The sequence below is a fragment of the Loktanella sp. Alg231-35 genome (genome assembly GCF_900143545.1).
Lineage (GTDB): Bacteria > Pseudomonadota > Alphaproteobacteria > Rhodobacterales > Rhodobacteraceae > Yoonia.
Map to the genome: position 1 here is coordinate 286564 of NZ_FREV01000001.1, position 109600 is coordinate 396163.

Annotated in this window: 127 protein-coding genes and 1 tRNA gene (2 of these 128 running past the window's edge); 96 read left to right on the forward strand and 32 right to left on the reverse strand. The window is 56.1% G+C overall.

Annotated features, from left to right (window positions below):
• On the reverse strand, window positions 1-412 hold the 5' portion of the coding sequence (locus DHN10_RS01335; protein WP_108813885.1) for a 4Fe-4S binding protein. Its footprint begins 1532 nt before the window's first position; the window shows 412 of its 1944 coding nt (coding positions 1-412); it begins with the start codon at window positions 410-412; the stop codon falls past the left edge of the window.
• 342 nt (window positions 413-754) lie between these two features.
• Here DHN10_RS01335 and DHN10_RS01340 point away from each other — a divergent pair, with 342 nt between their 5' ends.
• The 11 genes from DHN10_RS01340 (at window position 755) to DHN10_RS01385 (ending at window position 10499) form a co-directional block, all read left to right on the forward strand.
• Window positions 755-1288 carry a DUF3305 domain-containing protein gene (locus DHN10_RS01340; protein WP_108813454.1) on the forward strand — a complete coding sequence of 178 codons (534 nt, stop codon included), beginning with the start codon at window positions 755-757 and terminating at the stop codon, window positions 1286-1288.
• Window positions 1285-1893 carry a DUF3306 domain-containing protein gene (locus DHN10_RS01345; RefSeq protein ID WP_108813455.1) on the forward strand — a complete coding sequence of 203 codons (609 nt, stop codon included), beginning with the start codon at window positions 1285-1287 and terminating at the stop codon, window positions 1891-1893. Before DHN10_RS01340 ends, DHN10_RS01345 begins: the two co-directional genes overlap by 4 nt.
• Window positions 1890-2495: a TorD/DmsD family molecular chaperone gene (locus tag DHN10_RS01350; RefSeq protein ID WP_108813456.1), complete on the forward strand. Its 606-nt coding sequence runs from the start codon at window positions 1890-1892 to the stop codon at window positions 2493-2495. Before DHN10_RS01345 ends, DHN10_RS01350 begins: the two co-directional genes overlap by 4 nt.
• A 57-nt stretch (window positions 2496-2552) precedes the next feature.
• Window positions 2553-2735 carry a twin-arginine translocation signal domain-containing protein gene (locus DHN10_RS01355; RefSeq protein WP_108813457.1) on the forward strand — a complete coding sequence of 61 codons (183 nt, stop codon included), beginning with the start codon at window positions 2553-2555 and terminating at the stop codon, window positions 2733-2735.
• Between the two features lie 97 nt (window positions 2736-2832).
• Window positions 2833-5727: a formate dehydrogenase subunit alpha gene (locus DHN10_RS01360; protein ID WP_108813458.1), complete on the forward strand. Its 2895-nt coding sequence runs from the start codon at window positions 2833-2835 to the stop codon at window positions 5725-5727.
• Window positions 5728-5740: 13 nt separating this feature from the next.
• Window positions 5741-6337: a formate dehydrogenase FDH3 subunit beta gene (gene fdh3B / locus DHN10_RS01365; RefSeq protein ID WP_108813459.1), complete on the forward strand. Its 597-nt coding sequence runs from the start codon at window positions 5741-5743 to the stop codon at window positions 6335-6337.
• A gap of 85 nt (window positions 6338-6422) precedes the next feature.
• On the forward strand, window positions 6423-7619 hold the full coding sequence (locus DHN10_RS01370) for a formate dehydrogenase subunit gamma (RefSeq protein ID WP_108813460.1): 1197 nt from the start codon (window positions 6423-6425) through the stop codon (window positions 7617-7619).
• Window positions 7620-8933, forward strand: a complete 1314-nt coding sequence (locus DHN10_RS01375) for a c-type cytochrome (protein ID WP_108813461.1) — start codon at window positions 7620-7622, stop codon at window positions 8931-8933. It abuts the gene before it with no gap.
• Entirely contained in the window at window positions 8930-9058 is a 129-nt protein-coding gene (locus tag DHN10_RS20080) for a hypothetical protein (protein ID WP_267895697.1), read from the forward strand. Before DHN10_RS01375 ends, DHN10_RS20080 begins: the two co-directional genes overlap by 4 nt.
• 29 nt (window positions 9059-9087) lie before the next feature.
• A complete protein-coding gene (locus DHN10_RS01380; protein ID WP_108813462.1) occupies window positions 9088-9792 on the forward strand; it encodes an ABC transporter permease in 705 nt (234 codons plus the stop codon).
• The gene (locus DHN10_RS01385) at window positions 9792-10499 is read left to right on the forward strand and encodes an ABC transporter ATP-binding protein (RefSeq protein ID WP_108813463.1); all 708 of its coding nucleotides are present in this window, start codon (window positions 9792-9794) and stop codon (window positions 10497-10499) included. Before DHN10_RS01380 ends, DHN10_RS01385 begins: the two co-directional genes overlap by 1 nt.
• 159 nt (window positions 10500-10658) lie before the next feature.
• Here the strand turns inward: DHN10_RS01385 and DHN10_RS01390 are convergent, their stop codons facing one another.
• Window positions 10659-11531, reverse strand: coding sequence for a MurR/RpiR family transcriptional regulator (locus tag DHN10_RS01390; protein ID WP_108813886.1), 873 nt, complete (start codon window positions 11529-11531; stop codon window positions 10659-10661).
• A 115-nt stretch (window positions 11532-11646) separates the two neighbouring features.
• On the opposite strand from DHN10_RS01390, the gene DHN10_RS01395 reads away from it, so the two are divergent.
• From DHN10_RS01395 to DHN10_RS01445, 11 genes are all read left to right on the forward strand, one after another.
• A complete protein-coding gene (locus DHN10_RS01395; protein ID WP_108813464.1) occupies window positions 11647-12402 on the forward strand; it encodes an N-formylglutamate amidohydrolase in 756 nt (251 codons plus the stop codon).
• Entirely contained in the window at window positions 12390-12959 is a 570-nt protein-coding gene (locus tag DHN10_RS01400; RefSeq protein WP_108813465.1) for a TRAP transporter small permease subunit, read from the forward strand. The genes DHN10_RS01395 and DHN10_RS01400 overlap by 13 nt, the downstream gene beginning before the upstream one ends.
• On the forward strand, window positions 12959-14284 hold the full coding sequence (locus DHN10_RS01405) for a TRAP transporter large permease (RefSeq protein WP_108813466.1): 1326 nt from the start codon (window positions 12959-12961) through the stop codon (window positions 14282-14284). Before DHN10_RS01400 ends, DHN10_RS01405 begins: the two co-directional genes overlap by 1 nt.
• Window positions 14285-14332: 48 nt before the next feature.
• Window positions 14333-15370, forward strand: a complete 1038-nt coding sequence (locus tag DHN10_RS01410) for a TRAP transporter substrate-binding protein (RefSeq protein WP_108813467.1) — start codon at window positions 14333-14335, stop codon at window positions 15368-15370.
• A 72-nt stretch (window positions 15371-15442) separates the two neighbouring features.
• Window positions 15443-16807, forward strand: coding sequence for a glutamine synthetase family protein (locus DHN10_RS01415; protein ID WP_108813468.1), 1365 nt, complete (start codon window positions 15443-15445; stop codon window positions 16805-16807).
• A gap of 2 nt (window positions 16808-16809) precedes the next feature.
• Window positions 16810-18177: an aldehyde dehydrogenase family protein gene (locus DHN10_RS01420; RefSeq protein WP_108813469.1), complete on the forward strand. Its 1368-nt coding sequence runs from the start codon at window positions 16810-16812 to the stop codon at window positions 18175-18177.
• Window positions 18178-18180: 3 nt separating this feature from the next.
• Window positions 18181-19326: an iron-containing alcohol dehydrogenase gene (locus DHN10_RS01425; RefSeq protein WP_108813470.1), complete on the forward strand. Its 1146-nt coding sequence runs from the start codon at window positions 18181-18183 to the stop codon at window positions 19324-19326.
• A 161-nt stretch (window positions 19327-19487) separates the two neighbouring features.
• Complete coding sequence (locus tag DHN10_RS01430; RefSeq protein WP_108813471.1) at window positions 19488-20549, forward strand: extracellular solute-binding protein; 1062 nt, start codon at window positions 19488-19490, stop codon at window positions 20547-20549.
• A 63-nt stretch (window positions 20550-20612) separates the two neighbouring features.
• Complete coding sequence (locus DHN10_RS01435) at window positions 20613-21707, forward strand: ABC transporter ATP-binding protein (RefSeq protein ID WP_108813472.1); 1095 nt, start codon at window positions 20613-20615, stop codon at window positions 21705-21707.
• A gap of 3 nt (window positions 21708-21710) precedes the next feature.
• Window positions 21711-22577 carry an ABC transporter permease gene (locus DHN10_RS01440; protein ID WP_108813473.1) on the forward strand — a complete coding sequence of 289 codons (867 nt, stop codon included), beginning with the start codon at window positions 21711-21713 and terminating at the stop codon, window positions 22575-22577.
• Window positions 22574-23428 carry an ABC transporter permease gene (locus DHN10_RS01445; protein ID WP_108813474.1) on the forward strand — a complete coding sequence of 285 codons (855 nt, stop codon included), beginning with the start codon at window positions 22574-22576 and terminating at the stop codon, window positions 23426-23428. The genes DHN10_RS01440 and DHN10_RS01445 overlap by 4 nt, the downstream gene beginning before the upstream one ends.
• Window positions 23429-23645: 217 nt before the next feature.
• Here the strand turns inward: DHN10_RS01445 and DHN10_RS01450 are convergent.
• Window positions 23646-23732: transfer RNA gene (locus DHN10_RS01450), tRNA-Leu, on the reverse strand.
• Between the two features lie 154 nt (window positions 23733-23886).
• Here DHN10_RS01450 and DHN10_RS01455 point away from each other — a divergent pair.
• A complete protein-coding gene (locus tag DHN10_RS01455; protein WP_108813475.1) occupies window positions 23887-24870 on the forward strand; it encodes a complex I NDUFA9 subunit family protein in 984 nt (327 codons plus the stop codon).
• On the opposite strand, the gene DHN10_RS01460 is transcribed toward DHN10_RS01455, so the two are convergent.
• A complete protein-coding gene (locus DHN10_RS01460) occupies window positions 24867-25670 on the reverse strand; it encodes an undecaprenyl-diphosphate phosphatase (RefSeq protein WP_108813476.1) in 804 nt (267 codons plus the stop codon). The two genes, DHN10_RS01455 and DHN10_RS01460, sit on opposite strands and share 4 nt — an antisense overlap.
• A 215-nt stretch (window positions 25671-25885) precedes the next feature.
• Here DHN10_RS01460 and DHN10_RS01465 point away from each other — a divergent pair, with 215 nt between their 5' ends.
• The 8 genes from DHN10_RS01465 (at window position 25886) to DHN10_RS01500 (ending at window position 37148) form a co-directional block, all read left to right on the forward strand.
• Window positions 25886-27313, forward strand: coding sequence for an NAD(P)-dependent oxidoreductase (locus DHN10_RS01465; protein ID WP_108813477.1), 1428 nt, complete (start codon window positions 25886-25888; stop codon window positions 27311-27313).
• 91 nt (window positions 27314-27404) lie between these two features.
• Window positions 27405-28073, forward strand: coding sequence for a hypothetical protein (locus DHN10_RS01470; protein WP_234416946.1), 669 nt, complete (start codon window positions 27405-27407; stop codon window positions 28071-28073).
• The gene (locus DHN10_RS01475) at window positions 28070-28741 is read left to right on the forward strand and encodes a hypothetical protein (protein WP_108813479.1); all 672 of its coding nucleotides are present in this window, start codon (window positions 28070-28072) and stop codon (window positions 28739-28741) included. Before DHN10_RS01470 ends, DHN10_RS01475 begins: the two co-directional genes overlap by 4 nt.
• A 58-nt stretch (window positions 28742-28799) precedes the next feature.
• Window positions 28800-33332 carry a glutamate synthase large subunit gene (gene gltB / locus DHN10_RS01480; RefSeq protein ID WP_108813480.1) on the forward strand — a complete coding sequence of 1511 codons (4533 nt, stop codon included), beginning with the start codon at window positions 28800-28802 and terminating at the stop codon, window positions 33330-33332.
• A gap of 83 nt (window positions 33333-33415) precedes the next feature.
• Entirely contained in the window at window positions 33416-34180 is a 765-nt protein-coding gene (gene mtgA / locus DHN10_RS01485; protein ID WP_108813481.1) for a monofunctional biosynthetic peptidoglycan transglycosylase, read from the forward strand.
• 62 nt (window positions 34181-34242) lie between these two features.
• Window positions 34243-34908: an FtsZ-binding protein FzlA gene (fzlA, locus tag DHN10_RS01490; protein ID WP_108813482.1), complete on the forward strand. Its 666-nt coding sequence runs from the start codon at window positions 34243-34245 to the stop codon at window positions 34906-34908.
• Window positions 34909-34950: 42 nt separating this feature from the next.
• Entirely contained in the window at window positions 34951-35994 is a 1044-nt protein-coding gene (gene queG / locus DHN10_RS01495) for a tRNA epoxyqueuosine(34) reductase QueG (protein ID WP_108813483.1), read from the forward strand.
• A 2-nt stretch (window positions 35995-35996) separates the two neighbouring features.
• Window positions 35997-37148, forward strand: coding sequence for a PQQ-dependent sugar dehydrogenase (locus DHN10_RS01500; RefSeq protein WP_108813484.1), 1152 nt, complete (start codon window positions 35997-35999; stop codon window positions 37146-37148).
• 9 nt (window positions 37149-37157) lie between these two features.
• Here the strand turns inward: DHN10_RS01500 and DHN10_RS01505 are convergent, their stop codons facing one another.
• Window positions 37158-38186: a fatty acid desaturase gene (locus DHN10_RS01505; RefSeq protein ID WP_234416948.1), complete on the reverse strand. Its 1029-nt coding sequence runs from the start codon at window positions 38184-38186 to the stop codon at window positions 37158-37160.
• 115 nt (window positions 38187-38301) lie between these two features.
• Between DHN10_RS01505 and DHN10_RS01510 the strand changes: the two genes are divergently transcribed.
• Window positions 38302-39222: a DMT family transporter gene (locus DHN10_RS01510; RefSeq protein ID WP_108813485.1), complete on the forward strand. Its 921-nt coding sequence runs from the start codon at window positions 38302-38304 to the stop codon at window positions 39220-39222.
• Here DHN10_RS01510 and DHN10_RS01515 read toward each other — a convergent pair.
• Window positions 39219-39770: a hypothetical protein gene (locus DHN10_RS01515; RefSeq protein ID WP_159086889.1), complete on the reverse strand. Its 552-nt coding sequence runs from the start codon at window positions 39768-39770 to the stop codon at window positions 39219-39221. The two genes, DHN10_RS01510 and DHN10_RS01515, sit on opposite strands and share 4 nt — an antisense overlap.
• 301 nt (window positions 39771-40071) lie before the next feature.
• Window positions 40072-40941, reverse strand: a complete 870-nt coding sequence (locus tag DHN10_RS01520) for a branched-chain amino acid aminotransferase (protein WP_108813487.1) — start codon at window positions 40939-40941, stop codon at window positions 40072-40074.
• Window positions 40942-41086: 145 nt separating this feature from the next.
• On the opposite strand from DHN10_RS01520, the gene DHN10_RS01525 reads away from it, so the two are divergent.
• Both DHN10_RS01525 and DHN10_RS01530 read left to right on the forward strand, forming a co-directional pair.
• Complete coding sequence (locus DHN10_RS01525; RefSeq protein WP_108813488.1) at window positions 41087-41593, forward strand: MarR family winged helix-turn-helix transcriptional regulator; 507 nt, start codon at window positions 41087-41089, stop codon at window positions 41591-41593.
• On the forward strand, window positions 41590-42291 hold the full coding sequence (locus tag DHN10_RS01530) for a response regulator (protein ID WP_108813489.1): 702 nt from the start codon (window positions 41590-41592) through the stop codon (window positions 42289-42291). The genes DHN10_RS01525 and DHN10_RS01530 overlap by 4 nt, the downstream gene beginning before the upstream one ends.
• 91 nt (window positions 42292-42382) lie before the next feature.
• Here the strand turns inward: DHN10_RS01530 and DHN10_RS01535 are convergent, their stop codons facing one another.
• Complete coding sequence (locus DHN10_RS01535; RefSeq protein ID WP_234416949.1) at window positions 42383-43096, reverse strand: penicillin-insensitive murein endopeptidase; 714 nt, start codon at window positions 43094-43096, stop codon at window positions 42383-42385.
• A 138-nt stretch (window positions 43097-43234) separates the two neighbouring features.
• Here DHN10_RS01535 and DHN10_RS01540 point away from each other — a divergent pair, with 138 nt between their 5' ends.
• From DHN10_RS01540 to dxs, 4 genes are read left to right on the forward strand one after another with little or no spacing between them, the layout of a single operon-like run.
• The gene (locus tag DHN10_RS01540; protein ID WP_108813491.1) at window positions 43235-44158 is read left to right on the forward strand and encodes a histone deacetylase family protein; all 924 of its coding nucleotides are present in this window, start codon (window positions 43235-43237) and stop codon (window positions 44156-44158) included.
• Window positions 44155-44388, forward strand: a complete 234-nt coding sequence (locus tag DHN10_RS01545; protein ID WP_108813492.1) for an exodeoxyribonuclease VII small subunit — start codon at window positions 44155-44157, stop codon at window positions 44386-44388. Before DHN10_RS01540 ends, DHN10_RS01545 begins: the two co-directional genes overlap by 4 nt.
• A complete protein-coding gene (locus DHN10_RS01550; protein WP_108813493.1) occupies window positions 44381-45289 on the forward strand; it encodes a polyprenyl synthetase family protein in 909 nt (302 codons plus the stop codon). Before DHN10_RS01545 ends, DHN10_RS01550 begins: the two co-directional genes overlap by 8 nt.
• An 11-nt stretch (window positions 45290-45300) precedes the next feature.
• Window positions 45301-47214 carry a 1-deoxy-D-xylulose-5-phosphate synthase gene (gene dxs / locus DHN10_RS01555; RefSeq protein WP_108813494.1) on the forward strand — a complete coding sequence of 638 codons (1914 nt, stop codon included), beginning with the start codon at window positions 45301-45303 and terminating at the stop codon, window positions 47212-47214.
• 97 nt (window positions 47215-47311) lie between these two features.
• Here dxs and rnhA read toward each other — a convergent pair whose 3' ends face one another.
• The 5 genes from rnhA to DHN10_RS01580 all read right to left on the reverse strand — a co-directional run bounded on the left by rnhA (window position 47312) and on the right by DHN10_RS01580 (window position 50453).
• On the reverse strand, window positions 47312-47770 hold the full coding sequence (rnhA, locus tag DHN10_RS01560) for a ribonuclease HI (protein WP_108813495.1): 459 nt from the start codon (window positions 47768-47770) through the stop codon (window positions 47312-47314).
• A 2-nt stretch (window positions 47771-47772) separates the two neighbouring features.
• Window positions 47773-48366 (reverse strand): class I SAM-dependent DNA methyltransferase, encoded by a 594-nt coding sequence (locus tag DHN10_RS01565; protein ID WP_108813496.1) that lies wholly within the window; start codon window positions 48364-48366, stop codon window positions 47773-47775.
• Window positions 48366-48815, reverse strand: coding sequence for a DUF3429 domain-containing protein (locus DHN10_RS01570; RefSeq protein ID WP_108813497.1), 450 nt, complete (start codon window positions 48813-48815; stop codon window positions 48366-48368). The genes DHN10_RS01565 and DHN10_RS01570 overlap by 1 nt, the downstream gene beginning before the upstream one ends.
• 3 nt (window positions 48816-48818) lie before the next feature.
• On the reverse strand, window positions 48819-49769 hold the full coding sequence (ispH, locus tag DHN10_RS01575) for a 4-hydroxy-3-methylbut-2-enyl diphosphate reductase (protein WP_108813498.1): 951 nt from the start codon (window positions 49767-49769) through the stop codon (window positions 48819-48821).
• A 108-nt stretch (window positions 49770-49877) separates the two neighbouring features.
• Window positions 49878-50453 carry a LabA-like NYN domain-containing protein gene (locus DHN10_RS01580; RefSeq protein WP_108813499.1) on the reverse strand — a complete coding sequence of 192 codons (576 nt, stop codon included), beginning with the start codon at window positions 50451-50453 and terminating at the stop codon, window positions 49878-49880.
• A 101-nt stretch (window positions 50454-50554) separates the two neighbouring features.
• On the opposite strand from DHN10_RS01580, the gene folK reads away from it, so the two are divergent.
• The 13 genes from folK (at window position 50555) to recO (ending at window position 60046) form a co-directional block, all read left to right on the forward strand.
• Window positions 50555-51130 (forward strand): 2-amino-4-hydroxy-6-hydroxymethyldihydropteridine diphosphokinase, encoded by a 576-nt coding sequence (gene folK / locus DHN10_RS01585; RefSeq protein ID WP_108813500.1) that lies wholly within the window; start codon window positions 50555-50557, stop codon window positions 51128-51130.
• 121 nt (window positions 51131-51251) lie between these two features.
• Window positions 51252-51605, forward strand: coding sequence for a DNA-directed RNA polymerase subunit omega (gene rpoZ, locus DHN10_RS01590; RefSeq protein ID WP_108813501.1), 354 nt, complete (start codon window positions 51252-51254; stop codon window positions 51603-51605).
• A gap of 35 nt (window positions 51606-51640) precedes the next feature.
• The gene (locus tag DHN10_RS01595; RefSeq protein WP_108813502.1) at window positions 51641-53791 is read left to right on the forward strand and encodes a RelA/SpoT family protein; all 2151 of its coding nucleotides are present in this window, start codon (window positions 51641-51643) and stop codon (window positions 53789-53791) included.
• Between the two features lie 6 nt (window positions 53792-53797).
• The gene (locus DHN10_RS01600; RefSeq protein WP_108813503.1) at window positions 53798-54439 is read left to right on the forward strand and encodes a DUF2062 domain-containing protein; all 642 of its coding nucleotides are present in this window, start codon (window positions 53798-53800) and stop codon (window positions 54437-54439) included.
• Window positions 54440-54457: 18 nt separating this feature from the next.
• Complete coding sequence (locus tag DHN10_RS01605; RefSeq protein ID WP_108813504.1) at window positions 54458-55201, forward strand: pyridoxine 5'-phosphate synthase; 744 nt, start codon at window positions 54458-54460, stop codon at window positions 55199-55201.
• A complete protein-coding gene (locus DHN10_RS01610) occupies window positions 55198-55524 on the forward strand; it encodes a Dabb family protein (RefSeq protein WP_108813505.1) in 327 nt (108 codons plus the stop codon). The genes DHN10_RS01605 and DHN10_RS01610 overlap by 4 nt, the downstream gene beginning before the upstream one ends.
• Before the next feature lie 76 nt (window positions 55525-55600).
• Window positions 55601-56053 carry a hypothetical protein gene (locus DHN10_RS01615; protein ID WP_108813506.1) on the forward strand — a complete coding sequence of 151 codons (453 nt, stop codon included), beginning with the start codon at window positions 55601-55603 and terminating at the stop codon, window positions 56051-56053.
• Entirely contained in the window at window positions 56050-56451 is a 402-nt protein-coding gene (acpS, locus tag DHN10_RS01620) for a holo-ACP synthase (RefSeq protein ID WP_108813507.1), read from the forward strand. The genes DHN10_RS01615 and acpS overlap by 4 nt, the downstream gene beginning before the upstream one ends.
• Before the next feature lie 54 nt (window positions 56452-56505).
• A complete protein-coding gene (gene lepB / locus DHN10_RS01625) occupies window positions 56506-57351 on the forward strand; it encodes a signal peptidase I (RefSeq protein ID WP_108813508.1) in 846 nt (281 codons plus the stop codon).
• A complete protein-coding gene (gene rnc / locus DHN10_RS01630; protein ID WP_108813509.1) occupies window positions 57348-58028 on the forward strand; it encodes a ribonuclease III in 681 nt (226 codons plus the stop codon). The genes lepB and rnc overlap by 4 nt, the downstream gene beginning before the upstream one ends.
• Window positions 58025-58942, forward strand: coding sequence for a GTPase Era (gene era / locus DHN10_RS01635; protein ID WP_108813510.1), 918 nt, complete (start codon window positions 58025-58027; stop codon window positions 58940-58942). The genes rnc and era overlap by 4 nt, the downstream gene beginning before the upstream one ends.
• A complete protein-coding gene (locus tag DHN10_RS01640) occupies window positions 58939-59265 on the forward strand; it encodes a DUF1491 family protein (protein ID WP_108813511.1) in 327 nt (108 codons plus the stop codon). Before era ends, DHN10_RS01640 begins: the two co-directional genes overlap by 4 nt.
• Window positions 59266-59317: 52 nt before the next feature.
• A complete protein-coding gene (gene recO / locus DHN10_RS01645) occupies window positions 59318-60046 on the forward strand; it encodes a DNA repair protein RecO (RefSeq protein WP_108813512.1) in 729 nt (242 codons plus the stop codon).
• 2 nt (window positions 60047-60048) lie between these two features.
• Here recO and DHN10_RS01650 read toward each other — a convergent pair whose 3' ends face one another.
• Both DHN10_RS01650 and DHN10_RS01655 read right to left on the reverse strand, forming a co-directional pair.
• A complete protein-coding gene (locus DHN10_RS01650) occupies window positions 60049-61077 on the reverse strand; it encodes an SDR family oxidoreductase (RefSeq protein WP_108813513.1) in 1029 nt (342 codons plus the stop codon).
• 59 nt (window positions 61078-61136) lie between these two features.
• Window positions 61137-62822 carry an acyl-CoA dehydrogenase family protein gene (locus DHN10_RS01655; RefSeq protein WP_108813514.1) on the reverse strand — a complete coding sequence of 562 codons (1686 nt, stop codon included), beginning with the start codon at window positions 62820-62822 and terminating at the stop codon, window positions 61137-61139.
• 93 nt (window positions 62823-62915) lie between these two features.
• On the opposite strand from DHN10_RS01655, the gene DHN10_RS01660 reads away from it, so the two are divergent.
• Window positions 62916-63740: a sulfite exporter TauE/SafE family protein gene (locus tag DHN10_RS01660; RefSeq protein ID WP_234416950.1), complete on the forward strand. Its 825-nt coding sequence runs from the start codon at window positions 62916-62918 to the stop codon at window positions 63738-63740.
• Here the strand turns inward: DHN10_RS01660 and DHN10_RS01665 are convergent.
• Together DHN10_RS01665 and DHN10_RS01670 are read right to left on the reverse strand one after the other, a co-directional pair.
• Window positions 63737-64261 (reverse strand): DUF3859 domain-containing protein, encoded by a 525-nt coding sequence (locus tag DHN10_RS01665; RefSeq protein WP_108813515.1) that lies wholly within the window; start codon window positions 64259-64261, stop codon window positions 63737-63739. The genes DHN10_RS01660 and DHN10_RS01665 overlap by 4 nt on opposite strands.
• 67 nt (window positions 64262-64328) lie before the next feature.
• Window positions 64329-65927, reverse strand: coding sequence for a phosphoenolpyruvate carboxykinase (locus tag DHN10_RS01670; RefSeq protein ID WP_108813516.1), 1599 nt, complete (start codon window positions 65925-65927; stop codon window positions 64329-64331).
• 300 nt (window positions 65928-66227) lie between these two features.
• Here DHN10_RS01670 and DHN10_RS01675 point away from each other — a divergent pair, with 300 nt between their 5' ends.
• Genes DHN10_RS01675 through DHN10_RS01705 form a run of 7 tightly spaced genes read left to right on the forward strand, consistent with a single transcriptional unit; the run spans window position 66228 to window position 71577 of the window.
• On the forward strand, window positions 66228-66929 hold the full coding sequence (locus DHN10_RS01675; RefSeq protein ID WP_108813517.1) for a response regulator transcription factor: 702 nt from the start codon (window positions 66228-66230) through the stop codon (window positions 66927-66929).
• Window positions 66930-66932: 3 nt separating this feature from the next.
• Window positions 66933-68669 (forward strand): sensor histidine kinase, encoded by a 1737-nt coding sequence (locus tag DHN10_RS01680; protein ID WP_108813518.1) that lies wholly within the window; start codon window positions 66933-66935, stop codon window positions 68667-68669.
• A gap of 3 nt (window positions 68670-68672) precedes the next feature.
• Complete coding sequence (locus tag DHN10_RS01685) at window positions 68673-69098, forward strand: HPr kinase/phosphorylase (RefSeq protein WP_108813519.1); 426 nt, start codon at window positions 68673-68675, stop codon at window positions 69096-69098.
• Window positions 69095-70009 carry an RNase adapter RapZ gene (rapZ, locus tag DHN10_RS01690; RefSeq protein ID WP_108813520.1) on the forward strand — a complete coding sequence of 305 codons (915 nt, stop codon included), beginning with the start codon at window positions 69095-69097 and terminating at the stop codon, window positions 70007-70009. The genes DHN10_RS01685 and rapZ overlap by 4 nt, the downstream gene beginning before the upstream one ends.
• Window positions 70006-70401, forward strand: coding sequence for a PTS sugar transporter subunit IIA (locus tag DHN10_RS01695; RefSeq protein ID WP_108813521.1), 396 nt, complete (start codon window positions 70006-70008; stop codon window positions 70399-70401). Before rapZ ends, DHN10_RS01695 begins: the two co-directional genes overlap by 4 nt.
• On the forward strand, window positions 70398-70667 hold the full coding sequence (locus DHN10_RS01700) for an HPr family phosphocarrier protein (RefSeq protein ID WP_108813522.1): 270 nt from the start codon (window positions 70398-70400) through the stop codon (window positions 70665-70667). The genes DHN10_RS01695 and DHN10_RS01700 overlap by 4 nt, the downstream gene beginning before the upstream one ends.
• A 31-nt stretch (window positions 70668-70698) precedes the next feature.
• Window positions 70699-71577: a lysophospholipid acyltransferase family protein gene (locus tag DHN10_RS01705; protein WP_108813523.1), complete on the forward strand. Its 879-nt coding sequence runs from the start codon at window positions 70699-70701 to the stop codon at window positions 71575-71577.
• A 46-nt stretch (window positions 71578-71623) separates the two neighbouring features.
• Here the strand turns inward: DHN10_RS01705 and DHN10_RS01710 are convergent, their stop codons facing one another.
• The gene (locus DHN10_RS01710) at window positions 71624-72499 is read right to left on the reverse strand and encodes a 3-hydroxybutyryl-CoA dehydrogenase (protein ID WP_108813889.1); all 876 of its coding nucleotides are present in this window, start codon (window positions 72497-72499) and stop codon (window positions 71624-71626) included.
• 84 nt (window positions 72500-72583) lie between these two features.
• Here DHN10_RS01710 and DHN10_RS01715 point away from each other — a divergent pair, with 84 nt between their 5' ends.
• Complete coding sequence (locus DHN10_RS01715; protein WP_306419247.1) at window positions 72584-73504, forward strand: DUF6473 family protein; 921 nt, start codon at window positions 72584-72586, stop codon at window positions 73502-73504.
• Between the two features lie 82 nt (window positions 73505-73586).
• Here DHN10_RS01715 and DHN10_RS01720 read toward each other — a convergent pair whose 3' ends face one another.
• From DHN10_RS01720 to DHN10_RS01740, 5 genes are all read right to left on the reverse strand, one after another.
• Complete coding sequence (locus DHN10_RS01720; RefSeq protein WP_108813524.1) at window positions 73587-74513, reverse strand: electron transfer flavoprotein subunit alpha/FixB family protein; 927 nt, start codon at window positions 74511-74513, stop codon at window positions 73587-73589.
• Window positions 74513-75271, reverse strand: coding sequence for an electron transfer flavoprotein subunit beta/FixA family protein (locus DHN10_RS01725; RefSeq protein ID WP_108813525.1), 759 nt, complete (start codon window positions 75269-75271; stop codon window positions 74513-74515). The genes DHN10_RS01720 and DHN10_RS01725 overlap by 1 nt, the downstream gene beginning before the upstream one ends.
• Window positions 75272-75481: 210 nt before the next feature.
• Window positions 75482-76057: a cob(I)yrinic acid a,c-diamide adenosyltransferase gene (locus DHN10_RS01730; protein WP_108813526.1), complete on the reverse strand. Its 576-nt coding sequence runs from the start codon at window positions 76055-76057 to the stop codon at window positions 75482-75484.
• Window positions 76058-76061: 4 nt separating this feature from the next.
• The gene (locus DHN10_RS01735) at window positions 76062-76268 is read right to left on the reverse strand and encodes a twin transmembrane helix small protein (protein ID WP_108813527.1); all 207 of its coding nucleotides are present in this window, start codon (window positions 76266-76268) and stop codon (window positions 76062-76064) included.
• A 61-nt stretch (window positions 76269-76329) separates the two neighbouring features.
• Window positions 76330-77157: an SDR family NAD(P)-dependent oxidoreductase gene (locus DHN10_RS01740; RefSeq protein WP_108813528.1), complete on the reverse strand. Its 828-nt coding sequence runs from the start codon at window positions 77155-77157 to the stop codon at window positions 76330-76332.
• A gap of 115 nt (window positions 77158-77272) precedes the next feature.
• Here DHN10_RS01740 and DHN10_RS01745 point away from each other — a divergent pair, with 115 nt between their 5' ends.
• The 3 genes from DHN10_RS01745 (at window position 77273) to DHN10_RS01755 (ending at window position 82383) form a co-directional block, all read left to right on the forward strand.
• Window positions 77273-79615: a DNA topoisomerase IV subunit A gene (locus DHN10_RS01745; protein WP_108813529.1), complete on the forward strand. Its 2343-nt coding sequence runs from the start codon at window positions 77273-77275 to the stop codon at window positions 79613-79615.
• Window positions 79616-79711: 96 nt separating this feature from the next.
• Window positions 79712-81592 carry a PhoX family protein gene (locus tag DHN10_RS01750; RefSeq protein WP_108813530.1) on the forward strand — a complete coding sequence of 627 codons (1881 nt, stop codon included), beginning with the start codon at window positions 79712-79714 and terminating at the stop codon, window positions 81590-81592.
• Between the two features lie 137 nt (window positions 81593-81729).
• Window positions 81730-82383, forward strand: a complete 654-nt coding sequence (locus DHN10_RS01755; protein WP_108813531.1) for a pyridoxamine 5'-phosphate oxidase family protein — start codon at window positions 81730-81732, stop codon at window positions 82381-82383.
• On the opposite strand, the gene DHN10_RS01760 is transcribed toward DHN10_RS01755, so the two are convergent.
• Genes DHN10_RS01760 through DHN10_RS01770 form a run of 3 tightly spaced genes read right to left on the reverse strand, consistent with a single transcriptional unit; the run spans window position 82380 to window position 84397 of the window.
• The gene (locus DHN10_RS01760; RefSeq protein WP_108813532.1) at window positions 82380-82751 is read right to left on the reverse strand and encodes a VOC family protein; all 372 of its coding nucleotides are present in this window, start codon (window positions 82749-82751) and stop codon (window positions 82380-82382) included. The genes DHN10_RS01755 and DHN10_RS01760 overlap by 4 nt on opposite strands.
• A 47-nt stretch (window positions 82752-82798) precedes the next feature.
• The gene (locus DHN10_RS01765) at window positions 82799-84043 is read right to left on the reverse strand and encodes an RNA polymerase sigma factor (RefSeq protein WP_234416952.1); all 1245 of its coding nucleotides are present in this window, start codon (window positions 84041-84043) and stop codon (window positions 82799-82801) included.
• The gene (locus tag DHN10_RS01770) at window positions 84044-84397 is read right to left on the reverse strand and encodes a YciI family protein (protein WP_108813533.1); all 354 of its coding nucleotides are present in this window, start codon (window positions 84395-84397) and stop codon (window positions 84044-84046) included.
• A gap of 211 nt (window positions 84398-84608) precedes the next feature.
• Here DHN10_RS01770 and tuf point away from each other — a divergent pair, with 211 nt between their 5' ends.
• The 6 genes from tuf (at window position 84609) to DHN10_RS01800 (ending at window position 89058) form a co-directional block, all read left to right on the forward strand.
• Window positions 84609-85784, forward strand: coding sequence for an elongation factor Tu (tuf, locus tag DHN10_RS01775; RefSeq protein WP_108813534.1), 1176 nt, complete (start codon window positions 84609-84611; stop codon window positions 85782-85784).
• 173 nt (window positions 85785-85957) lie between these two features.
• Window positions 85958-86797, forward strand: coding sequence for a hypothetical protein (locus tag DHN10_RS01780; protein WP_199910617.1), 840 nt, complete (start codon window positions 85958-85960; stop codon window positions 86795-86797).
• A gap of 172 nt (window positions 86798-86969) precedes the next feature.
• Window positions 86970-87281 carry a 30S ribosomal protein S10 gene (rpsJ, locus tag DHN10_RS01785; protein WP_008236563.1) on the forward strand — a complete coding sequence of 104 codons (312 nt, stop codon included), beginning with the start codon at window positions 86970-86972 and terminating at the stop codon, window positions 87279-87281.
• A gap of 12 nt (window positions 87282-87293) precedes the next feature.
• Window positions 87294-88145: a 50S ribosomal protein L3 gene (gene rplC, locus DHN10_RS01790; protein ID WP_108813535.1), complete on the forward strand. Its 852-nt coding sequence runs from the start codon at window positions 87294-87296 to the stop codon at window positions 88143-88145.
• On the forward strand, window positions 88145-88765 hold the full coding sequence (gene rplD / locus DHN10_RS01795; protein ID WP_108813536.1) for a 50S ribosomal protein L4: 621 nt from the start codon (window positions 88145-88147) through the stop codon (window positions 88763-88765). Before rplC ends, rplD begins: the two co-directional genes overlap by 1 nt.
• Window positions 88762-89058: a 50S ribosomal protein L23 gene (locus DHN10_RS01800; RefSeq protein WP_008236551.1), complete on the forward strand. Its 297-nt coding sequence runs from the start codon at window positions 88762-88764 to the stop codon at window positions 89056-89058. Before rplD ends, DHN10_RS01800 begins: the two co-directional genes overlap by 4 nt.
• A gap of 295 nt (window positions 89059-89353) precedes the next feature.
• On the opposite strand, the gene DHN10_RS01810 is transcribed toward DHN10_RS01800, so the two are convergent.
• Together DHN10_RS01810 and DHN10_RS01815 are read right to left on the reverse strand one after the other, a co-directional pair.
• Window positions 89354-90487, reverse strand: coding sequence for an ATP-dependent nuclease (locus DHN10_RS01810; RefSeq protein ID WP_159086890.1), 1134 nt, complete (start codon window positions 90485-90487; stop codon window positions 89354-89356).
• On the reverse strand, window positions 90480-91256 hold the full coding sequence (locus DHN10_RS01815; protein ID WP_108813539.1) for an AAA family ATPase: 777 nt from the start codon (window positions 91254-91256) through the stop codon (window positions 90480-90482). The genes DHN10_RS01810 and DHN10_RS01815 overlap by 8 nt, the downstream gene beginning before the upstream one ends.
• 235 nt (window positions 91257-91491) lie before the next feature.
• On the opposite strand from DHN10_RS01815, the gene rplB reads away from it, so the two are divergent.
• The 6 genes from rplB to DHN10_RS20150 all read left to right on the forward strand — a co-directional run bounded on the left by rplB (window position 91492) and on the right by DHN10_RS20150 (window position 94450).
• Window positions 91492-92334 carry a 50S ribosomal protein L2 gene (gene rplB / locus DHN10_RS01820; protein WP_108813540.1) on the forward strand — a complete coding sequence of 281 codons (843 nt, stop codon included), beginning with the start codon at window positions 91492-91494 and terminating at the stop codon, window positions 92332-92334.
• Window positions 92335-92336: 2 nt separating this feature from the next.
• The gene (rpsS, locus tag DHN10_RS01825; protein ID WP_108813541.1) at window positions 92337-92615 is read left to right on the forward strand and encodes a 30S ribosomal protein S19; all 279 of its coding nucleotides are present in this window, start codon (window positions 92337-92339) and stop codon (window positions 92613-92615) included.
• 3 nt (window positions 92616-92618) lie between these two features.
• Complete coding sequence (rplV, locus tag DHN10_RS01830; RefSeq protein ID WP_008236481.1) at window positions 92619-92999, forward strand: 50S ribosomal protein L22; 381 nt, start codon at window positions 92619-92621, stop codon at window positions 92997-92999.
• A complete protein-coding gene (rpsC, locus tag DHN10_RS01835; RefSeq protein ID WP_108813542.1) occupies window positions 92999-93700 on the forward strand; it encodes a 30S ribosomal protein S3 in 702 nt (233 codons plus the stop codon). The genes rplV and rpsC overlap by 1 nt, the downstream gene beginning before the upstream one ends.
• Window positions 93701-93714: 14 nt before the next feature.
• Window positions 93715-94128 carry a 50S ribosomal protein L16 gene (gene rplP / locus DHN10_RS01840; RefSeq protein WP_108813543.1) on the forward strand — a complete coding sequence of 138 codons (414 nt, stop codon included), beginning with the start codon at window positions 93715-93717 and terminating at the stop codon, window positions 94126-94128.
• 148 nt (window positions 94129-94276) lie between these two features.
• The gene (locus DHN10_RS20150; RefSeq protein WP_108813544.1) at window positions 94277-94450 is read left to right on the forward strand and encodes a KTSC domain-containing protein; all 174 of its coding nucleotides are present in this window, start codon (window positions 94277-94279) and stop codon (window positions 94448-94450) included.
• Here the strand turns inward: DHN10_RS20150 and DHN10_RS20155 are convergent.
• Complete coding sequence (locus tag DHN10_RS20155) at window positions 94447-94611, reverse strand: BC1881 family protein (protein ID WP_108813545.1); 165 nt, start codon at window positions 94609-94611, stop codon at window positions 94447-94449. The genes DHN10_RS20150 and DHN10_RS20155 overlap by 4 nt on opposite strands.
• Window positions 94612-94786: 175 nt before the next feature.
• On the opposite strand from DHN10_RS20155, the gene DHN10_RS01855 reads away from it, so the two are divergent.
• On the forward strand, window positions 94787-95338 hold the full coding sequence (locus tag DHN10_RS01855; protein ID WP_108813546.1) for a peptidoglycan-binding domain-containing protein: 552 nt from the start codon (window positions 94787-94789) through the stop codon (window positions 95336-95338).
• A 60-nt stretch (window positions 95339-95398) separates the two neighbouring features.
• Here DHN10_RS01855 and DHN10_RS01860 read toward each other — a convergent pair whose 3' ends face one another.
• Window positions 95399-96019, reverse strand: coding sequence for a TIGR02466 family protein (locus DHN10_RS01860; protein WP_108813547.1), 621 nt, complete (start codon window positions 96017-96019; stop codon window positions 95399-95401).
• Window positions 96020-96179: 160 nt separating this feature from the next.
• Here DHN10_RS01860 and DHN10_RS01865 point away from each other — a divergent pair, with 160 nt between their 5' ends.
• The 12 genes from DHN10_RS01865 to rpmD all read left to right on the forward strand — a co-directional run bounded on the left by DHN10_RS01865 (window position 96180) and on the right by rpmD (window position 101785).
• Window positions 96180-97256, forward strand: a complete 1077-nt coding sequence (locus DHN10_RS01865; RefSeq protein ID WP_108813548.1) for a transporter substrate-binding domain-containing protein — start codon at window positions 96180-96182, stop codon at window positions 97254-97256.
• A 208-nt stretch (window positions 97257-97464) separates the two neighbouring features.
• Window positions 97465-97671 carry a 50S ribosomal protein L29 gene (gene rpmC, locus DHN10_RS01870; protein WP_100367919.1) on the forward strand — a complete coding sequence of 69 codons (207 nt, stop codon included), beginning with the start codon at window positions 97465-97467 and terminating at the stop codon, window positions 97669-97671.
• Between the two features lie 3 nt (window positions 97672-97674).
• Window positions 97675-97905 carry a 30S ribosomal protein S17 gene (gene rpsQ, locus DHN10_RS01875; RefSeq protein ID WP_008236497.1) on the forward strand — a complete coding sequence of 77 codons (231 nt, stop codon included), beginning with the start codon at window positions 97675-97677 and terminating at the stop codon, window positions 97903-97905.
• Between the two features lie 80 nt (window positions 97906-97985).
• Window positions 97986-98354 carry a 50S ribosomal protein L14 gene (gene rplN / locus DHN10_RS01880; RefSeq protein WP_108813549.1) on the forward strand — a complete coding sequence of 123 codons (369 nt, stop codon included), beginning with the start codon at window positions 97986-97988 and terminating at the stop codon, window positions 98352-98354.
• A gap of 2 nt (window positions 98355-98356) precedes the next feature.
• The gene (gene rplX / locus DHN10_RS01885; protein WP_108813550.1) at window positions 98357-98662 is read left to right on the forward strand and encodes a 50S ribosomal protein L24; all 306 of its coding nucleotides are present in this window, start codon (window positions 98357-98359) and stop codon (window positions 98660-98662) included.
• Entirely contained in the window at window positions 98662-99225 is a 564-nt protein-coding gene (rplE, locus tag DHN10_RS01890) for a 50S ribosomal protein L5 (RefSeq protein ID WP_108813551.1), read from the forward strand. The genes rplX and rplE overlap by 1 nt, the downstream gene beginning before the upstream one ends.
• Before the next feature lie 14 nt (window positions 99226-99239).
• Entirely contained in the window at window positions 99240-99545 is a 306-nt protein-coding gene (rpsN, locus tag DHN10_RS01895; RefSeq protein ID WP_100367915.1) for a 30S ribosomal protein S14, read from the forward strand.
• A 12-nt stretch (window positions 99546-99557) separates the two neighbouring features.
• Window positions 99558-99950, forward strand: a complete 393-nt coding sequence (gene rpsH / locus DHN10_RS01900; RefSeq protein ID WP_108813552.1) for a 30S ribosomal protein S8 — start codon at window positions 99558-99560, stop codon at window positions 99948-99950.
• Window positions 99951-99959: 9 nt separating this feature from the next.
• Window positions 99960-100493, forward strand: coding sequence for a 50S ribosomal protein L6 (gene rplF / locus DHN10_RS01905; RefSeq protein ID WP_108813553.1), 534 nt, complete (start codon window positions 99960-99962; stop codon window positions 100491-100493).
• An 11-nt stretch (window positions 100494-100504) separates the two neighbouring features.
• Window positions 100505-100870, forward strand: a complete 366-nt coding sequence (gene rplR / locus DHN10_RS01910) for a 50S ribosomal protein L18 (RefSeq protein ID WP_108813554.1) — start codon at window positions 100505-100507, stop codon at window positions 100868-100870.
• Between the two features lie 134 nt (window positions 100871-101004).
• A complete protein-coding gene (gene rpsE, locus DHN10_RS01915) occupies window positions 101005-101583 on the forward strand; it encodes a 30S ribosomal protein S5 (protein ID WP_108813555.1) in 579 nt (192 codons plus the stop codon).
• Between the two features lie 13 nt (window positions 101584-101596).
• Window positions 101597-101785 (forward strand): 50S ribosomal protein L30, encoded by a 189-nt coding sequence (rpmD, locus tag DHN10_RS01920; protein WP_008236512.1) that lies wholly within the window; start codon window positions 101597-101599, stop codon window positions 101783-101785.
• Window positions 101786-101983: 198 nt separating this feature from the next.
• On the opposite strand, the gene DHN10_RS01925 is transcribed toward rpmD, so the two are convergent.
• Entirely contained in the window at window positions 101984-103027 is a 1044-nt protein-coding gene (locus tag DHN10_RS01925) for a glycosyltransferase (RefSeq protein WP_234416954.1), read from the reverse strand.
• 110 nt (window positions 103028-103137) lie between these two features.
• Entirely contained in the window at window positions 103138-103791 is a 654-nt protein-coding gene (locus tag DHN10_RS01930; RefSeq protein ID WP_159086891.1) for an FkbM family methyltransferase, read from the reverse strand.
• Between the two features lie 270 nt (window positions 103792-104061).
• Between DHN10_RS01930 and rplO the strand changes: the two genes are divergently transcribed.
• From rplO to DHN10_RS01970, 8 genes are all read left to right on the forward strand, one after another.
• On the forward strand, window positions 104062-104535 hold the full coding sequence (rplO, locus tag DHN10_RS01935) for a 50S ribosomal protein L15 (RefSeq protein WP_108813558.1): 474 nt from the start codon (window positions 104062-104064) through the stop codon (window positions 104533-104535).
• Window positions 104536-104660: 125 nt separating this feature from the next.
• Complete coding sequence (secY, locus tag DHN10_RS01940; protein WP_108813893.1) at window positions 104661-106001, forward strand: preprotein translocase subunit SecY; 1341 nt, start codon at window positions 104661-104663, stop codon at window positions 105999-106001.
• Entirely contained in the window at window positions 105998-106576 is a 579-nt protein-coding gene (locus DHN10_RS01945) for an adenylate kinase (protein ID WP_108813559.1), read from the forward strand. Before secY ends, DHN10_RS01945 begins: the two co-directional genes overlap by 4 nt.
• A gap of 262 nt (window positions 106577-106838) precedes the next feature.
• Window positions 106839-107207 carry a 30S ribosomal protein S13 gene (gene rpsM, locus DHN10_RS01950; RefSeq protein ID WP_108813894.1) on the forward strand — a complete coding sequence of 123 codons (369 nt, stop codon included), beginning with the start codon at window positions 106839-106841 and terminating at the stop codon, window positions 107205-107207.
• Between the two features lie 14 nt (window positions 107208-107221).
• Window positions 107222-107611, forward strand: a complete 390-nt coding sequence (rpsK, locus tag DHN10_RS01955) for a 30S ribosomal protein S11 (protein ID WP_008236527.1) — start codon at window positions 107222-107224, stop codon at window positions 107609-107611.
• A gap of 110 nt (window positions 107612-107721) precedes the next feature.
• Entirely contained in the window at window positions 107722-108738 is a 1017-nt protein-coding gene (locus DHN10_RS01960) for a DNA-directed RNA polymerase subunit alpha (protein WP_199910618.1), read from the forward strand.
• A gap of 141 nt (window positions 108739-108879) precedes the next feature.
• The gene (gene rplQ, locus DHN10_RS01965) at window positions 108880-109299 is read left to right on the forward strand and encodes a 50S ribosomal protein L17 (protein WP_108813561.1); all 420 of its coding nucleotides are present in this window, start codon (window positions 108880-108882) and stop codon (window positions 109297-109299) included.
• Window positions 109300-109381: 82 nt separating this feature from the next.
• Window positions 109382-109600: the start of a replication-associated recombination protein A gene (locus tag DHN10_RS01970; RefSeq protein WP_108813562.1), read on the forward strand. It continues 1092 nt past the right edge of the window; the window shows 219 of its 1311 coding nt (coding positions 1-219); it begins with the start codon at window positions 109382-109384; the stop codon falls past the right edge of the window.

Below are 109600 nucleotides of genomic sequence, written 5' to 3' on the forward strand. Positions count from 1 at the left end.
CACATAGATCGCCTGCGGCGGCCAAAGCCGCAGCGCCCCCTACAATCAGGCAAGTGCCTTCTGAAATGACGTCAACGGATTTGCCCATCGGGAATGTCAGCGCAGCCTCTGCTGCTAGGGCCGCCATCTTGGCAGGGGCAGGGTTTTCGCCCCAGCCGGCGCGGTCGCGAATGTCGACAAAGCCGGGGCTGTCAGTATCAAGTTCCTGTGCCAGCCCCTCGAAGATTCGCCGTTCCTGCTGGCAGGCCATGATCACATCACCGGCCTTGATCTCCGCTGCGGCGGCGTCGATCTGATCGGTGCAAAGCGACGTGTAGACCTTTGAACAGGCCAGACCACTTGCCTTGGAGATCAGGTCAGGATCAATTGTCTGGCTGCCCAGACAATCGCAAAGAACAAGCTTTTTCGGCATCTCTACTCCAACCGTACGGGCTGTGAACTGCGGCCCAAGTGTCACGCTAGCCGCGATTCTGTCGCGCCGTAAACCAGATTTTCTGTGCTGACATCGGCTGGTGCTCAATGCTGCAACTGCAAATCCGCACTGTCAGGTTTTCAGCCAAGAGCATCATTTACGCGCGTAACACTTCATTTTTCCGCCAGAAGTTGACCTAGCGGAAATGCGGCAACGCAGCATCCCGAAATGTGATCGCGCCCAGGAAAGTTTTTCCTTTGAGAATGCCTTGAATTCGGGCAGCATTCGGGCAGCCAGAGGATATAGTCTATATTGAATCAAGCTATCACCACTTCTATTGCGATGCCGCTTGGCGTTGTTATCCGGCGCACCCCCGGTGTCACGCGCTGGGCGCGACATGTGTGGAAAGCGGTGGCCGTTTTGCCGGGTGCTCCGTCCGCAAACTGGAAAGAAATGCGCCGCGATGGGGATGCAGTAGAGTATCACGCGGCGACCCTGACGCTTGAACTGTTCCGCACCGATACCGAAGCCTATTTGCAGGGGTTATCCTCTCAGGCACCGGCGATTTATGTGGTGATGCGGGAAAGCGATACCGAAAATCCGCTTGATGTAACCCTTGTGACCGCTTCACCCTACGAGGCGCAGGACTACGCAGACACTGGTGAAGAGCTGGTCGAGAAGGTTCCAATGCCAGACGGCCTAGTCGCATGGATTCGTGATTTCATCACGCTGCACCATGAGGATGAAGTGTTTGTAAAGCGCCGCCGCAACAAGGCCCGCGTTGATCAGGTGCAAGATGGGATAGGTGATGCCCGTATCCGGCAGACCGCAGACGTTTATCGCGCACCCGCAACCCGCAAGGGGGTGCTGCATTGAATAAGCCCGCTGATTTCTGGTCGCGCCGTCGTAATGCTGTCTTGGAAGAGACTGCTTCAGAGAGTGCTGTGCTCGAAGCAGAGGCCATCGCGCAAGAACATGCAGCTTTGGAAGATCTCAGCGAAGCGGAAGTCCTGGAAAGGCTTGATCTGCCCAATCCCGATACCTTGAAACAAGGCGACGATTTCAGCGCGTTCATGGCAAAAGCCGTGCCAGAGGCGATCCGCCGCCGTGCCTTGCGCACATTGTGGCGTTCAAACCCAGTGCTGGCCAACGTCGATATGCTGGTCGATTACGGTGAAGACTTTACCGATAGCGCGATGGTCGTTGAAAACATGCAGACCGCCTATCAGGTCGGCAAAGGTATGTTGAAGCATATCGAAGAGATGGCGCGTCAGGCCGCCGAGAAAGAAAACCCTGCCGCTGTCGAGGATGATGTTGACGGGGAAGAGGACGAACCAGCGGTTGCCGCACCTGAAGAGGCCGAACCTATCGCCGCGACTGCGTTGAACCCAGAACACGGCCCTTCTGACCCGGACGTTGAAGACGTTGAAGTAACCTATGCACCCCGCCGCATGACATTTCAGATTGAGGAGACAGCGTGAACCTAGCTGCCGATATCACTGTGGTTCCCGAAGATCGGCTACGCGCTGATCTTTATAACTTCTTGGGGTTGTTGCTATCGGGGCCGCCTGACCAACTTTTGCTTGATCAATGTGCTGGGCTTTCGGGGGACGATACCGAACTTGGCAAAGCAACAGCCGCGCTTTCGCGTGTCGCCAAAGCATCCAAACCGGCGCGTGTTCAATCCGAGTTCAACGCGTTGTTCATCGGTTTGGGCCGTGGAGAACTGCTGCCTTACGCCAGCTATTACCTGACGGGGTTCCTGAACGAAAAGCCGCTGGCTGCGTTGCGCGCCGACATGCTTGCCGAAGGGATGACCCGCGCCGACAACGTGTTCGAGCCTGAAGATAATATCGCATCATTGATGGAGATGATGGGAGGAATGATCGTCGGTCGATTCCGTGATCCGGCGACCTTGGACGTTCAAAAAGCGTTTTTTAACAAGCATATCGCCCCATGGGCGGGCCACTTTTTTGCCGACCTCGAAGCGGCAAAGAATTCGATCCTCTATGCATCCATCGGAACCATGGGCAAGACATTTATGGAGATCGAACGCGAAGCGTTCAGAATGACAGCAGGGTAGCGCCCTGCCGTAAACCGGTGGGGATGCCCGCCAAAAACAGGAAGGGGGAGACATCCCATGACCAAGAAACCCGAAGGCGCAAGCCGCCGCGATTTTCTGAAACTTGCAGGCACGACTGCGCCCGTTGCTGCGGTTGCTTTGACAGCGACGTCAGCCGAGGCCGAGCCGGTCGATCTGACCTCTGAGAAGATGCAAGACACAGCACATACACGGGCCTACCTCGAAAGCGCCAAGTTCTAGGCGTGACGTTGATGATCTGACGTCGCGGGGCCGCATGACCCTGATCAACGTCACAAAAGAACTCGCCCGAGCTTTGGGCACCAAGGGAGGAAATGAGATGCTAAAGAAAAAGACCAACGGGGTTGCACGACGCTCCCAGCGGACCGGCATCCTGTCAGATGTGGCAGAGAAATCCGTTGACCGCCGCGCGTTTTTGCGTGGCTCCGGACTTGCCGTCGGTGGATTGACCGCGATTGTAGCAACTGGCGGGGCCGTCGCGCCGGCAGCCGCGCAAACAGCATCGACCGTTGTTGAGACTGTCAAATCGGTCTGCACGCACTGTTCGGTTGGCTGTACAGTCATCGCAGAGGTTTCAAACGGCGTTTGGACAGGGCAAGAGCCCGGTTGGGACAGCCCGTTCAACCTAGGTGCCCACTGTGCAAAAGGTGCTGCTGTCCGCGAACACGCCCATGGTGAACGTCGCCTGAAGTATCCCATGAAAAAGGAAAACGGCGAGTGGGTTAGGGTTTCTTGGGAGCAAGCCATCGACGAGATCGGTGATGGCATGATGAACATCCGCGAAGAAAGCGGACCGGATTCAGTCTATTGGCTGGGCTCTGCCAAACATAACAACGAACAGGCCTATCTGTTCCGCAAGTTTGCAGCTTATTGGGGCACAAATAACGTCGATCACCAAGCGCGGATTTGTCACTCAACCACCGTGGCCGGCGTGGCGAATACATGGGGCTATGGCGCCATGACAAATAGCTACAATGACATCCACAATTCCAAGGCGATCTTTGTGATCGGTGGCAACCCCGCAGAAGCGCACCCTGTATCACTGCTGCATTTGCTAAAGGCGAAAGAGCAAAACAACGCACCGCTGATTGTTTGCGATCCGCGCTTCACGCGGACGGCGGCGCATGCTGATGAATATGTGCGCTTCCGTCCCGGCACCGATGTGGCGCTGGTTTGGGGCATCTTGTGGCATGTCTTTGAAAATGGCTGGGAAGATCAGGAATTCATCCGCACGCGCGTATGGGGCATGGACCAAATCAAGGAAGAAGTTGCGCGTTGGACACCGGAAGAGGTGGAGCGCGTCACTGGTACGCCCGGCTCTCAACTGCGTCGCGTCGCGCGCACGATGGTCAACAACCGTCCCGGCACCGTGATTTGGTGTATGGGCGGCACGCAGCACACCAACGGCAACAACAACACGCGTGCGTATTGCGTCTTGCAGCTGGCCCTTGGAAACATGGGAACCAGCGGGGGTGGCACAAACATTTTCCGTGGTCACGACAACGTGCAGGGTGCAACGGACCTTGGCGTTCTGTCGCACACATTGCCCGGTTACTATGGCCTGTCCGCAGGTGCTTGGGCCCACTGGGGCCGCGTATGGGAAGAGGATGGCGATTGGCTCAAGGCTCAGTTCGCACCCGGTGAGAACGATGCCGACGGCAACCCAACGTCCTTGCAGAACCTAACCGGCATCCCCGTCAGTCGTTGGATTGACGGTGTTCTGGAAGACCCTGAAAACATGGATAACCCCAACAAGGTGCGGGCCATGGTGCTTTGGGGCCATGCGCCAAACTCGCAGACCCGCATGAAGGAAATGAAAACCGCGATGGAAGAGCTTGATATGCTTGTCGTCGTGGATCCATATCCGACAGTGTCCGCAGTTTTGCATGACAGGACGGATGGGGTCTATCTGCTGCCTGCATGTACGCAGTTCGAAACACGTGGCTCTGTGACCGCATCGAACCGCTCGCTACAGTGGCGCGATAAGGTGGTTGATCCGCTGTTTGAATCGCTTCCTGATGAGGTCATCATGGCCAAGTTTGCCAACAAGTTTGGCTGGGCCGATCGTCTGTTCCGCAATATCGAGATGGAAGACGACGAAACACCTGTCGTCGAAAGCATCACCGAAGAGTTCAACCGCGGCATGTGGACTATTGGCTACACGGGCCAAAGCCCGGAGCGGATCAAAATGCATATGGCCAACCAGCATACGTTTGACCGCACTACATTGCGGGCAAATGGTGGCCCGGCCGATGGTGACTATTACGGGCTGCCATGGCCAAGTTGGGGCACAGCAGAGATGAACCACCCCGGCACGCCGAACCTTTATGACATGTCCAAACGTGTGTCTGAGGGTGGCCTGACGTTCCGCGCCCGCTTTGGCGTTGAACGTGATGGTGACAACCTGCTGGCCGAGGGTGTTGCATCGTTGGATTCGGATATTCAGGATGGATACCCGGAATTCACCATGCAAATGCTGATGGACCTCGGTTGGGATGGTGAGCTGACCGCTGATGAGCGTGCAACAATCGACGCCATTGCAGGACCGAAGACCAATTGGAAGACCGACCTTTCGGGAGGTATCCAGCGTGTTGCAATCGCCCACGAAATGGCACCCTTCGGGAATGCAAAAGCCCGTGCAGTTGTCTGGACCTTCCCGGATCCGGTGCCACTCCACCGCGAGCCGCTTTATACCAACCGACGCGACCTTGTGGCGGACTACCCAACCTACGAAGACCGCAAGTTCTATCGTTTGCCGACCATGTATGCCTCGATCCAGAAACAGGATTTCAGCGAGGAATATCCAATGGTGCTGACGTCCGGACGATTGGTGGAATACGAGGGTGGTGGCGATGAAAGCCGGTCTAACCCATGGCTTGCCGAACTTCAGCAAGACATGTTCGTTGAGATCAACACCCGTGATGCCAACAACCTAGGTATCCGTGATGGCACGCAAGTGTGGGTCGAAGGGCCCGAAGGTGCGAAGGTCAAAGTGATGGCCATGATCACGGAACGGGTCGGCGAAGGAGTGGCGTTCATGCCCTTCCACTTTGGTGGCCACTTTGAAGGCGAAGACCTGCGGGGCAAATACCCTGACGGCGCGGACCCTTACGTATTGGGCGAAAGCACAAACACCGCGCAGACCTATGGCTATGATTCAGTGACCCAGATGCAAGAGACGAAAGCCACTCTTTGCAAAATCTGGACAGCATAAGGGAGATTGAGAAATGGGAGCTAGAGCAAAATTTCTCGTAGACGCTGAACGCTGCATCGAATGCAACGCCTGTGTCACTGCATGTAAGAACGAGCATGAGGTGCCCTGGGGCATCAACCGTCGGAAGGTTGTGACGATCAATGATGGCAAACCCGGCGAGAGGTCGATTTCGGTGGCCTGCATGCATTGTTCGGATGCGCCATGCATGGCCGTCTGCCCGGTGGATTGCTTTTACCAAAACGAAGAAGGGGTGGTTCTGCACTCCAAAGACCTTTGCATTGGGTGTGGATATTGCTTCTACGCGTGCCCCTTCGGCGCGCCGCAGTTTCCACAGGCCGGTAACTTTGGATCACGCGGCAAGATGGACAAATGTACCTTCTGCGCCGGCGGCCCAGAGGAAACGCACTCTTCCGCCGAGTTCGCCAAATATGGGCGCAACCGGATCGCAGAGGGCAAACTGCCGATCTGTGCGGAAATGTGTGCAACCAAGGCGCTGCTTGCTGGTGATGGGGACGTTGTCTCTGGCATTTATCGCGAGCGGGTCGTTGCTCGTGGTTTTGGGTCCGGCGCCTGGGGCTGGGGCACTGCCTATGATCAGAAGGGTGGCTAGCCCCACGCACCTTCGCATGAGTTGAAAGATTGGGGCGGTCCGCTGGATCGCCCCCGATCAAATTCTACAATTCGGGGAGTTCACCATGCTGCGCGTCTTGCTCGCTCTGATGCTGACCATCGTGTTCACGTCAACCGCAACCGCACAAGATGAAGCGACGCTTGATCGGTCCGCGACGGGCGGTGCCCAGACATTGGAAGATATCCTCGCGCGCCAGCGTGGCGAGGTGGTCGAAGATAGTTTCCGGAGCAACCTTGTTGGAAACCCTGACGCCGCGGCCGACATCACCAATCAACTTGGCACGTTGGGCGGCGCCTCTGACCCTGATCTGTGGCGGGCACTGCGCTTTGACAGCGCAGATATTACAGCGTCAAACAATGGCCCCGCCGCAACTGTGTTGATGCAAGACGGCGGCATGCGCTGGCTTTCGTTCCGCGAAGGGCCATTGATCACCTACGGTGGCTATCTGATGATAGGTACTCTGGCATTATTGGCCGTGTTCTTTCTGATCCGTGGCCGCATTCGGATAGATGGCGAAAAGACCGGGCGCACTATTGAGCGGTTCAAATGGATTGAACGATTTGGACATTGGCTGCTCGCAGGATCTTTCATTCTATTGGGTATCACCGGTTTGGTCTCATTGATGGGGCGCAAGTTTCTGATTCCAACCTTTGGACACGACGCATTTGCTTTCATCGCGGTTTGGTCAAAATGGATCCACAACAACGTGTCATGGGCCTTTATGCTTGGCTTGATCATGATCTTTGTGATGTGGGTCTTGCATAACTTGCCAGACAGAACCGACATCAAATGGCTGATGCAAGGCGGCGGGATATTCACCAAATCACACCCTCCGGCGAAAAAATTCAACGCCGGGCAAAAGCTGATCTTTTGGTCGGTCATCCTTCTGGGGGCATCCATTTCGGTCACCGGTCTTGCGTTGCTGTTCCCATTCGAGATCAACATGTTCGCCGCGACCTTCGCAAAGTTAAACAGCTTTGGGATCTCTGGGGCGCTTGGCCTTGGTGAACTCCCGACTGTCCTTGCGCCGCACGAAGAAATGCAGCTGGCACAGCTTTGGCATGCGATTGTCAGCTTTGTGCTGATGGCGATCGTACTTGCCCACATCTACATCGGGTCTGTTGGGATGGAAGGCGCATATGACGCCATGGGGTCCGGCGAGGTCGAAGAACAATGGGCCCGCGAACACCATTCAATTTGGGTGGATGAGGTCAAAGCAAAAGAAGGCGTTGCGCCCGAAGGTGCATCGCCCGCTGAATAGATGCACAAGGCGTGCTGCGCCTCATTGTTGTTGGCATTGCCTGTGCAAGCACAGGACTTTTTCACACTGCAAGGGCACGGCGGACCGATAATGGATATTGCCGTGTCGCCCTCTGGTCAAATCGCAACGGCGAGCTTTGACAACGCCGTTGGGGTCTGGGATCGCAGTTTACCTGTTTGGTACGACGGGCACAGGGCCGCGGTGAACGTTGCAACGTTCTGGACGGATGAGATCATATTGTCAGCCGGGGATGATTTTGATGTCTTGATCTGGACGGACCCGCAATCGCCGCGCGTGCTGGGGCAACATGACGCTAAGGTGTTGGCACTTGCAGTCTCTCATGAGGCCGAAATGGCCGCGTCCGCAAGCTGGGACGCAACCGTTGGACTATGGCCGCTAGAACTGGATGGGCAGGACGGGACTGCGGCCCCAATCAAACTTCGCGGTCACAGGCAGGGCGTCAACGATGTTGTCTTTTCGAACGATGGAAAGCGCCTATTTTCTGCATCAACTGATGGCACGATCCGGGTTTGGGATGTGGCGAGTGGCACGCAAACTCATCTTTTGGCCAGCCACGGTTTTGGGGTGAATGAGCTTGTACTGAACGAAGCGGATGGCTGGTTGGCCTATGGTGCGGTTGATGGCAGTACACGGTTCATCGACCCACATACCGGCGATCTGCTCCGAGACATCACGCTGGAACGACGCCCGATCCTGTCGCTGGCCTATGATGATAACTCTCGCCAATTGGCGGTTGGTGATGGGGATGGCTATATCATGCTGGTCGACACGACGGATATGTCCATCGCAAGGGACTTCCGCGCGACGCAGCAAGGGCCGGTTTGGGCGCTCGCCTTCTCGCCTGATGGGCTGAATATCCATGCAGGCGGCATCGATAACACCATGTACTCGTGGCCGATTGAGACGATGTCCCTGCACGAGCCGATGAATGCCGAGATCAGGTCATTTCTTGAAGATCCAGACGTTCTTGAAAACGGAGAGCGGCAGTACAAACGCAAATGCTCGATCTGCCATACTGTGACGGAAGGCAGCGAACGGCGGGCTGGTCCGACATTGCATCAGCTTTTTGGTCGCCCGGCGGGGACCGTCCCCGACTACAGCTACTCTGCGACGTTGCTACAAGCAGATATAGTCTGGTCAGCGGCGACGATAAATGCTTTGTTCGATGAAGGCCCAGACCACTATATTCCCGGCACGAAAATGCCAATGCAGCGGATCGCAGGCCAGCAGGATCGTGATGATCTTATTGACTATTTGCAACGCGTGACCGCCAGAAATGGAGACCTGGAATGAAAGCCATGCTGACAGCTTTTGCAGCCATTGCCGTGATCGCGGTTGGGGCAAGTATTGTTTTAGGCAACGCGGGCTTTTCCAGCCAAGAGCGTGCTGCTGGCGCATCGGTGCGCCTTGACGATTAACGGTAAGTATCGGGCAGGGCACTGACGACATGAACGATATCTGGGCGGGTCTTGGATCAGCGTTTTGGCTGATCGTGACCGGTGATCCTGACCTGATAGAAATCACGCTACGGTCCTTGCAGGTGAGCGTTTCCGCGCTTGTGATTGCCTCGCTCATTGCATTGCCTTTTGGTACGTGGCTTGCCATTCGCCGCTTTCGGTTCCGGCGGGCGACAATCGCGGCACTCAACGCGTTGATGGGCCTGCCCCCGGTTGTCGTCGGGTTGATTGTTTATCTTTTGCTGTCGCGCTCTGGTCCCTTTGGGGTGCTGGGGCTGCTTTTCACGCCAACGGCGATGATCATCGCGCAGGTCATCATTATCACGCCGCTGATTGCCTCGATCACGCATCAGGCGATGCGCGAGCTTTGGGCGGAGTATCACGACCTTCTGATTTCGCTGAATACCAGCAACTGGCAGCGCGTGCGCACGTTGATCTACGATGGCCGCCGGGCGCTGTTGACGGCGTCATTGGCAGGCTTCGGACGCGCGATTGGTGAGGTGGGCGCGATCATGATTGTCGGCGGCAACATTGATCACGCCACCCGCGTGCTAACAACCGCAATCGCGCTGGAAACTGGCAAAGGCGACTTTGCCTTGGCACTTGGTCTTGGCTTTGTCCTGATCGCGCTCGCGCTGATCGTGAACTTTGCGATCCATGTCCTGTCCCGGACCGAGCGAGAGGGCAGGTGGTAATGACCCTCACTGCAAAACTCAAAGATGTTTGCGTCAAGCGGCAGCACAAGACGATTTTGGGGCCGATCAGCTATGACCTGAACCCTGCGGGCATTACCATTGTACTGGGCCCTAATGGCGCCGGTAAGACCACCTTTCTAAAGGTGTTGCACGGTGTTGAGCGGTTGTCGTCCGGACATATGACATGGTCCGTTTCCGATGATGAAGCGCGCGCCTCTCAGGCCTATGTCTTTCAAAGCCCAATCATGTTGCGCCGGACAGTGCGCCAAAACCTTGCCTTTCCATTGCAACTGGTCGGAATGCCCAAAGCCCAAATCGCAGAGCGGGTCGAAAGCTGGGCACAAAAAATTGGCCTTGCGCAGGCATTGGAGGTTTCCGCGCCACGTCTCTCTGGCGGAGAAAAGCAAAAACTGGCGCTGGCGCGCGCGCTGATTCGAGAACCGAAGGTCGTGTTCTTGGATGAACCTTGTGCAAATCTCGACGGGCGCTCTACCCGCGAGATCGAGGCGTTGCTGATCAAAGCCAACGAGGCTGGAACAAGTATAATCATGACGACGCATCACATTGGGCAGGCGAAACGACTGGCTGAAAACGTCATCTTTCTTCTGGACGGCAAGATACACGACAGTGATGCAGCAGCATCATTTTTCACCACGTCACGCACGGCCGAGGCAGGCGCATTCCTTGCAGGAGACATCGTTGAATGATCCGGCCCTAACCCCAACCTGTATGGCGTCCTAAACTGATTGAGAATTCGGCACATCTGGTTGGTTTGATTGTGCGGCGTTCTGGCGGTTCCCCATGGCTGATTGATCAGGTGCCAGCGAAATTACGTCTGGGGTTTTGCCAAAGAAGACAAGCCCACACTATGTGAACTTCCGGAACAGTTTGGTTTGGTCAAACATATCTTCTAGCTCTTCGATGCGGGCCTTGGTTTGTGTCCAGTTCAACGTTTGCGCGGCTGAAATCATCGTTTCCAATAGCAGCATCGTCGTTGTCGCACTGTCCCAAGCTGATGGCACAACGATCCGATTGCTTAGGCAAACTGTTGCCAATTGATGCACCGGCGAACGCCACTGGTCGGTCATCAAAATGATCTGGGCCCCACGTTCATGGGCGAGTTCGGCCAGCTTTAGCGTGTTATTCTCGTATCGCCGCACGTCGAAGACGACGAAAACGTCCCCTTCCTTCGCATTCAGCAGGTAGTGGGGCCATGTGTTTGAGGTGGATTGCACATGCGTTACATCGGGCCGGATGACTTGCATATGCAGGAACAGGTATTCCGCCAAGGTATGTGTAATCCGACCTCCGACGATAAATAGATGTCGATCCACGTCCGCCATCAAATTGCAGGCATGGTCAAAGGCTGAAGGGTCAATCTGGCCCAACGTAAGGCGGATGTTTTCTATCACCGCCTCAGTAAAGCGATTGAGGATATGACCCGAGGGTGCTGCTTCTGCCCATGTGTCATGTTTGGCAATGGGCGTTTTTACTTTAGCTTTCAGTTCCTCGCGCAATGCTGCCTGAAATTCTGGGTACCCTTTGTAGCCAAGTTTTTGAACCATGCGGGCGACGGTCGGCACGGACACGCCCGCATCTTTTGCAAGGGCGGTCAGCGGACCAAGGCCTGAGGCTGGGTAGGTTTCCAGTACAGACAACGCCAGCTGCCGCTCTGCCCGTGTCAGGTCGTCCAACATCTTGTGGATGTGATCTGATATCGTTTGTGCGGCTTCTGCCATCGTCGTCTCCAGTTTATTCACAAAAATAACAGCGCAACTTGATGTGTTAAAAATATTTCATAATTGTGTTGACATGATCATCGCATTGCAAGCACTTTAATCCCTAGAGGTGGCTATGGTCGTACGTCAATCAGATGAAAGTGTTGTTGAGGTTTCGCGTGGCGAGGCCCGTTCAGCGATTGTCTTGGTTTGTGAACATGCCAGTCCCCATATTCCTGCAGCGTTGCTCGATTTGGGGATCAAACCCGCCGCAAGGCGAAGCCATGTAGCGTGGGATCCTGGTGCGATGGCCGTGGCCCAACAGCTGTCGCAACACCTAGACGCGGTGCTTGTCGCATCAACCGTGTCCCGCCTTGTCTATGATTGTAATCGCCCGCCAGAGGCTCCCGACGCGATACCGACGCGCAACGAAGCCTATGAAGTGCCGGGCAACGTAGGCCTGACTGATGAAGAGAAACACGCTCGGGTCGTGCGCTATTACATCCCATTTCGCGAAAGACTTGCATCAGAGATTGCCCGCCGCACCGATCCTGTCATCGTCACGATTCACAGCTTCACACCGATTTACAACGGCGAAAAGCGCGATGTCGAGATCGGCGTTTTGCATGATCGTGATAGTGTGTTGGCCGACGCGGTAATGCGGGTCGCCGACAGTCGCGATGTACGCCGCAATGCCCCATACGGCCCCGAAGACGGGGTGACACACACCTTGAAAGAACATGCGATCAGGTATGGTCATCTCAACGTGATGATCGAAGTGCGGAACGATTTGATCGCAGATGACGCCGGACAAACGGCCATGGCCAAGACGCTAGCAGGTTGGATCACGCAAGCGCTGGAAACCTTGGGGGTCGATACATGCAAGGCCTGATGCGCGGATATATTCGCGGTGTCGATGCCGTGAACTATCGGCTGGGCCGGGTGGCGATGTACGGGATCTTTGTGCTGATGGGAATCCTCCTGTGGTCCTCGGTCAGCAAAACGTTCTTTCTGCCAACGCTCTGGACGCTGGAAATGGCGCAGTTCGTGATGGTTGGATACTATATCCTGGGTGGGCCATATTCCCTGCAGCTAGGCTCGAATGTGCGCATGGACTTGCTGTACGGCGACTGGTCTGTGCGGCGAAAAGCCTGGTTTGACGCGATCACAGTGCTGTTCCTGATCTTCTATCTTTGTGTGCTGATTTATGGGGCCGTCAGCTCAACTGCATATTCCCTAGGATACTGGAAAAGCGCGCCATTCTCGTTTCTTGCAGGCCTCGTCACTGGCGCTGAGGAGATCGGCACGCTGGAAAGATCGTCGTCCTCGTGGCGTCCGTATCTTTGGCCAATCAAAGTGGTGATGATTGTCGGTTTCTTCTTGATGCTGCTGCAATGCATTTCGGAGTTCTTCAAGGATATCCTGCGTCTCAAGGGTGCTGAAATCTGATGCCTTATGAGATGATCGCGACCCTCATGTTCTCGACCATGATGCTGATGCTGCTCACTGGGCAGCGGGTGTTTGGCGCAATAGGGTTTGTGGCGGTTGTCGCGGCCTTGCTGCTATGGGGCGACAAGGGCGGGTATGACATCGGCTTTGCCGCCGCGATGAAGCTGATGAAATGGTATCCGCTTCTAACGCTGCCCATGTTCATTTTCATGGGTTACGTCTTGAGTGAATCCAAGATTGCCGATGACCTTTACAAGATGTTTCACGTCTGGATGGGCGGTTTGCGGGGCGGGCTTGCCATCGGGACGATTGGATTGATGGTGCTGATCTCGGCAATGAACGGTCTAAGCGTCGCGGGCATGGCGATTGGTGCCACAATTGCGCTGCCCGAGTTGCTGAAACGCGGTTACGATAAGCGCATGGTAACAGGGGTCATTCAGGCGGGATCATCGCTTGGCATTCTGGTGCCGCCATCCGTCGTGCTTGTGCTTTACGCGATGATCGCGCGGCAACCGGTCGGTCAGCTATGGCTGGCCGGAGTTGTGCCGGGGCTGATGATGGCGGCAATGTTCATCCTTTACATCGTCATCCGCTGTTGGAAAAATCCCGATCTTGGACCCGCTTTGGATGCGGAAGAGCGCGACCTGCCAATGGCTGAAAAGCTGCGGTTGCTTCGCGCCGGACTGCTGCCACTGATCATCTTTGCGGTAATGATGGTGCCTTTTGTCAACGGGTGGACATCGCTGGTCGAAAGCTCTGCCATCGGCGCGATGACAGCCTTCATGGCGGCGGTGTTTAAGGGCCGCATGACCCGTGAAGTGTTCGAGAATTCGGTCCGCAATACGCTGGGCATCACCTGCATGTTCATGTGGATCATCCTTGCAGCACTGGCCTTTGGGGCGGTGTTCGATGGGCTGGGCGCTGTAAAGGCCATCGAAAGCCTGTTCACCGAACGCCTTGGCTTGAACCCGTGGGTGATCCTGATCTTGATGCAGCTTTCGTTTATCTTGATGGGGACCTTTTTGGATGACACGGCAATGCTGGTCATCGTGGCTCCGCTGTACGTGCCGCTGGTTGGGGCGCTTGGGTTCGATTTGATCTGGTATGGGATCCTCTACACCATCACCTGCCAGATTGCGTATATGACGCCGCCATTCGGCTACAACCTGTTCCTGATGCGGGCGATGGCCCCGCCTGAGATCAGCATCCAAGACATCTATCGTTCCATCGGGCCATTTGTTCTGGTGATGATTGGGGCGCTCATCCTCGTGATGGTGTTCCCGCAACTGGCACTTTGGCTACCGACCTATGTTTACGGAAATTAAAAACTGAGAACTCCGCCAACGGAGCTGAAATCAAACTAGGAGAGTATCATGACCACAAGACGTAACTTCATTCGGAATGCCGGCCTTGCCGGGGCCGCGACCTTGGCGGCACCTTCGGTTGCACGTGCGCAAGAAGCGATCAAATGGCGCTTTCAGACCTACGCGGGTTCTGCCCTGGGTGAGCATGTGACCAAGCCAGTCATCGACTACATTAACACCGCCGCCAACGGTGAGCTAGAAGTGGAGCTGTTCTATGCCGATCAGATCGTCCCCACGGGCGAGCTGTTTCAGGCCCTGCAGCGGGGTACGATTGATGGCGTGCACTCTGACGACGATTCCATGGCTTCACCTACACCTTTGCAGCAGTTTGGTGGGTACTTCCCGTTTGCGACCAAGCACATCCTTGATGTGCCTGTGCTGTTCAACCAGTACGGCCTGAAGGAAATCTGGGAAGAAGAATATGCCAAAGTTGGTGTCAAATGGTTGTCGGCTGCGGGACAGGACCCCTGCAACTTCAACACAACCAAAGAGATCACCAGCGTGGCTGACCTTGATGGTTTGCGGCTATATACCTTCCCCACCGCAGGCCGGTTCCTGACGCAATTTGGCGTTGTTCCGGTGAACATCCCATACGAGGATGCCGAAGTTGCCGTGCAAACAGGCGAATTGGACGGCATGGCATGGTCCGGCATCACCGAGGACTACACCGTCGGATGGGCTGACGTGACCGACTATTTCCTGACCAACAACATCTCGGGTGCTTGGATCGGGTCATGGTTCGTGAACGAAGAACGTTGGGCCGATCTACCAGAGCACCTTAAGGCTATCGTGATGGCCGCGACGGAAGCAGGACATACCTATCGCAACCAGTGGTACTGGGGCGGTGAAGCGGCACTGCGCGCCAATGGCGATAAGTTGCAGCTGCGGTCGGTTCCGGCGAACGAATGGGCCGAGGTTGAAAACGCTGCCAAAGAGTTCTGGGAAGAAGTGGCGCAGGAAGGCGAAGTGCATCAGAAGATCGTCAACATCTTCAAAGAGTACAATGCCGTCATCAATCAGGCCGGTGCCCCCTACAATTTCGAGTAGGGCAACGCAGAAAATATCAAACCATCCCGCATTGCATGCGGGGTGGTTTCAACGCGGATAAGGAAACTGATAATGGCTGGCAATCTCACGTTTGAGGCACTCAAAACGGCTGTCAAGGACGGTTCCATCGACACAGTCCTGACCTGTTTTCCAGACATGCAGGGCCGCTTGATGGGTAAACGCTTTCATGGCGTTAACTTTGTTGAGACGTCATTCAAGGAAACGCATTGCTGCAACTACCTGCTGGCCACCGATTTGGAGATGGCCACACCTGACGGTTATGCCGCGAGCAGCTGGGAACAGGGCTATGGTGACTACATCATGGCACCCGATTTGACGACGATCCGCATTTTGCCGTGGCTTGAGGGCACGGCGATGGTCTTGTGTGACATCCTTGATCACCACACGCACGCACCGGTGCCCCATGCCCCGCGGCAGATGCTGAAAAGGCAGATTGCCCGCCTGAAAGAACTGGGCTTTGACGCGATGATGGCGACCGAGTTGGAGTTCTTTTTGTTCGAAAAGTCCTTTGACGATATCCGCAAAGGTGGCTTCCGCGATCTGACCCCGATCAGTGGGTATAACGAAGATTACAACATCCTGCAGACCACCAAGGAAGAAGGCGTGATGCGCCCGATCCGCAATCACCTGTTCGGCGCTGGTCTGCCAATTGAGAATACCAAAGGCGAGGCCGAGACCGGTCAGGAAGAGCTGAATATCCGCTATGCCGACGCCCTTGATTGCGCCGATCACCATACGATTGCGAAAAACGGGATTAAGGAAATCGCTTGGCAGCAGGGCTATGCAGCAACGTTTCTGCCAAAGTGGGACCATACAAAGGTAGGTAGCTCATCTCATGTGCATCAGTCGCTGTGGGTTGACGGCACGCCTGCATTTTTTGACGCCAATGCTGACCTCGGCATGTCTGATGTGATGCGGTATTATATGGCTGGGTTGATCGCCTATGCCCCGGATTACACGTTCTTTCTGGCCCCCTACATCAACAGCTACAAGCGTTTCGCCAAAGGCACATTTGCCCCGACAAAGACGGTCTGGTCCGTGGACAACCGCACGGCTGGCTTCCGGTTGTGTGGCGATGGCACCAAAGGCATCCGTGCTGAATGCAGGATTGGTGGATCTGATCTGAATCCCTATCTGGCTCAGGCCGCGATGTTGGCAGCCGGAATAAAAGGGATCGAGGATAAGATGGAATTGGCCCCGCCGACTAGGGGCGATGTTTATGAGGACGCCAAGGCGCAGGACATTCCGCAAACGCTGCGCGCAGCAACCGAGACATTGCGCAACTCTGCAATGTTGCGCGCGGCGATGGGTGACGATGTGATTGATCACTACACCCGCAGCGCGGAATGGGAACAAGAAGAATTCGACCGTGTCGTGACCGATTGGGAAATCGCGCGCGGTTTTGAAAGGGCTTAAGAATGATCAAATGTGTGTCCCCAATTGGCGGGTCCGTTTATGTAGAACGTCCCACGTTATCTGCCATAGATGCCAAAGCGGCCGTAGCGCGTGCAAAAGCCGCTCAAAAAGAGTGGGCTGCGCGACCGTTGGAGGACCGGATTGCCCTCGTGCAGACCGGTGTCGCGAATGTTGGTGCCATGAACGATGAAATCGTCCCTGAACTGGCGCATCAAATGGGTCGGCCCATTCGGTATGGCGGTGAATTTGGTGGGTTCAACGAGCGGGCCAGTTACATGGCCGACATCGCCAAGGATGCTTTGGCCGATATTGTTATCGAGGATAGTGATACTTTCCGCCGTGCAATCAAACGCGTCCCACATGGCGTCGTGCTGGTCGTGGCCCCGTGGAATTACCCCTTTATGACAGCCATCAACACAGTCGCCCCAGCCCTGATTGCAGGCAACACAGTCATCCTGAAACACGCAAGCCAAACACCTTTGGCCGGCGAGCGGATGGCGCAGGCATTTCATGCCGCAGGCGTGCCGGAAGACGTGTTTCAGAATGTGTTTCTGGATCACCAGACAACGTCAGATCTGATTGCCGCAAAGTCCTTTGGCTTTGTGAACTTCACGGGCTCTGTCGGTGGGGGGCAAGCGATAGAGCGGGCCGCGGCGGGCACATTTACCGGCGTCGGGCTAGAGCTGGGCGGCAAAGACCCCGGCTATGTTTGCGATGACGCCGATCTAGACGCCGCCGCTGAGACGTTGATTGATGGCGCGATGTTCAATGCTGGCCAGTGTTGTTGCGGGATTGAGCGGATTTATGTCGCCGAGCAGCATTTTGACGCCTTTGTCGAAAAGGCGGTGGCGATCGTCAGTGGCTACAAGCTGGGCAATCCGCTGGACCCAGAGACGACGCTGGGACCGATGGCGCACAAGCGTTTTGCAGATGAGGTACGCCGGCAAACAGCAGAAGCGATTGCCGACGGGGCCAAGGCCCATATCGCGACTTTCGCGCAGGATGATGGCGGCGCCTACCTAACCCCTCAGATACTCACCAATGTGACCCATGATATGCGGGTGATGCGTGATGAAAGTTTTGGTCCGGTTGTGGGGATTATGCCTGTAAAGGATGACGCAGAGGCGATCCGACTGATGAACGACAGCCATTTTGGGCTGACCGCATCGGTCTGGACGGGCGATGTGGCCCGCGCTGAAGCAATCGCGGATCAGATCGAAACCGGCACCGTCTTTATGAACCGTGCGGATTATCTTGACCCGGCCCTATGCTGGACCGGCTGCAAAGACACTGGGCGGGGCGGGGGTCTTTCGTTGATCGGGTATCACAATCTCACCCGTCCAAAATCTTACCACTTAAAGAAAGCCTAAGATATGTCGCTGATCGCAAATTGGTCCTACCCAACCACTATCCGTTTCGGCGCTGGCCGCATTTCCGAGATTGCAGATGCTTGCCGCTCTGCTGGCATCAGAAAGCCACTGCTGATCACGGATCGTGGTTTGGCGAATATGGATATCACGACGAAGACGCTGGACCTGTTGGAGGCGGCGGGCCTTGGACGTGCAATCTTTGCGGATGTGGACCCGAACCCGAACGAGAAAAACGCGACGGCCGGCGTTCAGGCCTACAAGGATGGTGATCACGACGGGGTTGTTGCTTTCGGCGGCGGGTCTGGTCTTGATTTGGGGAAATTGGTGGCCTTCCTCGCGGGGCAGACACGCCCTTTGTGGGATTTTGAAGACATTGGCGATTGGTGGACCCGCGCGGATGCCGATGCCATCGCGCCGATTGTCGCTGTGCCGACGACTGCTGGAACAGGATCCGAGGTTGGCCGTGCGTCCGTCATCACCAATTCTGAGACAGAAGAGAAAAAGATCATCTTCCACCCGAAGTTTCTGCCGACGATCGTGATTTGTGACCCCGAACTGACGGTTGGCATGCCAAAGTCGATCACGGCTGGCACTGGCCTTGATGCGTTCGCCCATTGCGTCGAGGCGTTCTGTTCACCCCACTACCACCCGATGTCGCAAGGCATGGCACTCGAAGGGATGCGGTTGGTGACGGAGTTTCTGCCGCGAGCCTTCGCAGACGGGACTGATCTGGAAGCGCGCGCTCAGATGATGTCAGCGGCAGCGATGGGCGCGACGGCATTTCAAAAGGGGTTGGGTGCGATCCATGCGCTCTCGCATCCGATTGGCGCGATTTATCACACCCATCATGGGACAACGAACGCGGTCTGTATGCCTGCGGTCTTGCAGTTCAACAAACCCGCAATTGAAGGCATTATTACGCAAGCGTCCGACTATCTTGGGATAGCAGGCGGATTCGATGGATTTTGCGCCCATGTAGACGATCTGAACGCGTCACTGGGTATTCCAAAGACGCTCACAGCGCTCGGCGTCACTGATCCGGATATCGACCGCATCGTTGCAGGCGCGCTGAGCGACCCCAGTACGGGCGGGAATCCTGTGGTGATGACCAAGGAAAACACCCGGGAACTGTTGCTGGCATGCTTGTGAGGTTACGAAAAATTATCGCGATGCAAGCACCGCACTGTCCAGCTAGTCGCGCGGCGCGTTTAGCTGATCAAACATAGACACATGACAGAGGTCTGACTTAATATCGTTACAAAAACCTAATCTATAACAGCAAACTGAACATCCATAGGGGGAAGAGTTCCATGAAGTTTTCACTGGTATCAACCGTTACTGTTGCGGCGGCATTGACAGCACAAATAGCGCAAGCAGATACGCTGCGGTTGCTGACTTGGGGTGGCTACGCGCCTCAAGAGGTCATCGATATGTTCGAGGCCGAGACCGGTCATACGGTCGAAGTCACGACATCTAACAATGAGGAAATGATCGCCAAGCTACGCGCCACCAACGGCAGCGGCTTTGATCTGGCCCAACCAAGCCAGGACCGGATTGCCAGCGCACAAGAAGAGTTTGGGATCTACAAGCCGATTGATATGTCGAAAGTGACCGCCGAACTGTTCATCCCGTCGATGCTTTCTGCAACGGCTGGCAACACGACTTATGAAGGTGAGGTGTACGGCCTTCCACATGTTTGGGGCACCAGCGGTCTTGTTGTGAACACAGCGTTGGCGGGCAACGTGACCGACTACACTGATTTGTGCGATGCATCCGTCGCCGGTCAAGTGTCCTATCGCCTGAAGCGCCCGACGCTGATCGGATTTGCTTATTCGATGGGCCTGGACCCGTTTGCCGCCTATGGCGATCCCGACGCCTATCAAAGCATTCTCAATGAGGTCGAAGCCGAGCTGACCGAATGCAAACCGAACGTCAGAACCTACTGGGATGGCGGCGATGAGATCAAGAACCTGCTGCGTTCCGGCGAGGTTGTAGCATCTATGGCATGGGATACGGGTGGCTGGCAGTTGAACGCTGACAATCCCGATATCACCTTCGTCGCACCAGAGGCTGGCGCCTTGGGGTGGATTGACACCTTTGTACTGCCTGCACGTGGTCGCGCGGATGACGCTGCTTATGACTGGATCAACTTTGTGATGCAGCCTGAAATCGCGGCAATGATCACCAATACCGCCGGCAACTTCACAGCGGCTGTGGATGGTGATGCAGGTGTTAGCGCAGACCTTAAAGCCCGCTATCAAGGCAGCTTTGATCAGGCTGCGATCGACAACATCAAGTGGTATCCGCCCGTGCCTGCTGGTTTGGAGGCACTGGAAGGCGCGACGCTCGACCGGATCAACGCGGCGAACTAAGCCCATTTGAAACCAACATAAAGGGCACCTCGTGGTGCCCTTTTTAACCTGCGAGGGTGCAATTTGTCCGTCCCCCATCCCGACCTTGTGTGCAGTGACCTGACGAAAGATTTCGACGCGTTTCGCGCCGTCGATCACGTCAGCTTTGAGGTTCCGCAAGGATCATTCTTTTCCATCCTCGGCCCGTCTGGCTGTGGCAAGACGACCTTATTGCGCATGATTGCAGGGTTCCAATCACCCACAAGCGGTGACCTGCGGATCAAGGGCAAGTCAATGATTGGCGTGCCGCCAAACAAGCGGCCTGTGTCGATGGTGTTTCAGCATCTGGCCCTGTTTCCGACGATGAATATCGGCGACAATGTTGGCTTTGGTTTACGCCAACGTGGTGTCGCCAAGTCTGAGATCAAGACGCGTGTAGCAGAAGTTCTTGAGCGGGTCGGCCTGCCAGGTGTGTCAGCACGGCGGATCGATCAGATATCTGGTGGGCAAAAGCAGCGCGTCGCCATTGCCCGCTGCATGGTGCTGGAGCCGGATGTGCTGTTGCTCGACGAACCTCTGGGCGCGCTCGACCTGAAGCTGCGAGAGCATATGAAAGTGGAGCTGAAATCGTTGCAGGCCGCTTTCAACACGACTTTTGTCTACATCACCCACGACCAGTCAGAGGCTTTGATGATGAGCGACAACATCGCGGTGATGAACAACGGCCAGTTCGAGCAGATTGGCACCCCGCACGATGTCTATCACGCGCCGAGCTCTGCTTTTGTTGCGGGCTTCGTTGGTGACGCAAATAAGATCAATGCTAAGGTTTCAGCGGTGAACGGTGCTGTGCTGACACTGATATCTGATCGCGGATCAGAGATGAAAATCGACGCGCCGGCCAATGGGTTGAGCGTTGGGCAAAGTGCGCAGGTGTTCCTGCGGCCTGAAGCCATAGAACTGGGCGGCGCAGACGACGGCGTGAATGTGTCGCGTGGCGAGGTCGATTCCGTCCTGTTTAACGGCGCCAACAGCAGTGTGACGGTGAAAGACCAAACCGGTGACTTTTTGAAAGTCGCCTTGCCCCAAACCGGTCGTTTCGCGAACTTACGTAAAGGCGATAGTGTGTTCACCCGATGGGACCCAAAGCAGGCCCGCTGCTATCCTGCGCCGGGGGCTTGAGCGATGGCTTCTGACACCTCTCGCCTTGGGTTCTACCTGTTGCTCGCCCCGATCCTACTTTGGCTCGTGATCCTTATTATCCTGCCGCATATCGGACTTTTCATCGTCTCTATCAGTGAAAAGATCGGGCCGCGGGAATACGAGACCGGGTTTGACAATTATGCAGCCTTCTTTGGTGAACCGCTGTACTGGCGCACCTTTGCACGCACCGCGATCATGTCGATCCTCGCGACGGTCTTGACCCTGATCCTTGGGTTTCCGATTGCCTACTACATTGCCAAACTGACGCGGGGTCGGACGAAGACCACGCTTTTCCTGATGTGCATGATCCCATTTTGGGTGTCTGAACTTGTGCGTACATTCGGCTGGATGATCCTGCTGCGCGAAACCGGGGTGATTTCTAACGCCCTTCAGTACCTTGGCCTAGTCGATGGCCCGGTTGAGATGCTGTATAATGATGCCGCGATCATGATGGGCCTTGTTTACACCTCGATCCTGTTCATGGTCGTACCATTGGTGACCACGCTGGACAGTCTTGACGATAGTCTGATCGAAGCGGGCTATGACTTGGGCGGGACCAGCACGTCGATTATGCGTGAGATCGTGATCCCCCACGCAATGCCTGGTATCGTGTCGGGATGTATCGTGGTCTTTATGCTGTCACTTGGGAACTATCTGACGCCGATACTGTTGGGCGGGAAAGACAGCCTGTGGTTCACGGGCATGATCTACACCCAATTCATAACCCGCTTTAACTGGGAGTTGGGATCTGCGTTTGGGTTCTTGCTGCTGGCGCTATCGTCCCTTGTGGTTTTTGCAGGGCTAAAGCTGTCGCGCCAATCGCTGATTGAAACGATGGGGCGCACATGATCCCCACTGTACCCCAACCCAGCTTTGCCAAATGGTGTTACCGCGCCTATGTCACGGCGTTCTTCGTTTACTTGGCCCTACCACTGACTGTTGTTTGTGTCTTCGCCTTTAACAACAGTGTCTTCCCGTCACTGCCGTGGGAAGGTTTCACACTCGCATGGTTCTTCGGCACCGAAGCGCCCTTTATCGGGGTGTTCCACGAACGCGCGATCATTCGGTCCATCGGCACTTCAGCTTTTGTAGCGACGTGGGTGTCCGGCCTCGCCGTGGCAGTCGGTACCTGCAACGCATTTTTGTTTGTGCGGCATGAATTCCGCGGCAAGGGGCTGCTGTATATGCTCATGCTACTGCCGCTGATCATTCCGGGGGTAATCCTTGGGATTTCGATATTGGTGTTCTCCAGTTCGGTTGCCAACACGTTGGAAGACGCGACAGGTCTGTGGTTTGATGGCCTGCGCCCCGGTCTGATCCTCGTTATCCTCGGTCAGTTTTCGTTTATCACAACCTTCGCTACGCTGGTCATCTCGGCCAGACTGCAAAAGTTTGACCCGAGCCTAGAGGAAGCTGCCCTGAACCTTGGCGCCAGCAAATGGGGCGCCATCCGGCAGATCACGCTGCCGTTTCTAACTCCTGCCATCGTGGCCTCGGCGGTTGTGTCGGTGCTGATGAGTTTCGAGAATTTTAACACCACACTGATGCTGGTGGGATCTGACTCGCCGTTGACCATCACAATGTTCGACAAGCTCAAGCAAGGATCGACACCCGTTCTGAACGCGGTGTCGTTGCTATTGATCATGGTGTCGGCAGTACTTGGGATGATGTCACTATTGTTCCAAGGCAGGAAGCGTTAGCACATACGGCGCATTTCGATTGAGCTGTCAGGACAAAAGCGCGAACAACTCCGCTAGGTGAACCAGCTTCTACACGTCAAACTGCCTGCCAGCGTCTGCCACCTGATCTATTCGCACCAGCCTATCTTCCTCCCCGCGAGAAAAGGCGGACAGGTCAATTGGGGCGAATGCAGCTCTGACCGCGCAACAAACGATAATAAACAAATATTGTGGAATTTGGTGCCCAGGAGAGGACTCGAACCTCCACGTCCATACAGACACCAGCACCTGAAGCTGGCGCGTCTACCAATTCCGCCACCTGGGCAGGTCACGTGAGGGGCGATTTACGCGCGGTTGTTGGTCCTGTCAACGCGATTCGAGGTGAAAAGCGCTTTGCTTGATTGAATCATCAGGATTGCGCCTTGTCTGACCATTGGGGGGCGGATAAACCCGTCATGGAAATCTAAGAGGTCACCCCAATGTCCAACCTTGTCACGATCTTTGGCGGTTCCGGTTTTGTCGGTCGCTATATTGCCCTCCGCATGGCCAAAGAAGGCTGGCGTGTTCGTGTTGCTGTGCGCAACGTGAACGAGGCGATGTTCGTGCGTCCCTACGGTGTTGTGGGGCAGGTTGAACCTGTGTTCTGTAATATCCGTGATGACGCTAGCGTTGCTGCTGTGACAGACGGTGCGGATGTTATCGTCAACTGCGTTGGCGTTCTGGATGAAGTTGGCAAGAATACCTTTTCTGCCGTGCAGGCAGAGGGTGCCGAACGTATCGCCCGTGTTGCTGCTGCGCATGATGTGGCGCGGATGGTGCATATCTCGGCCATTGGTGCGGATGCGGATGCCCAAAGTGAATACGCCCGGACCAAGGCTGCCGGTGAGGCGGGCGTTCTGGCCCATATGCCGGATGCCGTCATTCTGCGCCCTTCAATAATTTTTGGCCCTGAAGATGAATTCTTTAACCGCTTCGCCGGGATGAGTCGGTTTGGCCCTGTTCTGCCAGTCATTGGTGCTGGGACGAAGTTTCAACCTGTTTATGTCGACGATGTTGCAGCGGCTGCGACGCAGGCCGTGTTGGGTGAAGCCGCCTCCGGCATCTATGAGCTTGGTGGTCCGGAGGCGCATAGCTTCCGCGAGTTGATGCAGTTGATGCTGGGTGTCGTTCATCGCCGCCGCTTGATCATCAACATACCGTTCTGGGCAGCCCGTGCGATGGCGTCGGTCTTTGCGATTGGCCGTGCCTTGACGCTTGGTCTGGTGAAGGGTCCTGTGACCAAGGATCAGGTGATCAATCTTGCCATCGACAATGTCGTGTCAGAGGACGCGCAGGGCTTTGACGCTTTGGGGATTGTCCCCACGGCGATGGAGGCTGTGTTGTCGGACTATCTGTGGCGTTTCCGCCCCTCTGGTCAGTACGACGCGATCAAGGATTCTGCCAAGAACCTGCGCAATACCTAGGTATACGCGATCCAGAGCAGGATGACCCCGAGCCCAATCCGGTAGATCACGTAGGGTGTGAAGCTCACTGATTTTAGCAAGCGCATCATCAGCGTTAGTGCGCACAGTGCAGCCACAAAGGACATGGCCACGACGATCCCGATATCGCGCAGCACGCTGGCGTCTGCGGTGCCGATCACATCAAGACTTAGTAATGCGCCAGAGGCGATGATCGTCGGGATCGACATCAGCATTGCAAGGCGAGCAGCGTCTGTGCGCGTGTAGCCCAACATGCGCCCGGCGGTGATTGTGATACCCGACCGCGACGTGCCGGGGATCAACGCCACAGCCTGCCAGAGCCCCATTTTGAACGCATCTTTTAGCGACCAGCGTTCGGTTGTTTTTTCTGTTGCTCCGGTCTGGTCGGCCCAATAAAGCAAGACCCCAAATATGATCATCGCCCAGCCGATGACGGTGATCCCGCGCATTGCCTCTGACAGCCCCGTCAGTTTCAGGATCAGCCCCACGATGATCACCGGGATGGTGGCGATCAGTAGGCAGAGCGCGAGGAATGCGCCCTTGGTGTCGATCTTGCCACGCAGCAGGCGCAATGTCCCCACCAATGCCAGCCGCACGTCAGACGAGAAATACAGGACCACTGCCGCGAGGGTGCCCAGATGGGCAGCGACGTCAATGATTTGGCCTTGATCGGCCAACCCGGTCAGCGACGGCAAAAGGATCAGATGCCCGGATGAGGACACCGGCAGGAACTCTGTCAGGCCCTGGATCAGAGCAATAAGAAGGAGGTTGAAGGTGGTCATGCGTCCAGACTTTGATTCGGATACCACAACCTAACCCACGAGAATCTTGGGGGAAGGGCGCATATAGGTATACTTCGGACCTAATCTTAGGAGATTTCTGCCGTGTTTGGTTGTCAGTGTGAGAATTTTCCCTCATATAGGTCAATAATACTGCCTTTTCATTCCAAAAGAGTCGTTCTAAAAGGCGGCTCGCCTCGCGAAACGGGAGAAGAACCATGGCTGGCCAGAAAATGCTGAAGTTCACGAAGGTGGAACGCGACATGCCGGAAAAGCGTGCGCCAAATCTACGCAATCAGGATTTCGGCGAGATCTACGCAGAGTACGCCAGCGAGAAGGCCGCCGAGCAAGCCAGCCGGTGCAGCCAGTGTGGTGTGCCCTATTGCCAGACCCATTGCCCGTTGCACAACAACATCCCTGATTGGTTGCGTTTGACTGCCGAAGGTCGTCTGCAAGAGGCCTATGAGATCAGCCAGGCCACGAATACGTTCCCCGAAATCTGCGGCCGCATTTGCCCGCAGGACCGCCTGTGTGAAGGCAACTGCGTGATCGAACAATCCGGCCACGGCACCGTCACCATTGGCTCGGTTGAGAAATACATCACTGACACGGCCTTTGAAGAAGGCTGGGTGAAGCCCATCCGCCCGCATGCGGAGCGCGGCGAAAGCGTGGGCATCATTGGCGCAGGCCCCGGTGGTCTGGCTGCTGCGGATATGTTGCGCCGCCAAGGTGTGCAGGTGACGGTTTATGACCGCTATGATCGTGGGGGCGGTTTGCTGACCTACGGCATCCCCGGTTTCAAGCTGGAGAAGGATATCGTCATGCAGCGCATGACGCAGCTGGAAGACGGCGGCGTCCAGTTTGTGATGAACTGCAACGTGGGCGAGGACCTGTCGTTTGATGCCATTCGCGGCAAACATGACGCAGTACTGATTGCAACAGGTGTCTATAAAACAAGAGACCTGCCCGATTCCGGTGCCGAAGGCATCGTCAATGCCATCGACTATCTGACGGCTAGCAACCGCAAGAGCTTTGGCGACGAAGTGCCAGAGTTTGAAAGCGGAGAATTGAATGCCGATGGCAAGCGCATTGTTGTCATTGGCGGCGGCGATACAGCGATGGACTGTGTCCGCACCGCCGTGCGGCAGGGCGCTGAAAGCGTCAAATGCCTCTACCGCCGTGACAAGGCCAATATGCCGGGTTCACAGCGCGAAGTGCAGAACGCCGAAGAAGAAGGCGTAGAATTTGTCTGGCTCTCTGCCCCCGACGGGTTTGAAGGTGATGCTGTGACAGGCGTGAAGGTACAAAAGATGCGCCTTGGCGCCCCCGATGCCACGGGTCGTCAGGCACCAGAACTGATCGAAGGTGCTGATTACGTCGAAGGCGCTGATCTGGTGATCAAGGCGCTGGGCTTTGAACCCGAAGACCTGCCCGCGCTTTGGGGTGTTGAAGGTCTTGAGGTCACGCGTTGGGGCACGGTAAAGGCCGACTTTGGCACCGGTCAGACCACCCTTGAAGGTGTCTTTGCCGCGGGTGATATCGTGCGCGGTGCATCGCTTGTTGTCTGGGCGATCCGTGATGGGCGTGACTGTGCGACGGCAATTCTGGAATACTTGGGGCAAGCGGCCACGGTGGCCGCTGAATAAGGCGGCTGTGGGGGCACAGACGATGTACTCACACCCGCCAGACGCACCACTAGATTAGGTCACACTCACTGACCCGGAAGGTAGATAAATGATGAAGCTCGCAGCCCTCCTGACAGCCCTGACATTGGCAACCCCTGTGGTGGCCCAGCAAAGTTTTGCCGCACCCGAAGGCTGTGAGGCCAAGCTGACAGTGCAGCACAAATCCTGTGTTTTGATCAACGTCTGGACATGCGAGGCCGACAACCCTGGCGATCAGTGGATTGCCTTGATCAGCCAGCAGGGTGTGTTCAGCGTGCAGCGCGTTGATTCCGAATTCCAATGGCTCGAAAACTACAAAGTCACCGGCAACGAACAGTTGATTACCCCTGCCGACGACCCAGCATCCTTAACTGAACTTTTCGAGAACCAGGTCGACACCTGGGACTTTACGATTGAGACCGAAGGCGGCACTGAACGTAATGTCGGCTTTGATACCCTCACCGGAGAGACCACCGTTATCGACGGTGAAGAACTGCTGAACACCGAATATGCGGGCCGGACCGTTGATCAGGATGGTGTCGAGTTGGACGTCGGCAGTGGCCGTCAGTTTGTCAGCGAAAAACACCGTTTGTTTTTCTTTGGTGAGGCTTGGCAGGACGAAACGCCAGATCAGATCATTGATATGTCCCCGGTAGAGTTCATCTATCCAGACGAGCCGGGTTTTTTCAGCGACCAGCCGAAGTATGAATGCAACGAAATCGACGCGAGCTATCAGCCATGAGGTTTGCCGCCCTTTTCTTGTGTCTTGCAGCACCGGCCGTTGCTCAGGACGGCCCTGCGCAGTTCAGCCTGCCAGCGGGGTGCGATGCCTATCTGACGGTCCAGACTGAAAGCTGTGAAGTCAGTCACTACTTTACCTGTGCGACTGATCCCGCCGACAACCAACACCGCGTGTCACTGGACGAACAGGGCATGACCTATCTGGGCATGATCGACCGCGAAACACAGTGGATCGAGAGTTATCACGCGATTAGCGGCCATAGCGAAGCGCTGGAAGCCGATCCCGCCGAACGCGCCTCACTTTCTGAGTTGATCGAGACCGGGGTCGATGATTTTGACTTTCGGACCTTGTCGGATGAGATCGGAGCGACACGTTTCGTAGGTCAGGACACGTTGACCGGTCGTCAGATCACCATTGATGGCGTCACACTGGACGAGACGACATACGACATCGCCGCCTATGATGAGGCTGGCAACGTCGTTTGGGAGGCCGAGGGCAATGAGTTCATCAGCCGAAACTGGCGTATCTTCCTGTCAGGCAGCGGCACGGTGACGACCGCAGACGGCAGCTATGACCGCACCAATCGCCCGGTCGAGTTTATTTACCCCGGTGAGCCGGGTTTCCTGAGCAGCCACCCCAAACACGGTTGCGGTGTCTCTATATCTTAAGAATTGAATGCAAGCCCATCTGCAACGCGGATGGCCCCGCCCACGAAAGGAATACGCCATGACAACCTATGATCAATCTTGGGTCGCCGCCGAAGAAGCCAAGCGTCAGTGGATGGCCGAAAACGGCCTTTACAAGGACGATGATGAACATGCCTCTTGTGGCGTGGGCCTTGTGGTTTCGATTGACGGCAGCGCCTCGCGTGGTGTGGTTGAAAAAGGCATTGATGCGCTCAAGGCGGTCTGGCACCGCGGCGCCGTTGATGCCGATGGCAAGACCGGCGATGGCGCGGGTATTCACGTCCAGATCCCGGTGCCCTTCTTTCAGGATCAAATCCGCCGCACCGGCCACGTGCCCAAAGATGATGAGATGATCGCGGTTGGTCAGGTCTTTCTTCCCCGCACGGATTTTGGCGCGCAAGAGCATTGCCGCACGATTGTGGAAACCGAAGTGCTGCGCATGGGTCACTACATCTATGGCTGGCGCCACGTCCCTGTGAACACCGAGGTGCTGGGCGACAAAGCCAACGCAACCCGCCCCGAGATCGAGCAAATCCTGATCCGCTGTGAAAAGGACATGGATGAAGAAAAGTTCGAGCGTGAGCTTTACATCATTCGCCGCCGGATCGAAAAGGCTGCGACCGCTGCGGGCATCCCTAGCGTCTATATCTGTTCGATGTCCTGCCGTTCGATCATCTACAAAGGCATGATGCTGGCCGAGCAGGTCGCGGAATTTTACCCCGACCTGATGGACGTCCGGTTTGAAAGCGCCTTTGCGATCTATCATCAGCGCTATTCCACCAACACCTTCCCGCAGTGGTCGCTGGCCCAGCCCTTCCGCATGTTGGCCCATAACGGTGAAATCAACACGTTGAAGGGTAATGTGAACTGGATGCGAAGCCATGAAATTCGCATGGCGTCGAATGCCTTTGGTGAAAAGGCCGAGGATATCAAACCGATTATCCCGTCGGGTGCGTCGGATAGCTCCGCGCTAGATTCCGTGTTTGAGGTTCTGGTTCGCGCTGGTCGCAATGCCCCCATGGCCAAAACAATGATGGTGCCAGAAGCGTGGTCGCAACAGGCCGTTGAAATGCCCCCTGCGTGGCAGGATATGTACGGTTATTGCAATGCCGTGATGGAGCCTTGGGATGGCCCCGCCGCCTTGGCGATGACCGATGGGCGCTGGGTTTGTGGCGGTTTGGACCGCAACGGTCTGCGTCCTCTGCGCTATGTCGTAACGGGTGACGGTCTTTTGGTGGCCGGGTCCGAAGTGGGCATGGTGCCTGTGGATGAAGCCACCGTCGTTGAAAAGGGCGCCCTTGGTCCCGGCCAGATGATTGCCGTTGACATGCAAGAAGGCCGGCTATTCCACGATGAAGAGCTGAAAAACGAACTCGCCGCCGCACAGCCCTTTAGCGAATGGGTTGAAAGGGTCACTGATCTGAGCAGCCTAATGCGTGACGCCGCTGAGACCGCGATCTATGAAGGTGATGAGCTGCGCAAGCGGCAGGTTGCGGCTGGGTATAGCATCGAAGAGCTAGAACAGGTGTTGGCCCCAATGGCCGAAGACGGCAAGGAAATGATTGCGTCGATGGGCGACGATACGCCCTCGGCGGTGCTATCCAAGACCTATCGCCCACTGTCGCATTTCTTCCGGCAGAACTTTTCTCAGGTGACGAACCCGCCGATTGACAGCCTGCGCGAAAGCCGGGTGATGTCGCTCAAGACACGGTTCGGCAACCTCAAGAACGTGCTGGATGAAGATAGCTCGCAGACTGAGATCCTGATGCTCGACAGTCCCTTTGTGGGCAATGCCGCGTTTGATCAGATGGTCCGGCAGTTTGGCGAAAGCGTGGCCGAGATTGATTGTACCTTTGCGCCCGGCGCAGGTGCGTTGATGGCCGGTCTGGCCCGTATCCGCGAAGAGGCAGAGGACGCTGTTCGCTCTGGCGCGGGTCATATCGTGCTGACGGATCAGCAACAGGGTGGCACGCGCATTGCGATGCCTATGATCCTTGCCACATCGGCTGTGCATTCAGGGCTGACCAAGAAAGGCCTGCGCACCTTCTGTTCGATCAATGTCCGCTCTGCCGAGTGTATTGATCCGCACTATTTTGCTGTGCTGATCGGTTGTGGTGCAACCACAGTGAACGCTTATCTGGCGCAGGATTCCATTGCGGATCGTGTGCGCCGCGGTCTGATCGATGGGTCCTTGACCGATGCGATGCGCCGCTACCGCGCGGCTGTTGATGCGGGTCTTCTCAAGATCATGTCCAAGATGGGGATTTCGGTCCTGTCATCCTATCGCGGTGGCTTGAACTTTGAGGCTGTTGGTCTGTCCCGTGCGATGGTTGCCGAATACTTCCCCGGCATGCATTCGCGTATCTCCGGTATTGGCACCAGCGGTATCCAGACCAAGCTAGAGGAAGTGCATGCCAAGGGTTGGAACGGTGGCACAGATGTGTTGCCCATCGGGGGTTTCTACAAGGCCCGCCGGTCGGGCGAAAAACACGCCTGGGAAGCGCAGACCATGCATATGTTGCAGGCCGCTTGCAACAACGCGAGCTATTCGCTGTGGCAGCAGTACTCCAAGTCGATGCAATCGAACCCGCCGATCCATCTGCGTGACCTGCTGGCGATCAAGCCGCTGGGTACGCCTGTGCCGATTGAAGAAGTCGAAAGCATTACGGCTATTCGCAAACGTTTCGTGACACCCGGCATGTCGCTTGGGGCGCTCAGCCCTGAGGCCCACAAGACGCTAAACGTCGCGATGAACCGCATTGGCGCAAAGTCCGACAGTGGCGAGGGTGGTGAAGATCCCGCACACTTCAATCCAGAGCCTAACGGCGACAACCCGTCTGCGAAGATCAAGCAGGTTGCCTCTGGCCGGTTCGGCGTCACCGCTGAATATCTGAACGCTTGTGAAGAGCTTGAGATCAAAGTCGCCCAAGGTGCCAAGCCCGGAGAGGGTGGGCAATTGCCGGGGATGAAGGTCACCGACCTGATCGCGCGGCTGCGCCACTCGACCAAAGGTGTGACCCTGATTTCGCCACCGCCACACCACGATATCTACTCGATCGAGGATTTGGCGCAGCTGATCTATGACCTTAAGCAGATCAACCCGCGCTGCAAAGTGACGGTCAAGCTGGTGTCTTCGTCCGGTGTCGGCACGATTGCCGCAGGTGTGGCCAAAGCCAAGGCCGATGTGATCCTGATTTCAGGTCATAACGGCGGTACAGGTGCGTCGCCAGGCACGTCTATTAAATACGCAGGTCTGCCATGGGAAATGGGTCTGACCGAGGCGCATCAGGTGCTCGCGATGAACAACCTGCGTGAACGCATCACGCTGCGCACCGATGGTGGCCTGCGCACCGGGCGTGACATTGTCATGGCTGCGATGATGGGGGCCGAGGAATACGGCATCGGTACCGCCGCTTTGATTGCGATGGGCTGTATCATGGTGCGGCAGTGCCAGTCGAACACCTGCCCCGTCGGTGTGTGTACGCAGGACGAAGCACTGCGTGATAAGTTCACTGGCAATGCCGACAAAGTTGTGAACCTGATCACTTTCTATGCAACCGAGGTGCGTGAAATCCTCGCGTCGATTGGTGCGCGTAGCTTGGACGATGTGATCGGTCGCGCCGATCTGCTGACCCAAGTGTCGCGTGGCTCTGCCCATCTGGATGATCTGGACCTCAACCCGCTGCTGATCACCGTCGATGGCGCGCATAAGATCACCTATGACCGCAACAAGCCGCGCAATGTGGTGGATGACACGCTGGATGCGCAGATCGTGAAGGATGCCGCGCGCTTCCTAAACGATGGTGAGAAGATGCAACTGGATTATGCGGTGCAGAACACGCTGCGGACCATCGGTACGCGCACGTCGAGCCACATTGTGCAGCAATTCGGGATGCGGAATGCGTTGCAGCCTGACCACCTGACGGTGAAACTGCGCGGCTCTGCTGGGCAGTCTCTGGGGGCGTTTGCCGCTCCGGGATTGAAGCTAGAAGTGTCGGGTGATGCGAACGACTATGTCGGGAAGGGCCTATCGGGCGGCACGATTGTCGTTCGTCCGCCGATGGTCAGCCCGTTGGTGGCGTCCGAGAACACGATTATCGGCAACACGGTGCTTTATGGTGCGACTGATGGGTATCTCTTTGCCGCCGGTCGCGCGGGCGAGCGATTTGCCGTGCGTAACTCTGGTGCCAGCGTGGTGATCGAGGGCTGCGGTACCAACGGTTGCGAATACATGACCGGTGGTGTGGCGGTGATCCTTGGATCAATCGGGGCCAACTTTGGGGCCGGAATGACCGGCGGCATGGCCTATCTTTATGACCCCAACGGCAACGCTGCTGACCTAATCAACATGGAAACATTGGTGACAAATCCGGTGACGGTGGACCATTGGCGTGACCAGTTGAAAGGCCTGATCGAACGGCACGCAGCAGAGACGGGCAGCCGCAAGGCCGCTGACATCTTGCAGCATTGGGAAATGGAAAGAGGCCATTTCATGCAGGTTTGTCCGAAAGAGATGCTGGTGCATTTACTGCATCCGCTGAGCGTTGAAGAAACCGCCATCCCTGCGGAATAAATGACACGCCCTTGCACTGAAAATGGTGCAAGGGCGGCGCATCTTCTTGACCCTCGCGCCCTGCCCATGGCTTAAGTCATGTGATGGCAGAGGCGACAAAACCCAAACAGCGCACGGCGAAAAGGCCGGCACCCAAGAAGAAACCTGCGAAGAAAAACCAAAAACTGGGCCCCATTGCACGGGCACGGCGGTTTGTGCGGCGGATGGTCTTCTGGGGTATCGTGTCCGTATGCAGCTTTGCCCTGCTATGGACGCTGCTCTATTCTTTCATCAACCCGCCAACGACGCCCTACATGCGTGCAGAGGCCCATCGTTTGGTCAGCATCAAACAGGATTGGACAGCACTAGAGGATGTCGCTCCGGTGATGGCCCGCTCTGTTGTGGCTGCTGAAGATGCCAATTTCTGCCTGCATTGGGGCCTTGATGTGAATGCCATTCAGGCGGCTGTGGAACGTGGGCGCGGTGGGGCCTCTACGATCTCGCAGCAGGTCGTCAAGAATGTGTTTCTCTGGCACGGGCGTAGTTGGGCGCGCAAGGCGATAGAGGCGCTCTGGACACCCCTGACAGAGGCTGTTTGGTCCAAGCGTCGGATCGTTGAGATTTATTTGAATGTGGCCGAGTTTGACGAAGGCGTCTTTGGCGTGCAGGCCGCAGCGCGGCACTATTTTGGCGTCGATGCCAGTGATCTTTCCGCGACGCAGGCCGCCCGTCTAGCAGCGATCCTGCCGTCGCCCAAGAACCGCTCTGCCAGTAATCCCAGCACCTTTACCCGCAATCGTGCGGCGCAAATCCGCAGCGGAGCCGCGACAATCGCGGCAGATGGGCGCGCGGATTGCTTTGAAGGCTGACGCCCCATTGATCCGCCCGGCCGCATGCGGCATTGATGGGCAACCCCAGAAAAGAGCGTCCGATGAACACCCTGTACCATTATCCGTTATCCCCGTTTTGTCGCAAAGTCCGCCTGTGCCTGGCCGAAAAGAAGATAGAGGTCGGTCTGGTTGAGGAACGCTACTGGGAGCAGGATCCGGATTTTCTGCGCCGTAACCCCGCCGGCAAGGTTCCGGTTCTCAAGATGGGCAGCCGGACAATGTCGGACAGTGCCGCGATTTGCGAGTATCTGGATGAAACACATCCGACGCCGCCATTGCTTCCATCAGGTGCCGAAGGCCGCTATGAAGCGCGCCGTCTGGTCGGGTGGTTTGACGACAAGTTCTATCATGAGGTCACGACCAAATTGACCGGCGAGCGGGTCTATCGCAAGGTCATGGGCACTGGGTATCCAGACAGCACCAATGTCAAAGCCGGTGCCAGGGCGATCAAGTATCATCTTGATTACATGGCGCGCCTGCTGGACGAGCGCCGCTGGCTGGCAGGCAATGATATGACGATGGCTGATTTTGCCGCTGCTGCGCAGTTATCCTGTCTGGATTATACCAGTGACGTGGATTGGAACCGACATGAGGTGCTTAAGGATTGGTATGCCAAGATCAAATCCCGCCCTGCGTTCCGGTCAATCTTGGCTGATGAGGTGCCCGGTTTTACGCCCGCTGCGCATTATGCTGATCTGGATTTTTAAGGGGCTCTGCCCCCGTCGCTATGCGCCTCCCCTGAGGTATTTATGAACAAAAGAAGCCTCAAAGAGCGACTGACAACGTTTGCACATGAGGCGGGTTTCGCGTCTTTGGGTGTCTGCCGCCCGGATGCTCTGCCGGAGTTGCCAGAGCGTTTGCAAACCTTCGTCGATGCAGGCTTACACGGTCAGATGGCATGGATGGCAGAGCGGATGCACTGGCGTGCCGATCCTGCAGCGCTATGGCCTGAAGCAAGGTCAGTGATCATGTTGGCAGAACCCTATACGCCGGAGCATGATCCTTTGGCGGTCTTAGAGACGCCGGACCGCGCTGCGATCAGCGTTTATGCCCAGAACCGTGATTATCACGACGTGGTCAAAAAGCGGTTGAAGCGCGTGGGCCGGTGGTTGATCGAACAGGCTCCGGGGGCCGAGATCAAGGTTTTTGTCGATACGGCCCCCGTGATGGAGAAACCTTTGGCGCAGGCTGCCGGTTTGGGATGGCAGGGCAAGCATACGAATTTGCTAAGCCGTGATCTGGGGAATTGGTTTTTTCTTGGGGCGATTTTTACAACAGTGGAGTTTGAACCTGATAGGGCGGAGGTTAGTCACTGCGGGTCGTGTACCGCGTGTTTGGATATCTGCCCGACAGCCGCATTTCCTGCGCCCTATCAGTTGGACGCCCGACGTTGCATTTCATATCTGACGATTGAGCATAAAGGGCCGGTGGACGCCGAACTGCGCCCCCTGATGGGCAATCGCATCTATGGCTGCGATGATTGTCTGGCGATTTGTCCATGGAACAAGTTCGCCCATGAGGGCCGCGATACCAAACTCTCGGCGCGGGATGATTTGATTGCCCCCCCTTTGGCCGAACTGGCTGTATTGGATGATGCGGCGTTTCGCGTGTTATTCTCGGGTTCTCCGGTCAAGCGGATTGGCCGTGATCGGTTTGTTCGCAATGTTGCTTATGCGATTGGCAATTCGCATGATCCCGCCCTGCTCCCCGCCGTTTCACCTTTGGTTGATGATCCCGATCCGGCGGTGGCCGATGCCGCGCGCTGGGCTATCTTGCAGCTTAAGGAGGACTGACCATGATCCGAGTTCTTGCTTTGATGATGTTACCTGCGAGCGCTATGGCACAAGTGGCCCAAGGCCCCGCCAACGCTGATTTTCAACCCGCGTTTGAGAACCAGACCCGCGCGCCTGCACTACCCGAGACCCGTGTTGAGGTCACGATTTTTGCGCAGGGTCTGGATAGCCCATGGGGCATTGCGCCACTGGGTTCTGGTCAATTTCTGGTCACGGAACGCAGCGGGACGCTGCGCCTGATCAACAAAGATGGCAGTATCAGCGCCCCGTTGACCGGTCTGCCAGAGGTTGCTGCAGAGGGTCAGGGCGGGTTGTTGGATGTCGCAGTCTCGCCGGATTTCGCCAATGATCGCACGATTTTCTGGACCTATGCCAAAGCTGTACGCCCCGGTTTTGTGACTGCCGCCGCACGTGCAACGCTGGAGCGTGACGGCAGTTTGCGCAATGCCATGGATATCTTTGTGCAGGATTGGCCTATTCGCAATGGGCGTCATTTTGGTAGCCGCATCATTCCGATGGCGGATGGCACGGTCTGGATTACTACCGGTGATCGTGGTGCAGGTGATCGCGGCACTTTGGTGCAGGATGTCACTACGACCCATGGCAAGGTGATCCGGCTAAATGCGGATGGGTCCGTGCCGCGCGACAATCCCTTTGTCGGCAGCAGTGGCAACACTCAGATCTGGTCCTTGGGTCATCGCAACATGCAAGGTGCCGCGATCGGGCCGGATGGCGCACTGTGGACCATCGAACACGGGCCGCGTGGTGGGGATGAATTGAACCGACCAGAGGCGGGCCTGAATTATGGCTGGCCGGTGGTTAGTTATGGCATTGACTATAGCGGCGCGGATGTTGGCGGGGGTAAATCCAGCAGCGCGGAATACGAAGAGCCGGTTTATTATTGGGACCCCGTCATCGCACCCGGTGGGATGATGTTTTATGATGGTCCTTACCGTGACTGGCAGGGTGATCTACTGATCGGATCGCTGAACCCCGGCGCGCTGGTCCGGCTCAAGCTAGAAGGCGGACGCGTTGTAGGTGAAGAACGCCTGCTCACGGATGCCGGGCGCATCCGCGACGTTGAAGTGCTAGACGACGGATCGGTTTTGGTGCTGCGTGATGCCGGTGACGTGCTGCGGGTGACACCGCGCTAGGATAAGGACTTATGCGCGCGCCAGCCTGCGTGCTGCTGCGAAAGACACAAGGCGGCGCGATTTTTCGTCCCAAAGATCAAGGCTCGCGCATTTGAGGCTTTGCGCGATGGTCATGCGGCTCACCTCAACCAGTTCATTGTGGTCGCGTAACACCTCGGTCAGCCGATAGAATGGGATGCGGCTGTAAAGATGATGCACGTGGTGGATACCAATGTTGGCGGTGAACCAGCGCAGGATCGGCGGCAGATCGTAATGAGAGCTGCCGTGCAGCGCTGCTTCGTGCAATTGCCAGTCTTCGGCCTGATCCCAATGCGTCGTTTCAAACTGGTGCTGGACGTAAAACAGCCAGACGCCGATGGAGGCCGCGATCAGCGTCGTGGGCAGGAACACCAGAAACAGTGCCTGAAAGCCGCCAAAGTAAACAATGGTACCAAGGATCGTGAGGATGGCTGCATTCGTGCCCATCGCGCTGATCCAGTATTTCTTGCCCTGATCCATCAGGCCAAGTGGCAGACGGTTTTGCAGGAAGAACAGATAGGTCGGCCCTAGACCAAACATCACCAGCGGGTGCCGGTACGCCCGGTACAGCAGGCGCCCAAAGGCGGTGCGCTGGTGGTATTCTTCGACTGTGAGCGTCATCACATCGCCGATGCCGCGCTGATCAAGGTCGCCTGCGTGGCTGTGGTGGATGGAATGGCTGCGCCGCCAGACATCGTAAGGCGTCAGGGTCACGACGCCGAGGGCGCGCCCAATCCAATCACTGACGTTGCGGTTGTTGAAGAACGATCCATGCCCACAATCATGCTGGATACAAAAGAGCCGCAGTAGGAAAAGACCATTGGCCGCCGAAATCACAAAGGCCGCAATATAGCTATATTGCGCGACCCAACAGGCCAACACCCAGAGCACCACGAAGGGGATCAGGCTGATCGCCAGTTCGAAGCTGCTGCGTAGGCTGCTTGGGTTGCGGTATTTGGCGAGGATCAAAACCCAGTCACGCGGGGTCATGTTCTGGGTGGTCTGCTCGTGCTTTGTCATATGTCACTTCTTAAGTGGTGTTGATTGCGGATAACCTAACGGGACCATTAAGCAAGCGAAAATGGCTTCAATGTGGTGTGCCTGCGTCCTAATGTAGCCCTCAAAGGGGACCGTTATGCAGCCACTTCGGGGCATCGTTTTCAAGATTATGTCGGTTTGCATGTTCATGGGGATGGCCAGCCTCGTTAAGGCGGCCTCTGCTGACGTGCCGCCGGGGCAGGCGGTTTTCTTTCGCTCGTTCTTTGCGTTTCCGATTATTCTGGGCTGGTTGGCGATCCGTCATGAGTTGCGCGATGGCTGGAAGACCAGCAATCCGATGGGCCATTTCTGGCGCGGGCTGGTAGGCACGTCAGCCATGGGGTTGGGCTTTACCGGTCTGGGCCTATTGCCGCTGCCCGAGGTCACGGCGATTGGTTATGCCGCGCCGTTGCTAGTTGTGATTTTTGCGGCGATGTTTCTGAGCGAAAATGTCCGCGCATTTCGTCTTTCGGCTGTTGGCTTGGGCATGATCGGGGTTTTGATCGTGCTGTCGCCGCGCTTGTCTGTGGGGGCATCGCTGAATGTATCCGAAACATTGGGCGCGATTGTTGTGCTGATGGGGGCGGTCATGGCCGCCTTGGCGCAGGTCTTCGTACGTAAGTTGGTTGCCACGGAAAGCACGGCGGCGATTGTGTTTTGGTTCACTATCACCTCGTCTTTCCTTGCACTGTTCACACTACCTTGGGGGTGGGTCGTGCCGGGTTGGCAGGTGGCATTGATGCTGATCATGGCAGGCTTGTTAGGTGGGGTCGGGCAGATATTGCTGACCTCCAGCTATCGCTATGCCGACGCGTCATTGGTGGCCCCGTTTGATTACACCTCGATGATTTTGGCGCTGGCGATCGGATACTTCATCTTTGAAGAGGTGCCCACAGGAACCATGCTAATCGGCGCAGGCATCGTGATCTTTGCGGGTGTTCTGATCATATGGCGCGAACGGATGCTGGGCCTGCAACGGGCGCAGCAACGCAAGGCGACGGGCAATATCGGCAGTTAAGCGCTGCGGGCGACGATACGCAGCAGGGATTTGACCTGTGCCGCTGTCCGCTTAAGGCCAGGTGGTTCGTTACGCACGCGCAGACCCATCTCCGCATAAAGCGGCCAGAGATGTGCTGCGTGATCCGGTGACAGATAGGATGGCAGGCGCAGGTTCACACCGCCTTTGGGATCCACAAAACGGCGTGGGATCTGAAATGGCATCGTGCCAGCGGGATATTCGCGCACCAGACGATCAACCTTGGCTATGGCCACCAAAGGCGCGTCGATGGCTTCGACCCTGAACCGCTGCGTGCGGTAAGAGCCTGTTTCCCAATTCAAAAGGACCTGTGCGAAGATATCGTTCACACCCGGACGTGGTGGAAGCTGTGTCGGCTCTTCTAGGAAACTGGCCGGATCGCTGCGATAAAAGGCGTGAAACGCAACCGAGAAATCGCATTCGATCTGTGCCAGCATCCAATGAACCAGCCCGTTATGTTCCGGCCCGTTGGTGCGGCGGATCGTATCCAGCCAGAGCTCTTGAGGAGAGGACTTGAGCAAGCGTCGCAACTGCTGATCAGCCTCGGACAACGCTGGCTTACAGTGGGTTAAGGTGAACTGATTTCTGTGGGGAGCGTGCATAAAAAACACCAAACTTGTTACAAGGAACAAGACATCGCAACAATTAGACAAAGTTGGAGCGAAAAGGTGTCATTTTTGCGGCGCTGTACGCTTTGGTGACGCAATGCACCACATCATCTATGATTGTCTCGCGTATTGGATGCTACTTTGCCGGAAGATATCAGCTTAAAGATGTATTGCAAGGCGAGGATGCGGATGCATCCCCCCTCAACATATCCTGTTTTGCGCTCTAGGCCCGCACGAGCTTTTCGTAATCCGCAGAAATTTCGCGGGTAATCGCCCCGACTTCGAAGTTGTAGTCGCCGATCTGGCCCACGGGGGTCACCTCTGCCGCTGTCCCGGTTAGCCAGCATTGTTCGAACCCTTCGAGTTCGTCAGGCATGATGACCCGTTCGTTCACCCTGATCCCTTTGTCGCGCAGCATGCCGATTACCGTCTGGCGTGTGATCCCATTCAGGAATGCGTCTGCAGCCGGAGTATGCACCTCGCCATCCTTGACAAAAAAGATGTTGGCGCCTGTCGCCTCGGCCACATAGCCGCGATAGTCGAACATCATCGCGTCGGAACATCCTTTGGCCTCGGCGGCGTGCTTGGACATGGTGGCGATCATGTAAAGACCTGCCGCCTTGGCCTGTGATGGGGCCGTTTCAGGGCTGGGCCGCTTCCATTTCGCGATATCGAGCTTGGCACCCTTCATCTTGGCATCACCATAGTAGTTGCCCCATTCCCAAACGGCGACGGCCATATGGACGGGGTTGCGCGCAGAGGCGACACCCATGTCTTCGCCAGCCCCGCGCCAGGCAACAGCGCGCACATAGGCGTCGGTCAGGCCATTGGCATCAAGCGCGGCTTGCTTGGCGGCCTCAATTTCGTCGACAGTGTAGGGCAGGTCAAAGTCGATCAGCTTGCCCGACTTGATCAGCCGTTCAGAGTGTTCGCGGGATTTGAAGATCTTGCCAGCATAGCACCGCTCACCCTCAAACACGGAAGAGGCATAGTGCATGGCGTGGGTCAGAATGTGGACTTTGGCGTCGCGCCAATCGACCAACTGGCCGCCCATCCAGATTTTACCGTCTCTATCGTCATATGCGCCAGCCATTGCAGTCTCCGTGATTTTGCAATTGTTACGTATGTAGGTCCGTTTCGGACATAATATTACGCAATTTCTGTGTTTCGCTAGCAGTTGATTCTTGGAATGTCAACAAAGCTGACGTATTGTCGGGGAAAGCCAAGGGAGGCTGCAAATGAGTGACGGGTTGCCACCGCAGATGGGGCAGAGCCTGCTGTTCCTGACCGATGAACAGCTGCGCAAAGGGATCGAGGCGATGTTTTTCGCCTATCGCGGCTTTACGGCTGACCCTGACCGTATCCTCGCCGAACAATCTTATGGCCGTGCCCATCACCGGGCGATCCACTTTATCCACCGCAATCCAGGCACTACTGTCAACAACCTATTGTCCATTCTTGGCGTGACAAAACAATCGCTCAATCGTGTGTTGCGCACATTGATCGAAGACGGTTTGGTGTCCAGCACAGTGGGGCAGCGCGACAAGCGCGAGCGTCATTTGCATTTGACAACCGATGGGTCGGCATTGGAACGTGCCCTATCAGATGCCCAACGCGACCGGATGCGCGCCGCCTATCGCGCCGCTGGCCCAGAGGCTGTTGTCGGGTTTCGGCAAGTACTTGAGGCGATGATGGATGAAGACAGCCGCCACCATTATGAGGCGATGAAGGACAGACCAGAATGAGTACAGACGACGCACACCTGCTGATTGTTGATGATGACGAGCGTATTCGCGGGTTGTTGCAGAAGTTTCTGATGCGCTCTGGGTTTTTGGTCAGCGGGGCGCGGGATGCTGCCCATGCCCGGCGTATCCTGTCCGGGCTTGAATTTGACCTGATCGTGCTGGATGTGATGATGCCGGGTGAAGACGGGATTTCGCTTTGCCGTGATTTGCGCCAGACCATCACAACCCCGATTCTGTTGTTGACCGCCAAGGGCGACACCGGCGACCGGATTACCGGGCTTGAGGCGGGGGCGGATGATTATCTGGCCAAGCCCTTTGAGCCGAAGGAACTGCTGCTGCGCATCAACGCTATCCTGCGTCGTGTCCCCGCTGCCGAACCCGCCGTTGTTATGCCCAAGGTGCTGAACCTTGGTCCGGTCCGCTATGACATTGAGCGTGGAGAGATGTGGCAAGGTGACAAACTGGTCCGATTGACTGCGACCGAAAGCCAGTTGATGCGCATTTTCTCGGGCTGCCCCGGAGAGGCGGTCACCCGCACCCGGTTGGTTGAAGAGCTCAGCCGCTCTGGCGGGCAAACCCAGGAACGTGCGGTGGATGTGCAAATTACCCGGTTGCGTCGCAAGATTGAGGTTGATCCCAAGCAGCCGCGCTATCTGCAGACTGTTCGGGGCGCGGGTTACATGCTTGCGCCTGAGTGATCAGAAGGGCCGTGCTGCGCACGGATTCCATTTTATTGGTTTGCCTCCGGCGGAGATATTTTTGAACAAAAGAAGGTCATAGGTTTGACCTTCATCTGAGTTGCAGGTGGATGTGATCATCGTGACGGGCGGCCCTGCACCCTTGGAAGCGGACTTTGGGGTGTGCGATATTGAGGCTTTGTGCCAAATGGGGCTCCACGAAAATGCGACCTACCCGTGGATCATTGGTAAGGGTTTGCAAAACAGCACGGTTGCGTTGCTGGTCTAGGGCATAGTTCAGCCACATCGGTTGCAGCGCTGCAAGATCCCATCTGAGTGTTGGCCAAATTGCAGGGCAGTCGCTAGGCCCTTGCTCAAACGCGAAATAACCGATGGGTGAGCGTGTAGCGCCGGCCAGGTAGCCCGCTTCATCCCTATAGTAGAATGCAAGATCCGCCTTTTCGCCATCGTCATGCGACAGGTGTGGCAGCAACGGGAAGTTATCGAAGAATGGGAAATTGGAGTCCAGCACGAGCGTTGTCGTGCCTGGATAGCGTTCGTCCATTGTGATGGCCGTCTGTTTCAAAACATCTGCAAGTTGGGGCGTGACGTAGTTCCGGTTCAGGGCACAATACATCCAGCTTTGTACCTGGAGTGGGCCACTGGCGGAGCAACTGAGTGCGGTTCTGCCAAAGCTGGGTGCAATCCAGATGCTTGCCACTGTCATGGCGCTGTAGATGAGTAGGAATGGAAGCAGTCGCTGGTGGAATAACTGCGCTACAAGCCAAGCCAGGCCGCCGATCTGTGTGAGCATGGTCAACAGCAACGCAATTATGGAATGCAGTAGAATACGAGACATATTGGTAGACTAACAGGGGGTTGGATATCGACAAGCCGGAAGCGGCGTTCATCGGCTTCCACAAAGACGGTTGTGCTTTTCACCCGAATTTCGTCTTTTAGGGGCATGACAACTGCATTGATCACCCACAAAGATTGTTATGACCATGTCACCCCGCCGGGCCATCCTGAACAGGTGGCGCGGCTGGATGCCGTGCTAGGTGCGTTGGAGGGCATGGACTTGATGCGGGTCAATGCGCCGCTCGCCGCCGAAGATGATCTGCTGCGCGCCCATCCAAAGGCCCATGTCGATGCCATTCGTGCCGCCGCACCAGAAGAAGGTTGGCGATCACTGGATGCTGACACCCATATGTCTGTGGGCAGTTTGCAAGCGGCCTATCGTGCCGCCGGTGGTGTCGTGCGCGCCGTCGATATGGTTATGGGTGGTGAGGCAAGCAATGCCTTTGCCGCGATGCGCCCGCCCGGCCACCATGCCGAGCGCGAGACAGCCATGGGGTTTTGTTTTTTCGGGAATGTGGTCATTGGAGCCAAGCATGCGTTGGAGCATCATGGGTTAGACCGCGTCGCTATCGTTGATTTTGATGTCCATCACGGCAATGGCACGCAGGATCTGGTTGAGGACGATCCGCGCATTCTGTTTTGTTCAACCCACCAATCCCCGCTATACCCCGGCACCGGTGCCGCCCATGAGGTTGGTGTTGATAACGTCCTGAATGTGCCGTTGCCCGGTGGTACCGGTTCAAAACCTTTCCGTCAGGTCATGGAGAATCGCGTTCTACCGAGGGTTGACGCCTTTGCACCGCAACTTCTGCTTATTTCCGCCGGATTTGATGCACATATGAATGATCCATTGGCAGGTATGAACCTGACAACGGAAGATTTTGAATGGGTCACTGCGCGTCTGTGTGATCTGGCCGACCGCCATTGTGCGGGTCGGGTGGTATCGACGCTTGAAGGTGGCTATGACTTAGACGCATTGGGTGCTTGTGCTGCTGCCCATGTCAAAGTTCTGGAAGGACGTGGTCGATGAGTGATGTGAAAGACCTGAGTTTTGAAGAGGCGATCAAGGAGCTGGAGACAGTTGTTGGTCAGTTGGAGCGCGGAGACGTCGCACTCGACGACAGTATTGCACTTTATGAGCGTGGTGCCGCACTCAAGGCCCGGTGCGAAACCAAGCTGAAAGAAGCCGAAGAAAAGGTCGCCAAGATCACACTTGGCGAAGGCGGAACACCGCAAGGGACGGCGCAGCTTGATGACTGATAACCCAGCAAAAATCCGCATCTCGGCGCTAGAACGTCAATCCTTGAACGACGCAATGGCCCATGCCGCCAAAGTTTCTCAGGCCCGTATCGGCTTTGCGCTAAGTGGTCTGTCGGGCGATCTGCCCGATGCGATGCTTTATGCTGTCACAGGTGGCAAAGCGCTGCGAGCCTTTCTAGCGCTGGAAACAGCGCGTCTGCATGGCATCAATCCGGTGTCGGCTGTCGGTGCGGCGGCGGCGATTGAATGTATCCACGCCTATTCGTTAGTTCATGATGACCTACCTTGCATGGATGATGATGAATTGCGCCGTGGTCAGCCCACCGTTCACAAGCAGTGGGACGAAGCCACTGCTGTCCTTGCGGGTGATGGGTTGCAGGCCCTTGCGTTTGAACTGTTGGTGCAGGCCGAATGCGCCCCGCGTGCTAAGCTGAACCTGTTGATGTCCTTGTCACACGCCGCTGGTGTGCGCGGCATGGTGGGCGGGCAGTCCGCTGATATCGCGGCAGAGACCGCACAACTACCGCTTGATCTGGAGGACATCACCGCTTTGCAAGCCAGCAAGACCGGCGCGCTGATTTCATGGGCGGCCCTTGTTGGCCCACGCATGGCCGAGGCCGAGCGAGAGCCGTTGTCGCTTTATGGTGAAGCGCTGGGGCTTGCTTTCCAGATTGCAGACGATCTGCTGGATCATTTCGGTGACCCGACCATCGTGGGCAAGGCTGTGGGCAAGGATGCAGCTGCTGGTAAGGCCACATTCGTATCCCTTCTGGGCCCAGATGGGGCAAAAAGCCGCGCAAATGAACTGGTGGAACAGGCCTGCGATGCGCTATCTCCTTATGGTGACGACGCTGAGACGTTGAAAGAAGCCGCGCGTTTTGTGATTGCGCGCAACCACTAAGGTCAAGAACCATGCCGAACCAGCCGCACACCCCGATCCTTGATCGTGTGAAGACCCCTGACGATATGAAGGGTCTGACCGATGCAGAGTTGCGTCAATTGGCCGATGATCTGCGCGCGGAGACGATTGCGGCGGTTTCTGTAACCGGTGGTCATCTTGGTGCTGGTCTGGGTGTTATTGAAATGACCGTGGCCCTGCATGCGGTTTTTGATGCCCCCAAGGACAAGATCATCTGGGATGTGTCCCACCAATGCTATCCGCACAAAATCCTGACTGGTCGCCGGGACCGTATCCGCACGTTGCGTACCGAAGGGGGCCTCAGCGGTTTCACCAAACGCTCTGAAAGCCCATATGATCCGTTTGGCGCGGCCCATTCCAGCACCTCGATCTCTGCCGCTCTTGGATTCGCCGTGGCGCGTGATCTGGGCGGTGAAGGGGGTGACGCTATTGCTGTGATCGGTGATGGCGCGATGTCAGCAGGCATGGCTTATGAGGCGATGAATAACGCGGGCCATTTGGGCAAGCGATTGATTGTCATCCTCAATGACAATGAGATGTCGATTGCGCCGCCGACCGGTGCGATGTCATCCTATCTATCCCGTCTTTATGCGGGTGAACCATTTCAGGAATTCAAAGCTGCGGCCAAAGGGGCAGTGTCCCTGTTGCCTGAACCCTTCCAAGAGGGGGCGAAGCGCGCCAAGGATATGCTCAAGCATATGACCGTGGGCGGGACCTTGTTTGAGGAGCTGGGGTTTTCATACCTTGGCCCCATTGATGGCCACGATATGGAGCAGCTTTTGTCCGTGCTGCGCACTGTAAAAGAGCGCGCCGATGGTCCGATCCTGATCCACATGATCACCAAAAAGGGCAAAGGCTACGCCCCCGCCGAAGGTGCCAGCGACAAAGGTCATGCGACGGCCAAGTTTGACGTGGTCACCGGAGAGCAGAAGAAAACGCCAAGCAATGCGCCCTCTTACACGTCCGTATTTGCAGAAAGCCTGTTGAAACATGCCGCTGATGATCCGCGTATCTGTGCGGTGACAGCTGCGATGCCTGATGGCACTGGTCTGTCAAAATTCATGGAACGCTATACCAGCCGTTGTTTTGACGTCGGCATCGCCGAACAGCATGCGGTGACTTTCAGTGCTGGTCTGGCTGCCGGGGGCATGCGTCCTTTCTGCGCGCTTTATTCGACATTCCTGCAGCGTGGTTATGATCAGGTTGTGCATGATGTGGCGATCCAGAACCTGCCGGTGCGCTTTGCTATTGATCGTGCCGGGCTGGTGGGTGCCGATGGGGCGACCCATGCGGGATCGTTTGATGTGGCCTATCTGGCCAATCTGCCCAGCTTTGTGGTGATGGCCGCCGCGGATGAGGCGGAACTGGTCCGTATGGTTGCCACCGCTGCCGCCCATGACGACGGGCCTATCGCGTTCCGCTTTCCACGTGGTGAAGGCGTGGGTGTTGAAATACCGGAGAACCCAGAGGTTCTGGAGATCGGCAAAGGCCGTATGATCCGTGAAGGCAAACAGGTGGCCATCTTGTCATTTGGCACACGCCTGCAAGAGGTCACAAAGGCCTGCGAGGCGTTAGAGGCCAAAGGAATCACCCCCACTGTTGCCGACGCCCGTTTTGCCAAACCGCTGGACCGCGCGCTGGTATTGAAACTGGCTGCGACCCATGAGGCACTGATCACGGTGGAAGAAGGGGCCGTGGGTGGCTTTGGTTCGCATGTAGCCCAGCTTTTGGCGGACGAAGGCGTGTTCGATCACGGGCTGAAATTCCGCTCGATGGTGCTGCCTGATGTCTTCATCAATCAGGCCAGCCCAAAGGCGATGTATGATGTTGCGGGTATGAATGCCGAGCATATCGAAGCCAAGGTGCTGGACGTGATGGGTGTAGCGTCGCTGGGAATGCGCGCTTAACTCTCTAAATTTTTGCCGAGCAGCATTGCCCGTCACATTTTTCCCAAAAGAGCATCTATGACTAGGGGGCTGTATTGTGATGGCTTGCCACGAGGATCTAATGGGTCCTGACGCTAGGCTTGAATGGCGCCATCCCGGCGCGCGCCAACTCATCCGCCTTTTCGTTTTCTGGGTGTCCGGCGTGCCCTTTGACCCACTCCCATGTGATGTCATGGCGGGCTGTGGCGGCATCAAGGCGCTGCCAAAGGTCAATATTCTTGACCTTACCTTTTTTCCAAGCGGTTTTTCTCCAGCTGTGTATCCATTTGGTGATACCGTCTTTGACATAAGAACTGTCCGTCACCAGCGTCAGATTTGTCGCGCGATCCAATGTCTCTAACGCAGTAATGGCGGCCATCAATTCCATTCGGTTGTTGGTCGTTTCGGCCTCGCCACCTGACAACTCACGCGTTTTGACCACGGTGTCGCCGTCGCGCGCCACCAACAACACACCCCAGCCGCCAGGGCCCGGGTTGCCCGAACAGGCACCGTCTGTGTAGGCAAATAACTTTGGCAAGTTCAGTTCTTCTTTCCGCGCATGATCACGTAGGGGTCAATGGTCCCGGCCAAGCCAGCTTCGCGCCCTTCCTTGACATAGATCACGTCAAAGCCTGCGTCGGTAAAGAGCGTCTTCAGCGCATCGACGGTCACATAGGTGTAAAGCCGGTTGATCGCGTCGCGGGCGATGCCGTCGCCTGTTTTCATGCCGACATGAAAGATGCCGTTCGGTTTTGCCGCGGTTGCAAGCGTCTGGAAATAGCGCGGCAGATCTTCAGGGGCTGCATGCAACAGGCTGAAGTTGGCCCAAATCCCATCATAGACGCCCTCCCCACTGATGTCGTCGAATGTTGCCAACCGTGCATCCAGATGGAACTTCTCCTTTGCGATGGCGATCATCCCGGATGAGGCATCCACGGGGTCGGGGCGCAATCCGGCATTCTGCATGTGCATTGAGGCGGTTCCCGGCCCGCAGCCCAGATCAAGGACATGTGCGCCAGCAGGCATCAACTCGATAAAGCTTTGCAATGTGCTGTCGGGCTGATCGCTGGCGACAAGATCGGCATATTCGCCCGCTTTGGCGTCGTAAGTTGCGATTGTTTTTGCGTCTGCCATCAGAACACCAGAGGCAAAAGAGAGACGATCACGATTGCTGTGAGCAATCCACGCAGGTGCATCCACCATGGCGGGGCAAGGCCCAGCCGCCAGAAATGCCAGTCCAACAACAGCAATCCCAGAAATCCGACGATCAGGTTCATGGCCGCGGTTGTTGGCCCGCGTCCGGTCATGAAGAACGCCCAGAGTGCGGGTATGACAGAGAGCGCATAGCCTGCGGTTGCCATTTGCCCTGTCGCCTTGGTGGCAAACCCCCACAGCACGCCAGACATGAACGATAGGATCACCGCTCCGTAGAACAACTGTACATAGGGTCCGATGAACCGCGCGCCCAAATTGGTTTGACCCCAAGATGACAGATCGACCGACAACACGGTCGCCGTCCCCCAAAGAAAGGGGATCAGACCGGCAAGGCCGAGGATCAAGGCGGAGCGGGGGATCGTATGCATGGGTTAAGCTGGCTCTCGCAGAACGCGCGGCACTTTGAATTCTACGTTTTCTTCCGCTGTCACGACCATTTCGACGGTGGTGTCGTAGCGTTCCGTGAATGCGTTGATCACTTCCTCGATCAGCACTTCTGGGGCCGATGCACCTGCGGTGATTCCCATTGATGTGATCCCTTCCAGCGCGCGCCAGTCGATATCTGTCGCCCGCTGCACCAGCTGCGCATAGTTGCAGCCAGCGCGCGCACCGACCTCGACCAGCCGTTTGGAGTTGGATGAATTGGGCGCGCCCACCACCAGCATGGCGTCGCATAGCGGGGCCATCGCCTTGACCGCTTCTTGGCGGTTGGTGGTGGCGTAGCAGATGTCTTCTTTGTGCGGGCCGACGATGGCCTGGAAGCGGGCGTAGAGGGCTTTGACGATGTCGGCAGTATCATCAACCGACAGCGTGGTTTGGGTGACAAAGGCGAGCTTTTCGGGGTCGCGCACGTTCACCCTTGCCACATCTTCAACTGTTTCAACCAGTAAGACCTCTCCCTGAGGCAGTTGGCCCATAGTGCCGACTGTCTCTGGGTGGCCTTCGTGGCCAATCATGATCATTTGCAGGCCGTTGTCGGCGTGGCGTTGCGCCTCGATATGGACCTTGCTGACCAAGGGGCAGGTGGCATCCACGTAGATCATCTCGCGCTTGGCCGCGGCGGCGGGCACGGATTTCGGCACGCCATGGGCGGAAAAGATCACCGGGCGGTCATCGGGGCATTCGTCAAGCTCTTCGACAAAGACGGCGCCCTTGTCGCGCAGGCTATCGACGACGAATTTGTTGTGAACGATCTCGTGGCGGACAAAGACCGGCGCGCCCCATTTATCAAGCGCCATCTCGACGATCTTGATCGCGCGATCAACACCAGCGCAGAACCCGCGTGGTGCGGCAAGATAAAGGGTCAACGGGGGTTTGGGCATCGCATTCTCCGGGGTTGCACCAGAGGTAAGGCTTTGACGCGGGCAGGTCCAGCACCAGATGCTGCGGCGAAGTGGGCGCGCCGGTTGCGCGCCCCGCTAGGCAAGGCATCACACGTCTTGTGTGATTTCCTGTTCGCGCGGTTCATCGCGCGGCTCGCGTGTGGGGCGGCCTACGACGTCGCGCAATTCATCCAACTCGATGAAGTTGTCAGCCTGGCGCCGCAGTTCATCCGCGATCATCGGTGGCTGACTGCGAATCGTCGACACCACAGAAACGCGCACGCCCTTGCGTTGCAGCGCTTCGACCAATGGCCGGAAATCGCCATCGCCGGAGAACAGCACAACGTGATCAACGTGAGGTGCTAGTTCCATGGCATCGACGGCAAGTTCGATGTCCATGTTCCCTTTCACCTTACGGCGGCCCATGCTGTCGGTGTATTCCTTGGCGGGCTTGGTCACCATGGTGAAGCCGTTGTAATTCAGCCAATCCACAAGTGGTCGGATTGGTGAATACTCATCATTTTCAAGAAGAGCAGTGTAATAGAACGCGCGCAGTAATTTGCCACGCCGCATAAACTCCTGGCGGAGTAATTTGTAGTCGATGTCAAACCCGAGCGATTTTGCCGCAGCATAGAGGTTTGATCCATCGATAAAGAGCGCCAAGCGCTCGTCCCGATAAAACATGGGTCGTCCTTCAAATGTAGCCTTGCTGTCCGTGAGTGTTTTCATCCATGCAAGATATGTAGACTATGTAAGCGAATTCATGACCGAGGCAAGTAACTACGATGCGTCAAATACGCCGATTAGTGCTGATTGCCCTAGGCAGCAACGAAAGCTCTGTCTGGGGTGACGCTACGGCAACTGTCCAAAAGGCCAGTGACGCTGTTTCCCGACTGTCGGACAAACCTGCAAAAATCAGCCATTTTTATCAAAATCCGGCGTTTCCTGCGGGGTCTGGCCCCGACTTTGTCAATGCCGCGATAGTGATCAAGACGTGTTCACCTCCACACAGCATCCTTGCGGATTTGCACAGTATCGAAGAGCAGGCAGGGCGCAAGCGTACAACCCGTTGGGGCCAGCGCACGCTCGATCTTGATCTGATTGGGGCCGGTGATCTGGTCTTTCCTGACGGCGATACGCATGCAGAGTGGCGCAGCCTTTCGTTGTTGCAACAGCAGCAGCAGACACCACAGGACCTGATCTTGCCGCATCCGCGCGTGCAGGATCGTGCGTTTGTTCTTGTTCCCTTGTTGGATGTGGCCCCTGATTGGCGCCATCCGGTACTCGGGCAATCGGTGCGCCAGATGTGCGCGGCTTTGCCCGAAGAGGCGCGCGCCGAGGTGGTTCGTCTGCCAGGTTGATCCGCGCTGCATCACCCTTAAAAAACAACAAGATTGCCGCTTCGTACCCCTTGTCAATCCTCAGCGAAGCCTCTAGGTAACCAGCTTGCAAAGTCCCTTTTGATTGACTGGAGTGCAGCCAATGGCCCGCGTCACCGTAGAAGATTGCGTCGATAAAGTTCCCAACCGGTTTGAGCTTGTGATGCTTGCGGCCCATCGTGCCCGTGAAGTATCGGCCGGTGCGGCAATCACTGTTGCCCGCGACAATGACAAAAACCCTGTCGTATCCCTGCGTGAAATCGCTGAGGAAACCCAGCAGGCCGATGATCTGCGTGAGCGCATGATCGAAGCGAACCAGACTCAGATCGAGGTTGATGAGCCGGAAGAAGACAGCATGTCTCTGCTCATGGGTGCCGAGACTGACAAACCTGCCGAAGACGATATGTCGGAAGAGAAACTGCTGCGTGCGCTGATGGATGCGCAAGGGCAGCGCTAAGGGTCACTGACCCTTCCAGATAGGGCGCGGACCAGATGACGACTGCAGATGATCTGATCGCACTGGTCCGCACCTATAACCCCAATTCAAATCAAGCGTTGCTGCGCGATGCCTATGCCTTTGGTGCTGAAATGCACGAGGGGCAATTCCGTCATTCGGGCGAGCCTTATTTCACCCACCCGGTTGCGGTGGCCGGCATTCTGGCCGAACAGCAGATGGACGATGGCACGATCATCACCGCCCTGCTGCATGACACGATTGAGGATACCAAAGCCTCATTTGCCATCGTTGAAAAGCGGTTCAGCCGCGAGATTGCCGAACTGGTGGATGGCGTCACCAAGCTGACCAATCTGCAACTGAACTCTACCCAGACCAAACAGGCCGAAAACTTTCGCAAGCTGTTCATGGCGACCTCGCGCGATTTGCGGGTGACGCTGGTGAAATTGGCTGACCGTCTGCACAATATGCGCACCATCAAATCCATGCGCCCGGAAAAGCAGGCGCAGAAAGCCCGCGAAACCATGGACATCTTTGCGCCGCTGGCAGGCCGTATGGGTATGCAGTGGATGCGTGAAGAGCTTGAGGATCTGTCCTTCCGCGTGCTCAACCCCGAAGGCCGCAACTCGATCATCCGCCGATTTATCACCTTGCAGCGTGAAACAGGCGACGTGGTGCAAAAGATCACCACCGATATGCGGTTAGAGATGGAAAAGGCTGGCATTCAGGCCGACGTTGATGGGCGCGCCAAGAAGCCCTATTCGATCTGGCGCAAGATGCAGGAAAAGGATCAGGGGTTCAGCCGCCTGTCCGATATCTATGGTTTCCGTGTGATTGTCGCAACCGAGGCGGATTGCTACCGCGTGTTGGGGGCCATCCACCAGCGCTGGCGGGCGGTGCCGGGGCGCTTCAAGGATTACATTAGCCAACCGAAATCCAACGGCTATCGGTCGATCCACGCCACCGTATCAGGCCGTGACGGCAAACAGGTTGAGGTCCAGATCAGGACCCGCGAAATGCACGAAGTCGCCGAAACCGGCGTTGCGGCACATTGGTCCTATAAGAATGGCGAGCGGGTCGAGAACCGCTTTGCCGTGGATCCGGTGCATTGGATCGCGTCGCTGACAGAACGGCTGGACGATGATCAGGACCACGATGAATTCCTCGAAGCGGTCAAACTGGAGATGTATCAGGATCAGGTGTTCTGTTTCACTCCCAAGGGTGACGTGATCAAATTGCCGCGCGGTGCCACACCAATTGATTTTGCTTATGCCATTCACACACGGATCGGATCCGCCTGTGTTGGGGCCAAGGTTGATGGGCTGCGGGTGCCGCTTTGGACACGACTTAAAAACGGGCAATCGGTTGAGGTGATTACCGCCGAAGGGCAAACCCCGCAGGCCACATGGATCGACATTGCTGTCACGGGCCGGGCCAAGACGGCCATTCGCAGGTCTCTGCGCGAAGAAGATCGCGAGCGTTTCGTGCGTTTGGGTCGAGAATTGGCACGGGTTGCCTTTGAAAATGTCGGTAAGAAAAGCACCGACAAGGCGCTGGGCACAGCGGCCAAAGCTCTTGCGATTGAAAGCGTAGAGGAATTGCTCGCGCGATTGGGTAGTGCCGAGGTGACCGGGCGCACTGTGGTTGGTGCGATCTATCCAGAACTGGAACACAAACACGGCGACGAGATCGAACAGGGGCGCGCGGTTGTTGGCCTGTCGCCCGATCAGGTCCAAAGCCGTGGTTTCTGCTGCCAGCCTGTACCCGGAGAGCGTATTCTGGGCATCACATTCCGTGGGCAAGGCGTTGTCGTGCATGCCATCGATTGCGAGGCCTTGGCCGATTATGAGGAACAGCCCGAACGCTGGATTGATCTGCAATGGCAGGAAGGCACACACGGTGCTGTGAACACCGTCACATTTGACGTCACAATTGCCAATGATTCTGGCGTTTTAGGGCGTATTTGCACCTTAATTGGCGAGCAGAATGCCAATATATCTGATCTGAGGTTCATTGACCGGAAACCAGACTATTTTAGATTGCTAATTGACGTCGATTTGCGTGACGCGGAACATTTGCACCGTGTTCAGACCGCAGTCGAAGCAGAAAGTAATGTGTCGTCGATTGCGCGGCACCGTGATCCGGGGTTGGCCTCGATGGGGGCGGGTGTGGACCGCCGGGAAGGATGAGTTGTTTTGGTTTTCAAACGTAGGGATAGACGTGCGGTCTGGCAGATCGTGCTGGATTTCTTCTATCCCCGTGGTGGCTGGGCCCGCGCGTTTGAATATGTAAAGCACCGTGTGCGCCGTCTGCCAGACACCCCGCAAAAGATCGGACGCGGTATCTGGGCGGGTGTCTTTGTGTGTTTCACCCCGCTGTTTGGCCTACATTTTGTTTTTGCAGCGATCATTGCGCGGCTCATGCGGGGCAATATTCTAGCGGCTCTGATGGCTACGTTCTTTGGGAACCCGCTGACGTTTCCACCGATCGGATATGCCTCGATCAACTTGGGGTCATGGTTTCTGGGCATACCGCCTGCGCGGAATCAGCGCCTGGGTGAAAAATTTACCGATGCGGGTGCCGATGTCTGGAATAACCTGACTGCCGTTTTCACATCGGCCCGGATCAACTGGCACGGGCTGCGGGTGTTCTATGATGATGTTTTCTTTCCCTATTTGATCGGGGGCATTGTGCCCGGCCTGATCACAGCGACCGTTATCTACTATCTCACCGTGCCAGTGATCAGCGCCTACCAAAGACGGCGCAAAAAAGTCTTGCTCGCCAAACTTGACCAACTCGGCAAAAAGACGTCACCTGCGGATAATGACGGGCACTAACGCCAAAGGAAATCTACCATGACCAAAGCCCTCCGCCTCGGTGTGAACATTGACCATGTCGCGACGGTGCGAAACGCACGTGGCGGTGCAGTGCCTGATCCCGTCCGCGCGGCTGTCATGGCAGAAGAGGCGGGCGCTGACGGCATCACAGCGCATTTGCGCGAGGATCGCCGCCATATCTCTGATGCGGATATCGAAGGGTTGATGGCCGCGTTGAATGGCCCCCTGAACTTTGAGATGGCAGCCACTGAAGAGATGCAAAAGATCGCCCTGCGCCACAAACCGCATGCGGTCTGCATTGTCCCGGAAAAACGCGAAGAACGCACAACCGAAGGCGGGTTAGAGGTCGCGCGTGAGGAAAATCAACTGGCCCACTATATCGCACCGCTGCGCGAGGCCGGGTGTCGCGTGTCGATCTTCATAGCCGCCGACCAACGACAGATCGAAGCGGCCCACCGGATCGGGGCTGAGGTCATTGAACTGCACACGGGCGCCTATTGCGACGCGCACGCCGAAGGGCGGTTCGATGCGCGTGACGAAGAATTGCGCAAACTGACCGATATGGCGGCCTTTGCCGATGATCTTGGGCTAGAGGTGCATGCTGGTCATGGCCTAACCTATGATTGCGTCAGCCCGGTTGCAGCACTGCCTCAGGTGCAGGAACTCAATATCGGGCATTTTATTATTGGCGAAGCCATTTTCCGGGGCCTAACCCCCGCTATTGCTGAAATGCGCCGTATCATGGAGAAAGCGCGGTCATGATTAAGCATGTTGTTTTGCTCGATTTACCAAAGAATTACGATGAAGAAGAGCTCTTCAACATTATGCTTGGGATTGAGGATTTGATTCAGACCATTCCGGGCTTCACCAAATTTGAACACGGTCCCAACCGGGATTTTGAAGGCATGTCAAAAGCCCACGCTTACGGGTTCATTTGCCACTTTGCAGATGAAGATACATCGCGTCAGTACATTGTTGACCCCGGTCACAAGGCGATGGGCCAACGTCTGGTTGAGATGTGCAACGGCGGTGTCAAAGGCATCACGGTTATAGATCTTGATCTGGTTGCACAGAAATCCGTCTAGGCGTTGTCCATTGTGCGCTGACCCTTGCGGCGCTATCGTCCGGCAACGTTTGAAATCACTTTGGTAAACCGTTCCCTTGCGCCTGATCACAGCAGCCTTTCTGAGCCTCGCCACACCCGCCACCGCCCAAGAGGTTATGCCGTGCCATTGGCAAGCCTCTGCGCGCAATATCGTTGAGCCTTGGGAAGAAAACATGCGCACCTTTGCCAATGGCGAGGTCCGTGTTGTGAACCTTGATACTATCGAACCGGCGGTTGGTTTTGCCTATCTGATGATCATCTCTCCACCTCGCGATGTGATGGGGGGACGCCAGTGCCGTGTCATTGGTGCGGCAGAGAATATTGGCTTTGCCGGATTGAATTTTGACACGCTGACCGCTGCCTATGACCCCGCCGTCGGGCTGATGTTCGAAATTGTCGCGTCGGTCTATGACCCCGAAACAGGCGCGACGCCGCGCCGCTTTCTCAATATCACCCTCAACCAGCAGACCGGTGATATCGTGGCGGTCATTTCGGCGGACAATCTATGATTCTGGGCGTCGGCACTGACCTTGCCAATATCGACCGCATTCAGGGCACGCTTGACCGCTTCGGCGACCGCTTTCGTGATCGCGTTTTTACGGAGGTTGAGCAAGGCAAGGCAGAGCGGCGCAAAGATGTTGCGGGCACCTACGCCAAGCGCTGGGCCGCGAAGGAAGCCTGTTCAAAGGCTCTGGGCACGGGACTGCGTATGGGCATCTCATGGAAAGATATGGCCGTGTCCAATCTACGCACGGGCCAACCGGTGATGGTTGTCACCGGCTGGGCCAAAGACCGGCTGGATCAGATGACGCCCGCAGGGCACGAGGCCATCATTCATGTGACTTTGACCGACGATCACCCTTGGGCACAGGCGTTTGTGGTGATCGAGGCGCGCCCCATCGCTTGACAGGGCAGGCGCGCGCCCTCATGTAGCCTCAAACCAAGAGCGAAGGATCGGGCAATGGCCGAAAAAGCCGAAGACACAGGGGTAATCGCCTGGCTAGTCGAGACAGTGAAGACTGTGTTCTGGGCACTGGTCATCGCGGGCATTTTTCGCACAGTGTTGTTTCAGCCGTTCTGGATTCCCTCGGGTTCTATGAAGGACACGCTGCTCATTGGCGATTTCCTTTTCGTGAACAAGATGGCTTACGGGTATTCCTATGCCTCTTGCCCCTCGATCCGCATTGCGCGCTTGGGCGTCGATATCGGCGCCGACGATTTCTGCGGCTTTATCGAAGACCGCGAAGAGCGGTTTTTTGGCGCTGACCCAGAACGTGGCGATATCGTCGTCTTCCGTCACCCGGTTGATGGGCGCGACTTTATCAAGCGTCTGATTGGCGTGCCGGGCGATCGTATCCAGATGCAGGACGGGTTGCTTTATATCAATGATGCACCGGTTCAGGTCGCACCCGTCGGCACATTCGACGAAGTTTGGGAACGTCAGGGGCCCTTGGGCAACACGCCCAGCTGTTCGAACGGCCCTGTCGGCCCCGGCAGCATTTGTCAGAAAGAACGGTTCATCGAAACATTGCCCAATGGTGTCAGCCACGCCATCCTGAATGTCGGTGACCGTCCGGGGGATAACACCGGCGTCTTTACAGTGCCTGAAGGGCAGTTCTTCTTTATGGGCGATAACCGCGACAACTCTGTCGATAGCCGCTTTTTGCAGGCTAACCGAGGTGTTGGCTTTGTTGAACGTAAGGATATCGTTGGCCGCGCAGATCGGGTGATGTTCTCATCTGCTGGCCGCTCCATGTTTGCCTTCTGGACATGGCGCAGCGACCGTTTCTTTAAGGCGCTCGATTGAAGCTCTCCGCTGAACTGAATGCCTTTGCGGGCAGGGTGGGCTACGGCTTTGCCAAGCCCGAATTTCTGATCCGCGCCGTGACACATTCGTCGATTGTCAGTGCTCATCGCGATGACAATCAGCGGCTGGAATTTCTAGGCGACAGGGTGCTGGGCCTTGTGATGGCAGAGGCGCTATTGAAAGCCGACCCAAATGCGCCCGAAGGGCTGCTCGCCCCACGTTACAATGCATTGGTCCGCCGCGAAGCCTGCGCCGATGTCGCCCGCCAGATTGATCTAGGTGCGGTGCTAAAGCTCGGCCGATCCGAGATGAAATCAGGCGGGCGTCGTAAAGAGGCCTTGTTGGCCGATGCGATGGAGGCGGTGATTGCTGCGGTCTATCAGGACGGCGGTTTTGAGGCTGCGCGCAAGGTGATCCTGACCCTTTGGGGGGATCGCATCCACAACGTGGCCGAAGATGCCCGTGACGCCAAGACGTCCTTGCAGGAATGGGCGCAGGCCCGTGGCGAGGTGCCACCGCAATACATCGAAGTGGCCCGCACTGGACCCGACCACCAACCGGTGTTTACCATTGAGGTGCGCCTGTCATCGGGACCGTCCGAAAAGGCAACCGCCGGTTCCAAGCGCCATGCCGAACAGGCCGCCGCTGCCGCCCTTTTGAAGAAAGTCGATCAATGACTGATACCCCAACCAAAGCTGGCTTTGTTGCACTGATCGGTGAACCCAACGCCGGAAAGTCCACGCTGCTGAACCGCATGGTTGGCGCGAAAGTGTCAATTGTGACCCACAAGGTGCAGACCACACGCGCGCGTATTCGCGGTGTGGCCATGGCCGAGAATGCGCAGTTGATCTTTGTCGACACACCCGGCCTGTTCAAACCACGCCGCCGCTTGGATCGGGCGATGGTTGCTGCCGCGTGGGGCGGGGCTGCGGATGCAGATGTGGTTGTGCTGATGATCGAAGCGCACCGCGGGGTCACGGATGGGGTGAAGGCCATTCTGGAAAGCCTCAGCGAACGTGCTGGTAAGTCGCCCGTCGCGCTGGCGATCAACAAGATCGACAAGGTCAAATCCGAGGTTCTGCTGGCGCTGACAAAACAAATGAATGACGCTTATCCCTTTGCCGAGACCTTTATGATCTCTGCTGAGCGCGGCCATGGCTGTGATGCGTTACGCGATTGGTTGGTCAGTCAGGTGCCGCAGGGCCCGTATCTGTACCCAGAGGATCAGATTGCCGACCTACCCATGCGGATGATCGCCGCCGAGATGACACGTGAAAAGCTGACGCTGCGCCTGCATCAGGAACTGCCTTATGAACTGACCGTCGAGACAGAGAATTGGGAAGAGCGCGATGATGGGTCCGCCCGCATTGATCAGCTGATCTATGTCGCCCGTGACGGGCACAAAGGCATTGTGCTGGGCAAGGGTGGTGAAACGGTCAAGGCGATCAGCCAAGCGTCACGCCTTGAGCTGGAAGACTTCCTGGGCCGCCGCGTGCATCTGTTCGTGAAGGTCAAAGTGCGCCCGAATTGGCTGGAAGAATCCGAACGGTATTCGGAAATGGGCCTTGATTTCAAAGATGGTAACGCTTGAAGCTGACGGCTGAAATTTGGGTTTCAGCCTATCTGACCCGGCTACGCCTGATCGAAATCCCGGCCTTTGTGGTGCAACGCGGCGATGGCACGGCGGGGGCTGTGCTGATCAAGCTGAACACATTGAATGGGCAGGCCTGTTGTTATCAGCGCAGTTTTGATCTGATGACCGGTGAACGCAAATGGATGGTTCTGGTTGATGGCGAAGAGGCTACAGTGGATGCCTCAATCACCAAACAATGCAGCTTTGACCCGGATCTGTGGGTGATCGAGGTTGAAGACAGGCAGGGCCGTCATTTGTTGGATGAACCGGGGCTTGATTGACATTGTGCCCCCCGGTGGGCGTTCTTGGGCATGATGAAGAGGGAGGGGGCAAATGATTGAATGGCGCGATGATGCAGCGCTATTGGCCAGCCGCCCCTTTGGTGAAACTTCGGTGATCATCGAGGTGTTCAGCGCGTCCCATGGCCGTCATGCCGGCGTCGTGCGAGGCGGAACCAGCCGCAAGGTTGCACCAATTCTGCAACCGGGGGCGCAGTTGTCCGTGGCGTGGAAGGCGCGGTTGGATAATCATCTGGGTAGTTTCACCGTAGAGCCGGTTCGTAGTCGCGCGGCGGCGGCGATGGGTGACAGGTTGGCGCTGGCTGGGCTGAATGCCGTATGCAGTTTGCTTGCCTTTGTTTTGCCAGAACGTGAACCGCATTTGCCGCTATATGAGCGCACTGTGGCCCTGCTGGATTTGCTAGGCCAATCCGATGTCTGGCCGTTGGCCTATCTGCGGTGGGAGCAGGCCTTGCTTGAGGAAATGGGATTTGGCCTTGATCTGTCCGCCTGTGCTGTGCGCGGCGTGAATGAAAACCTGATCTATGTATCGCCCAAATCCGGCCGCGCGGTAAGCCGTGAAGCCGCAGGCGAATGGGCTGACAGGATGCTGTCCTTGCCAGAGGTTCTAGCAGGCAAAGGCGATGCTTCGAACGCGGAAATTGTCAAAGCACTGGGCACGACGGGTTATTTTATCGAACATCGTCTGGTTAGGGGGCTTGGCGATAAACCAATGCCCGGCGCACGGGCGCGGTTGATTGATGCCATTGCGCGCGCCAACTGACATCAGGCCAGATTGTTGTCGATCAGATAAGCGGCAGAAGCTACCGCCGCTTGTGGTGCGCGCCGCATCCCGCGTCCAAAGATTGCCATGGCGCGGGCATTGTCGGACTTGTCCACCCGCCCCAGCGCGGGAATGATCGATTTGACCGCCGGATCAAAGATACCCAAGAGTTTGATAAGGAAATCGGGCGCAATCCGGGTGACGATCTTGCGGTCAGGGTAGGCGGTTTTGATCGCCTGTGCGAGGTCTTGAAACGACATGAAGCGGTCAACAACCATGATCCGCCGACCCACGGTGTCTGGCCTGTCGATCGCCGTGACATGCATCTCGGCCACATCCAGCACATCAACTGTCGAAAAACCGATATCGGGCAGCATTGGGTCTTTTCCGCGCAGAATGCGCGCAATCACCGCGATGGACGTTCCATAATTGGCGTCAAGCGGCGCGCCGAGCACGAAACCGGGGTTGACGGTTGTCAACGCCATGCCGGGCGCCTCATCGCGGACAAAGTCCCAGGCCGCCTGCTCTGCCAATGTCTTGGACCTTGTATAGGCAGAGGTCGTCGGATCGGTTGGGTCGGTCCAGTTGGTTTCGTCAAAGGCGTGATCGCCGGGAGGCAATTCTGACCCGCTGATCGCCGCTGTGGATGATGTCAGCACCACACGTTTGATCCCTGCTTGATGGGCCGCGCGCAAGGCGCGCAGCGCGCCGTCAACGGCGGGGCGGATCAGGTCATCTTCGTTTTTGGGTTGGACCATTGGGAAGGGCGATGCGGTGTGCATCAGCACATCAACGCCTGTCATGGCCGCATCCCAGCCGTCGTCAGATGTCAGATCAAGCGCTGCGAATGTCAGCCGGGTTTCAAGGTCTTCGGGGTTGCTCAGATGCGGGCGCACCGCATCTAGCACCTCGGCCCCGCGCGACAAATCCCTGACCGTACCACGGACGTGGTGCCCCGCTTCAAGCAGTTGCAGCGCGATATGCTTCGCTATGAAGCCGGAGGCTCCGGTCAATAGGACGGTCTTCGACATCTGGGCGCTCCTGCAACTGCTCTTGAGGGTGACTTAGCAGGGTGCCGCCCAAAGGCAACTTAATCCAGAAGACGTCGTGCGATGACCTGTGCTTGAATTTCAGCCGCCCCTTCAAAGATGTTCAGAATGCGCGCATCACATAGGATCCGGCTGACCTTGTATTCCAGCGCAAACCCGTTGCCGCCGTGGATTTGCAGAGCGTTGTCTGCACAGGCCCAAGCGATCCGTGCACCAAGCAGTTTGGCCATGCCAGCCTCAAGGTCGCAGCGACGGTCGTTATCTTTTTCATGGGCGCTGAAATAAGTCAGCTGACGCGCCACCATGATTTCGACCGCCATCATGGCCAACTTGCCCGCGACACGAGGGAAGTTGATCAGGGGCTTGCCGAATTGCTTGCGGTCGTTTGCGTATTGCATGCCAACGTCGAGCGCTGATTGAGCGACGCCAACGGCGCGGGCGGCAGTCTGGATGCGCGCGCTCTCAAACGTCTGCATCAACTGCTTAAAGCCTTTGCCAGTCTCGCCGCCCAGCAGGTTTTCGCCCTTTACGGCAAAGCCATCAAAGGCCAGCTCATACTCTTTCATGCCGCGATAACCGAGAACTTCAATCTCACCGCCGGTCATGCCGGGAGTAGGGAATGGGTTGTCATCGGTGCCAGGCGTCTTTTCGGCGAGGAACATGGAGAGGCCGCGATAGTCTGTCGTCTCGGATTCCGTACGTGCAAGCAATGTCATCATGTGGGTGCGACTGGCGTGGGTGATCCAGGTCTTGTTGCCTGTCACTTCCCAATCGTCGCCTTTCCTGACAGCGCGGGTGCGCAGCGAGCCAAGGTCGGATCCAGTGTTGGGTTCGGTGAAAACTGCCGTGGGTAGGATTTCAGCGGATGCAAGGCCAGGGAGCCATTGTTGTTTCTGCTCTTCCGTCCCACCGCATAGGATCAGCTCTGCTGCAATCTCGGACCGTGTGCCAAGCGAGCCGACACCGATGTAGCCACGCGACAGTTCTTCGGACACCACGCACATCGACGCCTTGGACAGGCCAAAGCCGCCGTATTCTTCGGGGATGGTCAGGCCAAAGACACCCATTTCGGCCATCTCGTCGATGATCTCAAGCGGGATCAACTCGTCTTTGAGGTGCCAATCGTGTGCGTCAGGTTCCACCCGCTCAATGCTGAAACGGCGGAACTGTTCGCGGATCATCTCCAACTCATCATCGAGGCCCGAGGCACCCACAGTGATGTTGGCTGATTGCTCTTGCATGAGGTCCACCAGCCGCATCCGCGCGGCCTGGGTGTTACCTGATTGGGTCAGTGTCATGACAGCAGGCAACATCATACCGCGCATGTCGTCCTGAGTTAGGCCGATGTCCTGCAGGCGCATGATTTCACCCTGACTCATCGGGATGCCGCCGTAAATCTGCCAAAGGTATTCACCAAAAGCAATCTGATGGATCAGCTGTTCGACTTCACCAAATTTGCCGTCGGCCTGTAGCCGTTCGGCCCAGCCCTGCATCTGGTGCAGCGATTGGGCATATGTGGCCAACCAAGCCAGCCCGTGAGCCGCCGTCTGGTTTTCTTCGAGCAGTTTGCCAGAGATACGGTCGCCATCCGTCACCGTGGCGCGCACTGCGTCCTTGGCACGGGTCAGAATGTCATCAACTGCGGGGAGCGCTGCTGCGGTCTGCGCTAGCAGATCAGTCAGAATGGGGGCATTTTTCATCGTCATATCCTGACCATCATGCGGCATTTTTCCGAGTCCTTCAATTTGCAGTCGCAGAGATAATCTGTTTGCACGTGCAGCGCAATAATTATTCATGAAGTTACGCTGCGACGCACTAAAATGTCGTATGTGAATTCGCGCTGGCATGTGCAGATGAATGACGTAAGACAAGATATGCCCGAGTTTCCGCTGATCATCACACCCGCGATCTTCGTCTTTGCTTGCGCGGTGACGCTTTGTGGCGGCTTTGTCAAAGGGGCCGTTGGCTTTGCCATGCCACTGATCATGATTTCAGGGATGGGCATTCTGATCCCGCCGGAACTGGTTGTTGCCGGGCTCGTGATACCTATCGTGATTGCCAATGGGGTGCAGGTGGGGCGGGCGGGGCTTGGTCATGCGCGGGCAGCATTGAGTGAACATTGGCGCTATGTGCTTGTTGTCTGCATTATGATCCTTGTTGCGGCGCAATTCGTGCGAAGCATTCCGACCGATACGATGTTCATCGTGCTTGGCGTCTCGGTTGTGGGGCTTTGTGCGATTCAGTTGATCGGATGGCGCCCGCTCATTCCGCCTGCGATGCGCACACCGTTTGAGTGGATTGCAGGTGCGCTTGCGGGCACGCTGGGCGGTTTGTCGGGCACATGGGGCCCGCCCACGGTGCTGTACCTGCTGGCCTTACGGACCCCGCGCGAACAGCAAATGTCGGTGCAGGGTGTGATCTACGGGCTTGGGTCTGTCATGCTGTTGGTTGGACATGTGCAGTCGGGCATTCTGAACGCGCAGACTTGGGGGTTTTCCGCCGCATTGGTGTTGCCGTCGCTTTTGGGTATGTGGCTGGGCTTTCGTTGGGGGGCTCGGTTTGATCAGGAACGGTTCCGCAAAATTACCCTTTGGGTTCTGATCATTGCGGGGACCAATCTGATCCGCCGGGGCATCATGGGTTAGGACAGAAGGTCGCGGTAGTGACAGAGCTGTGCCAGTTCTGGCAGCGATCTTGGATGCACAACCTCGAACTGCGTGGAGAACAGCACTTCATCCCCATGAAAGGCGATCATTTTCCAGGTGCCAAGCACGAGCTCGTAGTTATGATCAAACTGATAAAAGGTCAGTGACGGCCCAATGCCGCTGATATTGGTGAAAAAGCTTTGCTGCGTGGTCTGTGTGGACCCCATAGGCGGATGTTCCACGACCATCAGCACGTCAGACAGGCCATCGATATCGGTTGACTGGCTCTTTATTCCAAATCCAAGCCCCAAAACGGCGGGAACGGTTTGTGTCAGCGCTGCAAACGGGGGTTCTTCTGCGATGATATGGGTTGTGCCTGCCAAGGTTCCCGGCGCGGGCGAGGTCGCCATACCCGCTGGCGGGCAGATCAAACCCGCCTCGACAGAGGCGATGGTTTCAGAAGTTTCCGCTTCGGCGAAAGCGCTGACGGGCATCAGGAAAAGAAGCAGGTATCGCAGCATGCGCCAACGATACCTGTTCGCAGGACTGTGGAAAAGGTAAGGTGGATCTAGATCCACCTTACATGCCTCAGCCGATAGCCGCTGCCTTCACATCGTCGTCAATGAAGGGCACATATTTCTCGAAGTTATCCGAGAACATCGTGACCAGTTTCCCGGCTTGTGCATCATAACCGGCCTTGTCGGCCCATGTGTCACGCGGATTAAGCAGGGCATCATCCACACCATCAACCGAAACCGGCACCTCAAACCCGAACTGCGGGTCCTTGCGGAACGTGCCTTCGATCAATGTGCCATCCAATGCCGCAGACAAAAGCGCCCGCGTCGCCTTGATCGGCATCCGTGAGCCTGTCCCATAAGCGCCACCGGTCCAGCCGGTGTTCACCAGCCAACAAGTTGCCCCGTGGCTTGCAATCTTGGAGCGGAGCAGGTTGCCGTAAACCTCGGGCCTGCGCGGCATGAAGGGCGCGCCAAAACAGGTGCTGAAGGTGGGTTCAGGTTCAGTTACACCGCGTTCGGTGCCGGCAACCTTAGACGTGAAACCTGATAGGAAATGATACATCGCCTGCGCAGGGGTCAGCCGAGCGATGGGGGGCAGCACGCCAAAAGCATCACAGGTCAGCATGATGATGTTCTTGGGATGGCCACCCAATGCGCTGTCAGATGCATTGGAGATGTAGCCGAGCGGATAGGCACAGCGCATGTTCGCGGTCAAACTGTCGTCTTCGAAATCCAGCTCATGCGTCTCAGGATCAAAGACCATGTTTTCGATGACCGTATGTGGCATCGAACAGGTCGCGTAAATCTCGGGCTCTGCTTCGGGGTCAAGACCGATCGTCTTGGCATAGCACCCGCCTTCAAAGTTGAAGGTGCCGCGATCGGACCAACCGTGTTCATCATCGCCGATCAGCACGCGGGTGGGGTCAGCCGACAATGTCGTTTTGCCCGTGCCGGACAGGCCAAAGAAAACAGCCGTATCAACAGGATTGCCCGGTGCATGGTTGGCCGAGCAGTGCATCGGCATGATGCCCTTTTCGGGCAGCAGATAGTTCAGCAGGGTGAAAACAGATTTCTTGTTCTCGCCTGCGTATTCCGTGCCGCCGATCAGAATCAGCTTTTTCTCAAAGTTCAGCGCGATCACTGTTTCAGAGCGGCAGCCGTGTTTTGCTGGTTCTGCCTTGAAGGTCGGGCAGTTGATGATGGTGAAATCCGGGGTAAAGCTGTCAAGCTCGGACGCGTCAGGGCGGCGCAACAGGTGCCGGATGAAAAGCCCGTGCCATGCCAGTTCGGTTACAACACGTACATCAAGGCGGTGGGCGGGATCTGCGCCGCCGAAAAGATCCTGCACATTGTAAGTGCCGCCTTTCATATGCGTCAGCATGTCGGCGTAAAGCGCATCAAACTTGGTGGGTTCCATCGGGGGATTATTTTCCCACCAGATCATGTCTTCGACACCAGCGGTCTTGACGACGAACTTGTCTTTCGGTGAACGGCCTGTGTGTTTGCCCGTTGAGACGAGGAAAACGCCACCTTTGCCGGTCACGCCTTCGGCCGCGGCAACGGCCGCATCCTGCAATTCGGCTTCAGAGCGGTTATAATAGACGTAGCCCAGCCCTGTGATGCCTTGATCTTCAAGTTTCATCGACGGGTTGACCGTGCCATGGTCCATTAGTTCGCTCCTTTTGATATAGCCAGAATGGGCTTGCGATGGCCTTGCATAGCACCAAGGTTTCAAGAGCCGATAGCCCGGATTGCAGCCGTTAGCGCAACCATTTCGATGTTAGCGCAATCTTCGGAATAACATTCTTGGATTCTTGTTCACGAATTCGGCGCTCTGGCAAAAATGATCCAATTGGGGCGCTTTTGTGGCTAGTTTTGACTTAATGGTTGATTCGTTTAGATAAAAGGAACAACACTCTGTTCTAACGCCTGTTAAGAGCGAGCAGAAATTTATTAAGGGGTCCAGTTCATGTCCAGAATTGCACTTGTCGATGATGACAGGAATATCCTTACCTCCGTGTCCATGACGCTTGAGGCAGAAGGTTTCGAGGTCGAGACATATAATGATGGTCAATCCGCGTTGGATGCATTCAACAAACGGATGCCCGATATGGCTGTTTTGGACATCAAAATGCCACGGATGGATGGCATGGATCTTTTGCAGCGCCTACGCCAGAAGACCGCGATGCCCGTTATTTTCTTGACGTCCAAGGACGATGAGATCGACGAAGTGCTTGGTTTGCGCATGGGCGCAGATGATTACGTAAAAAAGCCTTTTTCACAGCGTCTACTAGTCGAGCGGATTCGCGCCCTGTTGCGTAGGCAGGATGCGATTGCAGGTGAAGAGATTGAAGAGACCGAGGATACCAAAGTTATGGCCCGCGGTGAGTTGGTGATGGATCCCCTCCGTCACGCGGTAAAGTGGAAAGGGAAAGACGTATCCCTGACGGTAACCGAATTCTTGTTGTTGCAGGCGCTTGCCCAGCGACCCGGCTTTGTCAAAAGCCGGGATCAGTTGATGGATGTGGCCTATGATGACCAAGTTTACGTGGACGATCGCACGATCGACAGCCACATCAAACGGCTGCGCAAAAAGATGCGTAACACGGACAATGAGTTCTCCGCGATCGAGACCCTCTACGGCATCGGGTATCGCTACAACGAAGAGTAAGGCATGAGTGCCGCTCCCAAAATTGACGTGCGTGATCTGCAGTCTGTGCGCGATGCAGCCCGCACGCCTGATCTGGTATTGGGCGACGACTGGGTTGCGCCGCATTTTGCCGACGATGACCTTGACGAACGCAGTGTGCCGGGCGGTCGCCTTTGGGCGCTGCGCCGGTCGCCCATTGCCCGCAAGATCGTCACTTTCAACTTGATTGCATTGATTTTGCTGATCGCAGGTGTTCTTTACCTTAGCCCGTCGCGCGACAGTCTTGCCTATCAACGTGCCAAGGGTCTGGTCAACGAAGCGCAGCTGATTGCAAACGTCTTTGAGGCACAGCTGCCGTCGATTGCTCCGGTCAATCTGGTCACGGCTGATGGCATCAACCCCGCTGCAACCTTGTCAGGGATGAACTTGCGGGGCGGTGTCGAGGTATCCGTCTTTGCCCCCGACACAACGCTTGTCGCCCGCGAGACAGGTCAATTGAATGCCCGGGAAATCGAAGAACTCGGCCTTCAGACCGGAGGGACCTTTGTCACCGACCTGCTGGTGACCGTCTGGCAGGGGTTGATCAATCTTTTCTCATTCGGAAGTGAGCCACTGACGCAGGAAGAGGCCCTGATTCAGTTGTCGCAACAGAATGTCCGCGATGCGATTGAGAACGGCACCCACTTGGAAGCCTCGGACATTGAAGGTGCGACCAGTTTCGTGGTCACCACGCCAATCATGCGCAATGATGTCGCCATCGGCGTTATCGCTGTGACGACCGCTGCCGGTGAGGTCGACAGTCTTGTGCGCCGCGAGCGTGAACAATACTTGCGCCTCTTCTTTGTGGGTGTGCTTGTCAGTGTCGGTCTGAGCCTTGTTCTGGCTTCAACAATTGCGAACCCGCTGGCGCAGCTTGCCACGGCGGCCGAGGCCAGTCAGGAAAAAAATGCCCGCAAGATGTCGCCGGGGCAGGTGCGCATCCCTGATCTGACCGGTCGGCCTGATGAGATTGGCCGTCTGTCTGGCGCCTTGCGGGGTATGGTTGCGGCCCTTGTTGAACGGATCGAGGGCAACGAACAGTTTGCCGCGGACGTTTCGCATGAAATCAAGAACCCGCTTGCTTCATTGCGCTCTGCCGTAGGCACCATGCGTGTGGCCAAGCGTGATGACCAGCGCGAGCGTTTGCTGGAAGTCATTGAACATGACGTAAAGCGTCTTGACCGTTTGGTGAGTGATATCTCAAACGCGTCCCGCCTGGACAGTGAATTGGTCAAGGAGGAGGAAGAAGCCTTTGATCTGATCAATATGATCGGCAACATTGTCGAATTCCTATCCAAGGAGGCCAAAATGCGTGGTGTCGACTTTGTGTCGGATCTGCCGTCAGAACCGATCATGACACAGGGGCTTGAGGGCCGCGTGGCGCAGGTCTTTGTCAATTTGATCACCAACGCGATTTCCTTCTGCGAGAAGGGTGATGCGATCCGTGTCTGGGCGCGCCGCCGCGAGAACCGTGTGTTGGTTGTTGTCGAGGATACCGGCCCCGGTATCCCCAACGATGCGTTGACGAAGGTGTTCCAACGCTTCTATTCCGAGCGTCCCGAAGGGCAGTTCGGCAATAACTCTGGCCTTGGTCTTGCGATTTCCAAGCAAATTGTCGAGGCGCATGGTGGCGTGATCTGGGCAGAGAACATTCGTCCCACAGATGCCGATCCGACCTCAGAACCACTTGGCGCACGCTTTGTGGTTGGTCTGCCGGTCTAGGGTATGACCGCGCCGCAGATCGTGCATGCAACCAGCGTCGCATGGGATGGACGGGCCGTTTTGATCACCGGACAATCTGGGGCGGGTAAATCTGCGCTTGGGTTGCAGCTTCTGGGGCTAGGTTGCACGCTTGTGGCAGATGATCGTGTTACGCTCACGGCGACAGATGGCACACTGACGGCAAGTTGCCCCCCTACGATTGCGGGCCTGATTGAGGCGCGGGGTATCGGCATTCTGAACGCAGAGCATATCCAACAAGCCTCGATCCAACTTGTGGTTGATCTGGACAGCATCGCAGAGGAGCGATTGCCACAACGTCGCGTTATCACGCTCTTGGGATGTGATATCCCCTTGATCTTGGGAGGCGAAGGCCCACTCTTTGCCGCAGCAGTACTGCAAACACTCAAAGGCGGTTGGAGCGACCGATGACAGACCCAAATCCAGATCCGACACAGCGGGCGGCGACCGTCCTGCTGGTGACCGGGCCGTCTGGGGCGGGCCGGTCCACAGCGATCAATGCGCTTGAAGATCTGGGCTATGAGGTGATCGACAACTTGCCCTTGTCACTCTTGCCGCGATTACTGGATGGCCCGCCACCGAGCCGCCCACTGGCCTTGGGGCTCGACGTACGCAATCGCGATTTCAGCACGACCGCCCTGATCGAGATTATCGACCAATTGGCAGGCCAGCACGGCAATGCCTCGCAGGTTCTCTATCTTGATGCGGGCGACGAAGATCTAGTGCGCCGATATTCCGAGACACGCCGCAGGCATCCTTTGGCACCTGCGGGTCCACCGCTGGCCGGCATCGCGGCAGAGAAGGACATGCTTGTTCCCATTCGGGCACGTGCCGATGTGTTGGTTGATACGTCAGGGTTGTCACCACATGACCTCAAGGCCGAGATCGACCGTTGGTTCGGCACGCCGGAGGGTGGGCAGCTTGGTGTGACGTTTCATTCGTTCTCCTATAAGCGCGGCCTGCCGCAGGGGTTGGACATCGTGATGGACTGCCGTTTTCTGCGTAATCCGCATTGGGACGAAGAATTGCGCAAATTGGACGGGCGCAACCGGGATGTGGCGGCATATGTGGCTGCGGATCCACGATTTGACGCCTTCTTTTCGCAGCTCAAGTCGTTGATTGACTTGCTGCTTCCCGCCCATAAGGACGAGGGTAAGGCGCATCTGTCTATCGGCTTTGGCTGTACCGGAGGGCAACACCGTTCGGTGATGATGGTTGAGCGCATAGCGCAAACCCTTGCGCAGGACGGCTGGCATGTGTCTAAACGACATCGGGAATTGGAACGCCGTGGCGTTCTGGGCGACAAGGGACAGACGGTTTGATCGGTATCGTGATCGTGGCACATGGGGGGTTGGCGCAGGAATACCATGCGGCCGTCGAACATGTGGTTGGACCCCAGCCCGGTATGGTCAGTATTGCCATCGGTCCCGAGGATGACCGTGCGGTCAAACAGTCCGAGATTTGTGATGCAGCTGACGCCGTGGATATGGGTGATGGCGTGGTAATTGTTACGGATATGTTTGGCGGTTCACCCACAAATCTGTCTTTGCGGGCTTGCAGCCCTGACAACCGCCGCATCCTTTATGGAGCCAATTTGCCCATGCTGATCAAATTGGCAAAGTCGCGCGGAGGCAGTGTGCCTGACGCGGTTGAGGCCGCGATTGTAGCAGCACATAAATACATCAACAGCCACAATGGTGGATTGCCCCAATGACAACTACCCGGCTGGAGATCCAGAATATCAAAGGGTTGCACGCCCGCGCGTCGGCCAAACTGGTCGAAGTTGTCGAGAGCTTTGACGCAGACGCAACCGTCAGCAAAGACGGCGAAAACACAGGCGGCGACAGCATCATGGGCCTTTTGATGTTGGCAGCTTCCATTGGAACATTTATTGACGTCGAGACACGTGGCCCTCAAGCTGAGGAACTTCTGGCTGCGATCACCAACCTTGTCTCAGACAAGTTCGGTGAAGGCGACTGACACCGGGATAAGACCGAATGGGACACGCGTTTTGACCGAGACAAGCTCCAAAGCCTCTGCACCACCCGTGGTCGAACAAGCCGCTCCTCGGGTCTATGACCGCTCTGCGCTGACCTATTCTAATACCTTCGATAGCCCTGTGCGCCGTGCGATCATTAAATCCATCGAATGGTCTACCGGCAAAGTTCAGATCATCCGCATGATCCGCGAGTTTGAGCGGCGCGGCAAATACCATGGCCAGGCCTTCTGGCGCGGCGCGCTGGATGTCATGGGGATCGATCTGACCACCCCCCAAGAACAGCTTGACCGTATTCCAAAGACGGGCCCGGTTGTGATCGTTGCCAACCATCCGCATGGTATGGTTGATGGCATGGTTTTTGCTGATCTGATTGGACGGGTGCGCACGGATTACCGCATCCTGACACGCGCCTTTCTGACGGACATTGATGAAGACGCTGGCGCGTTCTTGATCCCCGTTCCCTTCCCACATGAGGAAGACGCGCAGGCCAAGATGGTTGAGATGCGCAAACAATCCATGGCGCACCTGAAAGAGGGCGGTGTGATCGCGGTGTTTCCCTCAGGGGTGGTGGCCTCGTCCAATAGCCTTTTTGGTCCGATGGTCGAGGATGAATGGAACCTTTTCACAGCCAAGATGATCCGTCTGTCCGGTGCCCGCGTCGTTCCATTGTTCTTTCGCGGTTCGAATTCGCGGTGGTATCAGATGGCCAACCAGATATCGGCCACCCTGCGGCAAAGCCTGCTGATCCATGAGATTGTGAAAGCTTGTGGCAAGCCGCAAAAGCCCATCGTCGGCCATCCGTTTGACGACGATGAAATGAAAGAGCGGCTCAAGGATCAACGCGCTTGCATGGATTGGATGCGGGAAAAGACCTTGGCCTTGAAGGACTAGCCGTAGTCTTGGATGTACCGCTAGTCATCTTGCGCGGCCCGCCACGCTACCGTGTCGGCACAGGCACCTCACCACGATAATCATAGAATCCCCGCTTGGTTTTGCGCCCCAGCCATCCGGCTTCGACATATTTGGTCAACAGCGGGCAGGGGCGGTATTTGGTATCTGCTAGCCCTTCGTGCAGTACATTCATGATCGCAAGGCAGGTATCAAGCCCGATGAAATCGGCCAGCTCTAGTGGGCCCATCGGGTGATTGGCCCCCAGTTTCATCGAAGTATCAATAGATTTGACCGATCCTACACCTTCATAAAGCGTGTAAATCGCCTCGTTGATCATCGGCATCAGGATGCGGTTGACGATGAAGGCAGGGAAGTCCTCGGCAGTGGCAGAGGTCTTGCCCAGCCGTTCGACCACGTCGTGGCAGGAATTGAACGTGGCTTCATCGGTTGCAATGCCACGGATCAGTTCGACCAGCTGCATGATGGGTACGGGGTTCATGAAATGGAAGCCCATGAACATTTCCGGGCGATCGGTGCGCGACGCAAGACGTGTAATCGAGATGGAAGAGGTATTGGACGTCAGGATCGTCTCGGGTTTCAGGTGCGGCACGAGATCCTCGAAAATGGCCGTCTTGATCGTCTCGCGCTCTGTCGCGGATTCGATGATCAGGTCTGTCTTGCCAAGGTCCGCCAGCGTTTGCGTCGCGCTAATCCGCTTGAGTGCATCAACCTTGTCGGCGCTGCTGATCAAGTCCTTGCCCACTTGTCGATCCAGATTGGCGTCAATGGACGCCAAAGCCGCCCGCAACGCATCTTCGCTGATGTCATTCATCAGGACTTCGTATCCCGCAAGTGCAAACACATGGGCAATGCCGTTGCCCATCTGGCCTGCGCCCACGATCCCAACCTGTTCAATAGCCATCTGCATTCCCTTATCGGTTGCGCGCACCATAGGCCCGCGCAGGGGGCAGCTTCAAGACGCTTCGATCGCCAAACCTCTACAGCAATGCCGGCGTTCATCATTTGGCAAATCATTTCGCCGAAACTGCGGGCCGATGCGGTGAACAAAGGCACAGATTCAATGAAGCAAGAGACGATAGAAAACGATGAACTGTCTTATTCGCCCTGCCGCTACAATGGGTCGCGCATGCTGTTTCGCGGGCCGCGCAAGCGGTTGGATATGCCCTATATCTGTTTTGTTGGCGGGACCGAGACATATGGGAAATTCATCGAACGGCCCTTTCCGGGCTTGGTGGAAAAGGCCGTGCGCCAAACCTGCGTCAATTTTGGCTGTGTGAACGGGGGCATTGATGTCTTTGTGAAAGACCGCGCCGTTCTTGATATCTGCAATCAGGCGGAATTGACGGTCTTGCAGATCATGGGCGCACAGAACTTGTCCAATCGCTTTTATTCGGTGCATCCGCGCCGCAATGATCGATTTCTGCGGGCATCCACGGTTTTGCAGGCCATCTATCATGATGTCGATTTTTCGGAGCTCTCTTTTAACCGGCATATGTTGGGCGCGCTGCATGCCAAATCGCTTGATCGGTTTGAAACGGTCATCGCTGAACTGCGCGAGGCGTGGGTTGCGCGAATGAAAACGCTGATTGGCCATGTCGGGAATCATTGTGTTCTGCTGTGGTTCTCTGAGGACCAGATGTCAGATGAGCATTGGTCAGAGAACCCCAATCAGCTACAGACCGACCCGTTGTTCATCACAGCGACCATGGTAGAGGAATTGCGGCCGATGGTCAGACAGATTGTCGAGGTGAACCCTTCAGAGGCCGCAATGGCGCAAGGCACGCGTGGGATGTTCTTTCCAACTTCTCAGGAAAGGGCAGCAACAGAGATGATGGGGGCAGAGTGCCACGTGGAAGCAGCACGCGCACTGATCCCGGCGATCAGGGACAATCTCTATTCGATCTGATGGTTCGGGCGCCGGGTGTTCACCAAAATGAAAAAGGCCCGCGCAGATGCACGGGCCTTCTATCAGTCATTGATGGTACGGCTCAGAGCTTGTCTGTCAGCTCGGGCACGGCATCAAAGAGGTCAGCCACAAGGCCGTAATCCGCAACCTGGAAGATTGGTGCTTCTTCATCCTTGTTGATCGCCACAATGATCTTGCTGTCCTTCATCCCTGCAAGGTGCTGAATCGCACCCGAGATACCAACGGCAACATAAAGATCAGGTGCGACCACCTTGCCAGTCTGACCAACCTGCCAGTCGTTTGGCGCATAGCCGCTGTCAACAGCAGCGCGGGAAGCACCCACAGCCGCGTTCAGCTTGTCTGCCAGCTTTTCGATCAGGGCAAAATCTTCTTCTGAACCGACGCCGCGACCACCCGAAACAACAACACCCGCAGATGTCAGTTCTGGACGGTCAGAGGCGGCAACCTTGTCCTCGACCCATTCCGACAGGCCAGGGTCGCCCGCAGCGCCGATGATTTCGACGGCCGCAGAGCCGCCCATCGCAGCAGCGTCAAAGCCAGCGGTCCGGATCGTCATCACCTTCTTGTCGTCGGCAGATTTGACGGTCTGGATCGCGTTGCCCGCATAGATCGGACGCTCAAACGCGTCGCCATCAACGATCGCTGTGACCTCAGAGATAACCATGGCATCAAGCAGCGCTGCCACACGTGGCATCACGTTCTTGGCGTCGGTCGTGCCAGGGGCTGCGATATGTGTGTAATCGCCAGCCAAGGACACGATCAGGTCGGCAGTGGGCTCTGCCAGACGGTGGCCGAGGGCTGCGTCTTCGGCGCAAAGCACCTTTGCAACACCATCAATTGTTGCGGCTTCGTCGGCGGCAGCTTTTGCAGATGCGCCTGCGCACAGCACGGTAACATCGCCCAACGCCTTGGCCGCGGTGACGGCCTTTGCGGTTGCGTCTACGGCCAATGCGCCGCCTGTGACTTCACCAATCAGAAGAACAGCCATTACACAGCCCCCGCTTCTTTGAGTTTTTCAACAAGTTCGTCGACAGACCCAACCATGATGCCCGCCTTGCGCGCTTCTGGTTCTGTCGTGCTGACAACGGCCAGACGTGGGGTGACATCAACGCCGTAGTCGGCAGGTGTCTTTTCGTCCAAAGGCTTTTTCTTGGCCTTCATGATGTTGGGCAGCGACGCATAGCGCGGCTCGTTCAGGCGCAGATCTACTGTCACGATGGTAGGCATCTTGACCTTGATGGTCTGTAGGCCGCCGTCCACTTCGCGTGTGACCGTGGCGCTGTCGCCATCAATATCGACTTCGGATGCGAATGTCGCCTGCGACCACCCCAGCAGAGCAGAGAGCATCTGACCAGTGGCGTTCATATCATTGTCGATGGCTTGCTTTCCGCAAAGGACCAGACCCGGCTCTTCTTCCTTGACGATAGCGGCAAGGATTTTTGCAACGGCCAAAGGCTCGATGTCGTTGTGTACGTCATCAGCCGCGACAACGAGGATCGCACGATCTGCACCCATGGCAAGAGCAGTGCGCAGCGTTTCCTGGCTTTGCTTGACGCCGATGGAAACCGCTACCACTTCTTCGGCTTTTCCGGCTTCGCGTAGGCGGATGGCCTCTTCTACAGCGATTTCGTCGAAAGGGTTCATCGACATTTTGACGTTGGCGAGATCAACACCGGAACCATCCGCTTTGACGCGAACCTTCACGTTGTAGTCGATCACGCGCTTGACGGGTACGAGGACCTTCATCTGCGTTCTTCTCCTAAGAATCTGATCAATTATCTTCTCGGGATGTTGTTATCGTGCGCGCCGCCGGGAAAACAGTGCAAAATCGACGCGGTGGGGTCCACGGACGCCACGTTCTTGACGTGCGCGTCAGGTTGGGCAGGTAAGGTGGATCATGATCCACCTTACTTTGCAGCGCACATCAGGTCAGACATCAGGTGGCAGCCCCTGATGTTATCCGCGGTTCGCCCCCGGCACCCACAGCACATCATCCTTGCCGTTTTCATTGGCGATACGTGCTGCCTGAAAACACCAATCCGACAGCCGGTTGAGGTATTTCACCGCCGCAGGATTCACTGATTCCATCGTGGCCAACTCTACTGTCAGCCGCTCGGCCCGGCGCGATACTGTCCGGCACAAATGCAGATGGGCGGCCAGCGGCGATCCACCGGGCAGGATGAAACTGCGCAAGGGCTCGACCTCCTTGGTCATCGCATCGATCTGCGCCTCAAGCCGTTCGACCTGTGCGTCTGTCATGCGCAGCACCGGATATTCGGCCTTATCGTCTTTTTCCATGTCGGGGCGGCAGAGGTCTGCACCCAGATCAAAGAGGTCATTCTGGATCATGGCGAGCTGTTCATCCAGCGCACCTGTGGCATGCAGCCGTGCCAGTCCCACTGTCGCGTTGGTTTCGTCAACCGTGCCGTATGAGGTGACCCGCATCGAATGTTTTGCCACGCGGCTGCCATTGCCCAATGCGGTTTCGCCGGCATCCCCGGTCTTGGTGTAAATCTTGTTCAGAACGACCATGCGCTCAGCCTCCTTGCCCACGTAGGTAAACGAAAAGCACGATCAGGATCACGGCAATCAACTGCGCCCCAATCCGCCAGCGCATGATCTTGTTGGCGTTTTTGCGGTTAAATTCGCCCCCTTTGCCAAAGCTGCCGATCCCTAGCACCAAGATGACCAATACCGCCAAAACGGCCAGGGCCATCACCCAGAAAAGTGGATCACTTGCCATTTGTTCGAGTCCTTGTTCGTTGCTCCCCGCGATGTAGCAGGATGGTGGGTGAAGGAAACCCTCAGGCCCGCAATATCAATGCGTCAAGCCATCGCGTGGGCAGGATGCGCCGCAAAAAGCCCATCATATGGGTTGGCGTTGTGACATAATACCGCGGTTTGGGACGTGGCGAGGTCAGGGCGTGCAGCAGCTTTTTGGTGACCGCCGCAGCAGGCAATTCGAACTTGTCTGGTCCGGTGTCTTGGTAAAGCCGGTCCATCACCTCGGCATATTCAGGGGCGCGGGCAGAGGACTGCGGGTTGATCCATTTCTCAAAATGCGGAATCGCGTTTTGGCGGATTTTTGATGTCACCGGCCCCGGTTCAATCAGGATCACTTTGATCGCCGTGTTCTGCATCTCGAGCCGCAGCACATCTGTCAGCCCCTCAAGCGCGAATTTGGTCGCAACGTATGCACCGCGCCATTTCATCCCGACAAAGCCCAGAACGGATGAGCAGTTGATGATCCGCCCGTGCCCCTGCGCCCGCATCACCGGAATGACGAGCCGGGTTAACTCGTGCCAGCCAAAAACGTTGGTTTCAAAAATCTCGCGCAAAGCTCCGACGGGCAAGTCCTCTACCGCGCCGGGACAGGCGTAGGCCCCGTTGTTGTAAAGCGCATCCAATGTGCCGCCCGTCGCCTCAAGTGTTTCGGCAAGGCCATTCACGATGCTTTCGGGGTCGGTGTAGTCGATCAGCGGGCTTTCAAAGCCTTCACTGCGCAGGCGCAAGCAATCCTCGGCCTTGCGGCAGCTTGCAAAGACCCGCCAGCCTGCATCGCGCAGCCCACGTGCGGCATTAAGCCCTATGCCTGATGATGATCCGGTGATGAGAATGGATTTTTGTGTCATGCGCCACTGTTTGGTGTGTTGGCGGCAATCTGGCAAGCATCCAGAGATGAAATGGCGGGTGTGCGCCCAAAGATAGCCGCTTTACGCCAGAATCGGCTGTCGTTACACCGGGCCCATGAGTGATGAGAGCGATACAGATCTGGGCCCCAACGATGTAACGGAAACGCTGCGCCGAGCAATTGGCGACCGCTATCTGACTTATGCGCTATCCACGATCATGCACCGTGCGTTGCCCGATGCGCGTGACGGGTTGAAGCCCGTCCATCGCCGTATCCTTTATGCGATGTCACGTCTGCGCCTGTCCCCAACGGGTGGTTTTCTAAAGTCTGCCAAGATCAGCGGCGATACGATGGGTGATTTCCACCCGCATGGTGACGCTGCGATCTATGATGCGATGGCGCGTTTGGCGCAAGATTTTAACGTGCGCTACCCGCTGGTCGATGGTCAGGGCAACTTTGGCAATATCGACGGCGATAACCCTGCTGCTAGCCGGTATACTGAGGCGCGTATGACCGCCGCCGCTGAAGCGCTGTTAGAGGGCTTGTCCGAGGACTCGGTTGATTTTCGCGACAATTATGACGGTCGGCTGACCGAGCCGGCAGTCTTGCCGGCCACATTCCCGAACCTTTTGGCCAATGGGTCAAGCGGGATCGCTGTGGGGATGGCGACGAATATTCCGCCGCATAACCTGCATGAATTGATCGACGCCTGCCTGCATCTGATCAAGGCACCGGATGCCCGCGATGACACCCTGCTGAACTACATCCCCGGTCCCGATTTCCCGACCGGTGGTGTGATTGTTGAACCATCCGAGAATATAGCCGAAGCCTACCGCACCGGGCGCGGTGCATTTCGTTTGCGTGCCAAATGGGAGGTTGAGGACCTTGGCCGTGGCCAATGGCAGGTCGTTGTCACCGAAATTCCTTATCAGGTGCAGAAATCCAAGCTAATCGAGAAACTGGCCGAAGTCATTCAGCTAAAGAAGGTACCATTGCTGGCTGACGTGCGTGACGAGTCAGCCGATGACATTCGCGTGGTCCTCGAACCTCGTGCCAAGACCGTCGATCCAGAGGTCATGATGGGCATGCTGTTCCGCAACTCTGATCTGGAAACGCGGTTCAGCCTGAATATGAACGTGCTGATCGACGGGCTGACGCCCAAGGTTTGCTCTCTCAAGGAAGTGCTGCGCGCGTTCTTGGATCACCGCCGCGATGTGTTGGTCCGCCGGAGCAAGTATCGGTTGGAAAAGATCGACCACAGGTTGGAGGTCCTCGAAGGCTTTATCATCGCCTTTCTGCATCTGGACCGCGTGATTGACATCATCCGTTATGACGATGACCCCAAGCAGGCGCTGATGGTCGAGGATTGGGCGACGGATCATGTTCGCGCCACTTCGGACGCGGATTATGTCTCGCCGATCCGCTCCGGCGCTGATCCAGAGGTATCGCTGTCAGAAGTACAGGCCGAGGCGATTCTGAACATGCGCCTGCGGTCTCTGCGCCGTCTGGAAGAGCTGGAGCTGATCGCCGAGCGTGACGCGCTGATGCAGGAACGTGCCGATATTGAAGATTTGCTGGACAGCGATGAACTGCAATGGACCAAGATCGCCGAGCAGTTGCGCGAAACCCGCAAGGTCTTTGGCCGCGACAGCGATGGCGGGGCGCGCCGTACCCAGTTTGCTGAGGCCGCCGAAGTGGTCGAGGTGCCGCTGGAGGCGATGATCGAGCGCGAACCGATCACGGTTGTCTGCTCCAAAATGGGTTGGGTCCGGGCCATGACGGGCCATATCGACCTGACCCGTGAGTTGAAATTCAAGGACGGTGACGGTCCGCGCTTTATCTTCCATGCCGAGACCACCGATAAACTGCTGGTCTTCGGCGCCAATGGCCGGTTTTACACTGTGGGCGCCACCAACCTGCCCGGCGGGCGGGGCATGGGTGAACCGTTACGTCTGATGATCGATCTGCCCAACGATGTAGAGATCGTCGACTTCCTGATCCACAAGCCCGGAGAAAAGCTGTTGGTTGCCTCCGCCGAGGGCAACGGCTTTGTCGTGCCCGAGGAAGAGGTTCTTGCCCAAACCCGCAGTGGCAAACAGGTGCTGAACGTCAAGGATACTATCGCAAAGGTCTGTCGCCGCGTGGCGGGGGATCACGTTGCTGTTGTGTCGGAAAATGCCAAATTCCTTGTCTTTGACGTGAGCGAACTGCCCGAGATGAACCGGGGCAAGGGCGTCCGTATTCAGAAATACAAGAAAGCTTCTGGTCGGCAGGGCATGTTAGAACTGGACGGTGGCTTGTCCGATCTGACGACCTTTAGTTGGGACGATGGCCTGTCATGGCAGATGGGCGGCGGCAAAACCCGGACCGAGCCTGACATGACCGAATGGAAAGGCGCCCGCGCCGGTGTGGGCAAGCGCCCGCCTTATGGATTTCCGAAGAATAACAGGTTCAGTTAGCCATTTTACGTAGCTGTTACGCAACCGTCACACAGGCGCAAAAGATCGCCAATAAATTCCGCGCGAAGCCAACACCGCCAGCAAGGAGCCAGTGTGATGAAAGACCAAGATACTTACGACCTGTCATGGGATGAATGGGACGAGCTACAACGTCCTGCCCCTGCAACCACCGATTTCGATGATGTTGTCGATACGGCCATTTCCCGCCGTGGGTTCCTGACCGGTGTGCTGGCCTATGGGTCTGGCGCTGCCGTTATGGGCACAGGGTTGCTGTCGGGCACCTCTGCCGAGGCGCAAGCGGCCTCTCGCTTTGGATTTGTCCCGATCCCAATCCAAACGGATGGAACCGTCCACGTCTCTGAGGGCTATACTTGGGCGCCCATGGCGCGCTGGGGTGACCCGCTGTTTTCCGATGCAGAGGCACTTAGCCAAGAAACTGGCGTCAGCGTTACTAGCTCTGACCGTGTGTTTGGTGAAAACACCGACGGAATGGAGGCCTTTATTGTGGGCACCCGTCAAGTGATCGCAGTCAACCACGAGTACGTGAACACGAAGGTCAACCTGCCCCAGAGCGGTGGTGAGGTGACCAGCGCCGATGACGTGCTGACCTTGCAGAACATGCAGGGTGTGACTGTCATGGAAGTGGCAGAAGGTGAGAGCGGCTGGGGCGTTGTTGTGGATAGCGACCTTAACCGCCGCATTACCCAGAATACCCCGATGGAACTGCGCGGCCCTGCGGCGGGCCACCCGCTGTTGCAAACCCAAGCAGACCCGTCCGGGACGAAGGTTCTGGGCACCATGAACAACTGTGGAGCAGGGAAGACGCCATGGGGCACCTACCTGACCTGCGAAGAGAATTTTAACGGCTACTTTGGATCCACCGATGAAGGGTTTGAACGCCCCGAGGACTACCTGCGCTACGGCATCGGTTTGGAAGGCCGTTACGCCTACGAAAAGTTTGATGCCCGCTTTGATGTGAGCCAGAACCCCAACGAGCCGCGCCGCTTTGGCTACATCGTTGAGATTGATCCAACTGATCCCACATCAACCCCGATCAAGCATACTGCCCTTGGCCGCTTTAAGCACGAGAACGCCGCGGCCACCATCGCACCTGATGGCCGCGTTGTCGTCTATATGGGCGATGATGAGCGGGGTGAGTTCCTGTATAAATATGTCTCCAATGGCATCTACACGCCGGGTGGTCCGACCTCTGGCTTGCTGGAGGATGGTCAGCTTTATGTGGCCAAGTTCAACACTGAGCTGACCGGCGAATGGATCGCCCTCACCCCAGAAGCCACAGGCATGGACGAGGCCGAAATTGCGATCTTTACGCGTATGGCGGCTTCAAAAGTGGGCGCGACAACCATGGACCGGCCCGAATGGGTCGCCGTGAACCCGGTGTCTGTTGAAGGCTATTGCTGCCTGACAAACAACAAAAACCGGGGTGTGAAACCAAACGCGGGCGGTGACGACACGTCAGCGAACGGCCCCAATACGCGCAATGAGAACCGCTATGGTCAGATTGTGCGTTGGTATCCAAGCAATGACGATCACGGTGCGGACACATTCACATGGGATCTTTATGTCATGGCGGGCAACCCGACGGTGCATGATGATGCTTATGCTGGGTCATCCAATGTGAACGCAGGCAACCTTTTCAATTCGCCCGACGGGATGATGTTCGACAGCACCGGCCTGCTGTGGATCCAGACCGATGGCGATGACAATAACGAAGGTGATTTTGCAGGTATGGGCAACAACCAGATGCTTGCCGGTGATCCGGTAACAGGCCAGATCGAACGCTTCTTGACCGGGCCAAACGGGGCAGAGGTGACAGGTCTGACTTGGTCTGCCGACAAGCGCACGATGTTCGTCGGCATCCAGCACCCCACCGCACCATTCCCGGATGGGGCAGGCATGTTGCCACGCTCAACTATCATCGCAGTGCAGCGGGCAGATGGCGGCTTGGTAGGCTAGCCGCGCTTGCAGTGAAAGATAAGAACCCCGGCAGCTACTGCCGGGGTTTTGCAGGTGCTGAGGTTGCGGTGGATCAGGTGCGGCGCTTGTGTCAGGGTGTGTGTGCAGTGTCTGCGCGCCTAGATCAAAGGTTACCCATGGCCGAAACCCAACAACCTAACCCAGAGTTCCTGATCAAGGATGAGGCTGACCTTCGTGCACTTTTCCCGCAAACCCACGGCATGGCGCAGATCAAATGTCTTGATCACTTGGACGTGCATGCCAAAGATTTCATCGCCCGCGCCCCTTTTCTTTGTATCGGCACACAAACCCTCGACGGATCAGCTGACGTCAGCCCACGCGGTGATCCCAAGGGCTTTGTCCGGGTTCTTGATGACAAGACCCTGCTGATCCCGGACCGCCCCGGCAACAACCGGCTGGATACATTGGCCAACATCTTGGCCAACCCGGCGGTTGGGCTGCTGTTCATGGTGCCCGGATTTGATGAAACCCTGCGGGTAAATGGTATCGCGCAGGTTACCCGCGATCCGGCCTTATTGGCGGTTTTGGCCATGCATGACCGCAGCCCCACCGTCGCTATTGTTGTGAACGTGCAGGAAATGTTCCTGCACTGCGCCAAGGCCTTTCGCCGGTCCAAACTCTGGGATCCGACACAATTGCAGGATCGCAGTGAAATGCCATCTTTGATGAAGATGATGCATGATCAGACAATCGGTGCGCCTGATGATCCTGATGTTATGGACGCGCTCGACGCTCGATTGGAAGACGGTTACCGCAAAACGATGTACTAGCGGTGCTGATCGACAAGGATCGGATTGCCGTCCGGATCTACGATCACAAAGTTGGCGGGGCCTTCGGTGTCTTCATCGGCCTCGCTAAGGAATTCTATGCCATCTGCCTTGAGCTGCTGTTGCAACTTTCGGACATCGTCAAACGTATCAAGGTTCTGCGCGTTCTGGTCCCAACCGGGGTTGAACGTCAGCGTGTTAGCCTGGAGGAACCCACCGAAAAGCCCGATCACGGTTTCCCCGTTGCGCAGTATGAGCCAGCCTTGCGCCTCATCGCCGCCAAAGGGTTCAAATCCCAGCTTGCTGTAGAATTCCTTTGAAACTGCAATATCCTTGACGTTTAGACTGATCGAAAATGCACCCAGTTTCATCTCTTTCTCCCTCTTGAGTGGTTGGAAGGTAGCCCAAAAGCGGCGATTCAGGAAAGTGCACCGCGTCTGACCTGCAAAAAACGGCGTTCCGCATCATCATCTGTCAGGGCAATGGCTTGATCATAGCAGTCTATGGCTGCTGTGACGTCTGCGTTGCGCGCATGAAGATCAGCTCGTGCGGCATGATAGGGTTGGTACTGGGCAAAATTGGCGGTGTTCTGAACTTGGTCCAGCATGGCAAGCGCCACCATAGGCGATTGGGCATAGGACACTGCAACCGCGTGGTTGATTTGCACCACCGGCGTCCGTTGGATCTGAAACAATAGCCCATAAAGGGCGGCAATCTGCGGCCAGTCGGTGTCTTCCCATGTGGGGCTGCTGGCGTGGATGCCGCTGATTGCGGCCTGCAACTGGTAAGGGCCAACCGCCCCTTTGGGGAGCGTTGCGCGCAACAGGTGATCCCCTTCGGCAATCTTGGCCCGATCCCAGCGCTTGCGGTTCTGACGTTCCAGCGGGATCAAGTTCCCTTTGGGGTCACGTCTGCTGTTGTGCCGGGCGTCATGCAACAGCATCAGGGCAAGCAAGCCTGCCACCTCGGGTTCATCAGGTGCAAGGTGGCGCATGATGCGCGCTAGGCGGATCGCTTCATCCGTCAGGCGACGGGACTGGTGATCAAACGCGGAATACCCTTGGTTAAAGATCAGATAGATCACTGCCAGCACCGCAGAAACCCTTGCGGGAAGATCATCCTTTTCAGGGATTTGATAGGGAATCCCCGCGCCGACGATCTTCTGTTTGGCGCGCACAAGGCGCTGGGCCATGGCGCTGGGTTTGTCCAGAAAGGCGGCTGCGATTTCATCGGTGCTGAGCCCGCCAAGGGTGCGCAGGGTCAGGGCCACTTGGGTTTTTTGTTCCAAGGCCGGGTGGCAGCAGGTAAAGATCATCTCAAGTCGTTTGTCGGGAATGACGTCTGGGGTGATCTCTGGCCTGTCGGCCTGTGCTGTATCCATCAGATGCGAGAGTTCTGGCACGCGTGCGGCAAAGCGGGCGTCCTTGCGCAGCCGGTCGATGGCCTTGCGGCGGGCGGTTGTGATCAGCCATGCGGCCGGCGCATCGGGCAGGCCACTTGTCGGCCAAACCTCGATGGCACGGGTCACGGCATCCTGTAGGCAATCCTCGGCCAGTTGGAAATCGCCCAGCGATTTGACCAGTGCGGCAAGGATGCGCCCCCACTCCTCCCGCACGGTCCGGTCGATGGCCTGTGCGGGCGTTTGCGGGGGCATCATCGGCATTTAGTCGTCCCAGACGATGATCGGGCGCACTTCGATACGGCCATAGGTCGCGGTTGGAATTTTGGCCGCTTGGGCGATCGCCTCATCAAGGTTCTCGCATTCAAGTAGGTAGTAGCCCCCAAGCTGTTCTTTGGTTTCTGCAAACGGGCCGTCGGTCGTGATGGTCTTGCCGTCCGCGACTGTCACGGTCGTCGCTGTTGCGATGGGTTGCAACGCATCCCCGGCTACAAGTTTACCACTGTCACGCATCTCGGCGGTGAAATCCTGATAGCCCTTCATAAAGGGACCAAATTCAGGCGTTCCCGGCTGCGGGCCAGAACCTTCGGCGGAATAGATCAGACACATATATTGCATAGTTCAGTTTCCTTCTTTGCAGGCAAGCATCAGTACTGCCTTATCTACCAGACGCGCGGGCATTGGCGAAATCGACATCTTTGCCGAAAAAAGTTTTGTCACAGGGGCAATGGGTCAAGCTGACACTTGATTTCCTGTCCGTTTCCCAATACATCGCCCGCGATGTTGGACCGGGCCGCTTGTGGCCCCTCAGAAATTAAGGGCCCTGCAAATGGCAAAGGCAAAGTTTGAACGTAACAAGCCGCACGTAAACATTGGCACGATTGGCCACGTTGACCACGGCAAGACGACCCTGACAGCGGCGATCACGAAGTACTTTGGTGATTTTCAGGCGTATGACCAGATTGATGGCGCGCCCGAAGAAAAAGCACGTGGTATCACGATCTCAACTGCACACGTTGAGTATGAGACAGAGAGCCGCCACTACGCGCACGTCGACTGCCCCGGCCACGCCGACTACGTCAAGAACATGATCACTGGTGCCGCCCAGATGGACGGCGCGATCCTGGTTGTGAACGCGGCTGACGGCCCAATGCCACAGACCCGCGAGCACATCCTGCTTGGTCGTCAGGTGGGCATTCCTTACATGGTCGTCTACATGAACAAAGTTGACCAAGTGGATGACGATGAGCTGCTTGAGCTGGTTGAAATGGAAATCCGCGAACTGCTGTCCTCTTACGAGTACCCAGGCGACGATATTCCAGTGATCCCGGGTTCGGCGCTGGCCGCTATGGAAGGCAAGACACCAGAGATTGGTGAAGAATCCATCAAAAAGCTGATGGAAGCTGTCGACACATATATCCCGACACCTGCACGTGCGGTTGACCTGCCGTTCCTGATGCCAATCGAGGACGTGTTCTCGATCTCTGGGCGTGGTACTGTTGTGACTGGCCGTGTTGAGCGTGGCGTGATCAACGTTGGTGACGAGATCGAAATCGTTGGTATCCGCGACACCAAGAAGACGACCTGCACAGGCGTTGAAATGTTCCGCAAGCTGCTGGACTCTGGTGAAGCTGGCGACAACATCGGCGCCCTGCTGCGCGGTGTTGACCGTGAAGGCGTTGAGCGTGGCCAGATCCTGTGTAAGCCGGGTTCTGTGAAGCCGCACACAAAGTTCGAAGCCGAAGCCTATATCCTGACCAAGGAAGAGGGTGGCCGTCACACGCCGTTCTTTGCCAACTACCGCCCACAGTTCTACTTCCGTACAACGGACGTGACCGGCACGGTTGAGCTTCCAGCGGGCACCGAGATGGTGATGCCGGGCGACAACCTGAAGTTCAACGTTGAGCTGATCGCACCCATCGCGATGGAAGACGGGTTGCGCTTTGCGATCCGCGAAGGCGGCCGGACTGTTGGCGCGGGTGTTGTGTCTAAAATCGTCGAGTAAGCACAACCGACCAAACAAGTAAGGTGGATCATGATCCACCTTACTTCAAAGGCCGCTCCGGAAACGGGGTGGCCTTTTGCTTTGCTACTTTCGCAAATCCATGGTTAACACATTTCGACTTATAGTTGTGTTGGGGGTTTGGGATGGCGTACAGGGCGACGGTGATACCGGTAATGATCGCTTCACCCGGAGACGTACTTGAGGAACGAAACATCATTCGCGACGCTCTGCACGAATGGAATGATCTCAACTCAGCCAACTTGAAGGCGGTATTACTCCCGGTAGGTTGGGAAACTCATTCCTCTCCCGAGTTGGGCGAACGTCCGCAATCACTCATTAACCGAAACGTACTAGAGGACTGTGAACTGCTAGTCGGAGTATTTTGGACGCGGATAGGGACGCCAACTGGGGAAGCTGAAAGCGGCACGGCCGAAGAAATCAGAAAACATGTGGATGCTGGTAAACCAGCGATGGTCTATTTTTCAACTGCACCTGTAGCGCCACAGTCTCTCGAGGCCGAACAGTTCGAAAGCCTCGAAACGTTCAAGGATTGGTGCAAATCAACTGGATTGATCGAGCAATATGACAATGTCGCAGATTTCTCTGAAAAGTTTCGAAGACAAGTTCAAATTATTGTACGCGACAACAAACACCTCAATGGCTTGCTAAGCCAAGGTGAAGGCACTGAAAGCAGCTTTGGAACTCCCGATAGCGGTAACGGCGTCGTGCAGGCATTGCTAAACAGCCTAGGCGCTGAAGCCTCAAGGTTGTTGTCTGAAGCTGCCAAGGATCGCGGCGGCACTATCCTTTCACTCAGGACCCTTGGCGGACATGCGATTCAAACGAACGGAATTAACTTCACTGACTCGGGCGACCGCAGGTCGGTTGCACGATGGGAAGCTGCGTTAGATCAATTAATGGAGCGAGGCTTTGTGAAATCAATTGGCTTCAAGAATGAAGTATTTGAGGTAACTGATCGGGGCTTCTCTTACCTAGATCGTCAGATCACCTAAGTTTCGACACTCCCGCCCCCTTTACACCTCCCCCTTTCCCCCCTATAGCACCCCAATCCAACAAGGGTACGCGAACCGCGTGCCCTTTATACGTTGGACTAAAGACGCGACGAGGGTGGGGGATGAGCCTCTATCGTCCAATCCGTTAAGACCCTAGTTAAAGGGTGATGACATGGCAGCGAGCCAAAACATCCGTATTCGCCTCAAGGCGTTTGATTTCCGGGTGCTTGATGCAAGCACACAGGAAATCGTTAGCACAGCCAAGCGCACAGGCGCTTCCGTGCGTGGACCGATCCCACTTCCAAACAAGATCGAAAAGTTCACCGTTCTGCGTGGGCCCCACGTTGACAAGAAATCCCGCGATCAGTTCGAGATCCGCACGCACAAGCGTCTGCTCGACATCATTGACCCAACACCACAAACAGTAGACGCGCTGATGAAGCTCGACCTGGCTGCCGGTGTTGACGTTCAGATCTCAGTATAAGGGGTATCACATATGCTCCGTACTGGATTGATCGCAAAGAAAGTCGGCATGACCCGGCTTTTCATGGAAGACGGCAAGCAGATCCCTGTGACCGTTCTTTCCCTCGAAAACCTGCAGGTTGTTGCACAGCGTACTGCTGACACCAACGGCTACACAGCTGTTCAGCTGGGTGCAGGCAACGCCAAGGCGAAACGCACATCCAAAGCGATGCGCGGTCATTTTGCAGCGGCCAAAGTAGAACCCAAGCGCAAAGTTGCTGAGTTCCGCGTTGCCCCTGAGAACATGATCAACGTCGGCGAAACCATCACCGCCAACCACTACTTCGAAGGCCAATACGTTGACGTATGCGGCACATCGATTGGTAAGGGTTTTGCGGGTGCGATGAAGCGCCATAACTTTGGTGGTCTGCGCGCGACACACGGTGTGTCTATCTCTCACCGTTCGCATGGTTCCACTGGCCAGTGTCAGGATCCGGGCAAAGTCTTCAAAGGTAAGAAGATGGCCGGTCACATGGGTGCGGCGAAAGTCACCACTCAGAACCTGCAAGTCGTCAAGACAGATGCCGACCGTGGCGTGATCATGGTTAAAGGCGCTGTTCCTGGTTCAAAAGGTGGCTGGGTCACAATCAAGGATGCGGTTAAGAAACCTACTCCTGAGAATGTGATTTACCCTGCTGGCCTGAAATCCATGGCTGAAGAAGCAGAGCGTCTGGCTGAAGAAGCCGCCGCCGCTGCTGCCGCTGAAGAGGAAGCCGCCGCAAAGGCCGCAGCCGAAGCAGAACAGGCTGCAGCAGATGCTGCAGAAGCTGAAATCGCAAACGAAGCCTCGGCAGATGATGCCGCGCCGACAGAAGGTGATAAATAATGAAGGCTGATGCAATCAAACTGGACGGCAAGAAAGCTGGTTCCGTCGAACTGAACGACGAAATCTTCGGTCTTGAGCCGCGCAAGGACATCTTGCACCGCGTCGTTCGCTGGCAGCGTAACAAGGCAATGGCAGGTACACACGATGTGCTGGGTCGTTCCGAAGTGAGCTATTCCACCAAGAAGATCTATCGCCAAAAGGGCACCGGTGGCGCACGTCACGGCTCTCGCGGTGCGCCGATCTTCCGTTCCGGTGGTATCTACAAGGGCCCAACGCCCCGTAGCCACGCGCATGATCTGCCAAAGAAGTTCCGCAAGCTTGGTCTGAAGCACGCCCTGTCCGCGAAAGTGGCCGCGGGTGAGCTGGTAATCGTTGAAGATATCAACGTCAAAGACGCCAAGACATCGGCACTGGCCAAAACGGTTGGTTCTTTGGGTTGGAAGCGCGCGCTGATCATTGACGGCTCCGAAGTCAACGCTGACTTCAAAAAGGCCGCCGCTAACATCACCACAATCAACGTTCTCCCGTCGCAAGGCGCGAACGTTTACGACATCCTGCGCAGCGACACACTTGTGTTGACCAAAGCAGGCGTCGAAGCTCTGGAGGCTCGTTTGTCATGAACGCCAAAGCAGAACATTACGATGTGATCCGCAAGCCGATCATCACCGAGAAAGCAACAATGGCCTCTGAAGCCAATGCCGTTGTTTTCGAAGTGGCAATCGACGCGAACAAACCGATGATCAAGGAAGCCGTTGAAAGCCTCTTTGGTGTGAAGGTCAAAGCGGTGAACACATCCATCACCAAAGGTAAAGTGAAGCGCTTCCGCGGCTCGCTGGGTACACGCAAAGACGTGAAAAAGGCCTATGTGACGCTGGAAGAAGGCAACACGATTGATGTATCGACTGGTCTTTAATCAGACGTTGAATGATTAGGGAAAGGCCCACGGTGTAAACCGGGGGCCTTTTTCGTTTTGCGTGTTTCGAACGCCAATCTCTCTTGGCCCAAGGAATTGGGGGCTATGCTGCTGGTCGCAGCGGCGGCGGGTTCTGAGGCCCCAGTGACCACCGCGGCACTGGGGCAGCTCCCGAAAGCGGCCGAGATGGAGCTTGGAGGAGAAAACGACGACGCCGTGGCGAAGGTCAATGCGGGCCAGGTTGGGGGTGAGGTTGCCGGGGAAGGGGTGAGTTTGGTTGTATGCGGGAGAAATACTAGCTGATTTGATCAACCGAACTGACGATTCCGGTGAGATAGGGAAATTCGATGCCGAACTCGTCAATTGCGCGGTGAACTATTTGGTTCACTACTACTGGCGTCTTGCACAACTCCTTTCTACTTAACCCGAAATCTTCAGTCAGGTTCAAGAACAGCTGCTCGTACTGAGCATCTCCTATTTGGGCCTTTAGATATTTCTCCAAATTGCAGGAAAACGCGGCGAAGTTCGGAAAGACACCATCAGGAAAATCCTGTGGTTGAGGAACGCCCAGCACTTCTTGAATGAGCCTATTTGTTTGTGGTCGTTGATTTTGCGCGTTCTTTGATTGGTCAGAGTCGAAAACTGGATATGTAGGTATCCCGAGTTTTGAAAAGATATGCAGTGGCTTGTCTATTTTGGATTTTCCGTCAACGGCGACTATCGCAATCCCCTCCTCAGCGACGTTTATGCCCTGACTCCTGTAGAGGCCTTCCATGACCGCTTTGTCCGTCACTCCTTCAACAAGTAGTACTTTGTCAGCAAAGAACCCTTCGCAGACTTCGCGCGAGAAGATGTGCATCTTTGCTTCGAAGGTTGCATTGGGCATCGGCTCAATTCCTTGTAGCGAAGCAAAGAAAGCACTGCATTCTCCCAAAGATATACCCTTGGCAGTATGAGAAGAGTCGTTGAAGCCTTCCATCCGACGAAGAACGCGGGCAGCTTGGAATTTGTGCAAGCCAACAAACTTCTCCGAATGTGTAGTGAAAATGATCTGGAACCTGATGCCTGTGGACTTGCTGAAATCCCGACAGATGGAGTGAAATGCTTCTGAGATCACTTGTTGTTTGTTCGGGTGCTGATAGATTTCAGGTTCTTCAACTAACAGAATAATGTCACTTTGTGCTTCATCGAAACTTGCTTCACTTTTGCTAGCCATAGCGCGCTCTGCAAGAAACTGGATGACAGCGAACAAGCTTGCTCGTTGGAGCCCATGTCCGACGTTTTCCAACGTGGTTTGAAACCCTTGGTCCTCAACTCTTATTATGGGCTTTGGAAACTCAACGGAAATGCCATCTTGGAGTTGCCAATCCGCTAGCAAGCGAGAGTTCTGATAGTAGCGCTGAACTGAGGCCGTGAGCAGCTCACTCAACCCGCTTAACTCCGGTACGTTTGCGGGGTTCACCAAGTCGGCGAAACGCTTGCGGGACTGCTCCAAAAAACTCGGTCACGTCTCTCTTGTTTTCGTACATTTGTTTTGAGATCTGCGAGAGAAGCGAGATTATCGGACTTTTTTTCGCGTCGCTAGTTTCTTGGTGTGCATCGGCAACTGCCGGAACAAGTTGAAGAGCGGTCTTCTTCTTCAGTTTTCCGCTAGCTACGTTAGTCGCTCCAAAGAAATCTCTTCGAAATTCAAGTTCCAGTAGATCTGGGTTGGCTGCTTCCCATTCGTTCATTGCTGCGTCCGCTGCGTCAGCGCTCGCCACACGTTCGAGTCCATCGATCTCGCCAACAAGGTTGTTGTAGGAGGTCCGCTTGTCGGTTTTGCCGGCAGCTTGTCTGACAGTCGAAAATGGAGGAAAGGCAAGTGCGAGCGCTTCATAAGGAGGTTGTTTTTCACCATGTTTAGAGAAGACTCGTCGTATTGTTAGCCGATCGCCAACAACGGCTGATCCAAAGACAGAGACTTCTTCGGGAACCAAACGATGGAATACGAGCGTGATCTCAATGTCGTCTTCCTCTCGATTATGGTAGTCGTCTAGGCTTATTTGGGGAGCCGCTTCAAAGAAGATGTCGATTGCATGAAGGACCGTTGATTTTCCTGCGTTGTTGCCGCCAAGCAGCGCAGTGACCTCATCGAAGCTAACTGTCAGTTTCTTTACTGACCGCAGATTCCTGATGATCAGTTTTTGTACTTGCAACGTGTGATCCTCCTATCGCTACGCAGCCATTGCGAGAAAATTGATTGAAGCCAAGTACTATTCTATCTGAGCAAACCGTTACCCTTGCCACCTCCACCTCTCCCTGCTACATCCCCGCAATCACCTGACCTCGGATTCGTTCCGGGGTCTTTGTGGTATTTCTACGGGCACCTACGGGGGCCTATAACATCAGGGTCCTCTTGCAGGACCCGCCAAGCAAACGGAAGAAGCTAACATGGCACTCAAGTCGTACAAACCGACGACGCCGGGCCAGCGTGGGCTGGTGCTGATCGACCGTTCGGAGCTTTGGAAAGGACGTCCTGTTAAGTCTCTCACTGAGGGTCTTACGAAATCAGGCGGCCGGAACAACACCGGACGGATCACTATGCGTCGTATTGGTGGGGGCGCAAAGCGTCTTTACCGCATCGTCGATTTCAAGCGGAACAAGCTGGACATGTCCGCTGTTGTCGCACGGATCGAATATGACCCGAACCGCACCGCATTTATCGCGCTGATCCAGTACGAAGACGGTACACAGAATTACATCCTTGCCCCACAGCGTCTTGCTGTTGGTGACAAGGTGATCGCATCTGCCAAGGCTGACATTAAGCCCGGCAACGCAATGCCCTTCAGCGGCATGCCAATCGGTACGATCGTTCACAACATCGAAATGAAGCCAGGCAAAGGCGGCCAGATCGCCCGTGCAGCCGGCACCTACGCCCAGTTTGTTGGTCGTGATGGTGGTTATGCACAGGTTCGCCTGTCTTCCGGCGAATTGCGCCTGATCCGTCAGGAATGCATGGCCACTGTCGGTGCTGTGTCTAACCCCGACAACTCAAACCAGAACTTTGGTAAGGCTGGTCGTACCCGTCACAAGGGCATCCGCCCAAGTGTCCGTGGTGTTGCCATGAACCCGATCGACCACCCGCACGGTGGTGGTGAAGGCCGCACATCTGGTGGTCGGACGCCTGTCACACCTTGGGGTAAAGACACCAAGGGCAAGCGCACCCGTAACAAAAACAAAGCATCGCAGCGCCTTATCGTGCGTTCGCGTCATGCCAAGAAGAAGGGTCGTTAAGTATGGCTCGTTCCGTCTGGAAAGGTCCCTTTGTGGATGCATACGTCTTGAAAAAGGCAGAAGCATCCCGCGAAAGCGGCCGCAACGAAGTGATCAAGATCTGGTCACGCCGTTCAACAATCCTGCCTCAGTTCGTTGGCCTCACCTTTGGTGTGTACAACGGCAAGAAGCACGTCCCTGTCAACGTCAGCGAAGACATGATTGGTCAGAAGTTTGGTGAATATTCGCCAACTCGCACCTATTATGGCCACGCCGCTGATAAAAAAGCGAAGCGGAAATAAGCCATGAGCAAGGATAAGAATCCCCGCCGCGTGGCCGATAACGAAGCAATGGCAAAACTGCGCATGCTTCGCACGTCTCCGCAAAAGCTGAACCTCGTTGCTGGCCTGATCCGCGGCAAGAAAGTCGAGCAGGCACTGACTGACCTGACTTTCTCCAAAAAGCGAATTTCGGACGACGTGAAGAAATGTCTTCAGTCGGCCATCGCCAACGCAGAAAACAACCACAACCTTGACGTCGATGAACTGGTCGTCGCAGAGGCATATGTCGGTAAGAACCTGACCATGAAGCGCGGTCGCCCACGGGCACGTGGCCGTTTTGGGAAGATCATCAAGCCGTTTGCAGAGATCACCATCAAGGTGCGTCAAGTTGAGGAGCAATCATAATGGGTAACAAAGTAAACCCGATCGGTATGCGTCTTCAGGTCAACCGCACCTGGGATAGCCGCTGGTATGCAGACACCAAAGACTACGGCGACCTTCTGTTGGAAGACCTTAAGATCAAGGACTTCATCAAGAAAGAATGCGCACAGTCTGGCATCAGCCGCGTGATCATCGAACGTCCGCACAAAAAGTGCCGCGTCACGATCCACGCAGCCCGCCCTGGTGTGATCATCGGTAAGAAAGGTGCAGACATCGAAGGTCTGCGCAAGAAACTTGCCGCGCTTACAGACAGTGAACTGCACCTGAACATCGTTGAAGTCCGCAAGCCAGAACTTGACGCAGCCTTGGTTGCTGAAAGCATTGGTCAGCAGCTTGAGCGTCGTGTGTCCTTCCGTCGCGCGATGAAGCGTTCGGTTCAGAACGCGATGCGCATGGGCGCCCTTGGCATCCGTGTGAACCTTGCCGGCCGTCTGGGTGGTGCAGAGATTGCCCGCACAGAATGGTACCGTGAAGGTCGCGTGCCGCTGCACACATTGCGCGCCGACATCGACTATGCACTGTATGAGGCGATGACGCCTTATGGGATCATCGGCATCAAGGTCTTCATCTACAAAGGTGAGATCATGGAGCACGATCCATCAGCGCACGACCGCAAACATGCTGAGCTGCAAGAGGGCGCTGTCCCTCGCGGCCCACGTCGCTAAGGGGAGCTGATTAAATGCTACAGCCAAAGCGTACAAAGCACCGGAAACTGCACAAAGGCCGTATCCGTGGTGAAGCCAAAGGCGGTTCTGATCTGAACTTCGGCACATATGGCCTGAAAGCCATTGAGCCTGAGCGGATCACAGCCCGCCAAATCGAAGCCGCACGTCGTGCCATGACGCGTCACATGAAACGTCAGGGCCGTGTATGGATCCGTATCTTCCCAGATACTCCAGTGACGTCCAAGCCCGTCGAAGTCCGTATGGGTAAGGGTAAAGGTTCCATCGATTTTTGGGCATGCAAGGTCAAACCCGGCCGCGTGATGTTCGAAATCGACGGCGTGAACGAGACGATTGCCCGCGAGGCCCTGCGCCTTGCTGCAATGAAGCTGCCGATCAAAACACGGACGATTGTTCGCGAAGATTGGTAAGTGGTGTCGGGGTGAACCCCGACCTACGTGAGAGATAGAGAAGCCCCTGCTGAGTGATCGGTGGGGGCTTCTATTTTCATCTGTAGCGCATACATACTACGGGTTGAGGCGAAATAATTTTTGAACGGAGGGCCCTGAATTGCCGAGAGTGAATTCGTCCGCGATTGGCCAAATTGAGTGGAGCAACGGCACACTGTCAATCTGGTTTCATGACAGCGGAAAGTATGATTACTACGGAGTTCCCCAAAGTGTTTATGATGCATTTCTTAATTCGAGCTCCAAGGGTCAATTTTTTAATGATCATATTCGCGACCGCTACTAATCCCGGTTCACGATGACCCATGCCGGTCCGCGCACGACCTGAAAAAGCTTATCTTCGGGCCCCAGAAAACAAGATTGAACGCCTTCGCGTTTCAACAACTCTCGATGCAGTTCGCACGTGGTGATGTTTGTAAGGTCGATTTTGATGACACTGTCCTGCACAGGGCTACCCTATTTTGTCTGTTTGCAGATGATTTCCTGAATTCCCGATAAATGAGTTAACGCACAGCGCGCAGGCCTTTTGAGCACTTTTTCCTCGTGTCCAAATGATATCCCACATATCATTCTGCAAAATACGATTGGTTCGTATCAATTCATCGCGAAGGGACTCCACATCATGTCACTCCTCAAACGCGGCCTCAAAGGCGCCCCCGTCAAACGTCTGCAAAAGAAACTCGGCGTCACCGATGACGGTGACTTTGGTCCCGGCACCGAAAAGGCCCTCAAAGAATGGCAGGCCGCCAATGGGCTGGCCGCTGATGGCATTGCCGGTCCTGACACCTTTGCCGCCATTGGCCTGCCAGAGCTGATCTTGCTGCGCAAAGGATCGCGCGGTGAGCAGGTCAAGAAAATGCAGCTGGGCCTTGGGATTGATGCCGACGGTATCTTTGGGTCGGGCACAGAGACGAAAGTAAAGCAGTTTCAGGCCTCATTCGGTCTGGCCGAGGACGGCATGGCCGGACCGGAAACGCTGGCCAAGCTGAATACCTTTGCCGCGATCATCACGGACACTGTGATCCAACAGGCAGCTGTGCAGCCGGATGAAGAGCATTTTGAGGCCGAACCCCTTCCCCAAATCAAAGGCGTGGATGTGGTGCAGACCGCCGAAGCCGCCGCAGAAGAGCCACCAAAGTCGGCTTGGGGTCGTGTGAAAGGCTGGTTCGGGTAGGGTGGGTGAAACCCACGCGTTTTTGGATGGTGGGTTTTGCCCACCCTACATTCGCGAGGATCAACCCCAGCTGTAGTTGAAACTCACCGAGACCCGGTCATCCTCGGCCATGTTCATCGGCACCTCATGCCGCAGCCAGCTTTCCCAAAGCAGCACATCGCCAACCTTGGGTTTGGCGTAGATGAACGTCCGCAGCTCATCGCGCGCGTCTTTTGTCCGCGTGGGCGCTGCCATCATCATCGGCAGACGTGGGTCCTCGAATTTGATGGCACTCGCCCCGTCAGGCATTGCCACATAGGTTGTGCCGCTGATCACGGAATGCGGGTGAATGTGGCCGGTGTGAATGCCCCCTTCGGGCAGGATGTTGATCCAGATGTCTTCCAGTTGCAGGGCCTTGTCGCCCAGATCAAACTGCACGTCCTTGGCAAAGGCCGCCACATGGGCGTCCAGCACCTTCACCAGATCGGCAAAGATCGGAAAGCGCCAGGGCAGATCGCTGAGCGAGGCGTAGGACGTGTAGCCAGGATAGCCATTCTCTTCGCACCAGTTTTGGCCAGCCTCATCGTCCTGCGCAATGGCATAGCAGGAGTTGTCTAACTCCTCAGCATCAATGGGTGCGCCATGGGCAGAGAGCTTGGCGTGGTAAAGGCGGGTCGCGAAGAGGGATGTGATATTGGGCATGATGCCTTCATAGCGCGGCCCATCGTCGGGCGCGAGAGCGGTTTATCGCCTCGATCTTGGATTGGTGCCAACTAAGGGTCAACGATCCTGAATTGTCCTTATTGTTGCCATATAGCAATCCTAGCGTCCGCCTCAGTTAATCAAATACAAGGAGATACCCATGCGTATCCTCAACTCCCTCCTCATCACCACTGGTCTTTGCGTTGCCGCCTCTGCGGCTTCCGCGCAGGCAGTGACTTGCGGGCAGGACTACATCGTTGCACCCGGTGACTATCTGTCCACCATCGCCGAGCGTGCCTATGGCGAAACTGGTAGCTTCAACCTGATCTACAGCGCAAACGCCGATACGATTGGCCCGAACCCCGGTCTGATCAACGTGGGTGACCGGCTGTTCATCCCATGCTTGAACGGTGATCTGGGCGAATCTGCCGCCGACGCGGGTGCGATCCGCGACACATCAACCACCGAACAATTGCCCGCACCGGCCGAAGACCGTCCGATCCGCGTGCTGACTGCGACCGGCTGGGCGCCGTTTATGGACGAGGATCAAGCGCAGGGCGGTTTGCTGACCGAGATCATCAACCTCGCGCTTGAGAACGCAGACAATGATCCGGTCTATCAGATCGATTTTATCAACGATGACGGTGCGCACTTGAACCCGCTGATTGTCGATCACGCCTATGATATCAGCATCGGTTGGAGTCAGCCAAACTGTGACATCATGGACAAGCTGGAAGATGAATCACAGTTCCGCTGCAACAACCTCGACTTCAGCGATCCGCTTTATGAAGAAGTGCTGGGTTACTTCAGCGACGCTGCTGATCCGGTCATGAATGCTCACGTTGAGATGACAGGCAAGCGTATCTGCCGGGCAGAGGCCTATACGCTGGCCCCGCTGGAAGGGGTTGATCTGACAGAGCCTACAATCACGATTGTTCGTGCGCCGACTGCTGCCGATTGCATCAACTTCGTGCTGGAAGACAAGGCGGACATAGCCCTTGTCGCCGTAGACGTGGCTGATGGGCGTGTGAGCGAGTTGGGAGCAGGTGACCGGGTGCAGATGCATGAAGCGCTGACATTCGTCGACGTGCTGCATGCCGTGATCGCCAAGACCCACCCGCAGAATGAGGAAATCATGGCAGTGGTGAACAACGGTCTGGGCAACATTAAGGACAGCGGTCTGTGGTTCCAGACAGTACGTCGCCACATGACGGCCTTCCGCGCCGCGAACCAGTAGGTTGATGGCTTTCTGACTTACGCCCCCGCCAGAAAAGGCGGGGGCGTTTGTGTTGGGACGGACTGCTGTCCAACTCCCACTACTCTTTATTCCGCAAGGGGTTGCTTTGCATGTCGATGGGGTCTAAACGGCCCACTTCTACCCCACTCCATCGGGAATCGGGTCACGCTTTTGCGGCCTGCCGATGATGTTGACAAAGGAATATGGCATGAACGCCAACGAACTGCGGGATAAAACGCCCGATCAGCTCCGTGAAGAGCTGGTGAACCTGAAAAAAGAATCCTTCAATCTGCGCTTTCAGCAGGCCACTGGTCAGCTTGAAAACACAGCAGGCATTCGTGCGGCACGCCGCAATGCCGCGAAGGTCAAAACAATTCTGAACGAAAAGGCCGCTGCGGCCGCCAAGGAGGCTTAACCTATGCCTAAGCGTATCCTAGCCGGGGTTGTCACAAGCAACCAAAACGCCCAGACCGTCACTGTATCGGTAGAGCGTCGTTACAAGCACCCGCTGCTTCAGAAAACTATTCGTAAGTCGAAGAAATATCGCGCTCACGACGAACAGAACGCATTCAACGTCGGTGACCAAGTTCGCATTCAGGAATGCGCACCGAAGTCGAAAACGAAACGCTGGGAGGTTATTGCCTCTTAAGGCAGTAACACCCGGTTTAATCGAAACCCTGGGCCCCCGGACAGAAATCGGGACTTGCTCATAGGTCGGAAGGAAACCAAATGATCCAGATGCAGACCAATCTGGATGTTGCTGACAACAGCGGCGCTCGCCGTGTTCAGTGCATCAAGGTTCTGGGTGGTTCTCACCGTCGTTACGCCAGTGTTGGAGACATCATTGTCGTTTCGGTGAAGGAAGCCATTCCACGTGGTCGCGTAAAGAAAGGTGACGTCCGCAAGGCCGTCGTCGTACGCACCGCCAAAGAAGTACGCCGCGAAGATGGCACCGCCATCCGCTTTGACAGCAACGCTGCTGTTATCCTCAACAACAACAACGAACCCATCGGTACACGTATCTTTGGCCCAGTTGTTCGCGAACTGCGCGCAAAGAACTTCATGAAAATCATCTCACTTGCTCCGGAGGTGCTGTAACTATGGCTGCGAAACTCCGTAAAGGTGACAGTGTCATCGTTTTGGCCGGCAAGGACAAAGGCAAGACTGGTTCAATCACCAGCATCGACCCCAAGTCTGGCAAAGCCATCGTTGACGGGATCAACATTTCGATCCGTCACACAAAGCAATCTCAGGCGACACAGGGTGGCCGCACGCCAAAGGCGATGCCGATCCAACTGTCAAACCTGGCAATCGTAGACGCCAAAGGCAAAGCAACCCGCGTCGGCTTCCGCATGGATGGCGACAACAAGGTGCGTTTCGCCAAGACAACAGGGGATGTAATCTGATGCTTGATGCTGCAAACTATAGCCCCCGTCTGAAGGACCTTTATGCATCGACCGTTCGCGCGTCGATGAAAGAAGAGTTCAGCTACAAAAACGATATGCAGATCCCACGTTTGGACAAAATTGTTCTGAACATTGGCTGCGGTGCAGAAGCTGTCCGTGACAGCAAGAAAGCAAAAACCGCACAGGAAGATCTGACAACAATCGCCGGTCAGAAGGCAATGACAACGCGCGCCAAGAAATCCATCGCTGGTTTCCGTGTACGTGAAGACATGCCGCTGGGTGCAAAGGTGACTTTGCGTGGCGACCGTATGTTTGAATTCCTTGATCGTCTGATCACTGTTGCTATGCCACGTATCCGCGATTTCCGCGGCGTATCTGGCAAATCCTTCGACGGCCGCGGCAACTATGCCACCGGCATCAAAGAGCACCTGATCTTCCCAGAGATCAACTTCGACAAGATCGATGAGAACTGGGGCATGGACATCGTGATCTGCACAACAGCGAACACTGACGCTGAAGCAAAGGCACTGTTGAAAGCGTTCAACATGCCGTTCAACAGCTGAGGGGAAAATAAGATATGGCTAAGAAATCCATGATCGCACGCGAAGTTAAGCGTGAAAAGCTGGTCAAGCAGTATGCCGAAAAGCGTGCCGCCTTGAAGGCAATCATCAACGACAAAGAGGTACCGGTAGAAGAGCGGTTCAAGGCAACACTTGAACTGGCGAAACTGCCGCGCAACTCCTCTGCGACCCGTTTGCATAACCGTTGCCAGCTCACCGGGCGTCCACACGCCTATTACCGCAAACTCAAGATCAGCCGGATCGCGCTGCGGGACCTTGGTTCCAATGGCGAAATCCCCGGTATGGTCAAGTCAAGCTGGTAAGGAGCAGATATTATGAACGATCCTATCGGTGATATGCTCACACGTATCCGCAACGGCCAGATGCGCGGCAAGGCGGCGGTGGAAACACCTGCGTCCAAACTGCGCGGTTGGGTGTTGGATGTGTTGTCCGACGAAGGCTACATCCGCGGTTATGAGAAGAAGGACGGCAAAGATGGCCATCCTGCTTTCAACATTGAGCTGAAGTATTACGAGGGTGACCCTGTCATTCGCGAAGTGAAGCGGGTTTCCAAGCCTGGCCGTCGCGTTTACCTGGGCGCCAATGACATCCCAACCGTCCGTCAGGGCCTGGGTGTGTCGATTGTCTCCACCTCGCAAGGTGTGATGTCGGATGCAAAAGCACGTAGCGCCAATATCGGCGGCGAAGTGCTCTGCACTGTATTCTAAGGAGAAATCATGTCTCGTATTGGTAAAAAACCGGTTGAGCTGCCCTCTGGCGTTACTGCCTCTGTGTCAGGTCAAACCGTTGAAGTGAAAGGCCCCAAAGGGACCCGTAGCTTCAAAGCAACCGACGATGTGACCATCAGCGTTGACGGCAATGTCGTCACCGTTGAACCACGCGGCAAATCCAAGCGCGCGCGCCAGCAGTGGGGCATGAGCCGCACAATGGTCGCAAACTTGGCCACCGGCGTGTCTGAGGGTTTCAAGAAAGAGCTTGAACTGTCGGGTGTTGGTTACCGTGCCCAAATGCAGGGCAACACGTTGAAGCTGTCGCTGGGTTATTCCCATGACGTGAATTTCGAAGTGCCTGAGGGTGTCACAGTGACAGCCCCCAAGCAGACTGAGATCACTGTTGAAGGGATCGACGAGCAGCAGGTTGGACAGGTTGCGGCGAATATTCGTGCTTGGCGTAAGCCTGAGCCCTACAAGGGCAAAGGTATCAAGTACAAAGGCGAATATGTCTTCCGCAAAGAAGGCAAGAAGAAGTAAGGAACGCAAAAATGGCAAACAGCAAAAGAACTCTGTTTCTGAAGCGCCGCATGCGCGTTCGGAACAAACTTCGCGGTGTCACAGCCAACCAAGGCCGTGCCCGTCTTTCGGTTCACCGTTCAAACAAGAACATCAGCGTCCAGCTGATCGACGACGTCAACGGCGTAACACTCGCCTCCGCGTCTTCGCTCGAAAAGGACCTTGGCGTTGTTGGCAAGAACAACATCGAAGCCGCTTCCAAGGTTGGTTCTGCGATTGCAGAGCGCGCCAAGAAGGCTGGTGTTGAGGTTGCTTACTTTGACCGTGGTGGGTTCCTCTTTCACGGCAAGATCAAGGCTTTGGCCGATGCTGCCCGTGAAGGCGGTCTGAAAATCTAATGGTGGGGGTGGGTTTCACCCACCCTTCCGACAACCTGTAGGGTGGGCGAAGCCCACGCTCGATGATCCGGCGCATTGCGCGACCCGTGATTGGACAATGCCCATATTGGGCAGAAATACAAAGGACGCCATCAATGGCAGAACGTGAAAACCGCGGCCGCGGCCGCAACCGTGAAGAGCAGACACCAGAGTTTGCCGACCGTCTGGTCGCAATCAACCGTGTTTCAAAAACAGTTAAAGGCGGTAAGCGCTTTGGCTTTGCAGCACTTGTTGTTGTTGGCGACCAAAAAGGCCGTGTCGGCTTTGGCAAAGGTAAGGCGAAGGAAGTTCCTGAGGCGATCCGCAAAGCGACTGAGCAAGCCAAGCGCCAGATGATCCGCGTTGCATTGCGCGATGGCCGCACGCTGCACCACGATATCGAGGGCCGTCACGGCGCTGGTAAAGTGGTCATGCGCACGGCGCCAGTTGGTACTGGTATCATCGCTGGTGGTCCAATGCGTGCCGTGTTTGAAATGTTGGGTGTGCAGGACGTTGTGTCCAAGTCCATCGGGTCCCAGAACCCTTACAACATGATCCGCGCCACCATGAATGGCCTGTCCAAAGAGCAATCACCACGCAACGTCGCACAGCGTCGTGGCAAGAAGGTTGCTGACATCCTGCCCAAGCGTGACGAGGCCCCAGCGGCCGAAGCACCTGCTGCAGCAGACGCGTAAGGAGACCTGACAGATGGCTAAAACAATCGTCGTCAAGCAGATCGGTTCACCGATCCGCCGCCCCGCCAAACAGCGTGCCACGCTGATCGGTTTGGGCCTGAACAAGATGAACCGCACCAAAGAACTGGAAGATACACCTTCCGTCCGCGGCATGGTCAACTCGATCAGTCACATGGTCGAGATCATCGAAGAAAAAGGGTAGAATTTGTATGGTGGATCAAGATCCACCTTACGGTTTGAAGCGCCTCGCTGGAAACAGCGGGGCGTTTTTTGTTTGAGGTTATGTCTTGCCCTCTGGTCCCGCGAGCAGATGTCGTATCTGCTGAAGTGAGCATCTGTTTGATGTACTGCCGCGGGATTTGATCCTCAGACGGCAATGTCCTGATGCAGACGGACTCCTCTACTTCGGCTTCAGAACCTTCTCGATTTCACGCTCCACGGTCTTGATCAGCTTGCGATTGTCGTAACAAGCCAGCGCTTTCGCCCTGTTTCTTTCGGCGAATTCGGGCAATCGCGACAGGTTGGCAGACACGGTGCCGATCGCGGCCTTGAACCCGTCATAGTCACCTTCTTCAACCAGATGGCCGTTTTCACCCTCAATCACGGCCTCTGGGATGCCCGCGTGTCTTGTGGACACGATCGTCAGGCCGCACGACATTGCCTCTTGGATGGCCGTTGGCAGGCCTTCTGTGTTGCCGTTTTTCGCCCTGACAGAGTGTTGGAGGAAGACTTCGGATGTACCAAGCATTTCACGCACAAAATCATGGGGGCGGGCACCGTGGAACGTGACTCGGTCCGTCATTCCAAAGTCCCGAACGATTGATTGGCACTGCTCTTGCATAGGCCCGTCACCGACCACGTCCAGTGTGATACCTTGGGTATCTTTTGCGTTCATGCAGAAGGCTTTGACGGTGATATCAGGCCGCTTCTTTTCAACCAGCCTGCCAACCGCAAGAAAGCTTCCTTCCCGTTTTGCCGACGGCACAAAGAGATCTGTGTTAACGCCACTTGGAACGACATGACTGTTGGGGTGAGTTGCGCCAACTGATGCGAGTTCATCCAGCAGGAATTGTGACACAGAAAATACACCGTCAAGTCGTGCCATCATGCGGCGATATCCTGCAGCCCTGAGCGGTGCGCGTAGCTGTGACGACGCGTCAGCTCCACGGAAATAGGTGAACACAGGAATGCCGAAATGGTTTGCAACCGGTGCGATGCGGAGCGCGACATTGCCAAATTCTGCCAGTATTGCGTCAGGTGCGGCATCGTGCAGAAACGCGCAGATGTCATCGCGTGTCTTGCCATAAGGCACGCGCGCGGTGCGATGTTTCGCAATGCTTCGTAATTTCGAACCCAAGAAAACTAACTTTTCGTATTTTGTTGTCCGCGCACTGCGCGGCACCACCCAAGAGTGATGCTCCAAGCCAAAGGGATCATCGTCCATGTCGTGTTCATGCAAAACACAAGCATTGCCACCAAAGAGATTTTGGATGTGGAATGTAATCTGGGTTTCTTGTGGGTGAAAATAGCTACCGGTTGCAATGCAGATTTTCGTCATGGCCAAGTAAAGTCCAATTTCTCTAAGATATTTAGGCGCTCAGCCTTCTCCATAACCAGCCTTTTCGGTTCGGCAAGCTCTGGTATGCGGTCCACATGGCACTCAACATAGATTTTCTTGATCTTATCCAGGTGCCCCGATTCGAAAATTGCATCAAGTACGACGTATTCAGCACCTTCGATATCCATCTTGATCACGATGTTATTTGAATCGATATCGCCCAGAACGTCAGCGATGGAGGCTGTTTCGACGTCGAAGTGCTTTGCATAGCTCACGTTGGCTTTCCCGCCAACGATGGTAGAGCCTTCATAAAATCGTCCCGGCTTTGGGTCCTCGAAATACAATCGAGTTGTTCCGTTTTCAGAGCTGACCGCTTTCTGATAGATGCTGACATTCCGATACCGACGGGTCCGCTGCTTGAGTTCTTCGAAATTGACCGGGTTGGGCTCAAAGGCATAAACCTTGCCTACGCAGTGCGAGAACTCAATGACCGATTTGCCGATGTGCGCGCCCAGGTCAATCACCACATCGCTCTTGCCATAAAGTTCGGCCATGCGACGCATTCCGCGCATGTCGTCTTCCAACAATTTGTCGGGCAGACGGATGGCGAGATGTATCAACGCATTCCGCAGCACATGATTGAGTTTCATTGTGGCTCCTGTTGTCGTTGGGGCTTGATAGAACGGATTGTTATTGAGGCCAACCGCCATCGACCGCCATGATCCTGCATCGTCAGCGGGATATGGCGCAAAACCTCACGGGTCAAAGCCCGCCTGCGTGCGATGATCACACTTCTTGACCCGCAACAGCCGCCCGTCTATACGCCCCCAGTCGGACACTCGATTTCCGACTCAAAACTGTAACGCCGTGTTTGGCCACTCCCGTCGCTGGGGGCCAATTCCGGCAAAAGGAGAAGCGACATGAAACTGAATGAACTTTCCGACAACCCAGGTGCAACCCAGCGCAAAAAGCGTATTGGCCGTGGTCCGGGTTCCGGCATGGGTAAGACCGGTGGCCGTGGTATCAAAGGTCAGAAATCACGCTCCGGTGTAGCCATCAAAGGCTACGAGGGCGGCCAGATGCCACTCTACCAGCGTCTGCCAAAGCGTGGCTTTAACAAGCCGAACCGCAAGACATTTGCTGTCATCAACCTTGGTCTGATCCAAAAATTCATCGACGAAGGCAAGATCGACGTCAAAGCAGATATCACAGAGGACGCGCTTGTCGCATCCGGTCTGGTCCGCCGCAAAAAGGACGGTATCCGCGTTCTTGCTAAGGGCGATTTCAAAGCCAAAGCCAAGATTGCTGTCACTGGCGCCTCCAAAGGTGCTGTTGAAGCTGTCGAAAAGGCCGGCGGCTCACTGACTGTCACAACACCGGCAGCGGCTGAGTAAGACCTTGTGAGCGGCGCAGCCGTCGCTTACATACCTCTTCAAGTTTTCCCAAACGCCGCTGATCGGGGAACCGCAGCGGCGTTTATGCATGAAAAGAGACCCATATGGCTTCTGCAGCAGAGCAAATGGCAGCCAACGTCAGTTGGAGCGCCTTCGGCAAAGCAACTGAACTGCGCCAGCGCATTATGTTTACGATCGGCTTGCTGATCATTTACCGCCTTGGCACATTCATCCCGGTTCCGGGCATTGATGCTCTAGCATTGCAGCAGTTCATGGAAGACGCCCAAGCCGGCATTGGCGGCATCCTGTCGATGTTCACAGGTGGTGCCTTGTCCCGGATGGCAATCTTTACCCTTGGGATTATGCCTTACATCTCTGCCTCCATCGTGATGCAGCTCTTGGGCTCTATGTGGGAGCCGCTCAAGAACCTCAAGAAAGAGGGTGAAGCAGGGCGGCGCAAGCTGAACCAATACACCCGCTACGGTACTGTCGTGCTGGCCACTGCGCAGGCCTACGGCCTTGCTGTCAGCCTTGAGGCAGGTGGTCTGGCGGCCAACCCTGGCATGTTCTTCCAAGCTTCGACCGTGATCACCATTGTGGGTGGTACGATGTTCCTGATGTGGTTGGGTGAACAGATCACTGCACGCGGTATCGGCAACGGTATCTCGCTGATCATCTTTGTGGGCATCATTGCAGAAATCCCTGCCGCCATGGCCCAGTTTCTGTCACAAGGCCGCTCTGGCGCGATCAGCCCCTTGGTGGTGATCGGGATCATTGTCATGCTCGCCGTCGTCTTGACCTTCGTGGTCTTCATGGAGCGCAGCTTGCGCAAGATTCACATTCAGTATCCGCGCCAGCAACGCGGGATGAAGGTCTATGATGGCTCCACCAGCCATCTGCCGATCAAAGTGAACCCAGCTGGTGTTATCCCCGCGATCTTTGCTTCTGCCTTGTTGCTGCTGCCAACAACGATCAGCACATTTAACGGCGGTTCGTCCGGCCCGGTGATGTCGACCATTCTGGCGCTCTTTGGCCCCGGCCAGCCGCTCTATCTGTTGTTCTTTGGTGGCATGATCATCTTCTTCACCTACTTTTACACCCGTGAAGTCGCGTTCAAGACCGAGGACGTGGCCGAGAACCTCAAGAACCAGAACGGCTTTGTGCCAGGCATTCGCCCCGGCAAAAAGACCGAAGAATATCTGGACTATGTGGTGACCCGCATTCTGGTGCTGGGCTCTGGCTATCTTGCACTGGTCGCATTGCTGCCCGAGATTATCCGCGCCGAACTGGCCATCCCGTTCTACTTTGGCGGGACATCGATCCTGATTATTGTGTCGGTTGGTATGGACACCATCCAACAAATCCAGTCTCATCTGGTGGCACATCAATACGAAGGCCTGATTGAGAAATCTCAGTTGCGTGGCAAACGTAATGGAAACAAACGTAAAGGGCCGTCGCGTCGATGAATATTATTCTACTGGGGCCGCCGGGTGCGGGTAAGGGGACACAGGCGCAGAGGCTTGTTGAGGAACGCAACATGGTGCAGCTCAGCACTGGCGATATGTTGCGCGCAGCACGGACCAGTGGAACTGAAATGGGCAACATGGTTGCCGGTGTCATGGACCGCGGAGAGCTGGTTACGGATGAGATTGTCATCGGTTTGATCCGCGAACAGCTTGAAGCCGACAATGGCGCAGACGGATATATCTTTGATGGTTTTCCGCGGACGCTGGCCCAAGCGGATGCTTTGGGTAACTTGCTGCTTGAAATGGGTGAGAACCTTGATTGCGTGATTGAACTGCAAGTCAATGATGAGGTCTTGGTCGAACGGATTGTTGGACGGGCCAAAGATGCAGCCGCTGCAGGTGAGCCCGTACGTGCTGACGACAACGAAGAAAGCCTGAAGATCCGCCTGATGGCTTACTATAAACAGACCAGCCCATTGATTGGTTACTATTATGCCAACGATGACCTGAAATCCGTGGATGGTTTGGCCAGCATGGATGAAGTGGCGGCGAGCATTTCAGACGCCTTGGCCTGAAACCAACAATTTTCGGCGAAAATTGTTGGTGCGTGAAGGATTTTCTAGAAAATCCTTTGCCCGGCTTAGGGTCTCTTGACGCCTTGGCAAATGCCCCCTAAACAGCGCCATCCTGCAAAGGAATCAATTTGTGGTTAAGGGTCGCGCCCAGACATCACAAAACACCTCGATATGACGCAGCCCGGCGCCCTTTAAGGTCCGGGCTTCCGTTGTGAAAAAAGGGTCTGGAATGACGGACCCGCAACGAAAAGGAATTGCACACGTGGCACGTATTGCCGGCGTAAACATCCCGACTGCAAAGCGGGTTCCAATCGCCCTCACTTACATTACCGGTATTGGTTCTGCCAAAGCCGAAGAAATCTGCGAAGCGGTCAAGATCGACCGCGCGCGCCGTGTTAACCAGCTTTCTGACGCAGAAGTGCTGTCGATCCGTGAATACATCGACGCCAACCTTATGGTTGAAGGTGATCTTCGTCGCGAGACTCAGATGAACATCAAGCGTCTGATGGACCTTGGTTGCTACCGTGGCCTGCGTCACCGTCGTAACCTGCCGGTTCGTGGTCAGCGTACATCCACAAACGCACGTACACGCAAGGGCCCTGCAAAGGCCATTGCTGGTAAGAAGAAATAAGGGAGGCTTGATCAATGGCACGTGATACAAAACGCACCAAAAAGAAGGTTTCCAAGAACATCGCAGCTGGTGTTGCGCATGTGAACTCTTCTTTCAACAACACAAAGATCCTGATCTCTGACGTGCAAGGTAACGCCATTTCTTGGTCGTCTGCTGGCACTATGGGCTTTAAGGGTTCGCGGAAATCCACACCTTATGCCGCTCAGATGGCTGCTGAGGATGCGGGCAAGAAAGCACAAGATCACGGCGTGAAAACGCTTGAGGTCGAAGTGCAGGGTCCCGGTTCCGGTCGTGAAAGCGCGTTGCGCGCATTGGCCGCCGTTGGTTTCAACATCACATCGATCCGTGACGTGACGCCAATGGCCCACAACGGTTGCCGCCCACCAAAGCGCCGCCGCGTCTAAGACAATCCAAACGCCTTGGGGCCCGTGTTTCGGCACGGCCCCAATCCGTCATTTCAACCTCGGGCGTTTGCCTTTTTGGACCATGAAGGCAGACTAGTATGGAGGGACATATGATCCACAAAAACTGGGCTGAGTTGATCAAACCAACTCAATTGGAAGTAAAGCCGGGCAACGACCCCGCGCGTCAGGCAACCGTCATCGCAGAACCGCTTGAGCGTGGTTTTGGCCTGACATTGGGCAACGCCCTGCGCCGCATTTTGATGAGCTCCCTTCAGGGTGCTGCTATCACTGCCGTTCAGATCGACAACGTCCTGCACGAGTTTTCATCCGTGTCTGGTGTGCGTGAAGACGTCACCGACATCGTGCTGAACCTCAAAGGTGTTGCGATCCGTATGGAAGTTGAAGGGCCAAAGCGTCTTTCTGTTCAGGCCAAAGGCCCGGGCGTTGTGACTGCTGCTGACATCTCCGAAACTGCAGGCATCGAGATCCTCAACAAGGATCACGTGCTTTGCCACCTTGATGATGGCGCTGACCTGTACATGGAACTGACTGTCAACACAGGGAACGGTTACGTTTCCGCTGACAAGAACAAGCCAGAAGATGCACCGATTGGCATGATGTCCATCGATGCGATCTACTCGCCCGTCAAAAAGGTCAGCTATGACGTGCAGCCGACCCGTGAAGGTCAGGTGCTGGATTATGACAAGCTGACCATGAAGGTTGAAACCGATGGGTCGCTGACACCTGACGATGCTGTGGCTTACGCCGCTCGCATTTTGCAGGACCAGCTGTCGATCTTCGTCAACTTTGATGAACCTGAGTCCGCACAAACTGGTGCTGATGATGACGGTCTTGAGTTCAACCCGCTTCTGCTGAAGAAAGTGGACGAGCTGGAACTGTCTGTCCGTTCGGCAAACTGCCTCAAGAACGACAACATCGTATACATTGGCGATCTGATCCAGAAGACCGAAGCAGAAATGCTGCGCACACCGAACTTTGGCCGCAAATCCTTGAACGAGATCAAGGAAGTGCTGTCAGGTATGGGTCTGCACCTTGGCATGGATGTAGAGGACTGGCCGCCGGACAACATCGAAGATCTGGCAAAAAAGTTTGAAGATCAGTTTTAAGAATACGTAGGGCGGGGCTATCCCCGCCTTACACCAAATGCCCGTCTCTATACGGGGAACATCCTGGGCATGGTGCCCCACTAACGGAGCCAGCGACACGCATCGCATCGGCCCATCCTAATACAAAATGGAGACTATCACATGCGTCACGCAAGAGGTTACCGCCGCCTAAACCGCACACATGAACACCGCAAAGCGCTGTTCGCGAACATGGCAGGCTCGCTCATTGAACATGAGCAGATCAAGACAACATTGCCCAAGGCAAAAGAACTGCGCCGGATCGTTGAAAAGCTGGTCACACTTGGCAAGCGCGGCGATCTGCACGCGCGCCGTCAGGTCAATGCACAGCTGAAGCAGGAAATGCACACAGCGAAACTGTTCGACACAATCGGCCCACGCTACAAAGAGCGTCAGGGTGGATATGTTCGCATCATCAAGGCGGGCTTCCGCTATGGTGACATGGCCCCAATGGCGATCATCGAATTCGTAGATCGCGACGTGGATGCCAAAGGTGCTGCCGACAAGGCACGTCTGGAAGAATACGAGAACGCCGAAGACTAAATCCTGGCCTTCGACTAAATTTGCAAAGCCCTGCCGGACCGGCGGGGCTTTCGCTTTTTGACATAAGGCATATGTTTCCCTCATGGCCGATCTCTTCGACAGCACACCGACAGACACACCCGCAGGTCCGCGCCCGCTGGCGGATCGGTTGCGGCCCAAGACCTTGTCTGAGGTCATTGGCCAGCAACAGGTCCTTGGCCCGGAAGCGCCATTGGGCACGATGCTGGCCTCTGGATCGCTGTCTTCGCTGATCTTCTGGGGACCGCCGGGTGTGGGCAAGACCACGATTGCGCGCCTGTTG

What these genes read in the sequence shown, in the direction of transcription:
- DHN10_RS01340 (WP_108813454.1), top strand. Translation starts at nt 755, where the DNA reads ATGCCGCTTGGCGTTGTTATCCGGCGCACCCCCGGTGTCACGCGCTGG.
- DHN10_RS01355 (WP_108813457.1), top strand. Translation starts at nt 2,553, where the DNA reads ATGACCAAGAAACCCGAAGGCGCAAGCCGCCGCGATTTTCTGAAACTT.
- DHN10_RS01360 (WP_108813458.1), top strand. Translation starts at nt 2,833, where the DNA reads ATGCTAAAGAAAAAGACCAACGGGGTTGCACGACGCTCCCAGCGGACC.
- fdh3B (WP_108813459.1), top strand. Translation starts at nt 5,741, where the DNA reads ATGGGAGCTAGAGCAAAATTTCTCGTAGACGCTGAACGCTGCATCGAA.
- DHN10_RS01370 (WP_108813460.1), top strand. Translation starts at nt 6,423, where the DNA reads ATGCTGCGCGTCTTGCTCGCTCTGATGCTGACCATCGTGTTCACGTCA.
- DHN10_RS01375 (WP_108813461.1), top strand. Translation starts at nt 7,620, where the DNA reads ATGCACAAGGCGTGCTGCGCCTCATTGTTGTTGGCATTGCCTGTGCAA.
- DHN10_RS20080 (WP_267895697.1), top strand. Translation starts at nt 8,930, where the DNA reads ATGAAAGCCATGCTGACAGCTTTTGCAGCCATTGCCGTGATCGCGGTT.
- DHN10_RS01380 (WP_108813462.1), top strand. Translation starts at nt 9,088, where the DNA reads ATGAACGATATCTGGGCGGGTCTTGGATCAGCGTTTTGGCTGATCGTG.
- DHN10_RS01385 (WP_108813463.1), top strand. Translation starts at nt 9,792, where the DNA reads ATGACCCTCACTGCAAAACTCAAAGATGTTTGCGTCAAGCGGCAGCAC.
- DHN10_RS01390 (WP_108813886.1), bottom strand. Translation starts at nt 11,531, where the DNA reads ATGGCAGAAGCCGCACAAACGATATCAGATCACATCCACAAGATGTTG.
- DHN10_RS01395 (WP_108813464.1), top strand. Translation starts at nt 11,647, where the DNA reads ATGGTCGTACGTCAATCAGATGAAAGTGTTGTTGAGGTTTCGCGTGGC.
- DHN10_RS01400 (WP_108813465.1), top strand. Translation starts at nt 12,390, where the DNA reads ATGCAAGGCCTGATGCGCGGATATATTCGCGGTGTCGATGCCGTGAAC.
- DHN10_RS01405 (WP_108813466.1), top strand. Translation starts at nt 12,959, where the DNA reads ATGCCTTATGAGATGATCGCGACCCTCATGTTCTCGACCATGATGCTG.
- DHN10_RS01410 (WP_108813467.1), top strand. Translation starts at nt 14,333, where the DNA reads ATGACCACAAGACGTAACTTCATTCGGAATGCCGGCCTTGCCGGGGCC.
- DHN10_RS01415 (WP_108813468.1), top strand. Translation starts at nt 15,443, where the DNA reads ATGGCTGGCAATCTCACGTTTGAGGCACTCAAAACGGCTGTCAAGGAC.
- DHN10_RS01420 (WP_108813469.1), top strand. Translation starts at nt 16,810, where the DNA reads ATGATCAAATGTGTGTCCCCAATTGGCGGGTCCGTTTATGTAGAACGT.
- DHN10_RS01425 (WP_108813470.1), top strand. Translation starts at nt 18,181, where the DNA reads ATGTCGCTGATCGCAAATTGGTCCTACCCAACCACTATCCGTTTCGGC.
- DHN10_RS01430 (WP_108813471.1), top strand. Translation starts at nt 19,488, where the DNA reads ATGAAGTTTTCACTGGTATCAACCGTTACTGTTGCGGCGGCATTGACA.
- DHN10_RS01440 (WP_108813473.1), top strand. Translation starts at nt 21,711, where the DNA reads ATGGCTTCTGACACCTCTCGCCTTGGGTTCTACCTGTTGCTCGCCCCG.
- DHN10_RS01445 (WP_108813474.1), top strand. Translation starts at nt 22,574, where the DNA reads ATGATCCCCACTGTACCCCAACCCAGCTTTGCCAAATGGTGTTACCGC.
- DHN10_RS01455 (WP_108813475.1), top strand. Translation starts at nt 23,887, where the DNA reads ATGTCCAACCTTGTCACGATCTTTGGCGGTTCCGGTTTTGTCGGTCGC.
- DHN10_RS01460 (WP_108813476.1), bottom strand. Translation starts at nt 25,670, where the DNA reads ATGACCACCTTCAACCTCCTTCTTATTGCTCTGATCCAGGGCCTGACA.
- DHN10_RS01465 (WP_108813477.1), top strand. Translation starts at nt 25,886, where the DNA reads ATGGCTGGCCAGAAAATGCTGAAGTTCACGAAGGTGGAACGCGACATG.
- DHN10_RS01470 (WP_234416946.1), top strand. Translation starts at nt 27,405, where the DNA reads ATGAAGCTCGCAGCCCTCCTGACAGCCCTGACATTGGCAACCCCTGTG.
- DHN10_RS01475 (WP_108813479.1), top strand. Translation starts at nt 28,070, where the DNA reads ATGAGGTTTGCCGCCCTTTTCTTGTGTCTTGCAGCACCGGCCGTTGCT.
- gltB (WP_108813480.1), top strand. Translation starts at nt 28,800, where the DNA reads ATGACAACCTATGATCAATCTTGGGTCGCCGCCGAAGAAGCCAAGCGT.
- mtgA (WP_108813481.1), top strand. Translation starts at nt 33,416, where the DNA reads ATGGCAGAGGCGACAAAACCCAAACAGCGCACGGCGAAAAGGCCGGCA.
- fzlA (WP_108813482.1), top strand. Translation starts at nt 34,243, where the DNA reads ATGAACACCCTGTACCATTATCCGTTATCCCCGTTTTGTCGCAAAGTC.
- queG (WP_108813483.1), top strand. Translation starts at nt 34,951, where the DNA reads ATGAACAAAAGAAGCCTCAAAGAGCGACTGACAACGTTTGCACATGAG.
- DHN10_RS01500 (WP_108813484.1), top strand. Translation starts at nt 35,997, where the DNA reads ATGATCCGAGTTCTTGCTTTGATGATGTTACCTGCGAGCGCTATGGCA.
- DHN10_RS01505 (WP_234416948.1), bottom strand. Translation starts at nt 38,186, where the DNA reads ATGACAAAGCACGAGCAGACCACCCAGAACATGACCCCGCGTGACTGG.
- DHN10_RS01510 (WP_108813485.1), top strand. Translation starts at nt 38,302, where the DNA reads ATGCAGCCACTTCGGGGCATCGTTTTCAAGATTATGTCGGTTTGCATG.
- DHN10_RS01520 (WP_108813487.1), bottom strand. Translation starts at nt 40,941, where the DNA reads ATGGCTGGCGCATATGACGATAGAGACGGTAAAATCTGGATGGGCGGC.
- DHN10_RS01525 (WP_108813488.1), top strand. Translation starts at nt 41,087, where the DNA reads ATGAGTGACGGGTTGCCACCGCAGATGGGGCAGAGCCTGCTGTTCCTG.
- DHN10_RS01530 (WP_108813489.1), top strand. Translation starts at nt 41,590, where the DNA reads ATGAGTACAGACGACGCACACCTGCTGATTGTTGATGATGACGAGCGT.
- DHN10_RS01540 (WP_108813491.1), top strand. Translation starts at nt 43,235, where the DNA reads ATGACAACTGCATTGATCACCCACAAAGATTGTTATGACCATGTCACC.
- DHN10_RS01545 (WP_108813492.1), top strand. Translation starts at nt 44,155, where the DNA reads ATGAGTGATGTGAAAGACCTGAGTTTTGAAGAGGCGATCAAGGAGCTG.
- DHN10_RS01550 (WP_108813493.1), top strand. Translation starts at nt 44,381, where the DNA reads ATGACTGATAACCCAGCAAAAATCCGCATCTCGGCGCTAGAACGTCAA.
- dxs (WP_108813494.1), top strand. Translation starts at nt 45,301, where the DNA reads ATGCCGAACCAGCCGCACACCCCGATCCTTGATCGTGTGAAGACCCCT.
- DHN10_RS01565 (WP_108813496.1), bottom strand. Translation starts at nt 48,366, where the DNA reads ATGGCAGACGCAAAAACAATCGCAACTTACGACGCCAAAGCGGGCGAA.
- DHN10_RS01570 (WP_108813497.1), bottom strand. Translation starts at nt 48,815, where the DNA reads ATGCATACGATCCCCCGCTCCGCCTTGATCCTCGGCCTTGCCGGTCTG.
- ispH (WP_108813498.1), bottom strand. Translation starts at nt 49,769, where the DNA reads ATGCCCAAACCCCCGTTGACCCTTTATCTTGCCGCACCACGCGGGTTC.
- DHN10_RS01580 (WP_108813499.1), bottom strand. Translation starts at nt 50,453, where the DNA reads ATGTTTTATCGGGACGAGCGCTTGGCGCTCTTTATCGATGGATCAAAC.
- folK (WP_108813500.1), top strand. Translation starts at nt 50,555, where the DNA reads ATGCGTCAAATACGCCGATTAGTGCTGATTGCCCTAGGCAGCAACGAA.
- rpoZ (WP_108813501.1), top strand. Translation starts at nt 51,252, where the DNA reads ATGGCCCGCGTCACCGTAGAAGATTGCGTCGATAAAGTTCCCAACCGG.
- DHN10_RS01595 (WP_108813502.1), top strand. Translation starts at nt 51,641, where the DNA reads ATGACGACTGCAGATGATCTGATCGCACTGGTCCGCACCTATAACCCC.
- DHN10_RS01605 (WP_108813504.1), top strand. Translation starts at nt 54,458, where the DNA reads ATGACCAAAGCCCTCCGCCTCGGTGTGAACATTGACCATGTCGCGACG.
- DHN10_RS01610 (WP_108813505.1), top strand. Translation starts at nt 55,198, where the DNA reads ATGATTAAGCATGTTGTTTTGCTCGATTTACCAAAGAATTACGATGAA.
- acpS (WP_108813507.1), top strand. Translation starts at nt 56,050, where the DNA reads ATGATTCTGGGCGTCGGCACTGACCTTGCCAATATCGACCGCATTCAG.
- lepB (WP_108813508.1), top strand. Translation starts at nt 56,506, where the DNA reads ATGGCCGAAAAAGCCGAAGACACAGGGGTAATCGCCTGGCTAGTCGAG.
- era (WP_108813510.1), top strand. Translation starts at nt 58,025, where the DNA reads ATGACTGATACCCCAACCAAAGCTGGCTTTGTTGCACTGATCGGTGAA.
- recO (WP_108813512.1), top strand. Translation starts at nt 59,318, where the DNA reads ATGATTGAATGGCGCGATGATGCAGCGCTATTGGCCAGCCGCCCCTTT.
- DHN10_RS01650 (WP_108813513.1), bottom strand. Translation starts at nt 61,077, where the DNA reads ATGTCGAAGACCGTCCTATTGACCGGAGCCTCCGGCTTCATAGCGAAG.
- DHN10_RS01655 (WP_108813514.1), bottom strand. Translation starts at nt 62,822, where the DNA reads ATGCCGCATGATGGTCAGGATATGACGATGAAAAATGCCCCCATTCTG.
- DHN10_RS01660 (WP_234416950.1), top strand. Translation starts at nt 62,916, where the DNA reads ATGTCGTATGTGAATTCGCGCTGGCATGTGCAGATGAATGACGTAAGA.
- DHN10_RS01665 (WP_108813515.1), bottom strand. Translation starts at nt 64,261, where the DNA reads ATGCTGCGATACCTGCTTCTTTTCCTGATGCCCGTCAGCGCTTTCGCC.
- DHN10_RS01670 (WP_108813516.1), bottom strand. Translation starts at nt 65,927, where the DNA reads ATGGACCATGGCACGGTCAACCCGTCGATGAAACTTGAAGATCAAGGC.
- DHN10_RS01675 (WP_108813517.1), top strand. Translation starts at nt 66,228, where the DNA reads ATGTCCAGAATTGCACTTGTCGATGATGACAGGAATATCCTTACCTCC.
- DHN10_RS01680 (WP_108813518.1), top strand. Translation starts at nt 66,933, where the DNA reads ATGAGTGCCGCTCCCAAAATTGACGTGCGTGATCTGCAGTCTGTGCGC.
- DHN10_RS01685 (WP_108813519.1), top strand. Translation starts at nt 68,673, where the DNA reads ATGACCGCGCCGCAGATCGTGCATGCAACCAGCGTCGCATGGGATGGA.
- rapZ (WP_108813520.1), top strand. Translation starts at nt 69,095, where the DNA reads ATGACAGACCCAAATCCAGATCCGACACAGCGGGCGGCGACCGTCCTG.
- DHN10_RS01700 (WP_108813522.1), top strand. Translation starts at nt 70,398, where the DNA reads ATGACAACTACCCGGCTGGAGATCCAGAATATCAAAGGGTTGCACGCC.
- DHN10_RS01710 (WP_108813889.1), bottom strand. Translation starts at nt 72,499, where the DNA reads ATGGCTATTGAACAGGTTGGGATCGTGGGCGCAGGCCAGATGGGCAAC.
- DHN10_RS01715 (WP_306419247.1), top strand. Translation starts at nt 72,584, where the DNA reads ATGCCGGCGTTCATCATTTGGCAAATCATTTCGCCGAAACTGCGGGCC.
- DHN10_RS01720 (WP_108813524.1), bottom strand. Translation starts at nt 74,513, where the DNA reads ATGGCTGTTCTTCTGATTGGTGAAGTCACAGGCGGCGCATTGGCCGTA.
- DHN10_RS01725 (WP_108813525.1), bottom strand. Translation starts at nt 75,271, where the DNA reads ATGAAGGTCCTCGTACCCGTCAAGCGCGTGATCGACTACAACGTGAAG.
- DHN10_RS01730 (WP_108813526.1), bottom strand. Translation starts at nt 76,057, where the DNA reads ATGGTCGTTCTGAACAAGATTTACACCAAGACCGGGGATGCCGGCGAA.
- DHN10_RS01735 (WP_108813527.1), bottom strand. Translation starts at nt 76,268, where the DNA reads ATGGCAAGTGATCCACTTTTCTGGGTGATGGCCCTGGCCGTTTTGGCG.
- DHN10_RS01740 (WP_108813528.1), bottom strand. Translation starts at nt 77,157, where the DNA reads ATGACACAAAAATCCATTCTCATCACCGGATCATCATCAGGCATAGGG.
- DHN10_RS01745 (WP_108813529.1), top strand. Translation starts at nt 77,273, where the DNA reads ATGAGTGATGAGAGCGATACAGATCTGGGCCCCAACGATGTAACGGAA.
- DHN10_RS01750 (WP_108813530.1), top strand. Translation starts at nt 79,712, where the DNA reads ATGAAAGACCAAGATACTTACGACCTGTCATGGGATGAATGGGACGAG.
- DHN10_RS01755 (WP_108813531.1), top strand. Translation starts at nt 81,730, where the DNA reads ATGGCCGAAACCCAACAACCTAACCCAGAGTTCCTGATCAAGGATGAG.
- DHN10_RS01760 (WP_108813532.1), bottom strand. Translation starts at nt 82,751, where the DNA reads ATGAAACTGGGTGCATTTTCGATCAGTCTAAACGTCAAGGATATTGCA.
- DHN10_RS01765 (WP_234416952.1), bottom strand. Translation starts at nt 84,043, where the DNA reads ATGCCGATGATGCCCCCGCAAACGCCCGCACAGGCCATCGACCGGACC.
- DHN10_RS01770 (WP_108813533.1), bottom strand. Translation starts at nt 84,397, where the DNA reads ATGCAATATATGTGTCTGATCTATTCCGCCGAAGGTTCTGGCCCGCAG.
- tuf (WP_108813534.1), top strand. Translation starts at nt 84,609, where the DNA reads ATGGCAAAGGCAAAGTTTGAACGTAACAAGCCGCACGTAAACATTGGC.
- DHN10_RS01780 (WP_199910617.1), top strand. Translation starts at nt 85,958, where the DNA reads ATGATCGCTTCACCCGGAGACGTACTTGAGGAACGAAACATCATTCGC.
- rpsJ (WP_008236563.1), top strand. Translation starts at nt 86,970, where the DNA reads ATGGCAGCGAGCCAAAACATCCGTATTCGCCTCAAGGCGTTTGATTTC.
- rplC (WP_108813535.1), top strand. Translation starts at nt 87,294, where the DNA reads ATGCTCCGTACTGGATTGATCGCAAAGAAAGTCGGCATGACCCGGCTT.
- rplD (WP_108813536.1), top strand. Translation starts at nt 88,145, where the DNA reads ATGAAGGCTGATGCAATCAAACTGGACGGCAAGAAAGCTGGTTCCGTC.
- DHN10_RS01800 (WP_008236551.1), top strand. Translation starts at nt 88,762, where the DNA reads ATGAACGCCAAAGCAGAACATTACGATGTGATCCGCAAGCCGATCATC.
- rplB (WP_108813540.1), top strand. Translation starts at nt 91,492, where the DNA reads ATGGCACTCAAGTCGTACAAACCGACGACGCCGGGCCAGCGTGGGCTG.
- rpsS (WP_108813541.1), top strand. Translation starts at nt 92,337, where the DNA reads ATGGCTCGTTCCGTCTGGAAAGGTCCCTTTGTGGATGCATACGTCTTG.
- rplV (WP_008236481.1), top strand. Translation starts at nt 92,619, where the DNA reads ATGAGCAAGGATAAGAATCCCCGCCGCGTGGCCGATAACGAAGCAATG.
- rpsC (WP_108813542.1), top strand. Translation starts at nt 92,999, where the DNA reads ATGGGTAACAAAGTAAACCCGATCGGTATGCGTCTTCAGGTCAACCGC.
- rplP (WP_108813543.1), top strand. Translation starts at nt 93,715, where the DNA reads ATGCTACAGCCAAAGCGTACAAAGCACCGGAAACTGCACAAAGGCCGT.
- DHN10_RS01855 (WP_108813546.1), top strand. Translation starts at nt 94,787, where the DNA reads ATGTCACTCCTCAAACGCGGCCTCAAAGGCGCCCCCGTCAAACGTCTG.
- DHN10_RS01860 (WP_108813547.1), bottom strand. Translation starts at nt 96,019, where the DNA reads ATGCCCAATATCACATCCCTCTTCGCGACCCGCCTTTACCACGCCAAG.
- DHN10_RS01865 (WP_108813548.1), top strand. Translation starts at nt 96,180, where the DNA reads ATGCGTATCCTCAACTCCCTCCTCATCACCACTGGTCTTTGCGTTGCC.
- rpmC (WP_100367919.1), top strand. Translation starts at nt 97,465, where the DNA reads ATGAACGCCAACGAACTGCGGGATAAAACGCCCGATCAGCTCCGTGAA.
- rpsQ (WP_008236497.1), top strand. Translation starts at nt 97,675, where the DNA reads ATGCCTAAGCGTATCCTAGCCGGGGTTGTCACAAGCAACCAAAACGCC.
- rplN (WP_108813549.1), top strand. Translation starts at nt 97,986, where the DNA reads ATGATCCAGATGCAGACCAATCTGGATGTTGCTGACAACAGCGGCGCT.
- rplX (WP_108813550.1), top strand. Translation starts at nt 98,357, where the DNA reads ATGGCTGCGAAACTCCGTAAAGGTGACAGTGTCATCGTTTTGGCCGGC.
- rplE (WP_108813551.1), top strand. Translation starts at nt 98,662, where the DNA reads ATGCTTGATGCTGCAAACTATAGCCCCCGTCTGAAGGACCTTTATGCA.
- rpsN (WP_100367915.1), top strand. Translation starts at nt 99,240, where the DNA reads ATGGCTAAGAAATCCATGATCGCACGCGAAGTTAAGCGTGAAAAGCTG.
- rpsH (WP_108813552.1), top strand. Translation starts at nt 99,558, where the DNA reads ATGAACGATCCTATCGGTGATATGCTCACACGTATCCGCAACGGCCAG.
- rplF (WP_108813553.1), top strand. Translation starts at nt 99,960, where the DNA reads ATGTCTCGTATTGGTAAAAAACCGGTTGAGCTGCCCTCTGGCGTTACT.
- rplR (WP_108813554.1), top strand. Translation starts at nt 100,505, where the DNA reads ATGGCAAACAGCAAAAGAACTCTGTTTCTGAAGCGCCGCATGCGCGTT.
- rpsE (WP_108813555.1), top strand. Translation starts at nt 101,005, where the DNA reads ATGGCAGAACGTGAAAACCGCGGCCGCGGCCGCAACCGTGAAGAGCAG.
- rpmD (WP_008236512.1), top strand. Translation starts at nt 101,597, where the DNA reads ATGGCTAAAACAATCGTCGTCAAGCAGATCGGTTCACCGATCCGCCGC.
- DHN10_RS01925 (WP_234416954.1), bottom strand. Translation starts at nt 103,027, where the DNA reads ATGGACGATGATCCCTTTGGCTTGGAGCATCACTCTTGGGTGGTGCCG.
- DHN10_RS01930 (WP_159086891.1), bottom strand. Translation starts at nt 103,791, where the DNA reads ATGAAACTCAATCATGTGCTGCGGAATGCGTTGATACATCTCGCCATC.
- rplO (WP_108813558.1), top strand. Translation starts at nt 104,062, where the DNA reads ATGAAACTGAATGAACTTTCCGACAACCCAGGTGCAACCCAGCGCAAA.
- secY (WP_108813893.1), top strand. Translation starts at nt 104,661, where the DNA reads ATGGCAGCCAACGTCAGTTGGAGCGCCTTCGGCAAAGCAACTGAACTG.
- DHN10_RS01945 (WP_108813559.1), top strand. Translation starts at nt 105,998, where the DNA reads ATGAATATTATTCTACTGGGGCCGCCGGGTGCGGGTAAGGGGACACAG.
- rpsK (WP_008236527.1), top strand. Translation starts at nt 107,222, where the DNA reads ATGGCACGTGATACAAAACGCACCAAAAAGAAGGTTTCCAAGAACATC.
- DHN10_RS01960 (WP_199910618.1), top strand. Translation starts at nt 107,722, where the DNA reads ATGATCCACAAAAACTGGGCTGAGTTGATCAAACCAACTCAATTGGAA.
- rplQ (WP_108813561.1), top strand. Translation starts at nt 108,880, where the DNA reads ATGCGTCACGCAAGAGGTTACCGCCGCCTAAACCGCACACATGAACAC.